Consider the following 85,465-nt stretch of genomic DNA (forward strand, 5'->3'; position numbering starts at 1 on the left):
TCAAATCGACCTTCCGGCCGTCCTGGCCGTCCTGCCGACCGAAGACACCGAGGCCGCTTCCGTGATCGGGCATGGGGCGGACAAGATCGTCGGTGACCCGAGGAAGTACCTGCTGAGGCACTTCAATGCCCTGCGCGAGTTCTACCTCGCCGCATCCCGACGGCACCTTCTCCTCGTGCTCTGGTGGGACTGACCCGGGACTTCATGGCCAGGTGCGGAGCAACGCGATGCGGAGGTGCGTCCATGAGTGGGTCGTTCGTCACGGTGGTCACGGGTGGCAGTCGGGGGATCGGTGCCGCGGTCTGTCTGCGGCTCGCGGCGGACGGTCATGACGTCGCGGTGGGGTATGTGCGGGACGTCCGGGCCGCCGAGTCGGTCGCGACGAGGGTGCGGGAGGCGGGGTCGCGGTGTGTGACCGTGCGGGTCGACACCTCGGTCGAGGCGGAGGTGGACCGGCTGTTCGACACGGTGGAGGAGCGGCTCGGGCCGGTCACGGGGCTGGTGAACAACGCAGGGGTGACCGGGCCGTTGGGCAGGCTCGCCGACGCCGACCCCGTTGATCTGCGGCGCGTGGTGGACGTCAACCTGCTGGGCACGCTGCTGTGTTCGCGCCGGGCCGCGCGTTCCATGACGGCTCGGGGCACCGGCGTGATCGTGAACGTCTCCTCGGCGGCTGCCACCCTCGGCAGCCCCGGTGACTATGTGCACTACGCGGCGACCAAGGCGGCCGTCGACGCGCTCACCGTTGGCCTGGCGAAGGAACTCGGTCCGGACGGCGTCCGCGTCAACGCGGTGGCGCCGGGAATCGTCGACACCGAGATGCACGCGACGATGGGCGACCCGGGCCGGGCGGAACGCGTGTCCCCGACGATTCCGCTCCGCAGACCGGGGCTGGCCGGCGAAGTCGCGGCGGCCATCGCCTGGTTGATGTCCGCGGAGGCCTCGTACACGACGGGCGCGGTGCTGCGGGTGTCGGGCGGGCGGTGACGCTGTGTCGCCGGAAAGAGGGAGGGAGGAGGCGTGTGAGGCAGTGGTGCGGGGGAGGGCGACAGGCGTCCTGCCCTCCTGGCGTCCGCCTCGCGGTCAGGCGGCCTCGGTGATCTCGCCGCGTATCGCCGCCGCCCACTTGACCACCAACAGCTCGTACTCCTCCCGCTCTTGGGCCGAGAGGGTTCCGCCCGCGCGGAGCCAGAGCGCACGGATCTGCTCGTTCAACGACGCAGCAGACCGCACGGAACCAGGGGCCAGGGAATCGGGGGACATGCGCACCAGCGTAGGCGCAAGGACTGACACTGCGCTACCAGGTGGCTACTCGTACGGTATGTGGTTGGTCACGGTCGGATGATCTTCCGCCGTGTGGGTGGTCAGGGCGTCAGCCCGAGGACTCCGCCGCGTGCGGGCTCAGGGCGCCCGTGGCCACCAGGGCGATGATCACGATGCCGAGCACGACGCGGTAGTAGACGAACGGCATGAACGACTTGGTCGAGATGAACTTCATGAACCATGCGATCACCGCGTAGCCGACCGCGAAGGCGATCACCGTCGCGAAAGCCGTCGGGCCCCAGGAGACGTGGCCGCCCTCCGACGCGTCCTTGAGCTCGAACACGCCCGAGGCGAGGACGGCCGGCATGGCCAGCAGGAAGGAGTAACGGGCCGCCGCCTCACGCGTGTAGCCCATGAACAGGCCGCCGCTGATGGTCGCGCCGGACCGGGAGACGCCGGGGACCAGGGCCATCGCCTGGCACAGGCCGTAGATCAGACCGTCCCGTACGTTCAGGTCCTTGAGGCCCTTGCGCTCCTTGGCCGCCCGGTGCTTTCCGCCGGTCTCGTCGCGTGCCGCGAGGCGGTCGGCGACGCCGATGACGATGCCCATCACGATCAGCATCGTCGCGGTGACCCGCAGATCCCGGAACGGCCCCTCGATCTGGTCCTTGAGCGTGACCCCGAGGACGCCGATCGGAATCGAGCCGACGATCACCAGCCAGCCCATCACCGCGTCGTGGTCGCTGCGCATCGCCTTGTCGGTGAGCGAGCGGAACCATGCCGAAAGGATCCGCCCGACGTCCTTGCGGAAGTAGATCAGCACCGCCGCTTCCGTACCCAGCTGGGTGATCGCGGTGAAGGCGGCACCCGGGTCCTCCCAGCCGGAGAACGCGGCCGTCAGGCGCAGGTGCGCGCTGGAGGACACGGGGAGGAACTCGGTCAGCCCCTGGACGAGTCCGAGGATGAGGGATTCAAACCAAGACATGAAGTTACGTGGTCCAAGCGCTGATCGTGGAAGGGCCGACGGACACACCGGGCCGTCGCGCGCGACAGCGAAGGACGGCGGAGATCAGGTGTGTTGGAGGCAGCCTAGCGGCCCCCGGTGACAGGCCGAGCACAGGGGCTGGGGTCAAGGGGTGGTAAAGGGCCAGGTTCTCCGTATTGCTCACCCGCGCAGTCCGTCCCGTGGACACCGCCGACGTGGTGTTGACCGACCGCTCGGACGGAACATACTTTGCAGCGAAGAGAAAGCGCTTGCTGCCCCCGGGGTGTCCGGAGCCATCACGCGTTGGCCCACGTCAGTCATCGCGTCCGATGGAGTGCTGATCACGTACATGACCACACCCGCAACCAGTCCCGGCACCGTCGCCACCTCCCCGGGGCAGCCCCCGGCCGGCGGCGCTCCCGCCGACCTCACCTCACTCGCCCCGCTCCCGCCGCTCACCGGCCGTCGTATCCGGGCCGCCGTCATCGGGGCGGGCGCCATCGGGCGTGGGTCGCATCTGCCGGCGCTCGCCCAACTGGCCGACGAGGGCGAGACGGAGGTCGTCGCCGCCGTCGACATCGACGCCGACGCGGTGAAGGCGTTCTGCGCGGAGAGCGGGATTCCGCACGGGTACACCGACCTGGAGCAGATGCTCCGGGAACAGCGGCCCGACCTGGTGACCATCTGTACGCCGCCCACCCTGCACCGCGAGCAGACCGTGGCCGCGCTGCGCGCAGGGACCTGGGTGTGGTGCGAGAAGCCGCCGGTGCCGACGCTCGCCGACTTCGACGCCATCGAGGCGGAGGAGGGGCTCGGGGGCGGCCCGTACGCCTCGATCGTCTTCCAGCACCGCTTCGGTTCCGCCTCCACCCACGTACGGCGACTGCTCGCCGAGGGGGCGCTGGGCCGGCCGCTCGTGGTGCACTGCCAGACCACCTGGTACCGCGACACCGCCTACTACGCCGTGCCCTGGCGCGGGCGCTGGGAGACGGAGGGCGGCGGGCCCGCGATGGGGCACGGCATCCACCAGATGGATCTGCTGCTGGATCTGCTCGGGCCGTGGAGCGAGGTGCGGGGCATGGCCGGACGGCTCGTGCACGACGTCGAGACCGAGGACGTCTCCACCGCGCTCGTCCGGTTCGCCAACGGCGCGCTGGCGACCGTCGTCAACAGCGTGCTCAGCCCCGACGAGGTCAGCCGTATCCGCATCGACTGCGAGCGCGCCACCGTCGAACTCACCCATCTGTACGGGCACAGCAACGCCGACTGGACCATCACCCCGGCGCCTGGCGTGCCGGAGGCGGAGGTGGCCGCCTGGCGTGACTTCGGGGCGGATGTACCGAGTTCGCACCTCGCGCAGTTGCGCGAGCTGGTCGCCAGCATGCGCGCCGGGGAACGGCCGCGCAGCAGCGGGGCGGACGGGCGGACCAGCCTGGAACTGATCACCGCGCTGTACAAGTCCGCCTTCACGGACACGACCGTCAGGGCCGGCGACATCGGCCCGGGCGATCCCTATTACGCCGCGCTGCACGGCGGTGCGCCCGGCTGGGCGCCCGCGACGGAGGATGGTCCCGAGTCCGTTACCGAGGAGGCGTCCGCGTGACCACGTCCACCGACCTGCGCATCGTCCACGCGCACGGCGACCGCATCACCGTGACCGAACCCGTCACCGGGGTCGAGCTGTTCAGTTACGTGTACGGGGCGGAGGCGGCCTGGGAGGCGCCGAAGCCGTATCTGCACCCGGTCCGGACGCTCGCCGGCAACGTCGTCACCGACTACCGGCCCAACGACCACCGCTGGCACAAGGGCCTCCAGCTGACGGCCTCGCACCTGTCCGGGGCGAACCTGTGGGGCGGCAACTCCTATGTGCACGGAGAGGGATATCTCGCTCTCCCCGAGCGCGTCGGCTCGATGGCCCACGTCGGCTTCGACGAGGTCGCCTCGGACGCGGGCCGGGTCGTCATCGCGGAGCGGCTCACCTGGCACCCGTACAGCGGGGAGCTGTGGGCGGAGGAGTCGCGGCGGGTCGAGGTGCACGACGTCGATCCGGCGGCGGGTTCCTGGGCGCTGACCTGGACGAGCGCGATCACCAACCGGCGCGACGAGCCGCTGCTCTTCGGGAGCCCCACCACCGCCGGGCGCGAGGGGGCGGGCTACACCGGCCTGTTCTGGCGCGGCCCGCGCGCCTTCCGGGACGGGCGCGTCCTCGGCCCCGAATCCGAGGGGCCGGGACTGATGGGCGAGCAGGCACCGTGGCTGGCGTACTCCGGCGAGTTCGACGGCGCCGACGGGCACGGCACCCTGGTGTTCGTACACGCGCCCGAGAACGACCATCTGGGGGCCGAGGGCGCGCATCCTGCCCACTGGTTCGTGCGCAACGAGCCGTTCGCCGCCGTCGCCCCCTCCTGGGCCTTCTACGACGAACTGGAGCTCGCGCCCGGCGACACGCTCACCCGTCGCTACCGGGTCGTCGTCGCCGACGGGGAGTGGGAGCGAGAGGGCGTCGTCAAGTACCTGGAGGAGCACCCGTGGTGAGTGCGGGACCTGACGGGACGGCCTTCGCGGGGCTGCCCGGCGGTGTCGCCGTCTCGCACCTCGCCGTCTACGACTGGCCGGCAGTCGACGGGGTGTGCGGCGGAACTCCCCATATGCATCTGACCTGTTCGGAGGCGTACGTCGTCACGGGCGGGCGGGGCGCTGTGCAGACGCTCACGACGTCCGGGTACGAGGTGACGCCGCTCGCGCCCGGTACGGTCGCCTGGTTCACGCCGGGCACCATCCACCGGCTGGTCGACGAGGACGAACTGCGCATCACCGTCCTGATGCAGAACAGCGGGCTGCCGGAGGCAGGGGACGCCGTGCTCACGCTGCCGCCGCGCTACCTGACCGACCCGGATACGTACGCCGCCGCGACCGTGATCCCGGCCGACGTGCCGGTGGCCGAGCAGGAGCGGATCGCGCGGGCCCGGCGCGACCTCGCGCTTGAGGGGTTCCGGGCGCTGCGGGACGCGGAGGGGCCGGAGGCCCTGGCCGCCTTCCACGAGGCCGCGGCCTCTCTCGTACGGCCCCGTCTCGCCGACTGGCGCGAGCGCTGGCGGCGCGGCGCCGAGGCGGCGGCCAGGGCGACGGGCGGCCAGCTCGACCGGCTGGAACGGGGCGACACGTCCCACCTCGCGGAGGCCGTCGTACGGGCCGAACAGCCTTCGGCGCACGGGAAGTTCGGGATGTGCGGGCGGCTGGACGTGTACCGGTGCACCCCTTGAGAGGGATCAGTGTCCGCGCAGATGGTGTCGCTTGCGCCAGGCCACCACGGTGCCCACCACGGCCGGTACGGCGATGAAGGCCATCGCGATCAGGAAGGCGGGGGAGGTCGGTGACGAGGCCTGGGCCCCGGCGACGACGTACGCGGCGGTGTTCGGGACGGACCCGAGGGCCGTCGCGATCAGGAACGGCAGCCAGCCCATGCGGGAGACGGCCGCGCAGTAGTTGGCGGCCCAGAAGGGCACCCCCGGGAACAGCCTCGCCGCCATCATCGAGCGGAAGCCGTGCCGGCTGAGCTGGCCGTCCGCCGCCTGGAGCCAGCGGGCGCGCAGCAACGGGCGCAGGGCGTCCTGGCCGAGGACGCGGCCCAGGCCGAAGGCCGCCCCGGCGCCCAGGACCGTGCCCACGAGGGCGGCGGCGAGGCCCAGCTGGGAACCGAACAGCGCGCCCGCCGCGAGGTTCAGCAGCGGGCGTGGCACGAACGCCACGGTGCACAGCCCGTACGCGGCCCCGAAGACCATCGCCGCGGCGGCACCGCCGACCTGGGGCGGCCAGCCGTCGGCGAGCAGCCGCTGCGGTTCGAAGAGCAGGACACACGACGCGGCAGCACCGAGCAGCAGCACCAGGAGCGACAGCCGCGACCACGGTGAGAGCAGTGCTCTCGTGCAGCGCGCGGCGAGGCCGCCGACCGGGGCGACGACGATGACGGTGGGGGAGAGCGGGGCGAGCTCCGTGGCGATGGCCCGGGGAGTGGCCGTGGCGGTGCCCCCAGAGCGGGTGGTGGCATCGAGCATTCGCCGACACTAACCGACGTGTATGTGTGATCGCCGTATGGTTCGTCTCAACGGTGGAACAACAGGGGGGACTACCGGCGCGCCGGGTGACACGTGCGCCCACACCCTGCGGAAACTGCACGCCGTGACATGCGCCACGGTGATGGACGCGCCTGTCCCCTTTGGCTGTCGTTCGCGGAAAACCATTCGACGTACCGTGACGCGTCGGCGAGGATCGGCCTCATGTTCCGGTACGCCTTCCTCCTCGCAGCATCCGCAGTCGCGGATGCCCCGAAGGCTGCCGTCCCGATCATCGCGGCAGCCGTCGACGGCGCCCGAAGCTGACCCTTCCCGGATCGTCCGGCGGACCCCGCAGGGGGAGGGTCGGCGAACTTCCTCGGGGTCCCCGTCCCGGCCGCGTTCTCCGCGCCGGGGCCAACACTCAGTACCACCGAAGAGGCTTCGAGGTACCGGCATGTCCAAGACGGCATACATCCGCACGAAACCGCATCTCAACATCGGCACGATGGGCCACGTCGACCACGGCAAGACCACCCTGACCGCCGCCATCACCAAGGTGCTCGCCGAGCGCGGCTCCGGCACGTTCGTTCCGTTCGACCGGATCGACCGCGCCCCCGAGGAGGCCGCGCGGGGCATCACCATCAACATCGCGCACGTGGAGTACGAGACCGACACCCGGCACTACGCGCACGTGGACATGCCGGGTCACGCCGACTACGTCAAGAACATGGTCACCGGGGCCGCGCAGCTCGACGGGGCGATCCTCGTCGTGTCCGCGCTCGACGGGATCATGCCGCAAACCGCCGAACACGTCCTGCTGGCCCGGCAGGTGGGCGTCAACCACATCGTCGTCGCCCTCAACAAGGCCGACGCCGTCGACGACGGCGAGGACGCGGTGCTGACGGACCTCGTGGAGCTGGAGGTCCGCGAACTGCTCACCTCGCACGGCTACGGCGGCGACGCGGTACCCGTCGTACGGGTGTCCGGCCTCAAGGCCCTTGAGGGGGACCCCCGTTGGACGGCGTCGATCGACGCGCTGCTCGACGCGGTGGACACGTATGTACCCATGCCCGAGCGGTACGTGGACGCGCCGTTCCTGTTGCCGGTCGAGAACGTCCTCACGATCACCGGCCGGGGGACGGTGGTGACGGGTGCGGTCGAGCGCGGCACCGTCCGGGTGGGCGACCGGGTCGAGGTGCTGGGCGCGGACGTGGACACGGTCGTCACCGGCGTGGAGACCTTCGGCAAGCCCATGGAGGAGGCGCAGGCCGGGGACAGCGTGGCGCTGCTGCTGCGTGGGGTGCCACGGGACGCGGTCCGACGCGGCCACATCGTCGCGGCGCCCGGCAGTGTCGTGCCGAGCCGGCGGTTCTCCGCGCAGGTGTATGTGCTGTCCACCCGGGAGGGCGGGCGTACGACGCCGGTGGCGACGGGGTATCGGCCGCAGTTCTACATCCGTACGGCGGATGTGGTCGGGGACGTCGATCTCGGTCGGATCGGGGTCGCGCGGCCCGGTGACACGGTCACGATGACCGTCGAGCTGGGGCGTGAGGTGCCTTTGGAGCCGGGGCTCGGGTTCGCCATCCGTGAGGGTGGGCGGACCGTGGGGGCGGGGACTGTGACAGCCGTCGTGTGAGGGTGGTCGGGGTGCGTGAGGGACCGCGGGACCGTTGTGGCTGGTCGCGCAGTTCCCCGCGCCCCTTTCCGGCGCTTCTCCCAGGCACAATGAGAAAGTGAACGACGAGTCGATACCCGTTGCCCGTGCCGTCGATCACGGGTTCGCCAAGCTGATGCCCGACGTCGACCGTGAGCGTGCCTGGCTGCTCACGGTCGACGGGGCGCCTCAGTCGTACGTCGATCTGGATGAGCCGACGCACCTGGAGTTCGAGTACGCGCGACGGCTCGGACACGTCCTGGACGTCGTCGCCGGGCCGGGGCGGGCGCTGGACGTGCTGCACCTCGGTGGGGGTGCGCTCACCCTGCCCCGGTACGTCGCCGTGACCCGGCCCGGTTCCCGGCAGGACGTCGTCGAGGCCGATCGCGGGCTGCTCGACCTGGTCGTGGAGCATCTGCCGCTCCCCGCCGACGCGGGCATCGCCCTGCACGCGGCCGACGCCCGCGCCTGGCTCGAAGCCGCGCCCGACGCCTCCGCCGATGTGATCGTCGCCGACGTGTTCGGCGGCTCGCGCGTTCCGGCGCACCTGACGTCGCTGACGTACGCCGAAGAGGCCGGGCGGGTGCTGCGCGGTGACGGTGTCTACCTCGCCAACCTGGCCGACTCGGCGCCCTTCGTCTTTCTGCGTTCCCAACTCGCCACCTTCTCAGCGGTGTTCGAGGAGCTGGCACTGATCGCCGAGCCGGGCGTCCTGCGGGGCCGCCGTTTCGGCAACGCGGTGCTCGTGGCCTCGCACCACCCCCTGGACCCGGCGGCCCTGTCCCGGCGCGTCGCCTCCGACGCCTTCCCGGCCAGGCTCGAACACGGGCCCGCGCTTAGGGACTTCATCGGGGGTGCGGTACCCGTACGGGACGAGGAGGCGGTGCCGTCACCGGTGCCGCCGCAGGGGGCGTTCGGTATCGGGTGAGGCTCGGAGGAGGAGACGAGGACAGCGGAACAGTCGTCAGCCGCCGGTGCTCTCCAACTCGCCCCGCACCGGCGCCTCCTGGGCCGTGTCCCGGGTGGCCTCCGTCGTGCGCCGGGTGAGGTTTCGTACGTCCCGTACTGACAGGGCGCCCGCCGTCACCAACACGACCAGGACCGCGCAGCCCCACAGGGACGGTGTGCGGCCGAAGGCGTGTTCCGCCGGGCCCGCCAGTGCCGTGGCGAGCGGGAGCATCGCGACCGAGCCGAACCAGTCGTACGCGGAGACGCGGGAGAGCTTGTCCTCGGGGATCTCCTGATGCAGAGCGGTCATCCAGCTCACGCCGAACACCTCCTCCGTCGCGCCGGTCACGAACATCACCGCGCAGAGCACGGCGATCGGCACCGGCACGGCGAGCGCGGCGGCCGGCAGGGCCAGCGGGAACACGCAGAGCGTGCCGGCGAGCAGCAGCCGACGTGGTTTCCAGCGCATCATCAGCACGGCCCCGGCGACCGTGCCGGCCCCGAACATGGCCAGCGCCAGCCCCCATGGCCCGGCCCCGCCCAGGCTGTCGCGTGCCACGAGCGGGCCGTAGACCGACTGGGCGGCGCCGATGACCGCGTTGGCGACGGCGAACTGGACGACGATCACCCACAGCCACGACCGTCCGGCGAACTCCCGCCAGCCCTCCCGCAGATCGGCGAGCATCCCGCCGCCCGGCCGGCGCGCCGGGATGTGACTCACGTCGAGGAACGAGCGCAGCGCCCCGGCGATCGCGAACGCCACCGCGTCCACCGCGAGGACCCAGCCGGGCCCGAGCACGGCGACCATCGCGCCGCCGACAGCCGCGCCGCCGAGTGCCGCGCTCTGCATGGCCATCCGGAACACCGCGAAGGCGCGGGCGGCCTGCTCGCCCTCGACCGAGGACAGCAGCATGCCCTCGGCGGCCGGGCCGAAGAACGCCTGCCCGGTGCCGCCGAGGGCGGTCAGGAGCATCATCTGCCACAGCTGCGGCTCCCCCGCCAGGACGAGCACCGCGAACGCCGCCTGCGAGAGGCAGTTGAGGGCGTTGGCGGCGACCATCACCCGATGCCGGGGGAGCCGGTCGGCGATCACGCCGCCGACCAGCAGGAACAGCACCAGCGGTAACGTCCGCGCCGCCGCCACCAGGCCCACGTCACCGGCGTCGCCGCCCGTCTCCAACACGGCGAACGCGGCGGCGATCATCGCCCCGTTGCTGCCGAGGTTCGTCACGACCGCCGAGACGGTCAGCAGCCTGTAGTTGCGGCCGGCCCAGGAGGGGAGGCGCGAGCGTACGGCGGGGGAGTCGGCGGAGGTCACCGGGCGACTATCGCGGGCCACCGCCGACTTGCCAATCCATTTCCGACCCGCCCCGGCCGGAACCGGCCGGTTTCAGCCGGTCAGCGGCACCCACGCTCCGCCCTGCGGGGCACTCACGCCCCTGTCGGGTCCCCGTACAGCCGCACCGTGCTCAGGATCTGCATGATCGTCTTCTCGGGGACCTCCGAGGGGAGACCCGTCGCGCCGTACAGGCTCCACGCCACGTAGTCGCCGGCCGAGTTCTTGAAGCCGAAGGTGATGGCCTTGCCGTCGCTCGCGCACTTCCCCGTCCGGGGCGTGTTCTTCGAGTGGGCCCGGGCGAGGCTGCCCTTGATGCCGGACTTGGTCGTGTACGGCGTCGCCTTCTCGTCGAGGACGAGGCTCTTCCTGTCCGGCTGTGTGTAGCCGCCGTAGACCCACCAGGGGACCTGGTTCACGGCGACCTCGTCGGCGTTCTTCGCGCCGCTCGCGCCCTTGGTGCCCACGGCCGCGAGCGCGGTGTCCGACGTACGGCCGTCCTTGTCGTCGTCCGACACGCACCACTTCGACTTGTAGTACGCGGGCGCCGACATGGTGATGAGCGGCTTGGCGCCCGCCTTGGCGTCGTCGTCCTCGAAGCCGATGTACGTGCCCGGCGTCTCCACCTCCCAGTCCGCCGGTACGTCGAAGGCGGTGCCCCACTTCGGATTCACGACCACCTTCCAGCCGGCGACGGTCGGCTGCTCGGCCTGGGAGTCCCGCGGGTTGTCGTCGGAGCCCGGCGCGGAGGCCGAGTCACTCGGGTCCGCGGATGCCGAGGCGGGCGTCGAAGCCGGCGCGGACTCGCTCGACTGCTTGTCCTTATTATCTGTGCCCGCTTCCTTGTCCTTGTCGCCGCCCAGGACGAGGAAACCGGTCACCCCGGCCGTGATCACGACCGCGGTGGCCGCGACGATCGCGGTGATCTTCGTCCGGTTCCCGTTCCCGTCTCCACCTCCGCCCGGCGGCGGCTGCGGCGCGCCCGTCGGCGTCGGCGCGCCCCACCCCGGCTGCGGCTGCTGTTGCGGCGGCTGGGGATGCGGGTTGGGCTGCGGATACCCCGTCTGTTGGTATCCGGGCTGCTGGTACGGGTTCGGCTGCTGATAGCCCGGCTGCTGGTACGGATTGTGCGGCGGGACCTGCGCGTGCTGCGGGTCCTGCGGGTTCTGCTCGCCCCCGGGCGGCTGCTGTTCTGGCCACATGGCCGGTAACGATACGGCGGTCGGTCGGCGGTCGACGGGCCGTATCTGGCCAGAACTGGCTACTCATCGGTAACATAAGGCCGTGAGTGCGGAGCGGATGCCGATCGGCGAACTTCTCGCCGCCACGGTGCCGATGGTTCGCACGCTGAACCTCGACCACGTCGGCGGACCGCATGCTGGTGTCATGGTCACTCTCGGGGAGTCGGTCGGCGAGGCCGTCGTCCTCGCGGCCTTCGGCGATCGGCTCTCCCGCGGCGTACCGCTGCCCGTCACCGCCGAGATCGCGTTCAGGGAGATCGCGCGCGGCCCCGTCAAGGCCACTGCGACCCTCGGCCGTCCCGCCGCCGAGGTGGTCGCCGAACCTGACGAGGGCAAGCGCTCGAGTTCCCGGTGACCCTCGCCATCCAGTGTGAGGGCGGGGCCGTCACCGGCGAGATGAACGTCACCTGCACCCTCCGTCCGAGCGGCTGACGGTCGTCCCTCGAACGGTTCACCGGCTCCCGGGGGCCGCTGCGACCCGGTAGGTCCACGGACCTGCCGGGTCTCGGGCTTTTCGGGCCGACGGCCGGCCGGTGAGGCCGGTGTCAGTGGTGAACTGCGTCCGGGCGTCGGCCGGTTGGGCCTGGCTGCCCCGGCCTGGCGGTGTACGGCGATGCTCTCGGTGCCTTGTGCCCGCTACCGTCCCCGCGAGGCCGGAAGTTGAAGATTGTGTGTGCCATCCGGGTGCTCGTGCACACAACTCGACGGGTGACCGGGGGCTATTTCGAATGTCGGTGCGGATACCGCCGGTAACACATCTGAATTCTCTTCATTTTGAACTTTGGTCACTCGGACTGCTTGTTTATGGTGAGACGTGTGTGCGAGTGTGAGCCAACTCGCGCGGGGGCGGAGGTCAGACCCCCTTTTCCCGCTCGGGATTCCGTGCCGGTCGACCCGAAGTCCCACAGCTGACGAGTCGTAGGTACGCACCAATGAAGCGCCTCTTTCCCGTGGATGTGCAATTCGCTCGTGCCGTCCTGCGGCTTGGAAGGAATTGGTTCTGTGCAATCCCCACCCCCCCCACGTCCGCCCTACCCTCCTCGTCCTGGCGCGAGCCCGGCCGAATCCGACATGAACCTCGCCGCGCAACTGCGCGGGCGGGTGGAGGGCGAGAGCGCGTACGCCGTCGCGATGCTGCTGGCGCGGCACTGGCAGTCGACGTACGACTACGCGGCCATCTGTCTCGCGGCCGAGGGGGACCTCGCCACGATGGCGGCCACGTCGGCCTTCCACCGGGTGTTCGGGCGACTGGAGCGCAGTGAGTCGAATCAGGCGCTGCGGCCCCAACTGCTCGTAGCGGTACGGGAAACGGTCCGGGAGTGGTCCGCCGAAGACGGTATTTCGGTGGTGCTTCCGGAACTCCGCAAACCCACTGGTGCGCGAGGTCTACGCGCGGCGAGGGCCCGGACATCCGAAAGGCGGCAACTCGCCGAGCGGTCATTCCGCGCTCTGCCGAGAGCGGCCCAGTGCCTGCTCTGGCACACCGATGTCGAGGCCGAGCCCATTTCCGGAACGGCCGGTCTGCTGGGAGTGGACTCCACAAGCGCTTCGGCAGCGCTGGAGCAGGCCCGCGAACAATTCCGCTCCACCTGTGTACGTGCCCATCGCGAACTCGCGCCGACCAATGAATGCCGCTTCTACAACCGTCTCCTCGACGTCTCGATCCGGCGCGGTGGTGCCCTGCTGCCCGATGTCGAGCAGCATCTGCTGACGTGCCCTCACTGCCGGCATGCCGCCGAGCAACTCGGCCATTTCGAAGGTGAACTCGGCACTCTCCTCGCAGAGGCGGTGCTCGGCTGGGGAGCCCGCCGCTACCTCGACTCCCGCCCGGGACGCGGCGGCCAGCGGGCCTCTCCCGTCGGCCCGGCCGGCCGGGGCGACGGGCGTGCCGGTGGCCGCCATCGGTTCATGGCCCATCTCCCGCTGCCCGACGAGGGGTTCGTCCTCCCGGGAAGGCGCAGGCGGGCCGTTGCCGTCGGAGTCGGCGTCATGTCCTTCGCACTGCTCGCGAGCGTGCTCGGCGCCCGCAACTGGTCGGACGAGAGCACCGTGCCGACGGCCACCTGGGGCACGGCGAGCGGCTACTCGGCCGCCCCGGACACCGCCTCCCCGAGTCCCGCCGACCACGGTTCGCCGCCGGCCACCCCGGCCGCCTATCCCGGCGTGACGGAACGCGGCAGGCTGCGCCATGTCGCCACGGGCCTGTGCCTGGACATCCAGGGCGGCCAGGTCGTGGCCGGCGCCGGGACCCGGCTGGCCGCCTGCTCGTCCGCCGGGACACAGCAGTGGTCGTACGAGTACGACGGCCTCCTACGCAGCCTCGCCGACCCCAGCCTGTGCCTCGACTCCCACGCCGGTGACGGGAACGTCGTCCTCTCCGGGTGCGTCGGGTCCAACGCCGACGACGTTCGCTACGACATCACTGTCCAGGGCGAACTGCTGCCCCAGCGGCGCGAGGAACTGGCCGTCGTGCCCGTCTCGCTCCGCGCCGGCGCGGACGTGGTGGTCAGGACGAGGTCCGGGTCGGCGGGGGAGATGTGGACGATCGACTCCAAGTCGTCCGCGGCCGACGACTCCGCCAAGGAGGGTGACCGGCAGGAGAGCGGCAAGGGCGGTGAGGACGCGAAGGGCGGGGAGCCCGGACAGCAGCAGAAGGAAAAGGGGGAGGGCGGTCCGGAAGGGTCGCAGCAGGAGCCCAAGCCTGATGCGGGAGGCGGGACTTCGGGATCCGGCGGGGCGCCCACGCCCTCACCGGAGGCCACTTCCGACCAGCGGTTCGAGACCCGGTACGTCGCGAACAGTGGCAGCGAGCAGTCCGCGCCCGCTCCGGGGACGGCTCTGCCACCGCAGCCGCTGAACGTGGCGGAGCCCGTCGGCGTCACGGTGGTACAGGCGATCGGGACCATCACGGGGGCCGTCGGTGGGCTCCTGCTCAGCTGATCGACACGATGTCGTCGGCGGCCGGGATGCGCGCGGCGTCGTGACACCGGGGCTCCTTCTCCTGCACGGGGGTGTCCCGCGCGCGGACGACGGTGTCACCCTGACCCGGTAGGCTTTTGGCGTGCGCCCGGGGCCGGGCGCACGCCGGGGACACAGGCGTACCGGGCGTACGGCGAGATCGGAAGGAACCGGCGTTGCACGTGCAGGAATGGCTGGAGACGATCCCCGCGGTCAGTATCTACGCGCTGGTGGGGCTGGTCATCGGGCTGGAGAGCCTGGGCATTCCGCTGCCGGGCGAGATCATTCTGGTCTCCGCCGCGCTGCTCGCCTCCCAGCACGGTGACATCAACCCGTTCGTCCTCGGCGCGTGCGCGAGCGCCGGCGCGATCATCGGCGACTCCATCGGCTACGCCATCGGCCGCAAGGGTGGTCGGCCGCTGTTGGCCTGGCTCGGGGCGAAGTTCCCCAGACACTTCGGGGAGGGGCACATCGCGACCGCCGAGCGGTCCTTCGAGAAGTGGGGCATGTGGGCGGTCTTCTTCGGCCGCTTCGTCGCACTGCTGCGGATCTTCGCGGGGCCGCTGGCCGGTGTGCTGCGGATGCCGTACTGGAAGTTCCTGATCGCCAACGTGCTTGGCGGGATCATCTGGGCGGGCGGTACCACGGCGGTCATCTATTACGTGGGTGTCGTCGCGGAGTCCTGGTTGAAGCGGTTCTCGTGGTTGGGGCTGGTGTTGGCGGTGCTGTTCGGTCTGACGTCGATGCTGGTGCTGAAGCACAAGGCGAAGAAGGCACAAGGTGCTTTGCGTGACGTTGAGACCGTAGGGGCTGGGGAGTGATCCTGGGCGCGGGCCACGTGTGGTTTGTCTCGCCCACAGGGCGGAGCCGCAGAACGACACAGCCCCGCGCCCCTCAGGTGAGTTGCCCTACTCGTGGATTTCCCGGTGGGCCTTCGCCAGTTCCGCGTAGTGCGTGCCGTTGAGAGTTACGCCCTGGCGTTCTTCCTCCGTCAGCTCCCGCCGCACCTTCGCCGGTACACCCGCCACCAGTGAGCCCGGCGGGATCCGCATTCCCTGCGGTACCAGTGCCTGTGCCGCCACCAGTGAGCCCGCGCCGATCACCGCGCCGTTCAGGACCGTCGCCCCCATGCCGATCAGGCAGTCGTCCTCGACCGTCGCGCCGTGCACCACCGCGTTGTGGCCCACGGAGACACGCTCGCCGATGGTCACGGGGAAGCCCGGGTCGGCGTGGAGCGTGCAGTTGTCCTGGATGTTGCTCCGGGCACCGACGGAGATGCGCTCGACGTCACCGCGCAGCACCGCGCCGTACCAGACGCTCGCGCCTGCCTGAAGCGTCACGTCCCCGATCACCGAGGAGAGGGGCGCCACGAACGCCTCCTCGTCCACCTTCGGTTCCCTGCCGCCGATGCCGGTGATCAACGCCTTGTGCGTCATCTCGCCTCCTGGTCCTCGAGTACGTCAGACCGTACGCCACCTCCGTGGGGCGAAGATCACAGGTGTGCGGCATGCTGGGCCCGCTCGGCCGTGAGTACGGTGTGCGGGTGCCCAAGCCCAAGAACACGTTCTCGTCATGGCGGCGTCGGCTGGCGCAGCGCGCGGTGCACGCGGGCTGGGCCTGGGTACAGCGCACAGGCTCCGTCACCGCCGAGAACCCCGGGCGGCTGACCTTCCGGGCGATGGGAACAGGTACCAGGCTCGCCTTCCCGCTGGGCACCGTCTTTGGTGAACCCTGGATCGAACTGGGCTCCCACTGCATCGTCGGCGAGCAGGTGACCCTGACGGCGGGCCTGATGCCGGACCTCGATCTCGGCCCGGACCCCATCCTGCGCATCGGCGACGGTGTCGTCCTCGGCCGCGGCAGCCATGTCATCGCCGACACGACGGTCACCATCGGTAGCGACTGCTACTTCGGGCCGTACGTGTACGTGACGTCCACCAACCATTCGTACGACGATCCGCACGAGCCCATCGGCAAGCAGTGGCCGCGCATGGAGCCGGTGGAGATCGGCCCGGGCTGCTGGATCGGCACCGGTGCGGTGATCCTGCCTGGGGCGCGGATCGGGCGGAACGTGGTGGTGGCCGCGGGTGCGGTGGTACGCGGGACGGTGCCCGACCACGCGGTGGTGGCGGGGGCTCCGGCCAGGGTCGTACGCCGCTGGACGCCGGCCGGGGGCTGGCAGCCACCTCTGCGGACACCGGCTCCCACACCGATACCGGAGGGCACCACCCCGGATCAGCTGCGGGCGTTGGCGGAGCTGGACGAGGGTGCGGTGGCGCGGCTGGCGGAGCTGGTCGCCGAGGAGCACATCGGGGACGTACGCGCCGAGTCCTGATCCCGCGGTCACGGTCGCCGGTCGGGTCGTCGGTCGTCAGCCCGTCGCCAGTAGGAGCGTGCCCACGAGGGCCAGGCCCGCGCCCGCCGCCTGGACCGCCCGCAGCCGTTCGCTGAGGAATCCGCGTGCCGCCAGGGCGGTGACCACCGGGTAGAGCGAGGCGAGTACGGCGGCCACGGTGACCGGGCCGTGCTGGGCGGCGACCGAGTAGGTGCCGTTGGCGGCGACATCGGCGAGGCCGACGAAGCCGAGCGCGGGGAGCAGGCGCCAGGGGAAGCCGCCTGCCGGGAGGGCGGCGCCGCCCCGCCGGACCGAGACGTACAGCGCGACGCCGCCGACGGCCACGTTCGTCACGCGCTGCACGAAGAGGGCGAGGAAGAGGCCGGTGAGTGTGGTCGAGGCCTCCGCGATCAGGGCGAACACCGTGCCGAAACCGAACGCCGCGAGCAGGCTGAGCAGGATCGCCCGCCGTTGCACGGGCGCGCCCCTGAGCTGCGGGCCGCCCGCGAGTACGACCCCGACGACGGCGACCGCGATCCCCGTGAACTGGAGCAGCCCGGGACGCTCGCCGAGGAAGAGCCCGACGCTGATGGGGACGGCGACGCCGAGGGAGCCGAGTGGGGAGACGACGCCCATCGGGCCCAGGGCGAGCGCCTTGTAGAAGGAGAGCAGGGCCACCGGTCCGGCGACGCCCGCGGCGACCGCGAACCAGAGCCTCGGATCCGCCTCGCTCCAGGCGCCGGTCAAGGCCACGATCGTGCCGAGCACGACCGCCGCGATCGACTGCGAGACCACGACCACCGTCAACGCGGACATGCGCCGGGTCAGCAGGCCGCCACCGAAGTCGGCCAGCCCCCAGAGCAGGCTGGTGACCAGGGCGAAGAATGCGGTCATGAGGACGCCTCGCAGTACAGTGGAGTGAACAGTTCGGTGCACCACACGGTAGTGCAGTGGAGTGAACCTTGTCATCCATAATCTTGCACTCGGGATCGTGCGGCAGGATGAGATCCTGAAGACGAGGGCGAAGGCAAGGCCGAAGACAAGAGTGTCGGACGAGAACTTGGACGGAACGTTGTCGGACCTCGACCTGTTGACCCAGTCGCTGGCGCGCAGTGTGAAGCGCTGGCGTGCCGAGCGCGGTTTCACCCTGGAGGCGCTCGCCGCCCGTGCCGGGGTGAGCCGCGGGATGCTCATCCAGATCGAGCAGGCCCGCACCAACCCCAGCCTCGGCACGGTCGTGAAGATCGGTGACGCGCTCGGCGTCAGCATCACCACCCTGCTCGACCAGGAACAGGGCCCGAAGGTCCGTATCGTCGCCGCCGACCAGGCCGTGCGGCTGTGGCACACCGACGCCGGCAGCTACAACCGGCTCCTCGCGGGCACCGAGGCGCCGGGCCCGCTGGAGCTGTGGGACTGGCATCTCATGCCCGGCGAAAGCAGCCCGTCCGACCCGCACCCCGCGGGCACGTTCGAGATCCTCCACGTCACGGCGGGCGAACTGACGCTCACGGTCGACGGAGGCGAACACCGTGTCCCAGCGGGCGCGAGCGTCACCTTCGAGGCCAACGTCCCCCACACGTACGGCAATGACGGCGCCGAACCGCTGGAGATGCTGATGTCGGTGTCGGTCCCGCCGGTGAGCTGAGACGCCCGGCCGGGTGGTCGCCCGGGGCTGTTAGCGTGCCGTCATGCGCGCCCCCATCGGAGACTTCGACACCGTCACCCCGGCCCCGGACTGCCTCGGCGAACTCGTCGGCCCGGTCGCCGACGCCGTACGGCGCTGGACGGCTGAGGGTGCCCCCTCCGGGGGAGTGCCCGCTGACCAGATCCTGTACGTCGACACCGACCCGGAATGGGCGGACACCGCCGTCTTCGTCGAGCACTATGGGCGGGACCTGCTCGAACAGTCGGCGAACTGTGTGGTCGTGGCCGGCAAGCGCGGTGGCGAGACCACCCTCGCCGCGTGTCTCGTCCTCTCCACCACCCGGGTCGATGTGAACGGAGTGGTGCGCCGCCAACTCGGCTCCCGCAAGGCCTCGTTCGCGCCGATGGACACGGCTGTCGGGGAGAGCGGCATGGAGTACGGAGGCATCACGCCGATCGGACTCCCTGACGCCTGGCCCCTGTTGGTCGACTCGGCCGTCATCGACCTCCCCTGGGTGCTGGTCGGCAGCGGGCGGCGGCGCGGCAAGCTGCTGGTGCCGGGGAAGGCGTTCGCCGGGCTTCCGGGTGCTGTGGTGGTGGACGGGCTGGGCGTCAACTGACGGCGGGCGGCGGGCGGCGGGCTGTTGGCGGGCCGGTGTCAGGTACGGGGTGTCGTGAATTCCGGTTTCAGTGGTCCGCGTCCTTGCCGATGTACACGTCGGCGAACGCCGCCGCGGCTGCTGGGGAGTTGAGGATGCGGCGGAGGCGGGCCAGGGTCGTGCCCGAGCGGAACGGGTCGCCCGACGACGCCCCGTGATAGATGTCGGACAGCCACAGGGAGAACTCCTGGTACTGCCAGACGCGCCGCAGACACGCCTTCGAGTAGTCGTTGAGGGCGTCGGGGTCGCCCTTCGTGAGGTAGTCGACGAGTCCGTCGCCGAGCAGGAAGGCGTCGTGCAGGGCGAGGTTCATTCCCTTGGCGGCGATGGGAGCGGTCAGGTGGGCCGCGTCGCCGGCCAGGAACAACCGACCGAACTGCATGGGTTCCACGACGTAGTTGTGCATGTCGAGAACGCGCTTCTCGATCAGGCGGCCCTCGTTGAGCGGGGGCGCGCCCAACGCGTCCAGGCGTTCGTGGAGTTCGGCCCAGACGCGTTCGTCCGGCCAGTTCTCCGGGTCGTCGCCGGGCGGGCATTCCAGGTAGTAGCGGGTGACCTCGGGTCCCCGGGCCATGTGCCCGGCGAAGCCGCGCGGGTGGATGCCGAACATCACGCAGTCGTTGGACGGCGGCGCCTCGGCGAGAAGCGCCAGCCAGCCGATGCCGTAGTCGTGCCGCGCGACGCGGGCGTGCGCAGCCGGAATCGCGGTACGGGTCACCCCGCGTGCCCCGTCGCATCCGGCGATGAACTCGCCTTGCACATACTCCCGTTGGCCGGTCTCCGCGGAGACGTAGGACACCGCGGGCCGGTCGGTGTCGAGGTCGTGGACGAGCACGTCCCGCACACTGAAGCGGATGTCGCCGCCGCGCACGTCGGCGTACTCGCGCACCAGGTCCGTCACCAGCAGCGGCTGGGGGTAGGCGAAGTGGCGGTGGCCCGACAGCTCGGCGTACTCGAAGCGATGGCGTCGACCGTCGAACCGGAACTCGCACTTCGTGTGCGTACCGGCCCGCTCCAGCAACGTGTCTGCCAGGCCCCGCTGTTGGAGCGCGCGTACCGCCCACTCCTCGATGAACCCGGCCCGGGGGTGCTGCTCGATGAACTCCCGGCTCTCCGTCTCCAGCACCACACAGTCGAGGCCGGCGGCCCGCAGGATGTTCCCGACGGTGAGCCCGGCGGGTCCGGCGCCCACGATCACCACCGGAAACCGTTGCGTGGAGGGGGAGTCGGGCGTGCGGCCGGGGGGAGGTGAGGCGAAAGTCACCCGAGCATTATGGCGACCGCCCGCCGTGGTCGGGTAACCCGCACTTTTCGTTATCGGCGGCCCTGGAGCGCGTCTCCTCTCCGTAACTCCGAGAGCAACTCACCCCCCAGAGCCAAGGACCGGAGCTTTGAACACAGGGATCAGCCGTCGCGGCATGTTGAAGTTCACCGGCGTGACGGCGGGCGCCGTCGCCGGCACTGTCGGTACGACCCTCGCCGCCCCGCAGGCCATGGCGGCCGGCGCGGGTCTCGTCCACCCGGGCATGCTGCACACCCGGACAGACCTGGACCGGATGGCGAAGAAGGTGAAGGCCGGGGCGGCGCCGTACACGGCGGGATTCGCGCGGCTGACCGCCAACCGCCACGCGCAGAGCGGCTGGACGGCCAACCCGCAGGCCACGGTCTACCGGGGCTCGGGCTCGCCGCAGAACTACGCGATCCTCTACAACGACATCCACGCGGCCTACCAGAACGCCCTGCGCCGGCATGTCACCGGTGAGAGCGCGTACGCGGACACCGCCGTCGCGATCCTCAACGCCTGGTCGGCGACGCTGACCGAGGTGGCGGGCTCGGCCGACCGGTTCCTCGCGGCGGGTCTCTACGGTTACCAGTTCGCCAACGCGGCCGAACTCGTGCGCGACCACAGTGACTTCGACCTCGCCCGCTTCCAGAAGATGATGCTGGACGTCTTCTGTCCGCTCGGCGAGGACTTCCTGACGAACCACAACGGCGCCGTCATCACCAACTACTGGGCCAACTGGGACCTCACGGCCATCGCCTGCGTCCTGGCCGTCGGGATCCTGTGCGACGACCGCGACAGGATCGACCGGGCCGTCGAGTACTTCAAGCACGGCGCCGGCATGGGCTCCGTCAAGAACGCCATCCCGGTCGTTCACGACGACCAGGGACTCGGCGAATGGGTCGAGGCGGGCCGCGACCAGGGGCACGCGCTGCTCGGCGTCGGCCTGATGGGCACGGTCTGTGAGATGGCCTGGAACCAGGGCATCGACCTGTACGGCTACGACGACAGCCGCTTCCTCAAGGGCGCCCAGTACGTGGCCAGGTGGAGCATGGGAGGTGAGGTGCCGTACACGGCGAACACCCGCAGGAAGGGTGCGGTGGGCGGCTGGTCGGGCAGCGAGAGCACGACCGGTGCCGCCGCCGTGGACCCGGCGATGACCCGGCCGATCTGGGCCATGATCGCCAACCACTACACCAGGCGCCGGGGTCTGTCCGCGACCTACCTGACCCGCATCGCCGCCCAGGCGTCCCCTGAGGGCGGCGGCGGTGACTACGGCCCCAACAGCGGGGGATACGACCAACTGGGCTTCGGGACACTGGCGTTCACCCGGGACAGGGCGATCGCGAGCGTGAGTCCGAGCCCAGGTGCGAGTGCCGGCAGGGAGAGCGCGAGCGCCAGTGGGGCGGGTGCGTCGCCTTCGGCCGGTGCGACTGCCCAGGGCGGCGAGGCCGAGGACCTTGCCGCGACCGGTACGACGGACTTCGTCGCCTGGACCGCCGCGACCGGAATCACCGCTCTCGCGGGCGGACTTCTGCTGCTGCGGCGACGGGGCCGGTCCGGTGGGCCGGCACAGTGAGGCTGTCGGAACGGGACAGTGCGAGGGTCAGCCGAGGCGGGGCAGCTCGATGGCCGGGCAGCGGTCCATGACCATGTCGAGGCCGGCGGCGCGGGTGCGGTCGTACGCGGCCTCGTCGATGACGCCGAGCTGGTACCAGACGGCCTTGGCACCGATGGCGGAGGCCTCGTCGGCGATCTGACCGGCGAGGTCGCTGTTCAGGAACACGTCGACGACATCGACGTCGAAGGGGATGTCGGCCAGCGAGGCGTAGCCCTGCTCCCCGTGAACCGTCTCGGCCTTCGGGTGCACGGGGACGATCCGCTTGCCGTGCCGCTGGAGCACCTCGGCCACGCGGTACGCGGCCCGCTGCTGGTTCGACGACAGGCCCACGATCGCCCAGGTGTCGCCGAGCCCGGTCAGGATCTTGCGGATCGTCGCTGGGTCGCCGTACACGCCCGGCCTCCTTGGGATTCGTACAGCCGCTGTCGTGCGTGACAACAGCGGCCCGTCGGCGATGATTCCCCGCGTTGCCGCCGGGGTGGGTGTCCGGGGGCTCGGCCGATGCATGATGTGCGGTGTGGTTGCTGACACGGGACGGCGGGAGAGCGTGGCGGGCGGAGCGGCGGGGGTGCGGTCGGCGGAGTACCGGGCGGGCGGTGACGCCCGGGAAGGGACGACCCGTACGGGCCGGCCGCGGGTCACCTCGCGGGCCGCTCTCGAACGCCTGGGCTTCGAACTGTTCGCCCAGCAGGGATTCGACGCGACGACGGTCGACGACATCGCGGCCGCCGCCGGCATCGGCCGCCGTACCTTCTTCCGCTACTTCGCCTCCAAGAACGACCTCGTGTGGGGCGACTTCGAGGACCAGCTGGTGAGGCTGGAGCACCTGCTGGCGGCGACCGATCCGGCCGCTCCGATGATGGACGCGCTGTGCGGCGCGGTGGTCGAGTTCAACCGTTTCGACCCGGCGGTGGTGCCCTGGCACCGGCAACGGATGACGCTGATCCTGCGGGTGCCGACGCTCCACGCCGACTCGACGGTTCGCTACACGACGTGGCGTGCGCTCGTCACGGAGTTCGCCGCGCGGCGCATGGGCCGTCCGGTGTCCGACCTGCTGCCGAGGCTGCTCGGTCATGCCGCTCTGGCCGCGTGCATCGCCGCGTACGAGCACTGGCTGACGGACGAGGAGGCGAACCTTGGCGTGCTTCTGGATCAGGCGATGCGGCAGCTCGCCGTTGGGTTCGACGGGGCCTTCCCCGGTCCGTGACCCATGGTGCGCCGGGAGAGCTGCTGCGAGGGGTTGTCGGTTCGGTGCGGCGCCGTCGTGGCTGGTCGCGCCCACGCGGCAGAGCCGCATACCGATACAGCCCCGCGCCCCTTACGGGGCCCACCGGCCCAATGAACCGCCTATCCCGCGGAGCGCATCGCGTTCGCGATCAGCTCGCCGATGAGGACGGCGGTCGCCGCCGGGCCGCGTAGTGGGGCCGAGGGGAGGATCGAGGTGTCCGCGACTCGGAGACCGTGTATGCCGTGCACCCTCCCGTACGGGTCGACGGCGGGGCCCATGGGGGCCGTGGCGCAGGTGTGGTGAGAGGTGCCGAGGTGGGCGTGGATCCAGGTGTCGAGCGACCGGTCGTCGTCCAGTACCCCGGGGCCCGGCTCGACGAGACCGGCGGACACCCTGTCGAAGGCGGGGGTGGCGAGCAGTGCGGCGGTCGTGCGGACGGCTTCGCGCATCCGGCGCCTGTCCTCGGGGGTCCGCAGATAGTTGTAGTCGAGGCTCGGGGGCACGGCGGGGTCGGTGGACCGGGTGCGCATACGGCCCCCGAGGCCGGGTGACTGGACGGACACGAGGAACGCGAGGGGAGCGAGGGGTGCTCCGGGCACGGTCACCGTCCCGCCGATCAGTCCGGGCAGGGGGACGAGTGACTGGAGGATCTCCAGGTCGCCGCCCGGGTGGTCGCCGTCCGACGACGGCAGGTGCAGGCCCCCGCCGAGCCAGGAGCCGGCCGGTTCGGGGAGGGGTGAGCGGGGCGTCCACTCCAGGACGACCTGGGGATGGTCGCCGAACCGGGCTCCGACGGCGGGGGCGTCCTGGACGACGGGGATGCCGAGGCGGTCCAGGTCGGCGCGCGGTCCGACGCCCGAGAGGTGCAGCAGGTGCGGGGAGCGCAACGCCCCCGCGCACAGGACGACTTCGCCGCACTCCAAGAGCTCGCGGTGCCCGTCGCGTTCGACGACCACGCCGGTCGCGCGGCCGTGCTCGACGACGATCCGGTGGACCGTACTGCCGCCCCGCATCGTCAGGTTGGGCCGGTCGAGCACGGGCAGCAGGTAACTGACGCCGGTGTTGAGGCGCACTCCGTCGACCACGTTGCACGGGACCGGTCCGAACCCCGGTTCCTGCTGGGCGTTCTTGTCGGGCTCCGGTGGAAAACCCAGGTGGTGGGCCGCTTCCCGGAACGCGATGGCGGCGGGGTGCCGCAGGTCCGTGCGCCGTACCCGCACCGGGCCGGCAGCCCCGTGCGACGCGTCGGCGCCGTGGTCGAGGTCGGTCTCCAGCGCCCGTAGGAACGGCAGCACACCGTCGTACGACCAGACGGGACCGCCCGCCGCCGACCACCGGTCGAAGTCCTCGCGCCGGGCTCGCACGAAGTACCCGCCGTTGACGGTGGTCGAGCCGCCGAGGAAGCGCCCCCGGACGACCGTGTACGGCCGGCGCGGTGTGAGGTGCGCCGGGTACGGCTGCACCGCGGGATTCCCGGGCTGCGCACCGGGCACGAGCCGTGCGTCCAGCAACTCGGCCGGGAATGCCGAGAGTTGACGGGGTACCGGGCCGGACTCCAGTACCAGCACGGTGCGATCGGGGTCCTCCGTCAGCCGGGCCGCGAGCGCGGCTCCGCTGCCGCCGGCCCCTATGACGATGACGTCGTGCGTCATCTGTGCCTGTTTCATGGGGAGTTGGCCTTCTCCTGTGTCTCTCGCATGTCCCTCGGGTGTCCCTCGCAGTTCTCGTGGCGCCCCGCCCCTTCACTTTCGGCACCCGGTGCCATTATTCTCCGAATGTCCGATGGGAGCGATGTACAGGGAGAGTCGCATGACCGAGATCCACGTAACCCAGTCCGTCCCGGCCACCGAGATCCGGGGTGGGGAGACCCCTGCCGAAGAGTCGTTGGAGTCGCTGATCGAGGCGGACGACCTCGTCGAGGAGATCTCCATCGACGGCATGTGCGGCGTCTACTAGGCCGCGCCATGACCACGGCTGTCCTCATGGACCTAGACCGGGCCTGGGACCTGCATCCTCAGGTCTCCGTGCGCCCGGAACCCTTCGGCGCGCTGCTCTACCACTTCGGGACCCGCAAGCTCTCGTTCCTCAAGGACCGTCGACTGCTGGCCGTCGTCCAGTCCCTCGCGCAGGCGCCCACGGCCCGCGCCGCCTGCCTGACAGCGGGCCTCGGTGAGGACGAACTACCGCGCTACGGCCGGGCGTTGGCGGTTCTCGTCCAGTCGTCGATGGTCGTCGGAAGGACATCATGACCACTCCCGTCGCTGCCACGCCACGGCTGGTCGACCTGTTCGAGCACGGGCTCGACGCGCCGATCTGCCTCACCTGGGAGCTGACCTACGCCTGCAACCTGGCCTGCTCCCACTGTCTGTCCAGCTCCGGCAGGCGCGACCCCCGTGAGCTGAGCACCGAGGAGGCCAAGGCCGTCATCGACGAGCTGGAGGCCATGCAGGTCTTCTACGTCAACATCGGCGGGGGCGAACCGACCGTCCGCGCCGACTTCTGGGAACTCCTGGACTACGCCACCGCACACCACGTGGGCGTGAAGTTCTCCACCAACGGCGTCCGCATCACCCCCGACGCCGCCGCCCGCCTGGCCCGTAACGACTACGTGGACGTCCAGATCTCCCTCGACGGCGCGACCGCCGACGTCAACGACGCCGTACGCGGGGCCGGTTCGTACGCGACGGCGCTGCGGGCGCTGGAGAACCTCGCCGCCGCCGGAATGCGGAACTTCAAGATCTCCGTGGTCTGCACCCGGCACAACATCCCGCAGCTGGACGCCTTCAAGGCGCTCGCCGACCGCTTCGGCGCCCAACTGCGCCTGACCCGGCTGCGGCCCTCCGGACGGGGCGCCGACGTCTGGGACGACCTGCATCCGACGGCCGGACAGCAACGCGAGCTGTACGACTGGCTGTTGGCGCACGGCGAGAACGTGCTGACCGGGGACTCCTTCTTCCATCTCTCCGCGTACGGCGAGGCGTTGCCCGGTCTCAACCTGTGCGGCGCCGGACGCGTTGTGTGTCTGATCGACCCGGTCGGCGACGTCTACGCCTGTCCGTTCGCCATCCACGACGAGTTCCTCGCGGGCAACGTCCGTGAGCCGGGTGGCTTTTCGGGGGTGTGGCGCGGCTCGGAGCTGTTCCGGCGCCTGCGGACCCCGCAGCACGGCGGGGCCTGCGCCTCCTGCGCGTTCTACGACACCTGCAAGGGCGGCTGCATGGCCGCGAAGTTCTTCACCGGGCTGCCGCTGGACGGCCCCGACCCCGAGTGCGTACAGGGATACGGCGAGGAACTGCTGGCCAAGCGTGACGGAACCGGGGTGCCCAAGCCGTCCGGCGACCACTCCCGAAGGACGGTGGACCTCGTCCTCACCCGGCGGCCACCGGTCAGGCCACCGGTGAGTGACTGCGACGAACACCCGTTGGCCGGGCTGGAGTTGACGCCCACCGGAAAGGACGCGAGACATGGCTAGGAACCCCTGGTTCGAGACGGTCGCCGAGGCGCAGCGCCGGGCCAGGAAGCGGCTGCCGAGTTCCGTCTACGGCGCGCTCGTCGCGGGTTCCGAGCGTGGGCGCACCATCGACGACAACATCACGGCCTTCGCCGAACTGGGCTTCGCCCCGCGCGTCGTGGGCCATCACGCGCAGCGCGACCTGTCGACGACGGTTCTGGGCGTGCCCACCGCGCTGCCCGTGCTCATCTCGCCGACCGGCGTACAGGCGGTCGACCCGGACGGTGAGGTGGCCGTCGCACGGGCCGCCGCGAACCGGGGCGTCGTCATGGGCCTCAGCTCGTTCGCGAGCAAGCCGGTGGAGGAGGTCTCCGAAGCCCAGCCGGACTTCTTCTACCAGCTGTACTGGAGCGGCACGCGCAGCGCGATGGTCCAGCGCATGGACCGGGCCAGGGCGGCGGGCGCCAAGGCGCTCATCGTCACCCTGGACTGGTCGTTCTCCCACGGCCGTGACTGGGGCAGCCCCGCGATCCCGGAGAAGCTCGATCTCAGGACCATGCTGAAGTTCGCCCCCGACGTGCTGCCCCGGCCCGGCTGGCTGTGGCGCTACGCCAGGTCCGGCCGCGTCCCCGACCTCACCGTGCCCAACCTGCGAGCCCCCGGCGGCGAGGCGCCCACCTTCTTCGGTGCCTACGGCGAGTGGATGCAGACCGCGCCGCCCACCTGGGAGGACGTCAAGTGGCTGCGTGCGGAATGGGGCGGCCCGTTCCTGCTCAAGGGGGTGACCCGGGTCGACGACGCCAGACGGGCGGTCGACGCCGGGGTGTCGGCCCTGTCCGTGTCCAATCACGGCGGGAACAACCTGGACACCACCCCGGCCACGATCCGCGTGCTCCCCTCCGTCGCGGAGGCGGTCGGCGACCAGATCGAAGTCCTGCTGGACGGCGGCATCCGGCGCGGCAGCGATGTCGCGAAGGCCCTCGCCCTCGGCGCCCGAGCCGTCCTGATCGGCCGCGCCTATCTGTGGGGCCTGGCCGCCAACGGGCAGGCCGGTGTGGAGAACGTGCTGGACATCCTGCGCGGCGGCCTCGACTCGGCCGTACTGGGCCTCGGCCACTCCTCCGTCCACGAACTGTCGCCCCAGGACCTGGTGATACCGCCGGGTTTCCCACTGACCCTGGGGGGCGCAGACCTGCCGGGTCCCGCCCCGGTCGCCTGACCATGGCGGCGCACGTCCTGGCCGACGCGGTCTGGCCGGCCGTACCGTCCGGCGCGCTGGTGCTCGTACCGGTCGGGTCCACCGAGCAGCACGGCCCGCATCTGCCGCTCGACACCGACACCGTCGTCGCCCGTGCCGTCGTACAGCGCACGGCGGACGCCCTGCCCGGGTCGTGGGTGGCACCGCCGATCACCTACGGAGCCAGTGGCGAGCACGCGCACTTCCCGGGCACCGTATCGATCGGGCACGAGGCGCTGTGCGCGGTGGTCGTGGAACTGACGCGCTCCCTCTCCCTGTGGGCGGGCCGCGTCGTGTTCGTCAACGGTCACGGCGGCAACACCGCCGCCCTCGACACGGCCCTCGGCCTGTTGCGCGCCGAGGGCCACGACATCGCCTGGACGGGCTGCGGGACACCCGGCGGCGACGCGCACGCCGGCCGCACGGAGACCTCCCTGATGCTGCACCTGGACCCGGAGCGTGTGCGGCTCGACGCCGCCGTCGCGGGCGACACGCGCCCCGTGGCCGACCTCCTGCCGGACCTCGTGGCTCACGGCGTCCGGGCGGTCTCGCCCACCGGCGTCCTCGGCGATCCCGCCGGGGCCTGTGCCGAGGAGGGCCGCCGGACGATGGACGCGATGGTGTCGGCCGCGATCCGCCGGATCGGCGGGTGGACGGTCGACGACCGGGGCCGCCTCGCCGATCCGGCCCGCCGGCCCGAAGCCGTACGACCATGACGCTTCCCGTCGGAGTCGGCGTGGTCGTCGCGTTCGACCGGCACACCAAGGTCGTCGACGGAGGCCGCTCGCTCGTCGGCGGGTTCCCCACCCGGCTGCTGCGGCTGACGCCACGGGCCCGCGGACTCCTCGTCGGCCGGACAATTCCCGTACGGGACGCGGCGAGTGCGCTCCTCGCGGACCGGCTGCTCGACTGCGGCATGGCGCATCCCGTCATCGCCTCGCTGCCGACGCCGCCCGACCCCCGGTACACGGTCGTGATCCCGGTCCGCGACCGTCCGCGTCAACTGGACCGGCTGCTGCGCAGCATCGGCACAGGAGGTACGGGCAGTACGGGCGGTACGCGGCCTCCCGTGATCGTGGTCGACGACGCCTCGCGCGACCCGGCGGCCGTGGCGGCCGTCGCCGCCCGGTACGGCGCCCGGCTGGTCGCCCTGGACACGAACGCCGGCCCCGCCGGTGCGCGCAACGCCGGACTCCGCCACGTGACCACGCCGTACGTCGTCCTCGCCGACTCCGACATCGTGCTGGACCCCGACACGGTGCCGACCCTGCTCCGGCACTTCACCGATCCCCGGGTCGCCATGGCCGTACCCCGCATCACCGGTCTGACCGGCGACGCCACGACGTGGATCGAGCGGTACGAGAACACCCGGTCCTCCCTCGACCTCGGCGCCCACCCGGCCGCGGTGCGCCCCGGTACGCCCGTCTCCTGGGCGCCGACGGCCTGTGCGGTGGCGCGGGTGGACGCGCTGCGGGACGGGCACGGGTTCGACGAGGGGATGCGGGTGGGGGAGGACGTCGACCTGTGCTGGCGGATGGTCCGAGCGGGGCTGCGGGTGCGTTACGAGCCCGCCGTCCGTGCCTCCCACGAGCATCGGGTGCGGCTGGGCGACTGGTTCCTGCGCAAGGCCGTGTACGGGACCGGGGCGCATCCGCTCGCCCTGCGGCATCCCGAGTTCATCGCACCGGCCGTGTTCGCGCCCTGGAGCGCGGTGTTCGCTGCCGCGCTGCTCGCCCAGCGGCGCTGGTCGGCGCCGGTCGCGGGGACCGTCCTCGGGGTCGTCGTCCTGCGCATCGGCCGTAAGTTCGACGGTACCCGGCATCCGTACCGGCTGGCCGTGCCGCTCGCGGGCAACGGCGCGCTCGCCACCCTGGCGCAGACCTCCGCGCTGCTCACCCGGCACTGGTGGCCGCTCACCGCCGTCGGCTGCCTGGTGTCCCGGCGGATGCGCCGGGCCGCCGCGGTCGCGGCTTTGGCCGACATCGCACTTGAGTACCGGCGCGGTGACGACTCACTGGACCCGCTCCGCTACGGCGTCGCCCGTCGGCTCGACGACCTCGCCTACGGCGCCGGCGTGTGGTTCTCCGCCCTCAAGGGCCGCTCCACCGCCGCGCTGCGGCCCCGCGTCACCCGCTGAGGCGAGCCTGTCCCGGTCAGCGGAAAGTGCTCAGCGGGCCTCGGGGGGCGTCACGACACTGAGGACATCCTGCCGCCGAAGACATGCGGCGTACGCGAGGGATCAGTCACCAGGAGGTGTGCGGCGTGACGCATGAAGTGGTCGGTCGTGTCGAGGAGCTGGGTTCCGAACTGGCCGCACTCGCCGACGAGAACGAGTCACTCGGCAAACTGAGCGACCGGACGGTGGAACTGCTCCGCTCGGCCGGTGTGATCAGGATGCTGCAGCCGAAGGCGTACGGCGGCTACGAGGCCCACCCCCGGGAGTTCGCCGAGGCGGTCATGGAGGTCGCCCGGCACGACGGGGCGGCGGGCTGGGTGTGCGGTGTGGTCGGCGTGCACCCGTGGGAGCTCGCCCAGATGAACCCCAAGCTCGCGCAGGAAGTCTGGAACGACGACCCGGACACCTGGATCGCCTCGCCGTACATGCCCAACGGTATCGCCGACCCGGTCGACGGCGGATATGTCCTCAGCGGTCGCTGGCCGTTCTCCTCGGGGAGCGACCACTGCAGGTGGGACTTCCTCGGCGCGCTGCTCGGGGACGGCAAGGGCAGGCCCGCGGGGCCCATCACCGTGCTGCACGTGGTGCTGCCCCGCGAGGACTACGAGATCATCGACGGCACCTGGGACGTCGTCGGCCTGTCCGGCACCGGCAGCAAGGACGTCGTCGTCGACAAGGCGTTCATCCCCGAGTACCGCACGGTCCGCCAGGAGATGGTCCAGGAGGGCACCGCGGCGGAGGCGATCGGGCTGACCGACACCCTCTACAAGCTGCCGTTCAGTTCCATGTTCCCGCTCGGCATCACCGCGGCCGTCGTCGGCATCTGCGAGGGCGCCCTCGCCCTGCACCTGTCCCAGCAGAAGGAACGGGTCGCCGTGACCGGCGTTCAGGTGCGCGACGACCCGTACGTCCTCTACGCCGCCGGCGAGGCCGCGGCCGAGATCGCCGCCTCCCGGGTGCAACTCCTCGACGGCATCAGCCGGTTGTACGACCAGGTCGAGGCGGGCAAGCCGATCAGCCTGGAGGACCGGGCCAACGTACGGCGCAACCAGGTCCGGTGCGCCTGGCGGGCCGTCGCCGCCCTGGACGAGATCTTCGCCCGCTCCGGCGGCAACGCGATCCGGAAGGGCAACCCGATGCAGAGGTACTGGCGCGACGCGCATGTCGGACTCCAGCACATGATCCATGTGCCGGGCGCCGCGTATCACGCGAACGCGCTGGCCGCGATGGGCCTCGAACTGCCCGAACCGATGCGCATCCTGATATGAGCGACGGCGCGACGCACTCCCGGACGGCGGACGCGGACGCGCACGTGATCGACGGGCGACGGTTCCGCGACGTCCTGGGCAACTTCCCCACGAGCGTGGTCGCCATCACCACCACGGACGCCGAGGAACGACCGCACGGGATGGTCGTCGGTACCTTCACGTCCGTGTCGCTGGACCCGCCCCTGGTGTCCTTCCTGGCAGACAGCTCCTCCGCGACCCTGCGGACGATCAGGACCGCTGGCCGCTTCTGCGCCAACGCGCTCGCGGGCAACCAGGAGCGGCTGTCGCGGCAGCTGGCGGCGGGGCCGGCCGGGCAACGGTTCGAGGGCGCCACATGGCAGGCGTCGGCTCTGGGCAGTCCCGTGCTGGACGGGATCATCGCCTGGGTCGACTGCACGGTGGAACAGATCGTCGAGATCGGCGATCACCTGCTGGTCGTCGGGCGGGTCCGGGACCTGCGCGTCGAGTCGATGAAGACCCCGCTGCTGTTCTTCCGGAGCGGATACGGCGACTACCTGTCGAGCGCGAGCGTGCTCATGGACAGGCTCGTCGGCTGGGACGAGATCGGTCGGTAGACACCGAAGGAACCGGTAGAAACCGGTCGGTACACAAGGGAGCCGCAATGAAGAAAGACCTCTATATAAGACTGCAGAGAATTTCGGCGTGGTGTGGCGTGATCCTCTTCGTGGGATTCCTCATCGCGTTCGCGGTGGGTCACCTCACGCCGCCGATGAGCCCGACGGAGAGCCCCGATGACGTCGTCGCCTTCCTCAAGGACCATCGCACGGGGATCCTCACCTGTGTCGCCCTGATGGTTCTGCTCGTTCCGTTCGAGTACCCGTACGTCATCGTGACGAGCCTGCAGCTGCGCCGGGTCGAGGGCGGCTGGGGACTGCTGTCCATGACCCAGCTCACCACGGGCGTGGTGGCCCCGCTCGGGTTCTTCTTCCCGCTCGCGATCCTCGCCGCCGCGGCCTACCGGCCGGAGGCTCACTCCGTCGACGTCCTGACCGCGATGGTCGACATCTTCTGGCTGATGTTCGTGGGCAACGCCTGCATCTTCGTCCTCCAGGTCTGGTCGATCGGATACGCCGCGTTCATCGACCACACCCGGGAGAAACCGCTCTTCCCGCGCTGGTACGGCTGGCTGAGCATCGTGCTGGGAGTGACGCTCATCCCGGGCGCCTTCGTCTTCCTCAACCAGGACGGGCCGCTCGCCTGGAACGGAATTCTCGCGAACATCATTCCCTCGGTCGCGTACGCCGTGTGGAAGATCGCCACACCGTACGTGCTGCTGAAAGCGATCACGAACGAGGAGAAGGAGCTGGCCGACAAGCCGGACAACGAACCGGTGACCGTGTAGGACGGCCAGGACGGCCAGGACGGCTGTGGCCCCGCGACGAATGTCGCGGGGCCACAGCCGTGCCGAGGGGGAAAGAGGGCTAGACCGAGAGCGCGAAACCGCCCGTCACGCGCAGCGTCTCGCCCGTGACGAAGGACGCCTTCGACGAGACCAGATACAGCAGCGCCTCGACGATGTCCTGCTCCCGGCCCTCCTGCCGCAGGATCTGCTCGCCCAGGACGCGTTCGGCCTCGGCGGCGGACAGTTGGGCCCGTACGGCGTCGGTGAAGATCAGGCCCGGCGCGATCGCGTTGACCCGGATGCCGTCGCCGGCGAACTCCCGCGCGAACGCCACCGTCAGGCCGCGTACGGCCAGTTTGGACACGCCGTAGATGCTTCGGTTCGCGTAGGCCGCCGACGACGAGATGTTGACGATGGAGGCACCGGGCCGGCCCCGCATGGCCTGCTGGGCCGCGAGCGTGCAGATGACGGTGCCCATGACGTTGACGTCGAGGACTCGCCGTACCTTGGCCAGTCCCAGTTCGGTGAACGGCCTGTTGTAGGCGGCGTGCAGGCCGGCGTTGTTCACCAGGACGTCCAGTCCGCCGTGGTGTTCGACGATCCCGCTCACCATCGCGCCGACCTCGTCCTCGTCAGCGACGTCACAGGTGACCCCGGTCGCGCTCAGGCCCTTCGCGGTGAGCTCGGCGGCCGCCTCGGCGGCGGCGTCGCCGTCGATGTCGGCGAGCACGACATGCGCGCCGAGGCCGGACAAGGCCTCGCCGAACGCCTTGCCGAAGCCCCGGCCGCCTCCGGTGATGAGGGCCACCTTGCCCTGGTGTTCCGTCTGTTCTGTCTGTTCCGGCATCAGAACCTCACTTCGGTCCGAATCGCTGGCCGGCGTCCAGACGGAGGCACTGGCCGTTGAGCATGGGGTTGTCGATGACGGCGATGGCGAGCTTCGCGTACTCCTCCGGGTGGCCGAGGCGGCGGGGGAACGCGGCGTCCTTGACCAGTGCGGCCCGTACCTCGGCGGGGATCCTCTCGGTGGCGCCCGTCTCGAACAGGCTGGGTGCGATGGCGACGACGCGGATACCGAGGGAGCCGAGATCGCGGGCCATGGTGAGGCTCATGCCGGCGATGGCCGCCTTGGCCGCCGAGTAGGCGACCTGGCCGATCTGCCCCTCGAAGGCGGCGATCGACGACGTGTTGACGATGACGCCCCGTTCGCCGTCCGGCTCCTCGGGCTCGTTGCGGCTCATGTGCGCGGCGGCCAGACGGCTGACGTTGAAGGTGGCCACGGCGTTGAGGTCGAGCACCCGGCGGAAGGTCTCCAGGTCGTGCGGCCCGTCCTTGCCGAGCGTGCGCCGTACGCTGCCGCCGCCCGCGGTCGTGACCGACACATGCAGCCCGCCCAGGGCTTCCACGGCGGCGCTCAGCGCGCTCTCCGTCGCCTCGAAGTCGGTCACGTCGACGGGGTGGAAGCTCCCGCCGAACGCGGCGGCGACCTCGGCGCCCGCCGACGCCGGACGGTCGAGTACGGCGACCTCGGCGCCGCGGGCCGCGAGCAGCTCGGCGGTGGCCCGGCCCATGCCGGAGGCGCCGCCGAACACCACGGCCTTCTTGCCCTTGATCTCCATCGGGAACCTTTCGGGTCTGCTTCGGGTCTTCGCGCTTCTTCTCGCTCAGGAGGATGCGGTTGCGGGGGAGGGCCGCAGGAGGGTGCACAGACGGTCGCGGTGGACGGCCGCGTCGCCGTACAGGACGCTGTCGGCCCTGGCACGGCGCAGATAGAGGTGGAGGTCGTGCTCCCAGGTGAAGCCGATGCCGCCGTGCAGTTGGAGCGCCCGGGCCGCGACCTCGCCGGATCCCGCCGAGACGTACGAGGCGGCGGCGCAGGCAGCGCGAGCCGCGTCGTCGGTGCCCGCGTCGGCGGCCATCGCCGCGTAGTGGGTGGCCGCGCGGGCGCCGTGCACGAGGAGCGCCATGTCGGCGGCGGAGTGCTTGACGGCCTGGAAGGTGCCGATCGGCTGCCCGAACTGCACGCGGTTCGTGGTGTGTTCGACGGTGAGCTCCAGCAGACGCCGCATCACTCCGAGCGCGTCGGCGCACCGCAGCACCGACGCCTCGTCGAGCAGCCGCTGGATGCCGGCGGGCCCGTCGGTCAGGCGGCGGTCGTGCGGGACGCGTACGCCGTCCAGGCGGACCTCGTGGAACGCGCGGGTCGGATCGAGGGTGCGTTGGCGCCCGACGGTGACGCCCGGGGCGTCTCGGTCGACGAGGAACGAGGTCGGGACGCCTTCGTGCAGGGTGGTGACGAGCAGCCAGCGGGCGCCGCCGGCATCCTGAACGGCCGTCTTCACCCCGTCGAGGACGAACGCCCCGCGGTCAGCGCGGGCGGTGGCACGGACGCCGCCCAGGGACCAGGGAGCCCGCGGTTCGGCGAACGCCCAGGTGGCCCAGGACGATCCGGCGGCCAGGGCGGGCAGCACCTCCGACCGCAGATCGGGTGAGCCCCCGGCGGCGAGTGCCCGGCCGACGGTCGTGGTGGGCGCGAACGGACCCCGCCCGAGGGTGCACCCCAACTCCTCGGCGACTAGGGCGAGTTCCACCAGCCCCTGGCCGCTGCCGTCGTACTCCTCGGGCAGGCCGAGCCCGGGCCAGCCGAGGTCGGCGGTGAGCCGCCACACCTCGGGGTCCACGTCCTCGTCGCGGTCCAGCCACGCCCGTACGTGCTCGATCGGGGCCCGGTCCGCCAACAGGTCGCGCGAGGCTTCGCGCAGCATGCTCTGCTCTTCGCTGAGCTCGAAGTTCACCGTAACAAGGTATCCTCTTTTACGGGTCGGGTCGAGGTCCTCGACGAGGATCGGCCGCTGACCGCTGATTTCCAGAGGGATCCACGGAAGGCCTGTTGATCTCTCCTTGATTTAAGTACTCTCAATTGCATGGTTGATGCCGTGCTTCTCTCCGCGTGCCGTACCGCGATCGGAACCGCCCGACGAGGAACCCTGCGGGACACCAGCGCCTTCGAACTCGCCACCGTCGTCGTGCGCGAGGCCGCCTACCGCAGTGGGCTGCCGCTGGAGATGATCGACGACGTCGTCCTCGGCGAATCCCTCGCCGGCGGCGGCGACATCGCCCGGTACGCGGCTCTCCGGGCCGGACTGACCCACGTACCCGGTCTGGCCCACAACCGGCACTGCGCCTCCGGACTGGCCAGCGTGGCGACCGCCGCCGGGAGCGTACGGGCAGGAATGGACCGCGTGGTCGTCGCGGGCGGCACGCACTCGTCGTCCACGGCGCCGGTGTCCCGGTGGCGGATCCCGGGCACCGACGACTGGCAGGACCCCTGGATGGCGCCGACCCACGTTCCGACACCCGAGGCCCCCAACAACGACATGGGTGTCCTCGTCGGCTGGAACACCGCCCGGCTGGCCGGCCTCACCCGCGAGGAGATGGACGCGTGGGCGCTGCGCTCGCACGAGCGGGCCGTACGAGCCATCGACGGGGGCCGGTTCCACGACGAGATCGTGCCGGTGAAGGTCACGGGCAGGGACGGCGCGACCTCGGTCTTCCACATCGACGAGCATCCCCGGCGCGACACCACCGGCGAGAAGCTGGCCGCGCTGAAGGTGCTGCACCCCGAGATCGAGGGCTTCTCCATCACGGCGGGCAACTCCAGCGGGATCAACGACGGCGCGGCGGCGGTCGTGGTCGCCGGTTCCGACGTCGCCGCCGCGCACGGCCTGACGCCCCTGGCGACCGTACGGTCCTGGGCGAGCGTCGGTGTCGACCCGGTCGAGACAGGGCTGGCGCCGATCGCCGCGATCCGCAAGGCGCTCGGCAGGGCCGGGCTCGGTGTCGAGGACGTCGACCTCTTCGAGGTCAACGAGGCGTTCGCGGCGGTCGCCGTGGCCACGACTCGTGAACTGGGCCTCGACCCGGAGCGGGTGAATCCGTTCGGGAGCGGATGCAGCCTCGGCCATCCGATCGCGACGACGGGTACTCGCATGGTGGTGACCCTGGCGCACGAGCTGCGCCGCAGGGGTGGCGGGACGGCGGTCGCGGCGATGTGTGCGGGTGGGGGGATGGGATCGGCGATGGTGCTGACGGTGTGACGCGTGTTCTTCGGGTGCGGGTTCGCTGTGGCTGGTCGCGCAGTTCCCCGCGCCCCCAAAAGAGGAGGCGGGCTGCGCCGCCTCCTCTTTTGTCAAGAGCTCGTCAGGCTGCCGTTGCCTCACCCAGGTGCCGGTTGTGCAATGCGCCCCGAAAGGGGCGCGGGGAACTGCGCGACCAGCCCCCACCGGCCGCGGCCGAGGAACCGCTCACCCAGCGGAGCGCTACCGTGCCGCCCAGCTGACCGTCTTGGTCTGCAGATACTCGTCGAGTCCGAACTCGCCCCACTCCCGGCCGAGTCCGCTCTGTTTGTATCCGCCGAAGGCGGCCCGCGGATTCACGCCGGCGCTGCCGCCGTTGATCGTCACCCCACCGGCCCGGACGCGTGACGCGATCTCGTGGGCGGCCACCGTGTCGGCGCTCCAGACGGCGCCGGCGAGGCCGTACGGGCTGTCGTTCGCGATCCGGACCGCCTCCTCGTCGGTGGCGAACGGGATGACGACGCCGACCGGTCCGAAGAATTCCGTACGCGCGATGGTCATGCCGTTGTCGACGCCGGTGAAGAGGGTGGGCTCCACGAAGTAGCCCCGGTCGAGGCCCGCCGGGCGTCTGCCGCCGTGGACGATCCGGGCCCCTTGCTCCTCGCCGACGTGGATCAGCTTCTCGACCTTGTCCCGCTGGGCCTCGCTGATCAGCGGGCCCATGGTGGTGGCCGGGTCCGCCGGGTCGCCGACCCTGACGGCGGCGAGACCCTCGCTCAGCCGGGCGACCAGTTCGTCGTGGACGGACTCGTGGACGAGCGTGCGGGTCAGCAGCGAGCAGCCCTGTCCGGCGTGCGTGGTGATGCCCGCGAGCGCGGACCGTACGGCGCCGTCGAGGTCGGCGTCGGCGCGGACGATACTGGCCGACTTGCCGCCGAGTTCCAGGACGACCTTCTTCAGGGAGGCCGAGGCCTGGGCGTAGACCGCGCGCCCGACGGTGTCCGACCCGGTGAAGCTGACCAGGTCCACCATGGGGTGGGTGGTCAGCTCGCGGCCGGCCGCGATGTCGCCGGTGACGATGTTCAGCACGCCAGGGGGCAGCCCGGCTGCGTCGGCGAAATCGCCGATCAGGAGGGACTCCAGAGGGGTCGCGGGCGCCGGTTTGAGCACGGCGGTGCAGCCTGCCGCGAGAGCCGGGATCACCTTCATCATGCTGAGGAAGAAGGGGAAGTTGTAGGCGGAGATCAGGGCACACACGCCGAACGCCTCGCGGCGCAGCACCCCTTGGGAGATGCCGATGCCCGGCGCGACGGTGGGCTGCATCGGGCGCTCCCAGGCGAACGTCGGCATGACCCGCTCCGCCATGTCGCGCAGGTGCGCCACCGGCACGCGGGTCTGCAGGCTCTCCGCGAGCGGACGGACCGATCCCGCCTCGGCGATGTTGACGGCGACGAGGTCCGGCAGCCGGCGCTCCATCTCCTCGGCCATGCGCAACAGCACCGCGGCCCGCTCGGCGGGCTTCAGCCGGGGCCACGGGCCCTCGTCGAAGGCCCGGCGCGCCGCCTCGACGGCGCGCCGCACATCCGTGAGTGAGGACTGGGGGACCTCGGCGATCAATTCCTCCGTCGCCGGATTGCGAACGACGAGTGACGCCTGTGAATCACCGTCCGTGCGGCGCCCGTCAATGTAGAGCTGCGAAGAGAACGAGTAAGCCGTCGTCATGCAGTTGAGTGTACTTAATTGCAGGCACGAGGGAAGAGGGTGCGCTGATCGGCCCCAAGTCAGGCGTTTGTCAGGATTCTTGAACGCGTCGGGACGCTAATCCGTATGCTGAATCATTGACTAGACCGATCGGTACAGGTAACTTCGGCCTCATCCGCGGGGTGGATTCTGCGCGAACAACGATGTTCGAAAGAGGTACCGCCTGTGTTCAAGGAATTCGTCGTCTCCGGCGATTCGCACATCATCGAGCCGGTCGATCTCTTCAAGACCCGGCTCCCCAAGAACCTGCGTGAACGGGCCCTCTGGGAAGAGGAGTTCACGCTCGACGAGCCGATCGTGCCGGGCGGGCACACGGAGTTCAAGAAACTGCACACCATCGGGTTCGACGGCTGGACCATCTCCAAATACCGTCAGACCGGCGGGGAGACCCCGGACGGCGATCCCGAGCACATCATCCGGGACATGAACATCGACGGCGTCGACGCTTCGGTGATGTTCCCGAATCTCTCACTCTTCGTCCTGTTCACCGACGACCACGAACTGTCCATGGCGCACGCCCGCGTCTGGAACGACTACCTGGTCGAGCGGTATCTGCCGTACAAGGACCGGCTGCGCCCGACGGCGGCGATCCCGCTGACGAACGTGCCCGAGGCCGTCGCGGAGATCGAGCGGATCGCGCGGCTGGGCCTCGGGGCGATCCTCCTGCCGGAGATCCCGCCGCTGCCCTTCTACTCGCGGGAGTACGACCCGGTCTGGGCCGCCGCGCAGGCGCACGGTCTGCCGGTGTTCATCCACGTGGCGACCGGCGGGGTGAAGGTCAAGGAGGCGGTGTCCGAGACGGCGGTGACCGTCCGGGGCCTGATGAACGCCATGAACATGGGCAAGGGCAACCTGACCGACGACATGGTGGCGGGCCGCACCATGGGCTTCGCGGTCGGGTCGGCTGTGGCCGGTCCGCAGGGCATCATCGCCAGCCTTGTCGGCGGCGGTGTGTGCGAGCGCTTCCCCGACCTGCACTTCAACCTGATCGAGTACACGGCCGGCTGGCTGGTCTCCTTCATGGGCTACATGGACAAGGCGTGGAAGACCGGCACCGGTCAGGACCCCGACTGGTGGCTCGGGTTCTGGGACGACAACCGTCCCCCGACCGAGCAGCACTCCATGGGGCGGCTGTTCGCCATCAACGACAAGTGGCCCTACCCGCTCAAGCCCACCGAGTACGTCCGGCGCCAGATCCACGTCCAGTTCGCGGACGATCCGACGGCCGTCAAGGCCCGCCACATCACCGGTCTTTCCACCGTCATGTGGGGCAACGACTACCCGCACGCCGAGGGCACCTTCCGCGACAGCGCCGAGTGCATCGCGGAGAACTTCGACGGGGTCCCGGACGAGGACCGCGCGGCCATCCTCGGCGGCACGCTGGCCGACGTCGTGCACTTCGACAAGAGCAAGAAGCTCGCGCCGCTTCCGCAGGACGCCTGAGCTGCGCCTGATCCGCGGCTGAGCTCGGCCGGCAGGCGGTTGTGCCACGGACCGGCCCCCGGAGTGTGAGTGTCCACGCTCCGGGGGCCGGTCGCTTGCATGCGTGTATCAGGGGCGTTCCGGAGCATCCGGTACGTCCGGCGTGTCCGGTACCGCGCCGATCAGGGCGAGGGCGGCCCGGGCGTACGCGGCCCGTCGCCGCCCGCTCACCATGAAGCTCGGCGGTGCGAAGTAGCCGACGTCGCGGGGGAGTGAGCCGGCGCGGCGGGCGAGGGCGTCCTTCGCCTCGGCGGTCGTCCCGCACACGGCGATCTCGGTGACCATCTCGTCGGTGACCGCCCGGGCCATGGCATCGGTGTCGCCCGTCCGGAACGCGGCGCGGAGTCGGGCGACCGGTTCCTCCCAGCCGTGGTGGGCGACATAGGGGTCGTACGTCTTCACCGTGAGGTAGAAGGCGATCATCCGGCGGGCGTCCGCGACGGCGCGTTCGGGTGCGGAGTCGTCAACTGCCGTGATGATCCAGCCGTGTTCGAGAAAGCGCGACTCCGGGTCGCCGCCGCCTGTGCCGCCCGTGCCGCGCTCCACCGAGGGCCGTACGACATCGTTCCACCAGGAGGAGGTGAACAGCCCGTGCCCGACGACACCGTCGGCGACCCGGCCCGCGGTCGCGGCCATGCCGGTGTTGAACGCGGCGAGCAGGACCGGGATGTCCAGCCGGCCGAGCACCGGCGCTCGGACATCGGCGTCGAGCGAGTAGAACTCCCCGGAGTAGCTGACCTTCTCGCCGTTCTCCGCGTGGAGCCAGGCCCGCACCGCACCGACCGTCTCGGCGATCCGGGCCACGGGACGTTCGGCGGGCACGCCCAGCCAGTCCCGGTTGATCCTGAACGCGGCGCTGCCCAGGCCGAGGAACAGCCGGCCCGGCGCCTGCGCGTGCAGCTGGCGCAGGGCGGTGGCGTGCGCGTAGGGGGTGCGGGCGAACGCGTAGGCGATGGCGGGACCCGCCAGGGCGTGTTCGGTGTTCGCCACGATGTCGGCCACCGTGAGGTAGGCGTCGTGGTCGACGAACTCCCCGGCGCAGAAGGCGCCGACGCCGGCCTGCTCGGCCTCCCGCGCGACGTCCCGGCCGGGCCAGGGCATGCCGAACAACATGGAAGCCTCCCCTTCACAACCTTTATGATCTCTATAAAGTACACTCTTTTAGTGCAGGCTAGGGGAGTGTCAGCGCAGTGTCCACTGCCTCCGGGGCACTTCGGCGCGATCGACCTCGGCCTTGCCGATGGGGTTGCCGATCTGTGTGTACGACAGTCCGGTGCGCAGCGCCTGGGTGCGCGTCGAGTCGAGCGACTCCCAGATCGCCCGGACGGTGCCCTGGATGGCGGCGGGCGGTTTGGCGGCGATGATGCGCGCGATGCCGTCGGCGCGGTCCCACAGTTCCGCACGGGGGAGCACCTCGCTGACCAGGCCGATCTGCAGGGCGCGGGCCGCCGACACGCGCTCGTCCAGGCCGAGGAGCGCGATGCGCAGCGCCTCGCCGAGAGGGATGCGCCGGGCGAGGCCGATCGGCTCCATGGCCGCGGTGAGCCCGTAGCTGACGTGCGGATCGAAGAAGGTGGCGTCGTCCGAGCAGATCACGATGTCGGCCTCGTTGAGCCAGTAGAAGGCGCCGCCGGCGGCCATCCCGTGCACCGCGCAGACCAGGGGTTTCCATACCTGGTTCAGCTTCGGCGAGAGGTACTCGCCGGGGTCGGTCTGCGACCAGACGTTGGGGTGGCGGGCGATGCCCTCCTTCACGTCCATGCCCGTGCAGAACGCCCGCTCGCCCGCGCCCCGCAACACGACGACGTGCACGTCGTCGTCGGTCTTGACGGTCTGCCAGAGGGCGGAGAACTCCTCCAGCATCCGCTGGTTGAAGCCGTTCATGACCTCGGGCCGGTTCAGGGTGATCGTGGCGACGTGGTCGGCCACCTCGAACAGGACGGTCTTGAGTTCCATCCGGCACTCCGTTCGTCATGTTGTCTCAGTTCGTCGTCTCGTCATCTCGACGTGATCTAGGTAAGTAGTATACTTTTTTCTGGTCTTCGGGCACCGGAACGGAACAAGATCCGCGGAGGGACCTGCGATGAGGCCACGTGTGGGGCAGATGCTCGCCAGTACGGTCGACACCACGGCGGTGATCGTCGTTCGCTGCCCGGAGCAGGAGCTGGAGATCGCCTGCGGCGGAGCGGCCATGGCCGAGGCGAACGGGCCGGGGGCTGCTGCCACCGGCACAGTCGACCCCGACCCCGACCTGATGGGCGGTTCCCTGCTGGGCAAGCGGTACGCCGACGAGGGCCTCGGCCTGGAACTGCTCTGTACCAAGCAGGGGCAGGGCACGCTGGCGGTGAACGGCGTACCCATGCCGATGAAGAGCGCCAAGCCGCTCCCGGCCTCGGACTGAGGGCGGGGCGGGCCGATGAACATAGCGATGCTGCTGGACATGGCCGCCGAGGGATTCGGCGACCGGGTCCTGATCGGGCGCACGGACGACGGGCTGACCGCCCCGAAACTGCGTGAACTGGCCGTCGGCGGGGCGCGGTCGGTGCGTGCGGCCGACGCCGACGCGATCGTGTACCTGGCGGTGAACGGCCCGGCCCTCCCGGTCGCGCTGTTCGCCGCCGCCCGCGCCGGAGTTCCGCTGATCCCGGTCAACTACCGCCTGGGCGCGGCGCAGTTGGACGCGTTGCTGGCGAACCACCCCCGCGCCCTGGGCATCGCCGACCCCGAGCACGGCGAGGCGTTGCGCCGGGCCGGCCTGGCAGTGCGCAGCCCGGACCAGTGGCTGACCCAGGCGGCGGCGGAGGCCCCAGCCGCTCCGGGCGACGAGGAACCGGCGCCGTCACCCGACGCCCCGGCGGTCCTCATCTACACGAGCGGCACGACCTCGACGCCGAAGGGCGTGGTGCTGCGCCACCACAACCTCGTGTCGTACGTACTCGGCACAGTGGAGTTCGCCGGCGCCGATCCGGACGAGGCAGCCCTGGTGAGCGTTCCGCCGTACCACATCGCCGCCGTGTCCAACGTGCTGACCAACCTGTACGCGGGACGCCGCGCCCTGAGCCTCGAACAGTTCACCCCGGAGAGCTGGCTGGACCTCGTACGGCGGCAGCGCGTCACCAACGCGATGGTGGTGCCGACGATGCTCGCCCGCATCATGGACACCGACGGCCTGGACCGCTCGGTGCCCTCGCTGCGCGCGCTCGCCTACGGCGGGGCCAGGATGCCCGTACGCGTGATCGAGACCGCGTTGCGCGTCTGGCCGCACGTCGACTTCGTGAACGCCTACGGGCTGACGGAGACCTCGTCCACCATCACGGTCCTGGGCCCGCAGGAGCACCGGACGGCCGTCGCGAGCGACGATCCGGCCGTACGGGCCCGGCTCGGCTCGGCCGGTCTGCCGGTGCCGGGTGTCGAGTTGGAGGTCCGTGACGCGTCCGGCGCGGTCGTCGGCCCCGGTGAGACGGGGCAGATCTGGGTGCGCGGCGACCAGGTGTCGGGGGAGTACGCGGGGCAGGGTTCCGCGGTCGACGAGCGCGGGTTCTTCCACACTCGCGACCAGGGGAGGATCGACGCCGACGGCTATCTCCACATCGAGGGCAGGGCCGACGACACGATCATCCGGGGCGCCGAGAACATCGCGCCCGCCGAGATCGAGGACGTCCTGCTGCGTCACCCGGACGTGCTGGACGCGGTCGTCGTCGGTGTCCCGGACGAGGAGTGGGGCCAGCGCATCGAGGCCGTGGTCGTGGTCCGGGACGGCGCGGAGCTCGACGCCGGGGACCTGCGCGCACAGGTGCGCGGCACCCTGCGCGGCTCGAAGACACCGGAGCGCATCACCCGCTGGGCCGAACTGCCCCGCACCCCGACCGGCAAGCTCGTGCGCCGCGACATCGTCGAGGCGCTGACCGCCGACCGTTGACCCGCTGACCGACGTACGCCGTCGCCAGGCCGTCGGCCGACAAGGATGAGAGACCGGTCCATGAGCACCGTCGCCAACAGCACCGATCCGATACCGGAGTTGACGCAGCGCACAGTCGCGGCACTGCGCGGCTGGGCCCCCGAGGGCGCGGTGGAGTCGGTCGAACCGCTCACCGGCGGCACATCGAGCCTCACCTATGTCGCCGTACTGTCGGGCGTCCCCGCCGGATACGAGCGGGTCGTCCTCAAAGTGGCCCCGCCCGGCCTCCAACCGGTCCGCAACCGGGACGTGTTGCGCCAGGCGCGGCTCATGCACGTGCTGGCCGGCGTGCCTGGCGTACGGGTGCCGAAGGTGCTGTTCTGGGAGAAGGGTGCACCCCCGGCCCAACAGCCCTTCGTGGCAATGGAGTTGGTGCCAGGAGAGTGTGTGGAACCGGTGCTCGTGCCCCGGGGCGCACTGCCCGCCGCACAGGTACGGGCCCGTGCCCTCGACGCGGCCCGGATGCTCGCCCACCTGCATCGTGCGGACCCCAAACGGACCGCCCTCGCCGTGGAGCCGGTGGTCACGCCCGGCGCCGAGATCAACCGCTGGACCCGGGCGTTCACGACGGTCCCCGAGGATCTGCGCACCGGCTACGAGGCGGTCGCGGAACGGCTGCTCGCCACCGTGCCCGCCGCGATGATGCCGGTGTTCACCCACGGCGACTACCGGCTCGGCAACACACTGTGCGACGCGGACTCGGTCAACGCGGTCATCGACTGGGAGATCTGGTCGCTCGGCGACCCCCGGGTCGACATCACCTGGCTGACCTTCTTCACCGACGAGGCCCACCACCCGGCGTCCCTGTCGGAGCAGCCGACCGGCATGCCTGGCAAGGCCGAACTCGTCGACACCTACGAGGAAGCGCGGGGCGAACGGCTCCCGGACCTACGGTGGTTCGAGGCCCTGACGAAGTACAAGGAGTCCGCCGCCACCGCGCTCTTGATCAAGCGTGGCCGCAAAGCAGACCACTTGACGGACATGCACCGCAGAATGCTGCCGGCGCTACCGGTCCTGCTGGCAGAGGCAAGGGACCTACTGGGCTGAACGTGTGAGCGGACCCGCGCCCCGACAAGGGGCGCGGGTCTGTATCTGTCTGCGGCTCCGCCGCGTGGGCGCGACCAGCCCACACCGGCCCGCAGGCAACCGACTACCTAGTACAACCCGCCATCCACCCGAATCAACGCCCCAGTCGTATAACTGGACGCATCACTGGCCAGATAAAGCGCCGTACTGATGATCTCCTCCGGCCGCCCGGGCCGCCCCACCGCACTACGCGTACTCTCCCGCTTCTCCTCCGACCAGGACTTGGAGATGTCGGTCAGAAAAGGCCCCGCCGAGATCGTGTTGACCCGCACGGTCGGCCCGTACTCCAGGGCAAAGACGGTCGTCAGCGCATTCAACGCGGCCTTGGCCCCGGCGTACGGACCGAACCGAGGCTGCGGAAACAACGCTCCCGACGACGAGACGTTGATGATCGAGCCGCCTCCCCCCGCCGCCATCTGCTCCCCGATCAGCGAGGCGAGCCGGAACGGCCCCTTGAAGTTGACCCCGATCACCTTGTCGAACAGCTCCTCGCTGGTCTCCGTCGACGAGGGCGCCAACGGCGACATCCCCGCGTTGTTGACGAGGACGTCGACCTTTCCGAACTCTCCGTACGCGGCGTCGACGAGCAGACCGAGGTCGCCCCAGTGCCCCACGTGCGCGGCGACCGGCAACGCACGCCGACCCAGGTCGCGGACCTCCGCGGCAACCGCCTCGCACGCGTCGGCCTTGCGGCTGGCGATCACCACATCCGCACCGGCGGCGGCGAACGCACGCACCATCTCGCGCCCCAGCCCCCGGCTGCCCCCGGTGACGAGCGCGACCTTGCCGGACAGGTCGAACAGGTCGGCCGGGGCGCCGGCCTTCGTATCGCGGTCGCCGCTCATGAGTCCGCCCGGCCCGCGAGGCTGTCGTCCTCGACGATGTGCGCGTACCGCTTGCGCGCGGCCTCAAGCTTCGGCGGGATGTGCTCGCTCGGGAACAGGCCCTCCGCCGGCCGGTAGTTCTTCAGCAGCCGCTTGGCGATCGTGGTTCGGTGCACCTCGGTGGGGCCGTCGGCGAGGGCGAGGTTCGGCGCGGCCATCCACCACTTGGCGAGCGGCAGTTCGTTGGTCGTGCCGAGCGAACCGTGGACGTGCAGGGCCCGCTGGATGATGTCGTGCAGCACCTTGGCCGTCTGGACCTTACACATCGCGATCTGAGTGCGGGCCGCGCCGTGCGGCTGGGTGTCGATGAGCCAGGCGGTGTGCAGCACGAGCAGCCGGAACTGCTGCAACTCCACCCAGGAGTCCGCGATGAACTGCTGCACCGCCTGCTTCTCCGCGAGCAGGGTGCCCTGCGTACGGCGGGACAGCGCTCGTTCGCACATCATGTCGAAGGCACGCGTGCACTTGCCCACCGTACGCATCGCGTGATGGACCCGGCCGCCGCCGAGGCGTGCCTGGGCGACCTTGAAGCCCTCGCCCGGGCCGCCGAGCATGGCGTCGAACGGGACCCGGACCTGGTCGTAGCGGATGTAGGCGTGGATGCCCTCGTCAAGGTTGTCGCGTTCGTCCATGGTGCCGACGTTGCGCTTGATCTCGATGCCCGGCGTCTCGGCGGGCACGATGAACATCGACATGCGGGCGTGCGGCGGCGCGTCCGGATCGGTGACGGCCATGACGATGAGGAAGGCGGCGTAACGGGCGTTGGACGAGAACCACTTCTCGCCGTCGATCACCCATTCCTCCCCGTCGCGCCGGGCGCGGCAGACGAACTCCTTGGGGTCGGCGCCCGCCTGCGGTTCGGTCATCGAGAAGGTGGAGACGATGTCCCCGTCCAGCAACGGCCGCAGATAGCGGGCCTTCTGCTCCTCGGTGCCGAACATGGCGAGGATCTCGGCGTTCCCGGTGTCCGGGGCGGCGGTGCCGAAGACCGTAGGGGCCCAGTAGGAGCGGCCGAGGATCTCGTTGAGGTAGGCGAGTCTGACCTGTCCGTACCCCGCGCCGCCCAGTTCGGGGCCGAGATGGCAGGCCCACAGGCCCTGCGCCCGGACCTTGTCCTGAAGCGGCCGAAGGATCGCACGGGCCTTCTCGTTGTGGGTGTCGTACGGGTCGCCCCCGTGCGGGAACAGGAGGTCGAGCGGCTCGACCTCCTCGCGTACGAAGGTCGTTGCCCAGTCCAGCTTGGCCTGGAAATCGGGTTCGATCGAGAAATCCAGCATGACGAAAACAGTATACTTTTTACGACCCTCGGTCCATACTGGAGCGCGTTCTTCGTTGATTGGGTATGCGCAATAGCGTCTCAGGAGAGTTCAGGCTCGGAGGAGTTGGTCCGATGCAGAGGCCCATGGAAGGTGTGCGGGTTCTCGAGGTCGCACAGTTCACCTTCGTCCCGGCGGCAGGTGCCGTGCTCGCGGACTGGGGTGCCGACGTGATCAAGATCGAGCACGCCGAACGGGGCGACGGTCAGCGCGGCCTGGTGCGGGTGCTCGGGTACGACGCCGTCAGCAAGGAGTCGTCGTTCTTCCCGATCGTGGAGGGTCCCAACCGCGGGAAACGCAGCGTCGGTCTGGCTCTGGAGAAGCCGTCCGCGCGGCGCGTGCTGGACGAACTCATCCGTAACAGCGACGTGTTCCTCACGAACTTCCTGCCCGACGCGCGGGCGAAACTGCGCATCGACGTCGAGGACGTCCGGGCGGTCAACCCGGACATCATCTACGTCCGCGGCAGTGGCTTCGGTGCCCGTGGGGAGGAGGCGGGCAAGGGCGGCTACGACAGCACGGCCTACTGGGCGCGCGGCGGCAGCGCCGCCGGTGTCACCCCGGTCGGCGCTGACCGGATGATCCGGATGCCCGCCGGTGCCTACGGCGACGCGATCGGCGGTATGACCATCGCCGGAGGCATCGCCGCCGCCCTCTACTCCCGCGCCACGACCGGCGAACCGTCCGTCGTGGATGTGTCGTTGCTCGGCGTGGGTGCCTGGGCGACGCAGTTCACGGTCAACATGGCGCTGATGCACGGCGGCCCGCTCCCGGTGAACATCCAACCCCGGTACGGATCGGCCACCAACCCCCTCATCGGGGCCTACCGCAGCTCGGACGGCCGCTGGATCGAACTGTCGATGCTGCAACCCGGCCGGTACTGGGCCGAGTTCTGCAAGCTGGCCGGCCGCGAGGAACTCGCCCGCGACGAACGCTTCGACAGCACCGAGAAGTTGATGGCGAACGCCGGCGATGCCGCCGAGATCGTCGCCGGGCTCATCGCGTCCCGCCCGTACGACGAGTGGGTCGAGATCCTCTCCCGGGGCGAGGGCCAGTGGGCGGCCGTGCAGAGCGCCTGGGAGGTCGGTCAGGATCCGGCACTGCGGGCCAACGGTCTCATCGCCCCCGTCGTGGACGCCGAAGGGGTCGACCGTGAACTGGTCGCCAATCCGGTCCAGTTCGACGAGACCCCGGCCACCCTGACCCGGGCACCCCTGTTCGCCGAACACACCGACGATGTCCTGCGCTCGCTCGGGATCGGCGAGGAGGAGCTCATCGTGCTCAAGATCGACGGCGCGGCGACGTGACCCCCCCGTAGGTGACCCGTACGTGACCCCCCGTACGTGACGACCCCGTACGTGACGACCCCGTACGAGATGACCTCGTACGACATGACCCCCGTACGGCGTGACGGCGGACGACGTGACGAACGTACGACGAGAGGAGCCGTGATGAGCACGACACTCGAACCCGAGGGAACCCACGAGGGAGTCCCCGCCTACCACTTCGACAACCGGCTCAGCGGACCGGTGCTCAGCCACCAACAGCGCTGGGACGAACTGGCCGTCACCCACACCGGGTTCCGGAGCACCATCGCGCAAGGATATTGGGTCGTCACCGAGAGCGAGGCGATCCAGCGGGCGCTCCAGGACTGGCGGACGTTCTCCAGCGAGTCGGTGACGGTGCTCAACCCGAATCCGAGGTTCCTGTGGATCCCCGAGATGCTGGACCCGCCCCAGCACACCGAGTGGCGACGGCTGTTGGGCAAGCACTTCTCCCCGAAGGCAGCCGCCGCCGACGAGCCGAAGATCCGGAAGATCGCCGGCGACCTGATCGACGGACTGAAGGACGCCAGAAGCGCCGATGTCCTCGACGCTTTCGCCCGCCGGTTCCCGACCCGGATCTTCATGGACCTGATGGGCCTGCCGGAGGAGGACCTCGGCCAGTTCCTCCACTGGACACATGACCTGCTGCACCTGACCTACGGCGAAGACCCGGACGGGCAGAGGCAGTTGACGGCCATGAACGCCGTGTCGGACTACTTCGACGAGCAGATCGCCCTGCGCCGCGAGGCCCCGCGCGACGACCTGCTGTCACGTGCGATGACCTGGACGATCGACGGCGAGAAGATCAGCGACCGGGACATGCACGCGTTCTGTGTCCTGTTCTTCCAGGCGGGCTTCGACACCGTCCCGATCTCGGTCGGCTGGGCGCTCTACCACTTCGCCACGCACCCCGAGCAGCGTGCGGCGATCGTCGCCGACCCCTCGCTCATCTCCACCGCAGTGGAGGAGATCCTGCGCGTCTACTCGCCCGTGGTCCCGGCCCGCAAGGCGACACGGGACGTCGAGATCGGCGGCTGCCCGGTCCGGGCCGGCGACATGGTGATGCTCCCGGTCGCGGTCACCAACCGTGACCCCGGACGGTACGACAACCCCCTGGAGGTGGACCTGCACCGGGAGACCACCAACCACATCGCCTTCGGCTCGGGCCCGCACCGCTGCCTCGGTTCACACCTCGCTCGCCTCGAACTCAACGTGGCGATCGAGGAATGGCACCGGCGCATCCCGGACTACGAGGTCGAGCCCGGCCAGGACATCGAGGCGCACGGCAACATGTACGGCATCAAGCAGCTCCGGCTCGCCTGGTGAGCGCCGCGACGGACCGTCCGCTCAACGCGGCCGACCTCTACCACACGGGGATCGTGGTCCCGGACGTCGACGAGTGGAAGACCCGGATGACCGAGGTCGCCGGCTACCGGTGGACCGAGACCATGTACGCCGAACTGCCGGTCCGCCTCGCCGAAGGTGAACGGGTACTGCCCCTGCGCTTCGCGTACTCGCTCGACGCCCCGCACATCGAACTCGTCCAGGAGATCCCCGGGACCCCGTGGACGGCGGCCGAGAACATCGCCACACACCACCTCGGCTACTTCTGCGACGACGTCCCGGCGACGTCGAAACGGCTGGTGGAGGCGGGCTTCGCCCTGGAGGCCTGCGCCGTGATCGACGGAGAACCGTCGATCTTCGCCTACCACCTGGCTCCCTCCGGCCTGCGCATCGAGATCGTGGACCGCGCCCGGATGCCGGACTTCGCCGCCTACCTGCGGTCGAAGACGCCCCAACAGACACCCCAGTGACAGTTGCCTCAGTGACAGCGAAGGGCACGACGTACGTGGCACCGACCTTCACCACCTTCACCGAGGAGCACGAGGTACTCCGTTCGACGCTGCGCCGCTTCCTGGCGGACAAGGCGCCGAGCGAGGCGGTACGCCGCGCGATGGAGTCCGAGGGGGGCCACGACCCGGTGCTCTGGCACCAGATGGCGGCCCAACTCGGCCTGCACGGCATCGCGTTGCCGGAGGAGTACGGCGGTTTCGGCGGCGGCCCGGTCGAGTTGGGGATCGTCCTGGAGGAACTGGGGCGGGTCCTGCTGCCCTCGCCGTACTTCGCCACCGTGGCCCTCGCCGGCCAGGCCCTCACCGCGTCCGGCGACGACACCGCCAAGGCGCGCTGGCTGCCCGCGATAGCCGACGGTTCGCTGACCGGCACCCTGGCGCTGGCCGAGGCGGGTGGGTCGTGGCACGTCGAGGACGTGGCGGCCTCGGCGACGCGCGACGAAAGGGGCGACACGGGCTGGCGGGTGTCGGGCACGAAGATGTTCGTGATCGACGGCGACAGCGCCGACCTGCTCCTCGTCACGGCCCGCGCGGACACGGGTCCCGGGCTGTACGCCGTGGACGGCACCGCGACCGGCGTGACCCGCACCCGGCTGGAGACACTCGACCCGACCCGGCGCCTGGCGCGGATCGACCTCGACGGCGCGACAGCGGTGCGGGTCGGTCCCGAGGGGGACGCCACGGAGTATCTGCGTGCCGTCGTCGACCTCGTGGCCGTTGCCCTGGCCGCCGAGCAGGTCGGCGGGGCGCAGGCATGCCTGGACGCCGCGGTGGAGTACGCGAAGGTCCGGGTCCAGTTCGGCCGTCCCATCGGGTCGTTCCAGGCGGTCAAGCACAAGTGCGCCGACATGCTCCTCCAGGTCGAGGCCGCCCGCTCGGCGGCCTACCGTGCGATGTCCGTGGCCGCCGGGGAACCGGACGAACTGCCGGTGTCCGCCGCGCTCGCCGCCGCGTACTGCGCGAACGCCTTCACCCGCGCCGCCAAGGAGAACATCCAGATCCACGGCGGCATCGGCTACACGTGGGAACACGACGCGCACCTGTACCTGAAGCGCGCGAAGTCGTCCGAGCAACTCTTCGGCAGCCCGGCGACCCACCGGGCGCGACTGGCGGACCTGGTCGGAATCTAGAACGGCCCCCGGCAAGGTCTCCGTGGGCCTCTGTGTCGCAATTTCAGGTCACTGAATCGCATGGTTCTCGTCACTTCGGACGCCAACTGAGGGGATCCATGACCCACCGTTCGTTAATTCAGTGTACTTTATAGCTCTGGTCTGGTGACGAAAGGCTCCTCCCGTGGGAATTCGCGACCGCCTGTCCCGGCTGCTGACCGAGGCGCCGGCCAACGCCGAGGCGATCGAGTACGAGGGCGACTGGTGGACCTGGGGGCAGATCCAGGAGACCGCGCGTGATGTCGTCGACGCACTCGACGCGCTGGGGCTGCCCGCCGGTGGCCGTGTCGGTGTCGTCCTGGAGAACCGGCCCGAACACGTGGCAGTGGTCGCCGCGGTGATCGCCTCCGGGCGATGCCTGGTGATGCTGAGCCCCTTGCAGCCTGCCGCGCGCCTCTCCGCCGACATCGCGCGCTGTGCACCGCCCGTCCTGGTCGCCGGCGCCGAAGTCCTGGCTCGCGAGGGCGTGTTGAGAACGGTGACGGGTCGCGGCGCGGCTCTGGAGGCAGGCACCGACGGCGCCATCAGGCTCGTGGGCGGCACGCCGTCCGACGGGGCACCCGCAGCAGGCCCCGACGTCGCCGTGGAGATGCTCACCTCGGGCACCACCGGCCCACCGAAACGCGTACACCTGCGCATCGGACAGCTGGACCAGGCTCTAGTCTCCGGCGGCCAGACCCCGAAGGACACACGGCTGCTGTCGAGATCGGCGGCGCTGGTGGCCACCCCGCTCGTGCACATCAGCGGCTTGTGGCGGGCACTCGCCTGTCTCGCCACCGGGCGCCGCATGCTTCTCATGCCCAGGTTCGCCGTCGAACCCTGGGTGGGCGCCGTGGAGCGCCACCAGCTGCGTGCGGCGAGCCTGGTACCGGCCGCCATCCGCGCCGTACTCGACGCGGGCGTCCCGAAGGAGCGGCTGGCGAGCCTCCAGGTCGTCACGTCCGGCACCGCGCCCTGCCCGGCGGAACTCGCCGACGCGTTCTTCCGTGAGTACGGCATCCCCGTCCTCATGACCTACGGCGCCACCGAGTTCGCCGGAGCGGTGGCCGGCTGGACGCTGCCTTTGCACGAGCGCTGGTGGCAGCGGAAGGCGGGCAGCGCCGGCCGCGCCTTCGACGGCGTCGAACTGAGGGTGACCGGCGAGGACGGCATCGAGCTGCCCGTCGGCAGGTCCGGCACCCTGGAGGTCCGCACCGAGCAGAGCACCCACGGCGGCACGGCCTGGACGCGGACCAGCGATCTCGCCCGGATCGACGCCGACGGGTTCGTCTGGATCGAGGGCCGCGCGGACGACGCCATCATCCGTGGCGGCTTCAAGGTGCAGCCGGAGACCGTCCAACGCGTCCTGGAGACCCACCCCGCCGTCCGCGAGGCGGCCGTCGCGGGGCTGCCGGACCCGAGGCTCGGCGAAGTGCCGGTCGCGGCGATCGAGACCGAGCCTGACCTGCCCGTCCCGGACACCGCCGAACTCGTCGCCCTGTGCCGGTCCCGGCTCACCCCGTACGAGGTGCCGGCGCACATCGTCGTCGTCGACGCGCTGCCCCGCACCCCGTCGAGCAAGGTCAGCCGCGTGGACCTGCTGGAACTGGTCCGCGTCCGGCTCGCACAGCAGGAGCGCGTCAAGGAGGAACAGCGATGACCGGCCACCGGACGGACACCCAGACGGGTACACAGGCGGGTACGCGGCAGACGGGTACGCAGGAGAAGCCCGCCGAGCGGTTCGGCGTACTGACCGACGAGGCGGTCGAGCGTTCCCGGCGCCGCCTGGGCGTCCCCCAGCCCCAGCACAACCCCCCGCACAACTACGAGGTGACCTGGGACGGCGTACGCCACTTCGCGTACGGCTACGGCGACGCCAACCCCCTGTACTGCGATCCGGACCACGCGGCCCGCACCCGCTGGGGCTCACTCGTCGCACCGCCCACGTTCCTCTACACGATGGGGGAGGACGCCGCCCTGAAGCCGGACCCGGAGACGAAGGCGCTGCTGAAGGGCGACCCCTTCGCCGGACTCGGTTCCTACCAGGCGGTGATGGAGTTCGAGTGGTGGCGCCCTCTCCAACTGGGCGACAGGTGCCGGGTGTTGCAGACCCAGGTGGGTGTCCACCTCAAGCGCAGCAGCTTCGGCGGGCGCACGGCACACGTCGTCCGCGACTACCTCTACGCCAACGGGCGGGGCGAGATGCACGCCCTGCGGCGCGGCACCTGGATCAACGCGGAACGGCACACGTCGAAGAAGCGGGCCAAGGAGCACCTGGCTCAGGAGCCCTACACCGCCGACCGACTCGCCGAGATCGACGCGGCCTACGCGGCCGAGACCCGGCGCGGCGCCGAACCCCGCTTCTGGGAGGACGTCGAGATCGGCGACGAACTCCAGCCCCGGGTGAAGGGGCCGCTCACCACCACGGACGTGGTCGTCTGGCATCTGGGCTGGGGTATGCAGCTCACCCCGCCGGGCGCCTTCGGGATCGCCGCGCGTGTCCGGCGCAAGGCTCCGGGACTGTATCCGCCGAACCCGTTGAACGTTCCGGACACCGTGCAGCGGCTGCACTGGGAACCCGAGCGGGCGAAGGAACTCGGGCTGCCGAACTCGTACGACTACGGCGGGATGCGCGAGACCTGGCTGTGTCATCTGCTCACCGACTGGATCGGCGACGACGGCTGGCTGTGGAAACTGCGCTGCGAGCACCGCAAGTTCAACTATCTCGGCGACACCACCTGGGTGCGCGGCACGGTCGTCGACAAGCGGCGGGTGGACGGGCGGGCCGAGGTGCACATCGAGGTGCGCTGCGAGAACCAGCGCGGTGAGGTGACCACACCCGGTACGGCCGTGGTTCTGCTCCCGACCCGCGATCGTGCCGTGGAACTTCCGGCACCGCCGGCCGAGGACCTGGACGGCATGGTCGCCCATGAACTGGCCCAGTTCGCCGTCACCGGCGATCAGTTGAACGATTCGAGGAGGTAGACGTGTCCGACGAGGTGCTGGTGGAGCGCCGAGGCGCGGTCCAGATCATCACGATCAACCGCCCGGCGGTGAAGAACGCGCTGGACGCCGGGGTGGCCGCCGGAGTGGCGGCAGCCGTGGACGAGCTCGACGAGTCGGACGAGTTGCGGGCGGGCGTCCTCACGGGGGCCGGCGGCACGTTCTCGGCCGGGATGGACCTCAAGGCGTGGCTGCGGGGCGAGTCGCCCGCGATCGAGGGCCGCGGACTGTGCGGGATCACCCTGACACCCCCGCGCAAGCCGCTGGTCGCCGCGGTCGAGGGCTGGGCCCTGGCCGGCGGCTTCGAACTCCTGCTGGCCTGCGACCTGGTGGTCGCCTCCCGCACGGCGCGGCTCGGTGTCCCCGAGGTACGGCGGTCCCTGGTCGCCCGCGCCGGCGCGGCCCTCCACCTCCCGCGCCGCATCCCGTACGCCATCGCGCTGGAACTGCTGCTCACCGGCGAGCCGATCAGCGCGGTACGGGCGGCCGAGGTCGGCCTCGTCAACCGGCTCACCGACGAGGGCGGCGCCCTCGACGGCGCCCTCGCACTCGCCTCGGCCATCGCGTCGAACGGTCCCCTCGCCGTCGCGGCCACCAAGGAGATCGCGAGCCACGCCACGGACTGGACGCTGGAGGAGGGGTGGGCGCGGCAGTTCGAGATCGCCGCCCCCGTCTTCCAGTCGGAGGACGCCCGTGAAGGAGCCGCCGCGTTCGCGGAGAAGCGGGCGGCGGTCTGGAAGGGCCGCTGACACCGGCGTGCGCCGCAGGAAATCAAGTGCCCGTAATTGAGTATCCGTAATTAAATGTGGCTGGAAGGGTGACCATGACGGCGGGACCTCTCGTCGGCTGCCGGGTCGTCGAACTCGGTGGCATCGGACCGGGGCCGTTCGCCGGGATGCTGCTCGCCGACCTCGGGGCGGAGGTCGTCCGGGTGGACCGGCCCGGGCGGGCCGACGAACCGGACGCGGGCGGACCGGCGGATGTGCTGGGCCGGGGGAAACGGTCGGTCGTCCTCGACCTGAAGCAACCGGCCGGAGCCGCCGCACTCCTCCAACTCGTCGTGCACGCCGACGTGTTGATCGAGGGGTTCCGCCCCGGTGTCACCGAACGGCTGGGCATAGGGCCGCACGACTGCCTCGCCCGCAACGCCCGCCTGGTCTACGGCCGGATGACCGGCTGGGGCCAGGACGGGCCGCTGGCCGCCGCCGCGGGACACGACATCACCTACATCGCGCTGACGGGCGCCCTCGGCGCGATCGGGGAGGCGGGCGGCCCGCCGCGCATCCCGCTCAACCTCGTCGGCGACTTCGGGGGCGGCGGCTGCTACCTCGTGATCGGCGTCCTCGCGGCCCTGCACGCCGCCGCGCGCACAGGCAGGGGCCAGGTCGTCGACGCGGCCATCGTCGACGGCACCGCCCACCTCCTCGCCAGTACCTTCGCCAAACTCGGGCGAGGCGAGTGGAGCGACGAGCGCGGGGTCAACCGCTTCGACGGGGGCTGGCCCTTCTACGCCGTGTACGAGACCCGGGACGGTCGTCATATGGCCGTCGGCGCGCTGGAACGCAAGTTCTACCGGCGCCTGGTCGAGCTACTCGACCTGGGCGTCGACCCGGACCGGCAGCACGACCGCTCGACCTGGCCGCAACTGCGGCAACTGCTGGGGAAGCGGTTCGCGGAGCGCACCCGCGACGAGTGGGCGGCGCTGTTCGAAGGCACCGACGCGTGCGTGGCCCCCGTCCTGAGCTTCACCGAGGCGGCAGCCCACCCCCACCTGGCCGCCCGCTCCACCCTGATCGCACCGGACGGCGTCGTCCAGCCGGCCGCCGCACCCCGCTTCTCGGACACGCCGACCCGTCCCGCGACGACCGCACCCGCGGTCGGCGCGGACACCCGTGCCGTGTTCCGGGACTGGCAGGTAGACGGCGTCGACGCGCTGCTGGACAGTGGCGCGGCAGTGCAACTCCCCACCGACTGAGAGGATTTTCCTATGCGAGACGCCGTCATCGTCGACGCCGTACGTGCCCCGATCGGCAAGCGCAACGGCTCGCTGGCCTCGGTGCACGCGGCCGATCTGTCGGCCGAGGTGCTCAAGGCCCTCGTCCGGCGCACGGGCATCGACCCCGGCACGGTGGACGACGTGGTCTGGGGCTGTGTGACCCAGGTCGGCGACCAGTCCAGCAACGTCGGCCGGTTCGCCGTACTCGCCGCCGGCTGGCCCGAACACGTCCCGGCCGTCACCGTCAACCGGGCCTGCGGCTCCAGTCAGCAGGCGGTCGACCAGGCCGCGCACGCCGTCATGTCGGGCCAGTACGACATCGTGGTGGCAGGCGGTGTCGAGACCATGAGCCGGGTGCCGCTCGGCTCGCACCGGACCACGGGACAGCCGTACGGACCCGCCGCCATCGCCCGTTACGGCGGCTTCGAGTTCAGCCAGGGCGTCGGTGCCGAACTCATCGCCGAGCGCTGGAAGTTGAGCCGCCACCGGCTCGACGAGTTCGCCTCCGACTCGCACGCCAAAGCCGCAGCCGCGATCGACTCGGGCGTGTTCGACGACCACATCGTGCCGATCGAGGCCGACGGCACCAAGTTCACCGTCGACGAGGGCCTCCGGCGGGGCACGACCCCCGACACACTGGCCAGGCTCAAGCCGTCGTTCAAGGAGGACGGCGTGATCCACGCCGGAAACTCCTCCCAGATCTCCGACGGCGCCGCTGCCCTGCTCATCACCACCCCGGAACGCGCCCGCGACCTCGGCCTCACCCCGATCGCCCGCTATCACTCGGGTGCGGTGAGCGGCGCGGACCCGATCACCATGCTCCTGGGCCCGATCCCCGCGACCGAGAAGGTACTGCGCCGCTCCGGCCTGTCCATCGAGGACATGGGCGTGTACGAGGTCAACGAGGCCTTCGCCCCAGTCCCGTTGGCCTGGCTGGCCGAGACAGGCGCCGACCCCGAACGCCTCAACCCCCTGGGCGGCGCGATCGGCGTAGGCCACCCCCTCGGCGGCTCGGGCGCCATCCTGATGACACGGCTGCTGGCGAGGATGCGCCAACAGGGCCTGCGGTACGGCCTCCAGACAATGTGCGAGGGCGGCGGCACGGCAAACGCGACGATCATCGAGCTGTTGTGATTCGGAGGCGGCGCCCTGTAGGGGGCTTGCCTCTAGGGGCGCGGGGAACTGCGCGACCAGCCACAACGGCGCCGCAGCCGGATTGACAACCCATCGCGCCCTTCAACGGGGCAACCCCAACCCCCGCTCAGCAACCTGCGTACGCAAAACCTCGTTGGCCCCACCAGCAATCGTGTACGCCCGCGAGTACAGATGCGCGTCCTGCCACCACCCGCCCGCCACAACCCCCGCCTCACCCTCGACGAGCAACCCGTCCGTCCCCTGCAGTCGCAGCCCGAACTCAGCCAGATCATGGTTGAGTTCGCTGAAGAAGATCTTGCCCAGCAGGGCGTCAGCAACCCCCTCGGTCCCGTGCAGCATCCGCGACTGCGCCAGCGAGATCATCGCCGCGTTCACCTGCACCCGCGCCGCCAGCTCCCCGATCGTCTGCCGGGTGGCGGAGTCCTCCAGCGCGGGCCGGCCACCGACCGGCGTCTCCTGCGCGAGCCGTACCAGGTCGTCCAGTACGGCGGACAACTCGGCGCCGCGCGCGGCCACCCCGGAACGCTCGCGGCCGAGGCTGCTCATCGCCACCCGCCAGCCGTCGTTCACCCGGCCGATGACGTTCGCGGCCGGGATCCGGACGCTGTCGAGGAAGACCTCGTTGAAGTCGGTGGTCCCGGTGATCTCACGCAGCGGCCGGATGTCGACACCCGGGCTGCGCATGTCCAGCGCGAACGCGGTGATCCCCTTGTGCTTGGGCGCGTCACCGTCGGTGCGCGCCAACAGGTAACCCATGTCGGCATGCTGACCGTTGGTCGTCCACACCTTCTGCCCGTCGACGACGAAGACGGCGTCGCCGGCCTCGTCCTCCCGGCGCGCCCGGGTCCGCAGCGAGGCCAGATCACTCCCCGCCTCCGGCTCGCTGAACAGCTGGCACCACACATCCTCGCAGGCGCGGATGCGGGGCAGGAAGCGCGCCTGTTGCTCGGCGGTGCCGAAGTCGAGCAGGGCGCCCGAGGCCAGCGAGGCCGCGCCGACGGGCGGCCAGGTGCGGGCGCGGGCGATCTCCTCGGCGACGACGAACGGTTCGAGGGGATGGGCGTCGGGCCGGCCGCCGTACTCGGCGGGCCAGTCGATGCCGAGGAGGCCCGCCTCGTACAGCTTCGCGGTCCACTCCCGGATCGCCGGCATCAGCGCGGGGTCGGGGGCGCGCGCACCGGAGTGGGTCTTGACGCCGGGCGCGTGCTCGGTGACGAATGCCCGCACCTTTCTCCGGAACGCCTCGAGTTCGGGGGTGGACTCCAGTCGCATTGCTGCCGGCTCCTTAACGTCGTCGTCATGCGCACGATCTCGAAATGAGGGTACTCTAAAGGTGCTGGTTGTCACTCGCCAGAGACCGCCAGAGATCAGGAGCAGAACGGGAAACGCCGATCCGATCTCGGCGTCAGGCACCCGGCTCGCACGTCACCCGTGCCACCGACGAATAGACTGGGGATCCGCAATTTCCCCGCTGAGGAGTTGGCCCCATGGCGACTGCCGTCGACCGCGAACCCGCCGACGGCGAGGCCGGTGTCCCGGTCGGCAAACTGGCCGCACAGACCGCGCACCGCATCGAGGCGACCGTGATCCGCCAGGGCTGGCCCGTCGGTGAGTCCCTGGGCTCCGAGGTGGACCTGCGGGAGCGCCTGGGCGTGAGCCGTGCGGTGCTGCGCGAGGCGGTACGACTGGTCGAGCACCACCAGGTCGCCCGGATGCGGCGCGGCCCGAACGGCGGCCTGATCGTCTGCGCCCCCGACGCGGGACCGGCGACCCGCGCCATGGTGATCTACCTCGAATTCGTCGGCACCAGCGTCACCGACCTGCTCCAGGCCCGCCAGCTCCTCGAGCCGATCGCCGCCGGCCTTGCCGCCGACCGCATCACGGAGGAGGGCATCGCCACCCTCCGGGCCACGCTCGACGGCGAACTCGCCCACTGGGACGACCCGTCGGTCCATTCGCAGGACCCGCTGCACCCGGTGCTCGGGCAGTTGTCGGGAAACCCGGTGCTGCATCTGTTCGTGGACGTGCTCACCCGCCTCACCGCCCGGTACGCGCACACCTCCCGCCGGGTCACCAAGGCCGAGATGCATGCGGCGAAGGAGACCTCGCACCGCGCTCACCGCGCGGTCGTCGAGGCCGTGATCGCCGACGACGGCGCCCGCGCGCAGGCCGAACTCACCGCCCACCTGGAGTCGGTCGCCGCCTGGATCGAGAAGCACCGGGTGCATCGCGGGCAGCGGATCTCGGGGAACGTGATCGAGCCGGAGCTCGTCGAGGGCCTGCGGGCCAAGCTCGCCGAAGTGGTGGCCGCCCGGATCCACGACGACATCGCGGCGCGGGGCTGGCAGATCGGCATGGTGCTCGGCTCGGAGGCCGACCTGCTGGCCCGTTACGGCATCAGCCGGGCCGTGCTGCGGGAGGCCGTGCGGCTCCTGGAGTACCACTCGGTTGCCCGGATGCGCCGGGGCCCCGGCGGCGGACTGGTCGTCACCGCGCCGGAACCGCAGGCCAGCATCGACACGATGGCCCTCTTCCTCGAATACCAGGGCGTCAAGGCTGACGACCTGCGGATCGTCCGCAACGCCATCGAGCTCGGCATCATCGCCAGGGTGACCGCCCGGCACGCCGGAGGTGACACCGAGGTCGTCGAACGCCTCACGAAGGCCGTCCGCTGGCCCACCGAGGGCCCGGCCGACGAACTCCGCAAGGCCGACCTGTTCCACTCCGAACTGGCCGCCCTGGCCGACAATCCGGTGCTGTCGCTCTTCCTCTCCATCATCACCGAACTCTTCCGTCGGCACGCCTCGGGCCACGATCGCCCACTGCCCGGCGACACGGCGGCCGAGGAGGTCCAGCACGTGCACCAGCGCATCCTCGACGCGATCGTGCAGGGCGACGCGGGGGTCGCCCGCCACCGGATGGGCCGGCATTTGGATGCACTCATTCCCTGGTGGCACTGACGAGACGCGGTCGTCTACGGCTGTGTACTGCCACTTTCCTGATCGCCCTGGACCGAGGAAGGTAATTACGTATACTGAATAGGGTCCACTGAAGGAGCTGCGATGCGCCGGACCCTGTTCGAACAGGATCATGAGGACTTCCGTCTCCTGGTCCGTGACTTCATCGCCCGCGAAGTGCTCCCGCTGTACGAGGACTGGCGCCGCGCCGAACTCGTCCCCCGTGAGCTGTTCACCGCACTCGGCAAGCTCGGCATCATCGGTACGGCGATCCCCGAGGAGTACGGCGGAGGCGGCTCGGACGACTACCGCTTCAACGTCGTCATCCAGGAGGAGTGCGCCCGCGCCGGCGTGACACTGGGCGGCCTGCGCACCCATCTCGACGTGGTCGTCCCGTACTTCACGGGGCTGGCCGACGCCGAACAGCGGGCCCGCTGGTTCCCGGGCCTCGCCTCGGGCGAGCTGTACACCGCGGTCGCGATGAGCGAACCCGGCACCGGCTCGGACCTCGCCGGCGTCGCGACGAAAGCGGTCCGTGACGGCGACCACTACGTCCTCAACGGGGCGAAGACGTTCATCACCGGCGGCCACCACGCCGACCTGGTGATCGTCGTGGCCCGCACCGCCACCGATCCGGACAACCGGCGCGCCGGGCTGTCCCTGCTGGTGGTGGAGAAGGGGATGCCCGGGTTCGAAGTCGGACGCAAGCTCGAGAAGATCGGACTCCAGGTCCAGGACACGGTGGAGCTGTCCTTCGCCGACGTCCGCGTTCCCGTCGCCAACCTGCTCGGCGAGGAGGGCGCGGCCTTCTCCCTCCTCGGCCGCAACCTGGCCCAGGAACGGCTGGCCATCGCGGTCGGCGCCGTCGCCCAGGCCCGTGCCGCGATCGACCTGACCGTCACCTACGTACGCGACCGGACCGTCTTCGGGAAACCGGTCGCCCACTTCCAGAACACGAAGTTCGAACTTGCCGCCCTGGACACCGAGTTGACGGCCGCCCAGGCCTTGCTGGACGCGGCGGTCACGGCGCTCGTCGCCGGTGAACTCAGCCCCGTCGACGCGGCCAGGACCAAGCTGTTCTGCACCGAGACACAGGGCCGGGTCGTCGACCGCTGCCTCCAACTGCACGGCGGCTACGGCTACATCCTCGAATCACCGATCGCGCGGCTGTACGCGGACGCGCGGGTGACCCGTATCTACGGCGGCACCAGCGAGGTCCTGAAGACCATCATCAGCAAATCCCTGGGACTGTGACCCGTCCCGTTCGAGACCCGTTTCATTCAACACCCGTCCCATTCGAGAAGTGTCCCGTGAGGAGTGGGAAATGAACATCGACGGTTCATCGGCGCTGGTCACCGGAGGCGCCTCCGGCCTCGGTCTGGCCACCGCCCGCCGGATCATCGAGCGTGGCGGCAAGGTCGTCCTCGCCGACATCTCCGAGGAACAGGGCGTCAAGGCGGTCGCCGACCTCGGTGACGCCGCCCGCTTCGTCCGCGCCGACGTCACCGACGAGGCCGCGGTCACCACCGCCCTCGACACCGCCGCCCAACTCGGCCCGCTGCGCTTCGTCGTGCACTGCGCGGGCCGCGGCGGCGACCGCACCCGGATCATCGACCGCGACCGCAACCCCGGCGAACTCGACACGTTCGCCGAGGTCGTACGGGTCAACCTGATCGGCACCTACAACGTGCTGCGCCTGGCCGCCGCCCGCCTCGCCGCCAACGACATCGTCGACGGCGACCGTGGCGCGGTGGTCCTGACCGCGTCGGTGGCCGCGTTCGACGGCCAGATCGGCCAGACCTCCTACACCGCGGCCAAGGCGGGCGTGCACGGCATCACCCTGGTCGCCGCCCGTGACCTGGCCAGCTGGCAGATCCGGGTGAACACCATCGCGCCGGGCGTCATGGACACCCCCATGCTCGGCCGGCTCCGCGAGGACATCCGCGACGGACTCGCCGCGTCCGTCCCGCACCCCAAGCGCCTCGGCACCCCGGACGACTACGCCCGCCTGGCCATCGAGATGCTGGAGAACCCGTACCTCAACGGCCAGACCGTCCGCCTCGACGGCGCCATCCGCATGGCTCCGAGGTGACCGAGCCCGCCCAGCTGGCCCAAGAGGCGGCCACCGACGAGGAGTTCAGGACCCGCCTCCGTACCTTCCTCACCGCCCATCACCCCGGCCGCCGCCCGAAGGACCCCACCGAGCGACTGCCTTGGCAGAAGGCATGGCTGGCCACCCTGTTCGACGCCGGGTACGCCGGTCCGAGCTGGCCACGCGAATACGGCGGCATGGAACTGGACTTCGCCCGACAGGTGATCTACCAGGAGGAGTACGCGCGAGCCCGGGTGCCAGGACCCCTCGGCACCGGACTCGGCATCGCGGCGCCGACCCTCATCAAGTACGGCACTCCAGAACAGAAGGAGCGCTTCCTGCGCCCCATGCTGCGCGGCGACGCCGTCTGGGCACAGGGCTATTCGGAACCGGAGGCCGGCTCGGACCTGCCCGCCCTGCGGACGACCGCGCGACGGGACGGTGGCGGACCCGACGACTCCGGTGCCGTGTACGTCGTCAACGGGCAGAAGGTGTGGAACAGTTCGGCCGACATCGCCGACATCCTCTTCACCCTCGTCCGCACGGGAGCGCCCAACTCCCGCCAGGATGGCATCAGTTACCTGCTGATCGATGCCCGCGCCCCTGGCATGAGCGTGCGCCCGCTGCGGGACCTGACCGGGGACGCGCACTTCTGCGAGATCTTCTTCGACGACGTACGTGTGCCGGTGGCCGACCGGATCGGCCCGGAGAACGGCGGCTGGCCCCTCGTACGGACGAGCCTCGGCCACGAACGCGCGGCCGGCGCGATGAACCAGGCGGCGCTGTACCGGCGGGTCCTCGACGAGCTGATCGAGCTGGCTCGTGAGCGCGGCGCGACGACGGACCCCCTGGTGCGCGACCGCCTCGCGGACTTCGAGATCCGCGTGCGGATCATGCGCCTGACCGGGATGCGGACCATCGCCGACATCATGACGAAGGGCGAGCCCGGGCCGGCGTCCTCGACGTCACGGCTGTTCATCGTGACCTTCGAACAGGAACTGCACGAGTTCGCCCTGGAGTTGCTGGGTGCCTACGGCATCCTCGGCCGCCGCGATCCGCACGCCGTCCAGCGCGGACGCTGGGTGTGGGGCTTCCTGCGCACCCGGGCCTCGTCGATCGGGGCCGGCACCGCCGAGATCCAGCGCAACACCATCGCCGAACAGGTACTGGGCCTGCCCCGTGACCCGGCGATGCCCACTGCGCACACTGCCGAGAGGACACGATGAGAGCCGCACGCTGTACGGAGTACGGGCCCCCGAGCGGCCTGAGCGTCGTCGAACTCGGCGACCTCGAACCTGGCCCGGGGGAGGTGCTGGTCCGGGTGCACGCCGCTGCCGTCAACTTCCCCGACGTACTGCTCGTGGCGGACCGCTACCAGGTCCCCGCGCCCCTGCCGTTCACGCCGGGCAGCGAGTTCGCCGGTGTCGTGGCCGCGCTGGGGCCCGGGGTGTCCGGCCCGCCGGTGGGCTCACCCGTGGCCGGGGCGGTGCTGACCGGCGCCTTCGCCGAGCAGGTCGTGGTGCCCGTGTCCGGCCTGCGTCCCGTCCCGGACGGGCTCGACATGGTCCACGCCGCCGCGTTCCACGTGACGTACGCGACCGCCTACCACGCGCTGACCACTGTCGGGCGGGGCGAGGCGGGAGAGTGGGTGGCGGTGCTCGGTGCCGCGGGCGGGGTCGGCTCGGCGGCCGTCGACGTCGGGAGCAGGCTCGGGATGCGCGTGGTCGCGGCGGCGTCGAGCCAGGAACGGCTGACGGTCGCCCGCAAACTCGGGGCGCTGGCGGGCGTGGACTACGTCCGCGAGGACCTGAAGACCCGGCTCCGTGAACTGACCGACGGCGGCGCCCATCTCGTCGTCGACCCGGTGGGCGGCGACCACGCGGAGGCCGCCCTGCGCGCACTGCGGCGGGGCGGCCGGTTCGTCACGGTGGGCTACGCCGACGGGAAGATCCCGCGGATCCCGCTGAACCTGGTCCTGCTCAAGGACGCGGTCGTACGGGGCTTCGAGATCCGCATGCTGCGCCAGTACGCCCCGGACGCGGTGGCCGCCGGCGACCGGGCGCTCGCCGCGATGGTCCGCGACGGGATGCGCCCGCTCGTCTCCCGCGTCCACCCCCTCGCCGACGTGGCCGCCGCCCTGACCGACGTCGCGGAACGCCGGACCACCGGGAAGGTGGTCATCGACATGACGGGCGGTGCGTGAACCCTGTTCGCGTGGAACCGTTTGCGTGAAACCCGTTCAGAAGGTGGGCAGTTGGGGCCGCCGCTTGACGTACCCTGCCGCGTCGACGCGCATCTGCATGCCGGTGACGTAGCGGGACTCGTCGGAGACCAGGAAGAGGACGGTGTCGGCGATGTCCTCGGGCTCGACGTAGGGGATACCGAAGCCGGTCGTCGCGGGGAAGCTGGGCAGCGCGTCCTCGCGGGTCGGGTTCTCCAGGTCGGGCCGGAACGACCGGTACATGAGGTCGCTGTTGAGCATGTCCGTGTTGACGTTCGTCGGGTGCAGCGCGTTGACGCGGATCTGCCGGGACGCGAGCACCGTCGCCAAGTCGTGGACGAACGCGGCGACTTGGCGCTTGGCGAAGGAGTAGCCCAGGCCGCCCGGACCGTTGGCCGGGTTGTCCGTGGTCGCCGGGATCAGCCCGGCGATGGACCCGGTGGCCACGATCGAGGCGCCGTCGGGCAGATGGGGGAGCGCCGCGTCGACGGCGTGCACCACCCCGTTGAAGTCGACGGTGACGGCGTCCAGGAAGGCCTGGGCGGTCTGACCGGGGCCCAGCGGGCAGATCCCCGCCTGGGCGACGACCGCGTCGAGCCGCCCGAGTTCGGCCACGCCCTCGGCCACGACAGCCTTGAGTGCCCCCGGCTCACGCACATCGGCCTTGCGCGCGACGATGCGTCGCCCGAGCTTCTCGACCTGACGCACCGTCTCGTCCAGGTCGGCCTCGGTGGCCAGTGCGTAGCCGTTGGTGGCGATGTCCTCGCAGAGGTCCACCGCGATGATGTCGGCGCCCTCCGCGGCGAGCCGGATCGCCTGGGCCCGGCCCTGGCCGCGTGCCGCCCCCGTGATGAAGACGACCTTGTCCTGCACTCGACCCATGGGGTCTCCTTCCGTCGAATAAAAGAGTAGCCTGAATGTTCGTGAAGGGATCTGACTCACATCCATGATCCGTGAGAAGCAAGGGGTTTCATTTCCTTCTTCCACTGAGTGAGACCCGATCAGTACACGCAATGTGTCGATGCTGGAGAGTCTCCGAGACCGAGGGAGCGCAAGGATGCCGTTGCAGCCATGGATGAAGTTGCTGTCGACCGACGACCACCTGATCGAGCCCCCACGACTGTGGTCCGACCGACTGCCCGCGAAGTACCGGGAGGCGGGCCCCCGGAGCGTCGAGCAGCCGCGCGGAGCGGGCCAGGCCCCCGCCGAGGTGTGGGTCTACGAGGACCGGATCTACCCCTACATCGGCCTCAACGCCGTGGCGGGCAAGAGCCCCGAGGATTTCGGCCTCGAACCGACGCGCTACGACGAGATGATTCCGGGCTGCTACGACCCGAAGGCCCGTCTGCGCGACATGGACCTCGACGGGGTCTGGGGGGCGTTGTGCTTCCCGTCCTTCCCAGGGTTCTCGGGTCATGTCTTCATGGAGGGCAAGGACCGTCGACTCGCGCTGCTGTGCGTTCAGGCGTGGAACGACTTCGTCCTCGACGAGTGGTGCGCCACCGCGCCCGGCCGGCTCATCCCCCTGGTGATCCTGCCGCTGTGGGACGTCGAGGCCTGCGTCGCCGAGATCCACCGGACCGCCGCCAAGGGCGCCAAGGCGATCTCCTTCCCGGAGAACCCGGCCCCGCGCGGCCTGCCCTCCTTCCACACCGACCACTGGGACCCGGTGTTCTCCGCGGCCGAGGAGACCGACATGCCCCTGTGCCTGCACTTCGGCACCTCGGGCAAGGCGCCGAAGACGGCCGACGAGGCGCCGTTCGCGGTGACGATCGCCCTGTTCGGCACCAATGCGATGTACGCCACCGCCGACCTGCTCTTCTCCCCGGTGCTCCACAAGCACCCCAAGCTCAAGATCGGGCTGTCCGAGGGCGGAATCGGCTGGATCCCGTACCTGCTGGAGCGCAGTGACGGCACCTGGGAGCGGCACCGCTTCTACCAGAACGTCAACCAGAGCGTGCGGCCCTCGGAGCTGTTCCACAAGCACTTCCACGGCTGCTTCATCGACGACCGCTTCGGCGTCGAGGTACGCCACCATGTCGGCGTCGACAAGATCACCTGGGAGTGCGACTACCCGCACTCCGACTCGTACTGGCCGGGGAGCCGCGCCTACGCCGCCGAGGTCCTCGACGACGTACCGGACGACGAGGTGCACAAGATCGTGGAGCTGAACGCCCGCCGCCTCTACAACCTCCCCGCATGAGCCGGCGGCCGGAGTCCGAGCGGTCCGACTGGACCGACCTGGACCTGCTCACCCGCGAGGAGGCCCACGGCAGGCTCCTCACGGAGATCGCCGAGACGGACGTACGCCTCGCCGAACTCGGCGCCGACGACGAGGCCGAGGCCGAGCGCGAACTCCTCCAGCGGCGGCTGCGCGCCCTGCGCGAGGCCGCCGAGGATCTGACGAACCCGACGAACCCGACCGACCTGACCGACCACTCGAAGAACTGAGGTTGCCATGGGGCGAGTTGAGGACAAGGTTGCGCTCATCACGGGTGCGGCACGCGGTCAGGGCCGCTCGCACGCCGTACGGCTGGCGGAGGAGGGCGCGGACGTCGTCATCACCGACGTCTGCCACGACATCAGCGACGCGCTGCCCTACTCGCTCGCGTCGAAGGAACAGCTGGAGGAGACCGCCGAGTTGGTGCGGGCGACGGGCCGGCGGTGCGTCGCGGTCCAGGCCGACGTCCGCTCCGTCACCGAGATGCGGGCCGCCGTCGACGCCGCGCACGAGGAGTTCGGGCGCCTCGACGTGGTCGTCGCCAACGCCGGTGTCATGAGCTCGGGTTCCGCCTGGCAACTGACCGAGGAGGCCTGGGACGTCGTCGTCGACGTCAACCTCAAGGGTGCCTGGAACACGGCACGGGCGGCGCTCCCGGGGATGATCGAGGCGGGCAACGGCGGCTCGATCATCATGATCAGCTCGGCGGCGGGCATCCGCGGCCATGTGCCGTACGCCCACTACGTGGCCGCCAAACACGGCGTGGTCGGCCTGATGAAGGCCCTCTCCAACGAACTCGGCACACACCGCATCCGGGTGAACACCGTCCACCCCACCGGCGTCAGCGACACGGGCATCACCGTCGGGGTACCGATCGACGAACTCGCCGCGCGGGAACCGATGTTCGCCCTCGCCGCGATGAACACCCACGCCCCGTACGTCGAGCCCCGGGACGTGTCGAACGCGGTCCTGTTCCTCGCGTCGGAAGAGGCGAGATACGTCACCGGCCTGCAGTTCACCGTCGACGCCGGGTCGACCAACAAGCCGTAGAACAGGAGTGGTTCGTGAAGATCACCATCGATACGTCGTCCTGCTCGGGACACGCCCGGTGCGCGGCGGCGGCACCCGGACTCTTCCGCCTCGACGACGACGGCTACGTGCTGCCCGTCGACGGAGAGATCCCGGAGGGCCTCGGAACAGCGGCCCACGACGGTGAACGGGCCTGCCCGGAACGGGCGATCACCGTCGAATGACCTCCCGCCCGACGACTGGGCCCTACGACGACTGAGCCCCACGACAACTGAGCCCCACCGCCTCCGATGCACTGGAGGCCGTGGGGCTCAGCCATGTCCAAGCAGTCGGCTCAGCCGCCCGGCATCGGCGGCGGTGTGAAGTTGTGGCCCCAGAACGCGCCGTCGGTGATCTCGTAGACGGGCACCGGCTCGGGCACCTTCAGACCGTTCCAGCCGAACTCGACCGCGTAGTTCTCCGGCGACCAGACGTAGAACGACACCATGTGGTCGTTGGTGTGCTTGCCCAGCGAGTGCATCATCGGGACCTCGTACTTCCCGGCCCGGTCCAGCGCGCGCCCCACGTCGTCCAGCGTCGCGCCCTCGACCATGAAGTGCAGCAGCCGCCCCGGACCGGGCATCGGCGTCACCCCGAGGGTGTGGTGCCGTGGGTTGCAGCCCATGAACCAGGTGGTGCCGCCCGGTGAGCGCATCGTGTTCCGCTCGATGAAGCCCAGCACGTTGACGTAGAACTCGAACGTGCCCCGCGCGTCCTCGGCGGAGATGATGGCGTGCCCGAAGCCCATGTCGCCGGTGACGAACTGCGACACCAGCGGGGTCTGTACGGGCACATGGTCGAGAGTCGTGCCGTAGAACAGCTCGACCGGGTTGCCGCCCGGGTCGTTGAACTTGACGAAGCCCGTGACCTTCCGCGCCGCGGCCTCCGCCTCGGTGCCGGCCGTCACCTTGATGCCGGTCTTCTCGACATCCGCGACCAGCCCCGCCAGCTCCCGCTCGTCGAGAACCTCGAAGCCCAGCGCCGTCATCCCGGGCTGGGCACCCGGAGAGACCACGATGCGGGCCGGATAGTCGTCCATCCGGAAGTGCAGGGACTCGGGATCACCGCCCTCGACGGGCATCAGACCGAGGAAGTCGCCCCCGAAGGCCTTCCACTTGTCGATGTCGTTGGACTCCAGACGCAGGTACCCGAGTGAGCGAACACCCATCAGGTCCTCCCCTCGCATTGATCAGGTCCGGGCGGCCCGAGGGCCCCCGGCATCGTTACGTCCACGACGCTAGACAGCCCGCGCCACCCACCGCCGGGACCGTCCCACTGATCGGGAGCCCACCCACGGGCGCCGACTGCCCGGTGGCACGGTGCTGGCATGACACTCACCTCCCTGACGTACGAGGACACCCTGCGCGAACTCCCCACCGACGAGGGCGTGTTGCGCTACCACGAGGCGGGCGACGGACCGCCGCTGCTCCTGCTGCACGGGTCGGGTCCGGGGGTGACCGGCTGGCGCAACTACCGGGGCAACCTGCCCGTGTTCGCGAAGCACTTCCGCACCCTCGCCCTGGAGTTCCCCGGCTTCGGCGTGAGCGACCCGACCGATGAGAACCCCATGGCGGCGGCCCCGAAGTCCGTACTGCGCTTCCTCGAAGGACTCGGGCTCGACCGGGTGGACGTCGTCGGGAACTCCATGGGCGGGTACGTGGCCGTGGGCCTCGCCGTCGCGCACAAGGACCTGTTCCGCAGGGTCGTGACCATCGGCGGGGTGGGCCGCAACATCCTCTCCCCGGCGCCCAGCGAAGGGCTCAACCTGCTGGTGGAGTTCACCGAGAACCCCACCCGGGAGAACCTCGTGCAGTGGCTGCGGTCGATGGTTCACAACCCCGCCCTCCTCACCGACGAACTGATCGAGGAGCGCTGGGCGAGCGCCACCGACCCGGCGACGCTGGAGGCGTCCCGCCGGATCTACGGCCGGCAGGCGATGGCCGCGATGATGGCCGCCCAGGCCCACTCGGACCAGCCCATCTGGGCGGCGCTCCACAAGGTCACCGCACCCACGCTGCTGACCTGGGGCCGCGACGACAGGGTGACCCCGCTGGACAACGCGCTGCTGCCGATGCGCACCATCCCCAAGGCGGAGTTGCACGTCCTCCCCGACTGCGGGCACTGGGCCATGATCGAGCAGAAGGCGGCCTGGGAGAGCGCGGTGCTGGCCTTCCTGACCCGCCCGGAGACCTCCTGAGCCTCCTCCTGAGTGACGCGGCGGGGAGACTCGACGACATTCGACATGGGGGGCCGACGACGTGGCGAGACCCGCAGAGGTACGGCAGCCCGCCGCTCCGATGTCGAGCTCCCAGGCCGCCCGCCAGATACGCATCCTGCGCGCCGCCTCCGAACTCGGCGCTCGCGAGGGGCTCGCCCGAGTGCAGATGCACGACGTGGCCAGGGAGGCCGACGTCGCCATCGCCACGCTGTACCGCTACTTCCCGTCCAAGCCCTGTCTGTTCCTGTCCGTCCTCGAATGGCACATCGAGGAGTTCCTCGGCGGCCGGGATGTCACTCCTCCCGCCGCCGACGGGAACGACCCGGCGGCGGAGGTGGCGCGGACGCTCGTCGCGCTGAGCGGGAAACTGCTGGCCAGCCCCCTGCTGGCGTCGGCGGTGGCGCTGTCGTCGTTCACGGAGTACGCGAGCGTGGTCCCGACCCGGTTCGACATCGTCGAGCGGGCCCTGGGGCAGCGGCTCCTGCACCTGCTCGGATGCCACGGAGGCTACGCGGACGCGGAGACCGCGCGCAGCAGGGTGCGGCTGCTCGTCTACAGCTGGTGGGGCCTGTTCGTGGCCATGCTGACCGAGGAGATCACCACCGAACAGGCGGAGGCGGACCTCCACCTGGCCGCGCGACTGATCGCCACGCCCTGAACACGAACACGAACACGAACACGCGACTGTGCCCGGGACACGACAGGTGTCCCGGGCACAGCCGTGGGGTCAGTCATTCGCGCCGGCGATGTCGAGCACCGCGAGGTAGGAGAAGGCGAGACTCGAACCGATCGGAGTCCCCGCACCCGGATACACGCGTCCGGACATCGCCGCCGCGGTGTTCCCGCTCGCGTAGAGCCCGTCGATCGCGCTGCCGTCCGGCCGCAGCACCCGCGCGTTCTCGTCGGTCGTCAGGCCGCCCTTGGTGCCGATGTCGGCCGGGAGGATGGTCGCCACGTAGTACGGCGGGGTGTCGAGCGGCAGCAGCAGCGGATTCGGCCAGTCGGGCGTGGGCGGCGCGGGGTAGTTCAGCGCGGGCAGGGCGGGGAAGCCCAGCACGTGGTGGGCGATCTGGTCCCAGGGCGTCTCACCGCGATGGAACCTCTCGTCGACCCCGGTGGGCGCGTAGCCGTTGAACTCCTCGATGGTCTCGCGCAGGGTGTCGAGCGGTACGTCGATCAGCTTCGCCACCTCCTCGAGGGAGTCGGCCTTCCTCAGCGCGCCCGACTCGAACCACTCGGGGCGCACCGGCTCGTCGGCCGGGCCGCCGAAACTGTCCCGGTCGAGCTGGCGCTGGTCGATGATCCAGTGGGCGGGGATGTGCGAGACACCTGTCGTCCTGTGCAGACGGAGGATCTCGTGCCCGGCCTGGTCGTACGGGCGGGTCTCGTTCATGAAGCGTTCACCTGCGGCGTTGACCCAGATCCCGCCCCGCGTGCCCGTGTGGAAGACGGGCAGCCCGTCCGGCCACACCAGGCCCGGCACGAGCCAGGCCTCGTCGAGCAGGTCGGTGGCGGCACCGACCGCCATCCCCGCCAGCAGGGCGTCGCCGGTGTTGCCCGGGGCGCCGTGCGACCACTCGCCGGTGAGCGGTGGCTGGTGCTTCCCGCGCAGGTCGGCGTCGCGCTCGAAGCCGCCGGCGGCGAGGATCACGCCCCGTGAGGCCCGGATCCGGACGGGCTCACCGTCGCTGACGGCGTTCACGCCGACGACCCTGCCGTCCTCGACGATCAGGCTCTCCAGCGCGGTGTCGAGCCGAAGCGTGCCGTTGCCGGTCTCCAGGAACGCGGCCAGCGCCCTGCCGATCAGGGCGCGGCCACCGTTGAGCACGGGGCCCTGATCGACGCCCCACCGCTCCATCGAGACGGGCTCGCGCACGAGCCGGGCATGCTCGCCGAGTTCGGCGGCGGGAATCTCCGGCGGGAAGATGGTGTGCCCGGCGGGGGAGGCGCCGGGGGCGTCCGCGTAGTACTCCGGCACGGGCGCGTACACGAACGACCTGAACCACTCGTTCTGCTCCAGCTCGTCGATCAGCTGTGCGCCCGCCCGCAGATACGCGTCCTGGCGCTTGTCCCGGGAACGGTCGTCGACGATGGTGCGCAGATACGTCCGGGAGCCCTCGACGCCGTCGTCGACGCCGGCCCGCCGCAGCGGTGCGGAGCCCGGGAACCAGAGCCCGGCACCGGAGTAGGCGGTGGTGCCGCCCACCCGGTCGGTCTTCTCGATGACGAGCGTACGCAGGCCGCGCGACGCCGCCACATAAGCCCCGACCAGACCTCCGCCGGACCCTACGACGACCACGTCGTAGACATCTTCGTTGATGCTCACCATGACCTCCTCATGAATGCCGACGTTCTTCGGTGGGGGTGTGCGTGGGGATCGCGACCACAGGTGGGGGACGTCGGGCGGAGACGTGCACACTCTCTCGCCACCAGCCGTTCAGCGGTTCGCCGGACGACGGTAACGAGCCGTCGCCGCCCCGATGTTCGGACATCTCGCTCACCGAGACGCCCCCCGGTCGACGCCTCAGTCCCGCTCAGCGGAACGTTCGCGCCTGCCATGCGCCGGGGCCGCTCAGGCTGGAGACCCGGTACGAGCTGAGGATGCGAATGACAGACATTGGGGAACCGACGGCCGTCGCACAGCGCGCGGCCGTCGTCGCCGAGGCGGCCGCCCGCCTGACCGGCGCGGCCCGGGACCACAAGCCGTGCGCCCCCGTGCGGGACCTGCTCGGCGCGAGCGACATCGGCCTCGCGTACGCCGTTCAGCAACGCGTCATCGGTGACCGGATCACCGCCGGAGCAAGGGTCGTCGGCCGCAAGATCGGGCTCACGTCCGAGTCCGTCCAGCGCCAAGTGGGCGTCGACCGGCCCGACTTCGGGGTCCTGCTGGACGACATGGACGTCTCCGCGCTGCCGGAGGTCCCCAGCGAACGGCTGCTGCAGCCCCGGGTCGAGGCGGAGATCGCGTTCGTGCTCGCCGCGGACCTGGACGACGACGACCTCGACATCGAGCGGGTCCGCTCGGCGGTCGGACATGCCGTGGCGGCCCTGGAGATCGTGGACAGCCGGGTCGCCGACTGGGACATCGCGATCACGGACACGGTCGCCGACAACGCCTCCAGCGGCCTGTTCGTCCTCGGCGGCGAGCGCGTCGGCCTCAAGGAGTTCGAACCCCGGGACGTGACCATGCGGTTGTACGCCGACGGCGAGCTCGCGTCCGAGGGCACCGGAGCCGCCTGTCTCGGCGACCCCCTCGCGGCGCTGCTGTGGCTGGCCCGTACCGCCCGGGAGTTCGGCGACCCGCTGCGCGCCGGCCAGGTCGTGCTCTCGGGCGCCCTGGGCCCACTTGTCCCCACCCCGCCGGGCAGCACCGTACGGGCCGAGATGTCGGGCCTGGGATCGGTGACAGCGACCTTCTCCACCAAGGGACTTGAGGAAGACGGATGACGAAGACGAAGGTGGCCGTTATCGGCTCCGGCAACATCGGCACCGACCTGATGATCAAGGTGCTGCGCCTGTCCGACACCCTGGAGATGGCCGCGATGGTGGGCATCGACCCGGACTCGGACGGACTGGCGCGCGCCGCCCGTCTGAAGGTCCCCATCACGCACGAGGGCGTGGACGGACTGATCCGTATGGACGGCTTCGACGAGATCGCCATCGTCTTCGACGCCACGTCGGCGAAGGCCCACGTCGAGAACGCCGAGAAGCTCGCCCCGTACGGCAAACGCCTCGTCGACCTCACGCCGGCGGCCATCGGCCCGTTCGTGGTGCCACCGGTGAACCTGGACGAGCACCTTGCGAACGCAGATGCCGCCGACAACGCCGCCGACAACCTGAACATGGTCACCTGCGGCGGCCAGGCGACGATCCCGATCGTCTACGCCGTCAGCCGGATCACCCCCGTGCCCTACGCCGAGATCGTCGCCTCGATCGCCTCGAAGTCGGCCGGGCCCGGCACCCGGGCCAACATCGACGAGTTCACCGAGACGACGTCCGGGGCGATCGAGAAGGTGGGCGGCGCCCGGCGCGGCAAGGCGATCATCGTCCTGAACCCGGCCGAACCGCCGCTGATCATGAGGGACACGGTGTACTGCCTGATCGGCGACGCCGACCACGACGCGATCCGTGCCTCCGTGGAGGAGATGGTCGCGGCGGTCGCCGAGTACGTGCCGGGCTACCGGCTCAAGCAGCAGGTCCAGTTCACGCCGGTCCCTGAGGGCGACCCGGTGCACACGCTCTTCACCGGCGACCCCTCCGAGGCGACCACCAAGGTCTCCGTCTTCCTCGAAGTCGAGGGCGCCGCCCACTACTTGCCCGCCTACGCCGGCAACCTCGACATCATGACCTCGGCCGCCCTGCGCGTCGCCGAGCGCATCGCCCAGCGATTCTCCTCCGAGGCGACCACCGAGGTGACCGAATGACCGCCACCCCCAGGCTCTACGTCCAGGACGTCACCCTCCGGGACGGGATGCACGCCATCCGGCACCGGATCACCCCCGAGTTCGTGGCGAAGATCTCCAAGGCGCTCGACCAGGCGGGCGTCGACGCCATCGAGGTCGCGCACGGCGACGGTCTGGCCGGCGGCAGTCTCAACTACGGGCCGGGCAGCAACACCGACTGGGAGTGGATCGAGGCGGCGGCGGACGTCATCGAGCGCGCGACGCTCACCTCCCTCCTGCTGCCCGGCATCGGCACGATCGTCGAACTCAAGCGGGCCTACGCCCTCGGGGTCCGCTCGGTGCGCATCGCCACGCACTGCACGGAGGCGGACGTCGCCGCCCAGCACATCTCCACCGCTCGCGAACTCGGCATGGACGTCTCCGGGTTCCTGATGATGGCCCACATGGCGTCCCCGGAGGTCCTCGCCGGGCAGGCGAAGCTGATGGAGTCGTACGGCGCGCACTGCGTGTACGTCACCGACTCCGGCGGCCGGCTGACCATGGACGGGGTGCGCGACCGGATCCGCGCCTACCGGAACGTGCTCGATCCGGAGACGCAGATCGGCATCCACGCGCACGAGAACCTGTCCCTCTCGGTGGCCAACTCGGTGGTGGCCGTCGAGGAAGGGGTGGCCCGGGTCGACGCGTCGCTCGCCGGACAGGGCGCAGGCGCGGGCAACTGCCCGATCGAGCCGTTCATCGCCGTCGCCAACCTCCAGGGCTGGAAGCACGACTGTGACCTGTTCGCCCTCCAGGACGCCGCCGAGGACCTGGTCCGCCCGCTCCAGGACCGACCGGTGCGCGTCGACCGGGAGACCCTCACCCTCGGCTACGCCGGCGCCTACTCCAGTTTCCTGCGCCATGCCGAGGCGGCGGCGGAGCGCTACGGCCTCGACGCCCGCACGATCCTCCTAGAGGTCGGCAGGCGCGGTCTCGTCGGCGGCCAGGAGGACATGATCGTGGACATCGCCCTGGACCTCACCCAGGGCTGACATCGGCCGTCGTACCGCTCCCCGTAAGCAGTCTTCCGGGGAGCGGTACTTTTTTGCGTCCCCGGAATATTAGACCGACCGCCCCAATTAGTCGGTGCACGACTCTTTCTCTATGGCCCATGGCGTTGGTACCTTGACGCCGAAGCCGAACTAGAATTGATTTCAGTTTGAGCAGAGAGGCACCGACGATGACGTCTGCCCTTCGCCTGGACTCGCGACCCTCCGAGGTCGTCGGGCAGGTACTGCCTCCGTCGATGATGGAGCGCGTGACGCTGATCATGGATCTTTTCGAACGTCCGCAGACCCATCTGACGCTCGAAACGGTCTCGCGCCGGACCCATCTCCCGCGCTCCACCACCCACCGGATACTCGACCAGCTGGTCCGCCTGGACTGGCTGCGCCACACGGTGGCCGGATATACGCTGGGACAGCGGGCGCTCGGCCTGGGGGGCCGGGAGATCGGCCACAGCGCGCTGCGGTCGGCCGCCGCGCCCCACCTCCTCGACCTGGCCGTCCGTACCCGAATGGTCGTCCATCTGGCCGTGCTCGACGGGCCCGAGATCTACTACCTGGACAAGATCGGAGGCCGTGCGGCGGTCGACATCCCGTCGAAGGTCGGGGGCCGCGCGGTCGCCCACTGCACCGGGCTGGGCAAGGCCATGCTCGCCTGGCTGAGCCCGGAGGAGATCGACGCGCGGTACGCACAGCTGATCGAGCGCCGTACCGACCACAGCATCGGCCACCTCGACCACCTGCACAGCGAACTCCGCACAGTGCGCCGCCGCAACGGCCTGGCGATCGACCGAGGAGAGTGTTTCCCCGACCTCGGCTGCGTAGGCCTCGCTCTGCGCGGTCCCGAAGGCCCGATCGGCGCGATCTCGGTGGTGGGGGACGGCAGCTCCTCCCTGGAGTTGGTGGCCCCCTTGGTGGTGAACGCGGTAAAGGCGGTCTCCGAGGACCTCTTCGGAATCGGCTAGAGCAGGCGCGCCCTTCTTGAGGGGCGCGGGGGTGTATCGATTTGCGGCTCCGCCGCGTGGGCGCGACAAGCCCCGACCGACCCGCGGCCAACGAACAACCTCGTTGTATGTTCACCGCAGGCCGCCGGGGGCCACCTCACCAGGCAGTCCATCCCCCGTCCGCGGTGCCCGTCGATTCACCCGCACCCCCGGTCCGCCTGCTCCACAGGCGGCGACTTGGTGGGCGCCTCGCCCCCACCCTTGCCGGCCGCGTACGCGGCGATCCGCTCGAACCCCGTGCTCGCGTGCACCCCGATGCAGTTGATCACCACGTGCGTCCCCGCACCGGTCACCCGGACGCTGCGGCCGTCGAGGCGCAGGTCGGTGCCGACGTCGGCCACGGTCAGTTCTCCGCGGGGATGTCGCGCAGCGTCCGCTTGAGGACCTTGCCCGAGGGAGTGCGGGGGAGTTCGTCGACGACGTCGAAACGGGCCGGCACCTTGAACTTCGCCAGGCGCCCCTGACAGAACTCCCGCAGCTCGTCGACGCCGGCGTCGGTGCCCGGCCGGAACACCACGAAGGCGCGCGGGACCTCGCCCCAGCGCGGGTGCGTCAGGCCGACGACCGCCGCTTCCAGGACGGCCGGATGCTCGTACAGGACCCGTTCGACCTCGGGGGTGGCGATGTTCTCGCCGCCGGAGACGATCATGTCCTTCTTGCGGTCGTCGATGTAGAGGAAGCCCTCCTCGTCGACGTGTCCGATGTCGCCGGTGTGGAACCAGCCGTCCCGCAGGGCCGCGGCCGTCGCCGTCTCGTCGCGCCAGTAGCCCGCGAAGACCTTCGGGCCGCGCAGCGTGATCTCGCCGAGTTCGCCCGCCGGGGCCTCCTTGTCGGTGTCGTCGACGATCCGGATCCGGGTGTGCGGCACGGGCCGTCCGACCGAGCCCAGTTTGGACAGGGCGTGCTCGCGGTCCAGGAAGGTGTCGCCGGACACCGTCTCGGTCAGGCCGTACGCGTCGGCGAACCAGGCGTTCGGGAACGCGTTCATGATGCGCCGCAGCACCGGCTCGGGAGTCTTCTCGCCGCCGCCCACGATGAAGCGCATCGAGCTGGTGTCGTACGACTCCCGGTCCGGCACCTCCAGGACGGCGTTGACCATCACCGGCGCCAGCCAGGCGTTGGTGACCTTGTGCTCCTCGATGGCCCGCAGTACACCCGGCGCGTCGAACTTGCGCTGGAGGACCACACCGCCACCCGCGTACAGCACCGGAAGGGCGGGCATGTCCAAGCCGCCGACATGGTAGAGCGGTCCGGCCACGAGCGTGGTGTCCGCCGCGGTGAGGCCGAAGTGGACGATCTGGGACACGTTCTTCGCGTGCAGATTGCCGTACGTGATGCGCACACCTTTGGGGCGTGAGGTGGTGCCCGAGGTGTACATCAGCCGCTGGAGATCGTCCGGCCCGACCTCGACAGGATCCACCCGGGCGCCCTCGTGCCGGTCGAGCAGCGCCTCGTAATTGGTCCACTCGTCCGATTCCGGTTCACCGTCCACCAGGATGCGGTGCTCCAGGTCCGTGAGTTTCCCGGCGATCCGGTCGGCCGCCCGAACGAACTCCGGTTCGGTGATGATCGCCTTCGCCTGGGAGTGGCCCAGAATGTACGCCCATTCCTCCTCGGACAGGCGGTAGTTCAACGGGAGGAAGACTGCCCCGACGCGGTTGGCCGAATAGACGAGTTCCAGGAACTCCGGCCGGTTGTAGAGCAGCAGCCCGACGACGTCGCCGCGCCGGACGCCCAGCTCCGTCAGGCCCGCGGCCAGCCGGTTGACCCGGTCGTGGAGCTCGCGCACCGTCAGGCGCCGGTCCTCCTGTGTCACGGCCACGGCGTCGGGCCGCTGGGTCAGGTGGTAATCGAGGATGCTCGCGAAATTGTGCACGGGTCTCTCTCGCTCTGTGTCTGCACGGCGAATGCTTCTTGCCACCGCTCATACGAAAAGGCGGGTTCCGGCCGGTTGGTTGCCCGCTACCATGATTTAGTGTACCTCTTGGTCTATAAAACTTGTTGGCCGAACTGTACGACGACACGAACCCATCGACAACCATCTGCGCGCCGGTGAGTTCGCCTTGTTTCCCCCGATGAGGAGGCCTTGGTGCCGCGCATCCGTCTCGACACCGACGGACCCGTTGTCACGGTCCGCCTCGACCACCCGCCGATGAACGCCTTCGACACCGACCAGCGCGACGAACTCGCCGCCCGCGTACGCGAACTGGCCGACTCGCCCCGGGTACGGGCCGTCGTGCTCTACGGCGGCGAGCGGTTGTTCGCCGCCGGGGCGGACGTCAAGGCGCTCGCCGCGATGGGTATCGAGGAAGTCCGGGGCTGGAACCGGGCGTTGCAGCGCACCTTCGACGAGGTGGCCCAGATGCCCATGCCGGTTGTCGCGGCGATCACCGGGTACGCGCTCGGCGGCGGGCTCGAACTTGCCCTCGCCGCCGACTACCGCATCGCGGCCGACGACGCGCTCCTCGGCCAGCCCGAGGTGTTGCTCGGAATCATCCCCGGCTCGGGCGGCACCCAGCGCCTGGCCCGCCTCCTCGGCCCGTCCCGTGCCAAGAACCTGCTGATGACCGGCCGCCGAGTGGACGCGGCCGAGGCACTCCGACTGGGCCTGGTGGACGAGGTGGTCCCGGCGTCGGAGGTCCACGCCACCGCCCTCCGCTACGCCCACCGCCTCGCCGAGGGCCCGGCGGCAGCCCTGGAGGCCATCAAGGAGGCCGTCAACCACGGCACCGACACCTCCATGTCCGCCGGCCTGGCCCTCGAACGCTCCCTGTTCACCGGCGTGTTCGGAACGAAGGACGCGACGACGGGCCTCCAGTCCTTCCTGGAACACGGCCCGGGCAAGGCCCACTTCGAGAGCCCCGGGCAAGGCGCCCCGTAAGGGGTCGCCTTGCAGGGGCGCGGGGAACTGCGCGACCAGCCCCCACCGGACCCGCAGCGTGCAACGCATCGCACCGACCACCACGACACGAAAGGAGGGAAAGCATGAAGGCCCTGCGCTGGCACGGCGCCCGAGACCTGCGCCTGGAGGAGGTCCCGGACCTCCCCGACCCCGCACCCCACGAGGCCGTCGTGGAGGTGAGCTGGTGCGGAGTCTGCGGCACAGACCTGCACGAGTTCCTCGAAGGCCCCCACATGATCCGCGACAGCGCACACCCCCTCACCGGCGCCGCCCCACCCCTCGCCCTCGGCCACGAACTCAGCGGCACAGTCGTCGCGTTGGGCACCGAGACACCCGGCATCGCGATCGGCGACCGGGTGACCGCCGACCCCGTCTGGAGCTGCGGCGTCTGCTTCTGGTGTGCCCGGGGCGAGTACCACATCTGCCCCAGGAGCGGCTCCGTCGGCCTCGCCTCGCCCGGCGCCTTCGCCGACCGCGTCACCGTGCCGCTCGCCGGGCTGACTCGGCTGCCCGACAACGTCAGCGACGAGATGGCGGCGGTCGCCGAACCCCTCGCAGTGGGCCTGCACGCCGTCACCCGGGCGGGAGTGCGGCCGGGCGACAACGTCCTGGTCGTCGGCGGCGGCCCGATCGGCGTCGCCGTGGTCCTCGCGGCCCGCATCGCCGGGGCGGCCGGGCTCTATGTGAGCGAACCCCTCGCAGGGCGCCGCGAGTTGCTGCTCGGCCTCGGTGTCACCGAGGCGTTCGACCCGCGCGAGACGGACGTACGCCGTGAGGTGTTCCTGAAGACCGGACGCATCGGCCCCGACGTCGTCATCGACGCGACCGGTGTGCCCGCGCTCGCCGGCCAGGCCGTCGCCACGGTCCGGCGCGGCGGACGGGTCGTGCTGGCCGGTGTCGGACACGGCAGCGTCGAGTTCGACATGGGGCAACTCGTCTTCTACGAGCGCTCGGTGGTCGGCACTCTCGGCTACAACTTCGACATCCCCCGGGTGATCGACCTGATGAGCACCGGGCGACTGGACGCCTCCGCTCTGGTCACCGGGCGTTTTGCGCTTGCGGACGGAGTCGAGGTCTTCGCGGACCTGGCCGCCGACCGGGCCAGGCACCTCAAGGTGCTGCTGACTCCGAAGGGACTGTGACATGGATTTCGACCTGCCGGAGGAGACCCGGGACCTCCAGGAGATGGTCCGCGAGTTCGCGGCGAAGGAGATCGCTCCGAACGCCGCGCAGTGGTCGGAGACCGAGACGTTCCCGACCAAGATCTTCACCAAGCTCGGCGAACTCGGCCTGATGGGCATGCTCGTGCCCGAGGAGTACGGCGGCGCCGGCTCCGACATGGTCTCCTACGTCGCGGTCATGGAGGAACTCGGCACTGCCGACCAGTCGGTGGCCTCCTCCTGGAACGCGCACTCGACCATCGCCACGCTGCCGCTCCTGACGTACGGCACCGAGACGCAGAAGCAGCGCTGGCTGGCCCCGCTGGCCAGGGGCGAGGCCATCGGGGCGTTCGGCCTGACCGAGCCCGGTGCCGGTTCCGACGCGGCCGGCATCACCACCACGGCCATCCAGGCGGACGGGGGTTGGCTGATCAACGGCACCAAGATGTTCATCACCAACGCCGGTACCGACATCAGTCAGGGCGTCACCCTGCTGGCCACGACCGGCAAGGGCGAGGACGGGCGGAAACGGTTCGCCACCTTCTACGTCCCGACCGGGACGCCCGGTTACACCTGCGGCGCCAAGCTGAAGAAGCTCGGCTGGCACGCCATGGACACCCGGGAACTGGTCTTCGAGGACTGCTGGATCGCCGAGGACCATCTGATCGGCGAGGAGGGCAACGGGCTGCGCCAGTTCCTCTCGGTCCTCGACAAGGGCCGTATCAGCGTCGCCGCGCTGGGTATGTCGCTGGCCCGGGCGGCGCTCGCGCTGGCCGTCAAACACGCCACGGAACGCCACCAGTTCGGCCGCCCGCTGTCGGCCTTCCAGGCGGTCGCCCACAAGATCGCCGACATCGGTACGGAGTTCCAGGCCGCCCGCTGGATGGTCTACCGGGCCGCCTGGCTCGCCGACCAGGGACGCCCGTACGGCACGGAGGCCGCCATGGCCAAGCTGTACGCCTCCGAGGTGGCCAACCGTGCCGCCTCCCAGGCGGTGCAGATCCACGGCGGCTACGGCTATGTGCGGGAGTCGGAGATCTCACGGTTCTACGCCGACGCCAAGATCCTGGAGATCGGCGAGGGCACGAACGAGATCCAACGCGACGTCATAGCCCGGGCGTTGCTGAAGCAGGCTTGACGCGGGCAGGCGGGCCTGGAACGCGAAGAGGCCCGCGGTGGATGCCGCGGGCCCTCGTACCGGCTGTACCGGCTGTACCGGCTGCGCTGGTTGTACCGGCCGGCTCAGCTCGCCAGGACGGCGGGCTGCCACACGGCCTCGGGGTCGAGCGGCAGGTCCGGCCGGTCACGCTTGAAGGCCGCGGCCTCCTGCTCCACGTCCGGCAGGGCGGCGCCGGGTGCTCCGAACCCCCGCAGCAGCGTGTCGCAGTACTCGCTGGACAGGTACGAGGCGTCCCAGTCGCCGTCCGGCTTCACCCATTGGTAGGTGTGGTTGTGCAGATTCAGGAACTGCAGGGTGGCCAGGTGCGGTTCGACCGCGCGGAAGGTGCCCTGTTCCACGGCCTCCGTGAGCAGTCCCCGGACCAGTTGCTCGAACTCCGCGCGCTGGCCGAGCAGTGTGTCGAGATAGTCGCCGGTGAGGCTGCGGTAGTCGTGCTCGTAGACCCAGATGTGGTCGAGCCTGCGGAAGATGATCGTCAGCAGCGACTCCGACAGCAGCCGCAGCCGCACCAGCGGGTCCGCGTCGAGGCCCGCGATCTCCCGGGCGCGGGACAGCAGCGGGTCCATCACCCGCGACTGGATCTCGATCAGCAGGTTCTCCTTGGACCCGATGTAGTAGTACAGGGCGCCCTTGGCGAGCCCGACCGCGCGGCCCAGTTCGTTGATGGAGGTCGCCGCGTAGCCGTAACGGGCGAAGAGGGTCGCCGCGGTGTCGATGATCTTCTGGCGTCGGACCTCGTAGTCCGGCCCGTGGCCCGGTGGTCGTGGCATGTGGTTCTCCCCGCCTGGTGTGTCGACATTTCGACGTGCCGATGAGACATGGCCTCGGGCCCGCGTCCGGACGGCCGGTGGCACATCCGGGGGGAAACGGGTCCGGGACCTCGCTCTATTGTGCTTGACCAGTTTGCTAGACCAGACGGTACATTAAAAAATGGACTCCGGCGGCGCGGCCTTGTACCGCCCGCGCGATCATTGCGAGGACGCGCATGACGACCGAGGCACCCCACCAGACAACGACCGGTTCCGCCATTTCGGCCGGTTCCGCCGGTTCCGCACACGCGGAACAGCTCCTGGAAATGTACCGCCGCATGCGACGCATCCGGCGCTTCGAGGAGCGGGCGTCCGTCCTGTACAAGGCGACGGAGATACCCGGCTTCCTGCATCTGTCGATCGGTCAGGAGGCCAGTGCGGTGGGCGCCTGCTGGCCGCTGCGCCCCAGCGACGGAATCACCTCCACGCACCGGGGCCACGGCCACGTCCTGGCCAAGGGCCTGGACACGGCGTCCATGATGGCCGAGCTGATGGGCAAGGAGGCCGGGACCTGTCACGGCCGCGGTGGTTCGATGCACATCGCCGACCCGGGCCTCGGCATCTACGGCGCCAACGGCATCGTCGGTGCCGGCCTGCCGATCGCCACCGGGGTGGCCACCGCGGCCAAGCTGCGCGCCGCCGGAGACGTGGTCGTGGCGTTCTTCGGGGACGGCGCGGTCGCCCAGGGCATGTTCCACGAGGCCGTCAACCTGGCCGCCGTATGGGACCTGCCAGTCGTCTTCCTGTGCGAGAACAACCACTACTCCGAGTTCTCGCCCGCGTCAGAACAGCACCGCGCCCCGCTGTCCGCCCGCGCCGCCGGGTACGGCATCGACTACGCGCATGTCGACGGCAACGACGTCCTCGCGGTGGCGGGGCTGATGAACGACGTGGTGGAACGCCTGCGCGGCGGCGCGGGGCCCGTCCTCGTGGAGGCCGAGACCTACCGCTGGCACGGCCACTACGAGGGGGACCCCGAGCGCTATCGCAGCGCCGAGGAGGTTGCCGCCGCCAAGGAGCGCGACCCGTTGCTGGTCGCCCGCCGGCACCTCGCGGCGGTCGGCGTCCCCGCCGTGCTGGCCGACGCCGTCGACGAGGAGATCGACAAGGAGATCGAGGCGGCCGTGGAGTGGGCCAGGAGCCTGCCCGAACCGGCCCCCGAGACCCTGTACGACTTCGTCTCCGCGCCGCGCTCCACGATCCCCGAGCCGGTGGCCCCCGCCGAGGGCGAGGTCTTCCGCTCCATGGACGCCGTACGCCTCGCCCTGGAACACGAACTCACCGCCGACCCCGACGTGTTCCTCGCCGGGATCGACATCGGCGCGGGCGGAAACGTCTTCGGCCTCACCCGAGGCCTGGCCGATGCCTTCCCCGGCCGGGTCCGTGACACCCCGATCAGCGAGAGCGCCATCCTCGGCACAGCGGTCGGGGCGGCCATGGCCGGCATGAAGCCGGTGGTCGAGATCATGTACATGGACTTCATCGGCGTCGCTCTCGACATGCTGCTCAACCAGGCCGCCAAGTTGCGCTTCATGACCGGCGGCCGGGCCTCCATGCCGCTCGTCGTCCGCACCCAGTTCGGCGCGGGCCGCTCCTCGGGCAGCCAGCACTCGCAGAGCCTGGAGGCACTGCTCGCTCACATCCCGGGCCTGACGGTGGTGATGCCGTCCAACCCTGCCGACACCTACGGTCTTCTGCGTGCCGCCATCCAGGACCCGAACCCGGTGGTCTTCGTGGAGAACCGGCTTCAGTACGGCCTCAAGGGCCCGCGTCCGCCGGCCGACCACCTGATCCCGCTGGGCAAGGCCAAGGTGATCCGCGAGGGCACCGACATCACCGTGGTCTCCTGGTCGCGGATGGTCCAGGACTGCCTGGCCGCCGCGGATGTGCTGGCCGCCGAGGGAGTGAGCGTGGAGGTGATCGACCTGCGTACGGTCGCCCCGTTGGACCGGGAGACCGTTCTCGCCTCCCTGGCCAAGACCAACCGCCTGGTCATCGCCCACGAGGCAGTACGGGACTTCGGTGTCGGAGCCGAACTGGCCGCGCTCGCCGTGGACGAGGGGTTCTGGCACCTGGACGCTCCGGTGACGCGCGTGGCCCCGCCCCATGTGCCGGCGCCGTACGCGCCCTCACTGGAGCGGGTGTGGCTGCCGTCGCAGGACACGATCGCCGAGACACTGCGACGGATCGCGGCGGTCTGAGAACGCGAACGGAGAACGAAAAGGGAGAGGCCCCCAGGATCAAGATTGAGGAGCTTGAGTCCTGGGGGCCTCTCCCTCGGGGAGCCGGTGTCCGTGTCAGACGGTGGCCACCGGTGTGAGGGGGCTGCCTTGGGTGCCGGGGAGGTGGAGTGGGGGTGCGGTGAGGAGGAAGCGGCTGCGGTGGTGTTCGCGCAGCCAGGCGGCGAGTTCTTTGAGGTACCAGAGTTCGCCGAGGGGGA

General features: G+C 70.5%; 81 protein-coding genes and 1 pseudogene (1 of these 82 only partly in view). 57 read left to right on the forward strand and 25 right to left on the reverse strand.

The features are described from left to right. Together G3I71_RS31495 and G3I71_RS31500 are read left to right on the forward strand one after the other, a co-directional pair. Positions 1-193, forward strand: partial view of a DUF1877 domain-containing protein gene (locus tag G3I71_RS31495; RefSeq protein ID WP_164319934.1) — the 3' portion only. The gene continues 332 nt to the left of window position 1, outside the view; 193 of the gene's 525 nt are visible here — the last part of the coding sequence; its start codon lies beyond the left edge, outside the window; its stop codon occupies positions 191-193. A gap of 50 nt (positions 194-243) precedes the next feature. Next, positions 244-987, forward strand: a complete 744-nt coding sequence (locus G3I71_RS31500; RefSeq protein WP_164319936.1) for an SDR family NAD(P)-dependent oxidoreductase — start codon at positions 244-246, stop codon at positions 985-987. A gap of 96 nt (positions 988-1,083) precedes the next feature. On the opposite strand, the gene G3I71_RS31505 is transcribed toward G3I71_RS31500, so the two are convergent. Together G3I71_RS31505 and G3I71_RS31510 are read right to left on the reverse strand one after the other, a co-directional pair. Then, the gene (locus G3I71_RS31505) at positions 1,084-1,263 is read right to left on the reverse strand and encodes a hypothetical protein (RefSeq protein WP_164319938.1); all 180 of its coding nucleotides are present in this window, start codon (positions 1,261-1,263) and stop codon (positions 1,084-1,086) included. 109 nt (positions 1,264-1,372) lie between these two features. Continuing rightward, entirely contained in the window at positions 1,373-2,248 is an 876-nt protein-coding gene (locus G3I71_RS31510; RefSeq protein WP_164319940.1) for an undecaprenyl-diphosphate phosphatase, read from the reverse strand. Positions 2,249-2,597: 349 nt separating this feature from the next. Between G3I71_RS31510 and G3I71_RS31515 the strand changes: the two genes are divergently transcribed. From G3I71_RS31515 to G3I71_RS31525, 3 genes are read left to right on the forward strand one after another with little or no spacing between them, the layout of a single operon-like run. Continuing rightward, positions 2,598-3,851: a Gfo/Idh/MocA family protein gene (locus G3I71_RS31515; protein ID WP_203731858.1), complete on the forward strand. Its 1,254-nt coding sequence runs from the start codon at positions 2,598-2,600 to the stop codon at positions 3,849-3,851. Next, entirely contained in the window at positions 3,848-4,783 is a 936-nt protein-coding gene (locus G3I71_RS31520; RefSeq protein WP_164319941.1) for a PmoA family protein, read from the forward strand. Before G3I71_RS31515 ends, G3I71_RS31520 begins: the two co-directional genes overlap by 4 nt. Continuing rightward, positions 4,780-5,511 carry a cupin gene (locus tag G3I71_RS31525; protein ID WP_164319944.1) on the forward strand — a complete coding sequence of 244 codons (732 nt, stop codon included), beginning with the start codon at positions 4,780-4,782 and terminating at the stop codon, positions 5,509-5,511. Before G3I71_RS31520 ends, G3I71_RS31525 begins: the two co-directional genes overlap by 4 nt. A 6-nt stretch (positions 5,512-5,517) precedes the next feature. Here the strand turns inward: G3I71_RS31525 and G3I71_RS31530 are convergent, their stop codons facing one another. Continuing rightward, positions 5,518-6,303: a TVP38/TMEM64 family protein gene (locus G3I71_RS31530; protein WP_164319946.1), complete on the reverse strand. Its 786-nt coding sequence runs from the start codon at positions 6,301-6,303 to the stop codon at positions 5,518-5,520. Positions 6,304-6,757: 454 nt separating this feature from the next. On the opposite strand from G3I71_RS31530, the gene tuf reads away from it, so the two are divergent. Then, entirely contained in the window at positions 6,758-7,939 is a 1,182-nt protein-coding gene (tuf, locus tag G3I71_RS31535; protein ID WP_164319948.1) for an elongation factor Tu, read from the forward strand. 154 nt (positions 7,940-8,093) lie between these two features. Then, positions 8,094-8,885 carry a spermidine synthase gene (locus G3I71_RS31540; RefSeq protein WP_203731908.1) on the forward strand — a complete coding sequence of 264 codons (792 nt, stop codon included), beginning with the start codon at positions 8,094-8,096 and terminating at the stop codon, positions 8,883-8,885. 36 nt (positions 8,886-8,921) lie between these two features. Here G3I71_RS31540 and G3I71_RS31545 read toward each other — a convergent pair whose 3' ends face one another. Next, complete coding sequence (locus tag G3I71_RS31545; protein ID WP_164319951.1) at positions 8,922-10,223, reverse strand: MFS transporter; 1,302 nt, start codon at positions 10,221-10,223, stop codon at positions 8,922-8,924. A gap of 113 nt (positions 10,224-10,336) precedes the next feature. After that, entirely contained in the window at positions 10,337-11,443 is a 1,107-nt protein-coding gene (locus tag G3I71_RS31550; protein ID WP_164319953.1) for a hypothetical protein, read from the reverse strand. A gap of 97 nt (positions 11,444-11,540) precedes the next feature. Here G3I71_RS31550 and G3I71_RS31555 point away from each other — a divergent pair. The 3 genes and pseudogenes from G3I71_RS31555 (at position 11,541) to G3I71_RS31565 (ending at position 15,261) form a co-directional block, all read left to right on the forward strand. Further along, a pseudogene (locus G3I71_RS31555) lies at positions 11,541-11,914 on the forward strand (DUF4442 domain-containing protein). A 639-nt stretch (positions 11,915-12,553) separates the two neighbouring features. Continuing rightward, the gene (locus G3I71_RS31560; RefSeq protein WP_164319955.1) at positions 12,554-14,422 is read left to right on the forward strand and encodes an RICIN domain-containing protein; all 1,869 of its coding nucleotides are present in this window, start codon (positions 12,554-12,556) and stop codon (positions 14,420-14,422) included. A 194-nt stretch (positions 14,423-14,616) separates the two neighbouring features. Continuing rightward, positions 14,617-15,261, forward strand: a complete 645-nt coding sequence (locus G3I71_RS31565) for a DedA family protein (protein WP_164319957.1) — start codon at positions 14,617-14,619, stop codon at positions 15,259-15,261. 87 nt (positions 15,262-15,348) lie between these two features. On the opposite strand, the gene G3I71_RS31570 is transcribed toward G3I71_RS31565, so the two are convergent. Beyond that, positions 15,349-15,876: a gamma carbonic anhydrase family protein gene (locus G3I71_RS31570; RefSeq protein ID WP_164319958.1), complete on the reverse strand. Its 528-nt coding sequence runs from the start codon at positions 15,874-15,876 to the stop codon at positions 15,349-15,351. Positions 15,877-15,983: 107 nt separating this feature from the next. On the opposite strand from G3I71_RS31570, the gene G3I71_RS31575 reads away from it, so the two are divergent. Next, the gene (locus tag G3I71_RS31575) at positions 15,984-16,775 is read left to right on the forward strand and encodes an acyltransferase (RefSeq protein WP_164320044.1); all 792 of its coding nucleotides are present in this window, start codon (positions 15,984-15,986) and stop codon (positions 16,773-16,775) included. Between the two features lie 36 nt (positions 16,776-16,811). Here G3I71_RS31575 and G3I71_RS31580 read toward each other — a convergent pair whose 3' ends face one another. Next, complete coding sequence (locus G3I71_RS31580; protein WP_164319960.1) at positions 16,812-17,669, reverse strand: EamA family transporter; 858 nt, start codon at positions 17,667-17,669, stop codon at positions 16,812-16,814. 178 nt (positions 17,670-17,847) lie between these two features. Between G3I71_RS31580 and G3I71_RS31585 the strand changes: the two genes are divergently transcribed. Next, positions 17,848-18,420 (forward strand): helix-turn-helix domain-containing protein, encoded by a 573-nt coding sequence (locus tag G3I71_RS31585; RefSeq protein WP_164320045.1) that lies wholly within the window; start codon positions 17,848-17,850, stop codon positions 18,418-18,420. Between the two features lie 43 nt (positions 18,421-18,463). Continuing rightward, positions 18,464-19,039, forward strand: coding sequence for a YbaK/EbsC family protein (locus tag G3I71_RS31590; protein ID WP_164319961.1), 576 nt, complete (start codon positions 18,464-18,466; stop codon positions 19,037-19,039). A gap of 67 nt (positions 19,040-19,106) precedes the next feature. On the opposite strand, the gene G3I71_RS31595 is transcribed toward G3I71_RS31590, so the two are convergent. Continuing rightward, complete coding sequence (locus G3I71_RS31595; protein WP_164320046.1) at positions 19,107-20,279, reverse strand: 4-hydroxybenzoate 3-monooxygenase; 1,173 nt, start codon at positions 20,277-20,279, stop codon at positions 19,107-19,109. A 217-nt stretch (positions 20,280-20,496) separates the two neighbouring features. Between G3I71_RS31595 and G3I71_RS31600 the strand changes: the two genes are divergently transcribed. Next, on the forward strand, positions 20,497-21,939 hold the full coding sequence (locus G3I71_RS31600; RefSeq protein WP_164319962.1) for an alginate lyase family protein: 1,443 nt from the start codon (positions 20,497-20,499) through the stop codon (positions 21,937-21,939). Between the two features lie 27 nt (positions 21,940-21,966). Here the strand turns inward: G3I71_RS31600 and G3I71_RS31605 are convergent, their stop codons facing one another. Continuing rightward, positions 21,967-22,374 (reverse strand): CoA-binding protein, encoded by a 408-nt coding sequence (locus G3I71_RS31605; protein ID WP_164319964.1) that lies wholly within the window; start codon positions 22,372-22,374, stop codon positions 21,967-21,969. 124 nt (positions 22,375-22,498) lie between these two features. On the opposite strand from G3I71_RS31605, the gene mftR reads away from it, so the two are divergent. Then, positions 22,499-23,188 carry a mycofactocin system transcriptional regulator gene (gene mftR / locus G3I71_RS31610; protein WP_343243127.1) on the forward strand — a complete coding sequence of 230 codons (690 nt, stop codon included), beginning with the start codon at positions 22,499-22,501 and terminating at the stop codon, positions 23,186-23,188. Between the two features lie 140 nt (positions 23,189-23,328). Here mftR and mftG read toward each other — a convergent pair whose 3' ends face one another. After that, positions 23,329-24,876, reverse strand: coding sequence for a mycofactocin system GMC family oxidoreductase MftG (mftG, locus tag G3I71_RS31615; RefSeq protein WP_239149452.1), 1,548 nt, complete (start codon positions 24,874-24,876; stop codon positions 23,329-23,331). Between the two features lie 142 nt (positions 24,877-25,018). On the opposite strand from mftG, the gene mftA reads away from it, so the two are divergent. The 9 genes from mftA to G3I71_RS31660 all read left to right on the forward strand — a co-directional run bounded on the left by mftA (position 25,019) and on the right by G3I71_RS31660 (position 32,704). Next, complete coding sequence (gene mftA, locus G3I71_RS31620; RefSeq protein WP_164319965.1) at positions 25,019-25,165, forward strand: mycofactocin precursor MftA; 147 nt, start codon at positions 25,019-25,021, stop codon at positions 25,163-25,165. Between the two features lie 8 nt (positions 25,166-25,173). Then, positions 25,174-25,458 (forward strand): mycofactocin biosynthesis chaperone MftB, encoded by a 285-nt coding sequence (gene mftB, locus G3I71_RS31625; protein ID WP_239149453.1) that lies wholly within the window; start codon positions 25,174-25,176, stop codon positions 25,456-25,458. Then, positions 25,455-26,681, forward strand: coding sequence for a mycofactocin radical SAM maturase (gene mftC, locus G3I71_RS31630; protein ID WP_164319966.1), 1,227 nt, complete (start codon positions 25,455-25,457; stop codon positions 26,679-26,681). Before mftB ends, mftC begins: the two co-directional genes overlap by 4 nt. Then, the gene (gene mftD, locus G3I71_RS31635; RefSeq protein WP_164319968.1) at positions 26,674-27,879 is read left to right on the forward strand and encodes a pre-mycofactocin synthase MftD; all 1,206 of its coding nucleotides are present in this window, start codon (positions 26,674-26,676) and stop codon (positions 27,877-27,879) included. Before mftC ends, mftD begins: the two co-directional genes overlap by 8 nt. A gap of 2 nt (positions 27,880-27,881) precedes the next feature. Next, positions 27,882-28,613 carry a mycofactocin biosynthesis peptidyl-dipeptidase MftE gene (gene mftE, locus G3I71_RS31640; protein ID WP_164319969.1) on the forward strand — a complete coding sequence of 244 codons (732 nt, stop codon included), beginning with the start codon at positions 27,882-27,884 and terminating at the stop codon, positions 28,611-28,613. Further along, on the forward strand, positions 28,610-30,034 hold the full coding sequence (gene mftF / locus G3I71_RS31645) for a mycofactocin biosynthesis glycosyltransferase MftF (RefSeq protein WP_164319971.1): 1,425 nt from the start codon (positions 28,610-28,612) through the stop codon (positions 30,032-30,034). Before mftE ends, mftF begins: the two co-directional genes overlap by 4 nt. Positions 30,035-30,159: 125 nt before the next feature. Continuing rightward, on the forward strand, positions 30,160-31,341 hold the full coding sequence (locus G3I71_RS31650) for a hydroxylase (protein ID WP_164319972.1): 1,182 nt from the start codon (positions 30,160-30,162) through the stop codon (positions 31,339-31,341). Further along, entirely contained in the window at positions 31,338-31,916 is a 579-nt protein-coding gene (locus G3I71_RS31655; RefSeq protein ID WP_164319974.1) for a flavin reductase family protein, read from the forward strand. Before G3I71_RS31650 ends, G3I71_RS31655 begins: the two co-directional genes overlap by 4 nt. Before the next feature lie 98 nt (positions 31,917-32,014). Beyond that, complete coding sequence (locus G3I71_RS31660) at positions 32,015-32,704, forward strand: hypothetical protein (RefSeq protein WP_343243128.1); 690 nt, start codon at positions 32,015-32,017, stop codon at positions 32,702-32,704. A 79-nt stretch (positions 32,705-32,783) separates the two neighbouring features. Here the strand turns inward: G3I71_RS31660 and G3I71_RS31665 are convergent, their stop codons facing one another. Genes G3I71_RS31665 through G3I71_RS31675 form a run of 3 tightly spaced genes read right to left on the reverse strand, consistent with a single transcriptional unit; the run spans position 32,784 to position 35,499 of the window. Beyond that, positions 32,784-33,551, reverse strand: a complete 768-nt coding sequence (locus tag G3I71_RS31665) for an SDR family NAD(P)-dependent oxidoreductase (protein ID WP_164319976.1) — start codon at positions 33,549-33,551, stop codon at positions 32,784-32,786. A 7-nt stretch (positions 33,552-33,558) separates the two neighbouring features. Continuing rightward, the gene (locus G3I71_RS31670) at positions 33,559-34,323 is read right to left on the reverse strand and encodes an SDR family NAD(P)-dependent oxidoreductase (RefSeq protein ID WP_164319978.1); all 765 of its coding nucleotides are present in this window, start codon (positions 34,321-34,323) and stop codon (positions 33,559-33,561) included. Between the two features lie 45 nt (positions 34,324-34,368). After that, positions 34,369-35,499 carry an acyl-CoA dehydrogenase family protein gene (locus G3I71_RS31675; protein ID WP_164319979.1) on the reverse strand — a complete coding sequence of 377 codons (1,131 nt, stop codon included), beginning with the start codon at positions 35,497-35,499 and terminating at the stop codon, positions 34,369-34,371. Positions 35,500-35,628: 129 nt separating this feature from the next. On the opposite strand from G3I71_RS31675, the gene G3I71_RS31680 reads away from it, so the two are divergent. Further along, positions 35,629-36,801: a thiolase family protein gene (locus G3I71_RS31680; RefSeq protein ID WP_164319981.1), complete on the forward strand. Its 1,173-nt coding sequence runs from the start codon at positions 35,629-35,631 to the stop codon at positions 36,799-36,801. Between the two features lie 222 nt (positions 36,802-37,023). Here G3I71_RS31680 and G3I71_RS31685 read toward each other — a convergent pair whose 3' ends face one another. Continuing rightward, complete coding sequence (locus G3I71_RS31685; RefSeq protein WP_164319982.1) at positions 37,024-38,502, reverse strand: aldehyde dehydrogenase family protein; 1,479 nt, start codon at positions 38,500-38,502, stop codon at positions 37,024-37,026. A 204-nt stretch (positions 38,503-38,706) separates the two neighbouring features. Between G3I71_RS31685 and G3I71_RS31690 the strand changes: the two genes are divergently transcribed. Beyond that, positions 38,707-39,984 carry an amidohydrolase family protein gene (locus G3I71_RS31690; RefSeq protein ID WP_164319983.1) on the forward strand — a complete coding sequence of 426 codons (1,278 nt, stop codon included), beginning with the start codon at positions 38,707-38,709 and terminating at the stop codon, positions 39,982-39,984. Between the two features lie 108 nt (positions 39,985-40,092). Here the strand turns inward: G3I71_RS31690 and G3I71_RS31695 are convergent, their stop codons facing one another. Then, on the reverse strand, positions 40,093-41,136 hold the full coding sequence (locus G3I71_RS31695) for an LLM class flavin-dependent oxidoreductase (RefSeq protein ID WP_164319985.1): 1,044 nt from the start codon (positions 41,134-41,136) through the stop codon (positions 40,093-40,095). A 69-nt stretch (positions 41,137-41,205) separates the two neighbouring features. After that, complete coding sequence (locus tag G3I71_RS31700) at positions 41,206-41,979, reverse strand: enoyl-CoA hydratase/isomerase family protein (protein WP_164319986.1); 774 nt, start codon at positions 41,977-41,979, stop codon at positions 41,206-41,208. Between the two features lie 127 nt (positions 41,980-42,106). Here G3I71_RS31700 and G3I71_RS31705 point away from each other — a divergent pair, with 127 nt between their 5' ends. From G3I71_RS31705 to G3I71_RS31715, 3 genes are read left to right on the forward strand one after another with little or no spacing between them, the layout of a single operon-like run. Beyond that, entirely contained in the window at positions 42,107-42,424 is a 318-nt protein-coding gene (locus G3I71_RS31705; RefSeq protein ID WP_164319987.1) for a hypothetical protein, read from the forward strand. Positions 42,425-42,439: 15 nt separating this feature from the next. Then, the gene (locus G3I71_RS31710) at positions 42,440-43,942 is read left to right on the forward strand and encodes a class I adenylate-forming enzyme family protein (RefSeq protein WP_164319989.1); all 1,503 of its coding nucleotides are present in this window, start codon (positions 42,440-42,442) and stop codon (positions 43,940-43,942) included. 60 nt (positions 43,943-44,002) lie between these two features. Further along, positions 44,003-45,028: a phosphotransferase family protein gene (locus G3I71_RS31715; protein ID WP_164319990.1), complete on the forward strand. Its 1,026-nt coding sequence runs from the start codon at positions 44,003-44,005 to the stop codon at positions 45,026-45,028. Positions 45,029-45,135: 107 nt separating this feature from the next. Here the strand turns inward: G3I71_RS31715 and G3I71_RS31720 are convergent, their stop codons facing one another. After that, positions 45,136-45,912, reverse strand: coding sequence for an SDR family NAD(P)-dependent oxidoreductase (locus G3I71_RS31720; RefSeq protein ID WP_164319992.1), 777 nt, complete (start codon positions 45,910-45,912; stop codon positions 45,136-45,138). Further along, a complete protein-coding gene (locus G3I71_RS31725) occupies positions 45,909-47,228 on the reverse strand; it encodes an acyl-CoA dehydrogenase family protein (protein ID WP_164319993.1) in 1,320 nt (439 codons plus the stop codon). Before G3I71_RS31725 ends, G3I71_RS31720 begins: the two co-directional genes overlap by 4 nt. Before the next feature lie 113 nt (positions 47,229-47,341). Here G3I71_RS31725 and G3I71_RS31730 point away from each other — a divergent pair, with 113 nt between their 5' ends. The 9 genes from G3I71_RS31730 (at position 47,342) to G3I71_RS31770 (ending at position 57,726) form a co-directional block, all read left to right on the forward strand. Then, positions 47,342-48,574: a CaiB/BaiF CoA-transferase family protein gene (locus tag G3I71_RS31730; RefSeq protein WP_164319994.1), complete on the forward strand. Its 1,233-nt coding sequence runs from the start codon at positions 47,342-47,344 to the stop codon at positions 48,572-48,574. Between the two features lie 36 nt (positions 48,575-48,610). Beyond that, positions 48,611-49,918 carry a cytochrome P450 gene (locus tag G3I71_RS31735; RefSeq protein ID WP_343243129.1) on the forward strand — a complete coding sequence of 436 codons (1,308 nt, stop codon included), beginning with the start codon at positions 48,611-48,613 and terminating at the stop codon, positions 49,916-49,918. Further along, positions 49,915-50,406 carry a VOC family protein gene (locus G3I71_RS31740; RefSeq protein ID WP_343243130.1) on the forward strand — a complete coding sequence of 164 codons (492 nt, stop codon included), beginning with the start codon at positions 49,915-49,917 and terminating at the stop codon, positions 50,404-50,406. The genes G3I71_RS31735 and G3I71_RS31740 overlap by 4 nt, the downstream gene beginning before the upstream one ends. A 35-nt stretch (positions 50,407-50,441) precedes the next feature. Then, positions 50,442-51,575: an acyl-CoA dehydrogenase family protein gene (locus G3I71_RS31745; RefSeq protein ID WP_164320055.1), complete on the forward strand. Its 1,134-nt coding sequence runs from the start codon at positions 50,442-50,444 to the stop codon at positions 51,573-51,575. A 163-nt stretch (positions 51,576-51,738) separates the two neighbouring features. Then, complete coding sequence (locus G3I71_RS31750; RefSeq protein ID WP_164319997.1) at positions 51,739-53,253, forward strand: AMP-binding protein; 1,515 nt, start codon at positions 51,739-51,741, stop codon at positions 53,251-53,253. Beyond that, positions 53,250-54,578: a MaoC family dehydratase N-terminal domain-containing protein gene (locus tag G3I71_RS31755; protein WP_203731866.1), complete on the forward strand. Its 1,329-nt coding sequence runs from the start codon at positions 53,250-53,252 to the stop codon at positions 54,576-54,578. Before G3I71_RS31750 ends, G3I71_RS31755 begins: the two co-directional genes overlap by 4 nt. Before the next feature lie 2 nt (positions 54,579-54,580). Next, a complete protein-coding gene (locus tag G3I71_RS31760) occupies positions 54,581-55,345 on the forward strand; it encodes a crotonase/enoyl-CoA hydratase family protein (protein WP_164319999.1) in 765 nt (254 codons plus the stop codon). Between the two features lie 74 nt (positions 55,346-55,419). Next, entirely contained in the window at positions 55,420-56,571 is a 1,152-nt protein-coding gene (locus tag G3I71_RS31765) for a CaiB/BaiF CoA-transferase family protein (protein ID WP_164320001.1), read from the forward strand. A gap of 12 nt (positions 56,572-56,583) precedes the next feature. After that, positions 56,584-57,726 carry a thiolase family protein gene (locus G3I71_RS31770; protein ID WP_164320003.1) on the forward strand — a complete coding sequence of 381 codons (1,143 nt, stop codon included), beginning with the start codon at positions 56,584-56,586 and terminating at the stop codon, positions 57,724-57,726. Positions 57,727-57,828: 102 nt separating this feature from the next. Here the strand turns inward: G3I71_RS31770 and G3I71_RS31775 are convergent, their stop codons facing one another. Further along, complete coding sequence (locus G3I71_RS31775; protein ID WP_164320004.1) at positions 57,829-59,019, reverse strand: acyl-CoA dehydrogenase family protein; 1,191 nt, start codon at positions 59,017-59,019, stop codon at positions 57,829-57,831. A gap of 215 nt (positions 59,020-59,234) precedes the next feature. Here G3I71_RS31775 and G3I71_RS31780 point away from each other — a divergent pair, with 215 nt between their 5' ends. The 5 genes from G3I71_RS31780 (at position 59,235) to G3I71_RS31800 (ending at position 64,999) form a co-directional block, all read left to right on the forward strand. Further along, a complete protein-coding gene (locus tag G3I71_RS31780; protein ID WP_164320006.1) occupies positions 59,235-60,707 on the forward strand; it encodes a FadR/GntR family transcriptional regulator in 1,473 nt (490 codons plus the stop codon). Positions 60,708-60,809: 102 nt separating this feature from the next. Beyond that, on the forward strand, positions 60,810-61,958 hold the full coding sequence (locus G3I71_RS31785) for an acyl-CoA dehydrogenase family protein (RefSeq protein ID WP_164320008.1): 1,149 nt from the start codon (positions 60,810-60,812) through the stop codon (positions 61,956-61,958). Between the two features lie 70 nt (positions 61,959-62,028). Further along, positions 62,029-62,796: an SDR family NAD(P)-dependent oxidoreductase gene (locus G3I71_RS31790; protein ID WP_164320010.1), complete on the forward strand. Its 768-nt coding sequence runs from the start codon at positions 62,029-62,031 to the stop codon at positions 62,794-62,796. Next, complete coding sequence (locus G3I71_RS31795) at positions 62,793-64,022, forward strand: acyl-CoA dehydrogenase family protein (protein ID WP_343243131.1); 1,230 nt, start codon at positions 62,793-62,795, stop codon at positions 64,020-64,022. Before G3I71_RS31790 ends, G3I71_RS31795 begins: the two co-directional genes overlap by 4 nt. Next, positions 64,019-64,999: an NADPH:quinone oxidoreductase family protein gene (locus G3I71_RS31800; RefSeq protein ID WP_164320012.1), complete on the forward strand. Its 981-nt coding sequence runs from the start codon at positions 64,019-64,021 to the stop codon at positions 64,997-64,999. Before G3I71_RS31795 ends, G3I71_RS31800 begins: the two co-directional genes overlap by 4 nt. A 36-nt stretch (positions 65,000-65,035) precedes the next feature. Here G3I71_RS31800 and G3I71_RS31805 read toward each other — a convergent pair whose 3' ends face one another. Further along, positions 65,036-65,899: a mycofactocin-coupled SDR family oxidoreductase gene (locus tag G3I71_RS31805; protein WP_164320014.1), complete on the reverse strand. Its 864-nt coding sequence runs from the start codon at positions 65,897-65,899 to the stop codon at positions 65,036-65,038. A 175-nt stretch (positions 65,900-66,074) separates the two neighbouring features. Here G3I71_RS31805 and G3I71_RS31810 point away from each other — a divergent pair, with 175 nt between their 5' ends. From G3I71_RS31810 to G3I71_RS31825, 4 genes are read left to right on the forward strand one after another with little or no spacing between them, the layout of a single operon-like run. Then, entirely contained in the window at positions 66,075-67,220 is a 1,146-nt protein-coding gene (locus G3I71_RS31810; protein WP_239149454.1) for an amidohydrolase family protein, read from the forward strand. After that, a complete protein-coding gene (locus G3I71_RS31815; RefSeq protein ID WP_164320016.1) occupies positions 67,217-67,468 on the forward strand; it encodes a hypothetical protein in 252 nt (83 codons plus the stop codon). Before G3I71_RS31810 ends, G3I71_RS31815 begins: the two co-directional genes overlap by 4 nt. 7 nt (positions 67,469-67,475) lie before the next feature. Further along, positions 67,476-68,288 carry a mycofactocin-coupled SDR family oxidoreductase gene (locus G3I71_RS31820; protein ID WP_164320018.1) on the forward strand — a complete coding sequence of 271 codons (813 nt, stop codon included), beginning with the start codon at positions 67,476-67,478 and terminating at the stop codon, positions 68,286-68,288. Between the two features lie 14 nt (positions 68,289-68,302). Then, positions 68,303-68,491, forward strand: a complete 189-nt coding sequence (locus G3I71_RS31825; RefSeq protein WP_164320020.1) for a ferredoxin — start codon at positions 68,303-68,305, stop codon at positions 68,489-68,491. A gap of 110 nt (positions 68,492-68,601) precedes the next feature. Here G3I71_RS31825 and G3I71_RS31830 read toward each other — a convergent pair whose 3' ends face one another. Further along, positions 68,602-69,474 carry a VOC family protein gene (locus G3I71_RS31830; protein ID WP_164320021.1) on the reverse strand — a complete coding sequence of 291 codons (873 nt, stop codon included), beginning with the start codon at positions 69,472-69,474 and terminating at the stop codon, positions 68,602-68,604. 159 nt (positions 69,475-69,633) lie between these two features. Here G3I71_RS31830 and G3I71_RS31835 point away from each other — a divergent pair, with 159 nt between their 5' ends. Continuing rightward, positions 69,634-70,503 (forward strand): alpha/beta fold hydrolase, encoded by an 870-nt coding sequence (locus tag G3I71_RS31835; RefSeq protein ID WP_164320022.1) that lies wholly within the window; start codon positions 69,634-69,636, stop codon positions 70,501-70,503. Between the two features lie 61 nt (positions 70,504-70,564). Next, positions 70,565-71,182, forward strand: coding sequence for a TetR family transcriptional regulator (locus tag G3I71_RS31840; protein ID WP_343243132.1), 618 nt, complete (start codon positions 70,565-70,567; stop codon positions 71,180-71,182). Between the two features lie 69 nt (positions 71,183-71,251). Here the strand turns inward: G3I71_RS31840 and G3I71_RS31845 are convergent, their stop codons facing one another. Further along, the gene (locus G3I71_RS31845; protein WP_203731868.1) at positions 71,252-72,853 is read right to left on the reverse strand and encodes an FAD-dependent oxidoreductase; all 1,602 of its coding nucleotides are present in this window, start codon (positions 72,851-72,853) and stop codon (positions 71,252-71,254) included. 278 nt (positions 72,854-73,131) lie between these two features. Between G3I71_RS31845 and G3I71_RS31850 the strand changes: the two genes are divergently transcribed. From G3I71_RS31850 to G3I71_RS31865, 4 genes are all read left to right on the forward strand, one after another. Next, on the forward strand, positions 73,132-73,971 hold the full coding sequence (locus tag G3I71_RS31850; protein WP_164320024.1) for a 2-keto-4-pentenoate hydratase: 840 nt from the start codon (positions 73,132-73,134) through the stop codon (positions 73,969-73,971). Then, positions 73,968-74,948, forward strand: coding sequence for an acetaldehyde dehydrogenase (acetylating) (locus G3I71_RS31855; protein WP_164320026.1), 981 nt, complete (start codon positions 73,968-73,970; stop codon positions 74,946-74,948). The genes G3I71_RS31850 and G3I71_RS31855 overlap by 4 nt, the downstream gene beginning before the upstream one ends. Next, on the forward strand, positions 74,945-75,958 hold the full coding sequence (dmpG, locus tag G3I71_RS31860; protein WP_164320027.1) for a 4-hydroxy-2-oxovalerate aldolase: 1,014 nt from the start codon (positions 74,945-74,947) through the stop codon (positions 75,956-75,958). Before G3I71_RS31855 ends, dmpG begins: the two co-directional genes overlap by 4 nt. Before the next feature lie 254 nt (positions 75,959-76,212). Further along, on the forward strand, positions 76,213-76,935 hold the full coding sequence (locus G3I71_RS31865) for an IclR family transcriptional regulator (protein WP_203731924.1): 723 nt from the start codon (positions 76,213-76,215) through the stop codon (positions 76,933-76,935). Positions 76,936-77,111: 176 nt separating this feature from the next. Here G3I71_RS31865 and G3I71_RS31870 read toward each other — a convergent pair whose 3' ends face one another. Continuing rightward, positions 77,112-77,315 (reverse strand): hypothetical protein, encoded by a 204-nt coding sequence (locus G3I71_RS31870; protein ID WP_203731870.1) that lies wholly within the window; start codon positions 77,313-77,315, stop codon positions 77,112-77,114. Between the two features lie 2 nt (positions 77,316-77,317). Beyond that, a complete protein-coding gene (locus G3I71_RS31875; protein ID WP_164320030.1) occupies positions 77,318-78,850 on the reverse strand; it encodes a long-chain fatty acid--CoA ligase in 1,533 nt (510 codons plus the stop codon). 213 nt (positions 78,851-79,063) lie between these two features. Here G3I71_RS31875 and G3I71_RS31880 point away from each other — a divergent pair, with 213 nt between their 5' ends. The 3 genes from G3I71_RS31880 to G3I71_RS31890 all read left to right on the forward strand — a co-directional run bounded on the left by G3I71_RS31880 (position 79,064) and on the right by G3I71_RS31890 (position 82,174). Next, complete coding sequence (locus G3I71_RS31880; protein WP_164320031.1) at positions 79,064-79,855, forward strand: enoyl-CoA hydratase-related protein; 792 nt, start codon at positions 79,064-79,066, stop codon at positions 79,853-79,855. 104 nt (positions 79,856-79,959) lie between these two features. Beyond that, positions 79,960-81,018 carry a 2,3-butanediol dehydrogenase gene (locus G3I71_RS31885; protein ID WP_164320033.1) on the forward strand — a complete coding sequence of 353 codons (1,059 nt, stop codon included), beginning with the start codon at positions 79,960-79,962 and terminating at the stop codon, positions 81,016-81,018. A gap of 1 nt (position 81,019) precedes the next feature. Continuing rightward, complete coding sequence (locus G3I71_RS31890) at positions 81,020-82,174, forward strand: acyl-CoA dehydrogenase family protein (protein WP_164320034.1); 1,155 nt, start codon at positions 81,020-81,022, stop codon at positions 82,172-82,174. Between the two features lie 104 nt (positions 82,175-82,278). Here the strand turns inward: G3I71_RS31890 and G3I71_RS31895 are convergent, their stop codons facing one another. Beyond that, positions 82,279-82,986: a TetR/AcrR family transcriptional regulator gene (locus tag G3I71_RS31895; protein ID WP_164320035.1), complete on the reverse strand. Its 708-nt coding sequence runs from the start codon at positions 82,984-82,986 to the stop codon at positions 82,279-82,281. 215 nt (positions 82,987-83,201) lie between these two features. On the opposite strand from G3I71_RS31895, the gene G3I71_RS31900 reads away from it, so the two are divergent. Then, complete coding sequence (locus G3I71_RS31900) at positions 83,202-85,226, forward strand: pyruvate dehydrogenase complex E1 component subunit beta (protein WP_203731874.1); 2,025 nt, start codon at positions 83,202-83,204, stop codon at positions 85,224-85,226. The last annotated feature ends 239 nt before the right edge of the window (positions 85,227-85,465 follow it).

It is taken from the genome of Streptomyces sp. SID12501, assembly GCF_010550245.1.
In the GTDB taxonomy this organism is placed as follows: Bacteria; Actinomycetota; Actinomycetes; order Streptomycetales; family Streptomycetaceae; genus Streptomyces.

What these genes read in the sequence shown, in the direction of transcription:
- mftB (WP_239149453.1), top strand. Translation starts at nt 25,174, where the DNA reads ATGACCACGGCTGTCCTCATGGACCTAGACCGGGCCTGGGACCTGCAT.
- G3I71_RS31865 (WP_203731924.1), top strand. Translation starts at nt 76,213, where the DNA reads ATGATGGAGCGCGTGACGCTGATCATGGATCTTTTCGAACGTCCGCAG.
- G3I71_RS31655 (WP_164319974.1), top strand. Translation starts at nt 31,338, where the DNA reads ATGAGCGACGGCGCGACGCACTCCCGGACGGCGGACGCGGACGCGCAC.
- G3I71_RS31530 (WP_164319946.1), bottom strand. Translation starts at nt 6,303, where the DNA reads ATGCTCGATGCCACCACCCGCTCTGGGGGCACCGCCACGGCCACTCCC.
- G3I71_RS31515 (WP_203731858.1), top strand. Translation starts at nt 2,598, where the DNA reads ATGACCACACCCGCAACCAGTCCCGGCACCGTCGCCACCTCCCCGGGG.
- dmpG (WP_164320027.1), top strand. Translation starts at nt 74,945, where the DNA reads ATGACCGCCACCCCCAGGCTCTACGTCCAGGACGTCACCCTCCGGGAC.
- G3I71_RS31510 (WP_164319940.1), bottom strand. Translation starts at nt 2,248, where the DNA reads ATGTCTTGGTTTGAATCCCTCATCCTCGGACTCGTCCAGGGGCTGACC.
- G3I71_RS31855 (WP_164320026.1), top strand. Translation starts at nt 73,968, where the DNA reads ATGACGAAGACGAAGGTGGCCGTTATCGGCTCCGGCAACATCGGCACC.
- mftC (WP_164319966.1), top strand. Translation starts at nt 25,455, where the DNA reads ATGACCACTCCCGTCGCTGCCACGCCACGGCTGGTCGACCTGTTCGAG.
- G3I71_RS31560 (WP_164319955.1), top strand. Translation starts at nt 12,554, where the DNA reads ATGAACCTCGCCGCGCAACTGCGCGGGCGGGTGGAGGGCGAGAGCGCG.
- G3I71_RS31720 (WP_164319992.1), bottom strand. Translation starts at nt 45,912, where the DNA reads ATGAGCGGCGACCGCGATACGAAGGCCGGCGCCCCGGCCGACCTGTTC.
- G3I71_RS31505 (WP_164319938.1), bottom strand. Translation starts at nt 1,263, where the DNA reads ATGTCCCCCGATTCCCTGGCCCCTGGTTCCGTGCGGTCTGCTGCGTCG.
- G3I71_RS31820 (WP_164320018.1), top strand. Translation starts at nt 67,476, where the DNA reads ATGGGGCGAGTTGAGGACAAGGTTGCGCTCATCACGGGTGCGGCACGC.
- G3I71_RS31790 (WP_164320010.1), top strand. Translation starts at nt 62,029, where the DNA reads ATGAACATCGACGGTTCATCGGCGCTGGTCACCGGAGGCGCCTCCGGC.
- G3I71_RS31670 (WP_164319978.1), bottom strand. Translation starts at nt 34,323, where the DNA reads ATGGAGATCAAGGGCAAGAAGGCCGTGGTGTTCGGCGGCGCCTCCGGC.
- G3I71_RS31695 (WP_164319985.1), bottom strand. Translation starts at nt 41,136, where the DNA reads ATGTTGTTCGGCATGCCCTGGCCCGGCCGGGACGTCGCGCGGGAGGCC.
- G3I71_RS31900 (WP_203731874.1), top strand. Translation starts at nt 83,202, where the DNA reads ATGACGACCGAGGCACCCCACCAGACAACGACCGGTTCCGCCATTTCG.
- G3I71_RS31890 (WP_164320034.1), top strand. Translation starts at nt 81,020, where the DNA reads ATGGATTTCGACCTGCCGGAGGAGACCCGGGACCTCCAGGAGATGGTC.
- mftA (WP_164319965.1), top strand. Translation starts at nt 25,019, where the DNA reads ATGACCGAGATCCACGTAACCCAGTCCGTCCCGGCCACCGAGATCCGG.
- G3I71_RS31685 (WP_164319982.1), bottom strand. Translation starts at nt 38,502, where the DNA reads ATGACGACGGCTTACTCGTTCTCTTCGCAGCTCTACATTGACGGGCGC.
- G3I71_RS31580 (WP_164319960.1), bottom strand. Translation starts at nt 17,669, where the DNA reads ATGACCGCATTCTTCGCCCTGGTCACCAGCCTGCTCTGGGGGCTGGCC.
- G3I71_RS31500 (WP_164319936.1), top strand. Translation starts at nt 244, where the DNA reads ATGAGTGGGTCGTTCGTCACGGTGGTCACGGGTGGCAGTCGGGGGATC.
- G3I71_RS31755 (WP_203731866.1), top strand. Translation starts at nt 53,250, where the DNA reads ATGACCGGCCACCGGACGGACACCCAGACGGGTACACAGGCGGGTACG.
- G3I71_RS31895 (WP_164320035.1), bottom strand. Translation starts at nt 82,986, where the DNA reads ATGCCACGACCACCGGGCCACGGGCCGGACTACGAGGTCCGACGCCAG.
- mftE (WP_164319969.1), top strand. Translation starts at nt 27,882, where the DNA reads ATGGCGGCGCACGTCCTGGCCGACGCGGTCTGGCCGGCCGTACCGTCC.
- G3I71_RS31590 (WP_164319961.1), top strand. Translation starts at nt 18,464, where the DNA reads ATGCGCGCCCCCATCGGAGACTTCGACACCGTCACCCCGGCCCCGGAC.
- G3I71_RS31705 (WP_164319987.1), top strand. Translation starts at nt 42,107, where the DNA reads ATGAGGCCACGTGTGGGGCAGATGCTCGCCAGTACGGTCGACACCACG.
- G3I71_RS31570 (WP_164319958.1), bottom strand. Translation starts at nt 15,876, where the DNA reads ATGACGCACAAGGCGTTGATCACCGGCATCGGCGGCAGGGAACCGAAG.
- G3I71_RS31665 (WP_164319976.1), bottom strand. Translation starts at nt 33,551, where the DNA reads ATGCCGGAACAGACAGAACAGACGGAACACCAGGGCAAGGTGGCCCTC.
- G3I71_RS31785 (WP_164320008.1), top strand. Translation starts at nt 60,810, where the DNA reads ATGCGCCGGACCCTGTTCGAACAGGATCATGAGGACTTCCGTCTCCTG.
- G3I71_RS31845 (WP_203731868.1), bottom strand. Translation starts at nt 72,853, where the DNA reads ATGGTGAGCATCAACGAAGATGTCTACGACGTGGTCGTCGTAGGGTCC.
- G3I71_RS31885 (WP_164320033.1), top strand. Translation starts at nt 79,960, where the DNA reads ATGAAGGCCCTGCGCTGGCACGGCGCCCGAGACCTGCGCCTGGAGGAG.
- G3I71_RS31775 (WP_164320004.1), bottom strand. Translation starts at nt 59,019, where the DNA reads ATGCGACTGGAGTCCACCCCCGAACTCGAGGCGTTCCGGAGAAAGGTG.
- G3I71_RS31805 (WP_164320014.1), bottom strand. Translation starts at nt 65,899, where the DNA reads ATGGGTCGAGTGCAGGACAAGGTCGTCTTCATCACGGGGGCGGCACGC.
- G3I71_RS31850 (WP_164320024.1), top strand. Translation starts at nt 73,132, where the DNA reads ATGACAGACATTGGGGAACCGACGGCCGTCGCACAGCGCGCGGCCGTC.
- G3I71_RS31830 (WP_164320021.1), bottom strand. Translation starts at nt 69,474, where the DNA reads ATGGGTGTTCGCTCACTCGGGTACCTGCGTCTGGAGTCCAACGACATC.
- G3I71_RS31550 (WP_164319953.1), bottom strand. Translation starts at nt 11,443, where the DNA reads ATGTGGCCAGAACAGCAGCCGCCCGGGGGCGAGCAGAACCCGCAGGAC.
- G3I71_RS31540 (WP_203731908.1), top strand. Translation starts at nt 8,094, where the DNA reads ATGCCCGACGTCGACCGTGAGCGTGCCTGGCTGCTCACGGTCGACGGG.
- mftF (WP_164319971.1), top strand. Translation starts at nt 28,610, where the DNA reads ATGACGCTTCCCGTCGGAGTCGGCGTGGTCGTCGCGTTCGACCGGCAC.
- G3I71_RS31725 (WP_164319993.1), bottom strand. Translation starts at nt 47,228, where the DNA reads ATGCTGGATTTCTCGATCGAACCCGATTTCCAGGCCAAGCTGGACTGG.
- tuf (WP_164319948.1), top strand. Translation starts at nt 6,758, where the DNA reads ATGTCCAAGACGGCATACATCCGCACGAAACCGCATCTCAACATCGGC.
- G3I71_RS31710 (WP_164319989.1), top strand. Translation starts at nt 42,440, where the DNA reads ATGAACATAGCGATGCTGCTGGACATGGCCGCCGAGGGATTCGGCGAC.
- G3I71_RS31810 (WP_239149454.1), top strand. Translation starts at nt 66,075, where the DNA reads ATGCCGTTGCAGCCATGGATGAAGTTGCTGTCGACCGACGACCACCTG.
- G3I71_RS31715 (WP_164319990.1), top strand. Translation starts at nt 44,003, where the DNA reads ATGAGCACCGTCGCCAACAGCACCGATCCGATACCGGAGTTGACGCAG.
- G3I71_RS31770 (WP_164320003.1), top strand. Translation starts at nt 56,584, where the DNA reads ATGCGAGACGCCGTCATCGTCGACGCCGTACGTGCCCCGATCGGCAAG.
- G3I71_RS31780 (WP_164320006.1), top strand. Translation starts at nt 59,235, where the DNA reads ATGGCGACTGCCGTCGACCGCGAACCCGCCGACGGCGAGGCCGGTGTC.
- G3I71_RS31730 (WP_164319994.1), top strand. Translation starts at nt 47,342, where the DNA reads ATGCAGAGGCCCATGGAAGGTGTGCGGGTTCTCGAGGTCGCACAGTTC.
- G3I71_RS31600 (WP_164319962.1), top strand. Translation starts at nt 20,497, where the DNA reads ATGTTGAAGTTCACCGGCGTGACGGCGGGCGCCGTCGCCGGCACTGTC.
- G3I71_RS31800 (WP_164320012.1), top strand. Translation starts at nt 64,019, where the DNA reads ATGAGAGCCGCACGCTGTACGGAGTACGGGCCCCCGAGCGGCCTGAGC.
- G3I71_RS31815 (WP_164320016.1), top strand. Translation starts at nt 67,217, where the DNA reads ATGAGCCGGCGGCCGGAGTCCGAGCGGTCCGACTGGACCGACCTGGAC.
- G3I71_RS31680 (WP_164319981.1), top strand. Translation starts at nt 35,629, where the DNA reads ATGGTTGATGCCGTGCTTCTCTCCGCGTGCCGTACCGCGATCGGAACC.
- mftG (WP_239149452.1), bottom strand. Translation starts at nt 24,876, where the DNA reads ATGAAACAGGCACAGATGACGCACGACGTCATCGTCATAGGGGCCGGC.
- mftD (WP_164319968.1), top strand. Translation starts at nt 26,674, where the DNA reads ATGGCTAGGAACCCCTGGTTCGAGACGGTCGCCGAGGCGCAGCGCCGG.
- G3I71_RS31700 (WP_164319986.1), bottom strand. Translation starts at nt 41,979, where the DNA reads ATGGAACTCAAGACCGTCCTGTTCGAGGTGGCCGACCACGTCGCCACG.
- G3I71_RS31765 (WP_164320001.1), top strand. Translation starts at nt 55,420, where the DNA reads ATGACGGCGGGACCTCTCGTCGGCTGCCGGGTCGTCGAACTCGGTGGC.
- G3I71_RS31835 (WP_164320022.1), top strand. Translation starts at nt 69,634, where the DNA reads ATGACACTCACCTCCCTGACGTACGAGGACACCCTGCGCGAACTCCCC.